The 115343-nt window shown below is 34.8% G+C and carries 88 protein-coding genes and 1 tRNA gene (2 of these 89 cut by a window edge); 34 read left to right on the top strand and 55 right to left on the bottom strand.

Going from position 1 to position 115343, the window contains the following annotated elements; genetic code table 11:
• From ACFE0M_RS12070 to ACFE0M_RS12055, 4 genes are all read left to right on the top strand, one after another.
• Window positions 1-266 carry the final stretch of a pseudouridine synthase gene (locus ACFE0M_RS12070; RefSeq protein ID WP_434546018.1) on the top strand. Its footprint begins 436 nt before the window's first position, so only the last 266 of its 702 coding nucleotides appear in the window; its start codon lies off the left edge, out of view; its stop codon occupies window positions 264-266.
• Window positions 267-329: 63 nt separating this feature from the next.
• Entirely contained in the window at window positions 330-680 is a 351-nt protein-coding gene (locus tag ACFE0M_RS12065; RefSeq protein ID WP_434546024.1) for a translation initiation factor, read from the top strand.
• Complete coding sequence (locus tag ACFE0M_RS12060) at window positions 646-1164, top strand: DUF2062 domain-containing protein (RefSeq protein ID WP_434546017.1); 519 nt, start codon at window positions 646-648, stop codon at window positions 1162-1164. The genes ACFE0M_RS12065 and ACFE0M_RS12060 overlap by 35 nt, the downstream gene beginning before the upstream one ends.
• 277 nt (window positions 1165-1441) lie before the next feature.
• Entirely contained in the window at window positions 1442-2299 is an 858-nt protein-coding gene (locus tag ACFE0M_RS12055; RefSeq protein ID WP_434546016.1) for a universal stress protein, read from the top strand.
• A gap of 52 nt (window positions 2300-2351) precedes the next feature.
• On the opposite strand, the gene ACFE0M_RS12050 is transcribed toward ACFE0M_RS12055, so the two are convergent.
• The 3 genes from ACFE0M_RS12050 to ACFE0M_RS12040 form a co-directional block, all read right to left on the bottom strand.
• Window positions 2352-2705: a hypothetical protein gene (locus ACFE0M_RS12050; RefSeq protein WP_434546015.1), complete on the bottom strand. Its 354-nt coding sequence runs from the start codon at window positions 2703-2705 to the stop codon at window positions 2352-2354.
• 206 nt (window positions 2706-2911) lie between these two features.
• Window positions 2912-4507, bottom strand: coding sequence for an ABC transporter permease/substrate-binding protein (locus tag ACFE0M_RS12045; RefSeq protein ID WP_434546014.1), 1596 nt, complete (start codon window positions 4505-4507; stop codon window positions 2912-2914).
• A complete protein-coding gene (locus tag ACFE0M_RS12040) occupies window positions 4486-5382 on the bottom strand; it encodes an ATP-binding cassette domain-containing protein (protein ID WP_434546013.1) in 897 nt (298 codons plus the stop codon). Before ACFE0M_RS12040 ends, ACFE0M_RS12045 begins: the two co-directional genes overlap by 22 nt.
• A 112-nt stretch (window positions 5383-5494) precedes the next feature.
• On the opposite strand from ACFE0M_RS12040, the gene ACFE0M_RS12035 reads away from it, so the two are divergent.
• Both ACFE0M_RS12035 and msrB read left to right on the top strand, forming a co-directional pair.
• Window positions 5495-6106 (top strand): flavin reductase family protein, encoded by a 612-nt coding sequence (locus ACFE0M_RS12035; RefSeq protein ID WP_434546012.1) that lies wholly within the window; start codon window positions 5495-5497, stop codon window positions 6104-6106.
• A gap of 68 nt (window positions 6107-6174) precedes the next feature.
• On the top strand, window positions 6175-6687 hold the full coding sequence (gene msrB, locus ACFE0M_RS12030; RefSeq protein ID WP_434546011.1) for a peptide-methionine (R)-S-oxide reductase MsrB: 513 nt from the start codon (window positions 6175-6177) through the stop codon (window positions 6685-6687).
• A gap of 2 nt (window positions 6688-6689) precedes the next feature.
• On the opposite strand, the gene ACFE0M_RS12025 is transcribed toward msrB, so the two are convergent.
• The 9 genes from ACFE0M_RS12025 to ACFE0M_RS11985 form a co-directional block, all read right to left on the bottom strand.
• On the bottom strand, window positions 6690-7247 hold the full coding sequence (locus tag ACFE0M_RS12025; protein ID WP_434546010.1) for a 1-acyl-sn-glycerol-3-phosphate acyltransferase: 558 nt from the start codon (window positions 7245-7247) through the stop codon (window positions 6690-6692).
• 49 nt (window positions 7248-7296) lie between these two features.
• Window positions 7297-7494, bottom strand: coding sequence for a hypothetical protein (locus ACFE0M_RS12020; protein ID WP_434546009.1), 198 nt, complete (start codon window positions 7492-7494; stop codon window positions 7297-7299).
• A gap of 297 nt (window positions 7495-7791) precedes the next feature.
• A complete protein-coding gene (locus tag ACFE0M_RS12015) occupies window positions 7792-9198 on the bottom strand; it encodes a sugar porter family MFS transporter (RefSeq protein ID WP_434546008.1) in 1407 nt (468 codons plus the stop codon).
• 114 nt (window positions 9199-9312) lie between these two features.
• Window positions 9313-10113, bottom strand: a complete 801-nt coding sequence (locus ACFE0M_RS12010) for a glycoside hydrolase family 16 protein (RefSeq protein ID WP_434546007.1) — start codon at window positions 10111-10113, stop codon at window positions 9313-9315.
• Entirely contained in the window at window positions 10110-12401 is a 2292-nt protein-coding gene (bglX, locus tag ACFE0M_RS12005) for a beta-glucosidase BglX (protein WP_434546006.1), read from the bottom strand. The genes ACFE0M_RS12010 and bglX overlap by 4 nt, the downstream gene beginning before the upstream one ends.
• Before the next feature lie 37 nt (window positions 12402-12438).
• Window positions 12439-13626 carry a family 16 glycosylhydrolase gene (locus tag ACFE0M_RS12000; RefSeq protein WP_434546005.1) on the bottom strand — a complete coding sequence of 396 codons (1188 nt, stop codon included), beginning with the start codon at window positions 13624-13626 and terminating at the stop codon, window positions 12439-12441.
• A 103-nt stretch (window positions 13627-13729) separates the two neighbouring features.
• Window positions 13730-15178: a PKD domain-containing protein gene (locus ACFE0M_RS11995; RefSeq protein ID WP_434546004.1), complete on the bottom strand. Its 1449-nt coding sequence runs from the start codon at window positions 15176-15178 to the stop codon at window positions 13730-13732.
• Window positions 15179-15207: 29 nt separating this feature from the next.
• Window positions 15208-16800, bottom strand: coding sequence for a RagB/SusD family nutrient uptake outer membrane protein (locus ACFE0M_RS11990; protein ID WP_434546003.1), 1593 nt, complete (start codon window positions 16798-16800; stop codon window positions 15208-15210).
• A 4-nt stretch (window positions 16801-16804) separates the two neighbouring features.
• Window positions 16805-19876: a SusC/RagA family TonB-linked outer membrane protein gene (locus tag ACFE0M_RS11985; protein WP_434546002.1), complete on the bottom strand. Its 3072-nt coding sequence runs from the start codon at window positions 19874-19876 to the stop codon at window positions 16805-16807.
• A gap of 291 nt (window positions 19877-20167) precedes the next feature.
• On the opposite strand from ACFE0M_RS11985, the gene ACFE0M_RS11980 reads away from it, so the two are divergent.
• Window positions 20168-23065: a triple tyrosine motif-containing protein gene (locus tag ACFE0M_RS11980; protein ID WP_434546001.1), complete on the top strand. Its 2898-nt coding sequence runs from the start codon at window positions 20168-20170 to the stop codon at window positions 23063-23065.
• Window positions 23066-23173: 108 nt separating this feature from the next.
• Here the strand turns inward: ACFE0M_RS11980 and ACFE0M_RS11975 are convergent, their stop codons facing one another.
• The 5 genes from ACFE0M_RS11975 to ACFE0M_RS11955 all read right to left on the bottom strand — a co-directional run bounded on the left by ACFE0M_RS11975 (window position 23174) and on the right by ACFE0M_RS11955 (window position 28289).
• On the bottom strand, window positions 23174-24139 hold the full coding sequence (locus ACFE0M_RS11975; RefSeq protein ID WP_434546000.1) for a deoxyhypusine synthase family protein: 966 nt from the start codon (window positions 24137-24139) through the stop codon (window positions 23174-23176).
• A 66-nt stretch (window positions 24140-24205) separates the two neighbouring features.
• Window positions 24206-24844 carry a TetR/AcrR family transcriptional regulator gene (locus ACFE0M_RS11970; protein WP_434545999.1) on the bottom strand — a complete coding sequence of 213 codons (639 nt, stop codon included), beginning with the start codon at window positions 24842-24844 and terminating at the stop codon, window positions 24206-24208.
• 9 nt (window positions 24845-24853) lie between these two features.
• Window positions 24854-26443 (bottom strand): OmpA family protein, encoded by a 1590-nt coding sequence (locus tag ACFE0M_RS11965; RefSeq protein ID WP_434545998.1) that lies wholly within the window; start codon window positions 26441-26443, stop codon window positions 24854-24856.
• Between the two features lie 361 nt (window positions 26444-26804).
• Entirely contained in the window at window positions 26805-27638 is an 834-nt protein-coding gene (locus tag ACFE0M_RS11960) for a universal stress protein (RefSeq protein WP_434545997.1), read from the bottom strand.
• 42 nt (window positions 27639-27680) lie between these two features.
• The gene (locus tag ACFE0M_RS11955; protein WP_434545996.1) at window positions 27681-28289 is read right to left on the bottom strand and encodes a DNA-3-methyladenine glycosylase; all 609 of its coding nucleotides are present in this window, start codon (window positions 28287-28289) and stop codon (window positions 27681-27683) included.
• 60 nt (window positions 28290-28349) lie between these two features.
• Between ACFE0M_RS11955 and ACFE0M_RS11950 the strand changes: the two genes are divergently transcribed.
• Window positions 28350-29219, top strand: coding sequence for a DUF2911 domain-containing protein (locus ACFE0M_RS11950; RefSeq protein ID WP_434545995.1), 870 nt, complete (start codon window positions 28350-28352; stop codon window positions 29217-29219).
• A 179-nt stretch (window positions 29220-29398) separates the two neighbouring features.
• Here the strand turns inward: ACFE0M_RS11950 and ACFE0M_RS11945 are convergent, their stop codons facing one another.
• The 9 genes from ACFE0M_RS11945 to ACFE0M_RS11905 form a co-directional block, all read right to left on the bottom strand.
• Window positions 29399-31150: an OmpA family protein gene (locus tag ACFE0M_RS11945; RefSeq protein ID WP_434545994.1), complete on the bottom strand. Its 1752-nt coding sequence runs from the start codon at window positions 31148-31150 to the stop codon at window positions 29399-29401.
• A 104-nt stretch (window positions 31151-31254) separates the two neighbouring features.
• A complete protein-coding gene (locus tag ACFE0M_RS11940; RefSeq protein ID WP_434545993.1) occupies window positions 31255-32928 on the bottom strand; it encodes a sodium:solute symporter in 1674 nt (557 codons plus the stop codon).
• Window positions 32925-33059, bottom strand: a complete 135-nt coding sequence (locus ACFE0M_RS11935) for a hypothetical protein (protein WP_434545992.1) — start codon at window positions 33057-33059, stop codon at window positions 32925-32927. The genes ACFE0M_RS11940 and ACFE0M_RS11935 overlap by 4 nt, the downstream gene beginning before the upstream one ends.
• A gap of 89 nt (window positions 33060-33148) precedes the next feature.
• Window positions 33149-34774: an alpha,alpha-trehalase TreF gene (gene treF, locus ACFE0M_RS11930; protein ID WP_434545991.1), complete on the bottom strand. Its 1626-nt coding sequence runs from the start codon at window positions 34772-34774 to the stop codon at window positions 33149-33151.
• 1 nt (window position 34775) lies between these two features.
• On the bottom strand, window positions 34776-36113 hold the full coding sequence (locus tag ACFE0M_RS11925) for a vanadium-dependent haloperoxidase (protein ID WP_434545990.1): 1338 nt from the start codon (window positions 36111-36113) through the stop codon (window positions 34776-34778).
• A gap of 3 nt (window positions 36114-36116) precedes the next feature.
• Window positions 36117-39443, bottom strand: a complete 3327-nt coding sequence (locus ACFE0M_RS11920) for a VCBS repeat-containing protein (RefSeq protein WP_434545989.1) — start codon at window positions 39441-39443, stop codon at window positions 36117-36119.
• A gap of 2 nt (window positions 39444-39445) precedes the next feature.
• Window positions 39446-42787, bottom strand: coding sequence for a VCBS repeat-containing protein (locus tag ACFE0M_RS11915; RefSeq protein ID WP_434545988.1), 3342 nt, complete (start codon window positions 42785-42787; stop codon window positions 39446-39448).
• A gap of 86 nt (window positions 42788-42873) precedes the next feature.
• Entirely contained in the window at window positions 42874-44427 is a 1554-nt protein-coding gene (locus tag ACFE0M_RS11910; protein ID WP_434545987.1) for a RagB/SusD family nutrient uptake outer membrane protein, read from the bottom strand.
• Between the two features lie 14 nt (window positions 44428-44441).
• Window positions 44442-47519: a SusC/RagA family TonB-linked outer membrane protein gene (locus ACFE0M_RS11905; RefSeq protein ID WP_434545986.1), complete on the bottom strand. Its 3078-nt coding sequence runs from the start codon at window positions 47517-47519 to the stop codon at window positions 44442-44444.
• A gap of 276 nt (window positions 47520-47795) precedes the next feature.
• Here ACFE0M_RS11905 and ACFE0M_RS11900 point away from each other — a divergent pair, with 276 nt between their 5' ends.
• Window positions 47796-48830 carry a LacI family DNA-binding transcriptional regulator gene (locus tag ACFE0M_RS11900; protein WP_434545985.1) on the top strand — a complete coding sequence of 345 codons (1035 nt, stop codon included), beginning with the start codon at window positions 47796-47798 and terminating at the stop codon, window positions 48828-48830.
• A 10-nt stretch (window positions 48831-48840) separates the two neighbouring features.
• Here the strand turns inward: ACFE0M_RS11900 and ACFE0M_RS11895 are convergent, their stop codons facing one another.
• The 3 genes from ACFE0M_RS11895 to ACFE0M_RS11885 all read right to left on the bottom strand — a co-directional run bounded on the left by ACFE0M_RS11895 (window position 48841) and on the right by ACFE0M_RS11885 (window position 51026).
• Complete coding sequence (locus ACFE0M_RS11895; protein ID WP_434545984.1) at window positions 48841-49302, bottom strand: hypothetical protein; 462 nt, start codon at window positions 49300-49302, stop codon at window positions 48841-48843.
• Window positions 49303-49420: 118 nt separating this feature from the next.
• A complete protein-coding gene (locus tag ACFE0M_RS11890; RefSeq protein ID WP_434545983.1) occupies window positions 49421-49969 on the bottom strand; it encodes a DinB family protein in 549 nt (182 codons plus the stop codon).
• Window positions 49970-50021: 52 nt separating this feature from the next.
• The gene (locus ACFE0M_RS11885) at window positions 50022-51026 is read right to left on the bottom strand and encodes an endonuclease/exonuclease/phosphatase family protein (protein WP_434545982.1); all 1005 of its coding nucleotides are present in this window, start codon (window positions 51024-51026) and stop codon (window positions 50022-50024) included.
• Between the two features lie 721 nt (window positions 51027-51747).
• On the opposite strand from ACFE0M_RS11885, the gene ACFE0M_RS11880 reads away from it, so the two are divergent.
• From ACFE0M_RS11880 to ACFE0M_RS11870, 3 genes are read left to right on the top strand one after another with little or no spacing between them, the layout of a single operon-like run.
• Window positions 51748-53730, top strand: coding sequence for an IGHMBP2 family helicase (locus tag ACFE0M_RS11880; protein WP_434545981.1), 1983 nt, complete (start codon window positions 51748-51750; stop codon window positions 53728-53730).
• Window positions 53731-53772: 42 nt separating this feature from the next.
• On the top strand, window positions 53773-55641 hold the full coding sequence (locus tag ACFE0M_RS11875; protein ID WP_434545980.1) for a tetratricopeptide repeat-containing sensor histidine kinase: 1869 nt from the start codon (window positions 53773-53775) through the stop codon (window positions 55639-55641).
• Window positions 55638-55955 (top strand): DUF6122 family protein, encoded by a 318-nt coding sequence (locus ACFE0M_RS11870; protein WP_434545979.1) that lies wholly within the window; start codon window positions 55638-55640, stop codon window positions 55953-55955. Before ACFE0M_RS11875 ends, ACFE0M_RS11870 begins: the two co-directional genes overlap by 4 nt.
• Here the strand turns inward: ACFE0M_RS11870 and ACFE0M_RS11865 are convergent.
• Complete coding sequence (locus ACFE0M_RS11865; RefSeq protein ID WP_434545978.1) at window positions 55952-57757, bottom strand: sodium:proton antiporter; 1806 nt, start codon at window positions 57755-57757, stop codon at window positions 55952-55954. The genes ACFE0M_RS11870 and ACFE0M_RS11865 overlap by 4 nt on opposite strands.
• Before the next feature lie 146 nt (window positions 57758-57903).
• Window positions 57904-58977 carry an oxygenase MpaB family protein gene (locus ACFE0M_RS11860; RefSeq protein ID WP_434545977.1) on the bottom strand — a complete coding sequence of 358 codons (1074 nt, stop codon included), beginning with the start codon at window positions 58975-58977 and terminating at the stop codon, window positions 57904-57906.
• A 199-nt stretch (window positions 58978-59176) separates the two neighbouring features.
• Between ACFE0M_RS11860 and ACFE0M_RS11855 the strand changes: the two genes are divergently transcribed.
• On the top strand, window positions 59177-59404 hold the full coding sequence (locus tag ACFE0M_RS11855; protein WP_434545976.1) for a DUF433 domain-containing protein: 228 nt from the start codon (window positions 59177-59179) through the stop codon (window positions 59402-59404).
• Between the two features lie 31 nt (window positions 59405-59435).
• Window positions 59436-59738 carry a DUF5615 family PIN-like protein gene (locus ACFE0M_RS11850; RefSeq protein WP_434545975.1) on the top strand — a complete coding sequence of 101 codons (303 nt, stop codon included), beginning with the start codon at window positions 59436-59438 and terminating at the stop codon, window positions 59736-59738.
• 482 nt (window positions 59739-60220) lie between these two features.
• Here ACFE0M_RS11850 and ACFE0M_RS11845 read toward each other — a convergent pair whose 3' ends face one another.
• Genes ACFE0M_RS11845 through ACFE0M_RS11835 form a run of 3 tightly spaced genes read right to left on the bottom strand, consistent with a single transcriptional unit; the run spans window position 60221 to window position 62892 of the window.
• Window positions 60221-60610, bottom strand: coding sequence for a DUF2721 domain-containing protein (locus ACFE0M_RS11845; RefSeq protein ID WP_434545974.1), 390 nt, complete (start codon window positions 60608-60610; stop codon window positions 60221-60223).
• A gap of 6 nt (window positions 60611-60616) precedes the next feature.
• Window positions 60617-62305, bottom strand: coding sequence for a GMC oxidoreductase (locus tag ACFE0M_RS11840; RefSeq protein ID WP_434545973.1), 1689 nt, complete (start codon window positions 62303-62305; stop codon window positions 60617-60619).
• Between the two features lie 2 nt (window positions 62306-62307).
• Window positions 62308-62892, bottom strand: coding sequence for a gluconate 2-dehydrogenase subunit 3 family protein (locus ACFE0M_RS11835; protein WP_434545972.1), 585 nt, complete (start codon window positions 62890-62892; stop codon window positions 62308-62310).
• A gap of 305 nt (window positions 62893-63197) precedes the next feature.
• Here ACFE0M_RS11835 and ACFE0M_RS11830 point away from each other — a divergent pair, with 305 nt between their 5' ends.
• From ACFE0M_RS11830 to ACFE0M_RS11805, 6 genes are all read left to right on the top strand, one after another.
• Entirely contained in the window at window positions 63198-64322 is a 1125-nt protein-coding gene (locus tag ACFE0M_RS11830; protein WP_434545971.1) for a Gfo/Idh/MocA family protein, read from the top strand.
• A 434-nt stretch (window positions 64323-64756) separates the two neighbouring features.
• Window positions 64757-65206 (top strand): acyl-CoA thioesterase, encoded by a 450-nt coding sequence (locus ACFE0M_RS11825; protein ID WP_434545970.1) that lies wholly within the window; start codon window positions 64757-64759, stop codon window positions 65204-65206.
• A 44-nt stretch (window positions 65207-65250) separates the two neighbouring features.
• Window positions 65251-66471 (top strand): S-adenosylmethionine:tRNA ribosyltransferase-isomerase, encoded by a 1221-nt coding sequence (locus ACFE0M_RS11820; RefSeq protein ID WP_434545969.1) that lies wholly within the window; start codon window positions 65251-65253, stop codon window positions 66469-66471.
• A gap of 17 nt (window positions 66472-66488) precedes the next feature.
• Window positions 66489-67382: a mechanosensitive ion channel family protein gene (locus ACFE0M_RS11815; RefSeq protein ID WP_434545968.1), complete on the top strand. Its 894-nt coding sequence runs from the start codon at window positions 66489-66491 to the stop codon at window positions 67380-67382.
• A gap of 154 nt (window positions 67383-67536) precedes the next feature.
• Entirely contained in the window at window positions 67537-69423 is a 1887-nt protein-coding gene (serA, locus tag ACFE0M_RS11810) for a phosphoglycerate dehydrogenase (RefSeq protein ID WP_434545967.1), read from the top strand.
• A gap of 225 nt (window positions 69424-69648) precedes the next feature.
• Window positions 69649-70434 carry a hypothetical protein gene (locus ACFE0M_RS11805; protein ID WP_434545966.1) on the top strand — a complete coding sequence of 262 codons (786 nt, stop codon included), beginning with the start codon at window positions 69649-69651 and terminating at the stop codon, window positions 70432-70434.
• A 12-nt stretch (window positions 70435-70446) separates the two neighbouring features.
• Here ACFE0M_RS11805 and ACFE0M_RS11800 read toward each other — a convergent pair whose 3' ends face one another.
• The 10 genes from ACFE0M_RS11800 to sucC form a co-directional block, all read right to left on the bottom strand.
• Window positions 70447-71190, bottom strand: a complete 744-nt coding sequence (locus ACFE0M_RS11800; protein WP_434545965.1) for a hypothetical protein — start codon at window positions 71188-71190, stop codon at window positions 70447-70449.
• 7 nt (window positions 71191-71197) lie between these two features.
• Window positions 71198-72388, bottom strand: coding sequence for a caspase family protein (locus ACFE0M_RS11795; RefSeq protein ID WP_434545964.1), 1191 nt, complete (start codon window positions 72386-72388; stop codon window positions 71198-71200).
• A 2-nt stretch (window positions 72389-72390) separates the two neighbouring features.
• Entirely contained in the window at window positions 72391-80502 is an 8112-nt protein-coding gene (locus tag ACFE0M_RS11790; protein WP_434545963.1) for a Kelch repeat-containing protein, read from the bottom strand.
• A 431-nt stretch (window positions 80503-80933) separates the two neighbouring features.
• Window positions 80934-81212 carry a type II toxin-antitoxin system RelE/ParE family toxin gene (locus tag ACFE0M_RS11785; protein ID WP_434545962.1) on the bottom strand — a complete coding sequence of 93 codons (279 nt, stop codon included), beginning with the start codon at window positions 81210-81212 and terminating at the stop codon, window positions 80934-80936.
• The gene (locus ACFE0M_RS11780; protein ID WP_434545961.1) at window positions 81209-81439 is read right to left on the bottom strand and encodes an addiction module protein; all 231 of its coding nucleotides are present in this window, start codon (window positions 81437-81439) and stop codon (window positions 81209-81211) included. The genes ACFE0M_RS11785 and ACFE0M_RS11780 overlap by 4 nt, the downstream gene beginning before the upstream one ends.
• A gap of 748 nt (window positions 81440-82187) precedes the next feature.
• The gene (locus ACFE0M_RS11775) at window positions 82188-82673 is read right to left on the bottom strand and encodes a hypothetical protein (RefSeq protein WP_434545960.1); all 486 of its coding nucleotides are present in this window, start codon (window positions 82671-82673) and stop codon (window positions 82188-82190) included.
• An 8-nt stretch (window positions 82674-82681) separates the two neighbouring features.
• Window positions 82682-83680 (bottom strand): RHS repeat domain-containing protein, encoded by a 999-nt coding sequence (locus tag ACFE0M_RS11770; protein ID WP_434545959.1) that lies wholly within the window; start codon window positions 83678-83680, stop codon window positions 82682-82684.
• Window positions 83681-83869: 189 nt separating this feature from the next.
• Window positions 83870-84361: a CIA30 family protein gene (locus tag ACFE0M_RS11765; protein ID WP_434545958.1), complete on the bottom strand. Its 492-nt coding sequence runs from the start codon at window positions 84359-84361 to the stop codon at window positions 83870-83872.
• A gap of 229 nt (window positions 84362-84590) precedes the next feature.
• A tRNA-Arg gene (locus tag ACFE0M_RS11760) sits at window positions 84591-84664 on the bottom strand.
• A gap of 35 nt (window positions 84665-84699) precedes the next feature.
• Complete coding sequence (gene sucC / locus ACFE0M_RS11755) at window positions 84700-85911, bottom strand: ADP-forming succinate--CoA ligase subunit beta (RefSeq protein WP_434545957.1); 1212 nt, start codon at window positions 85909-85911, stop codon at window positions 84700-84702.
• Between the two features lie 270 nt (window positions 85912-86181).
• On the opposite strand from sucC, the gene ACFE0M_RS11750 reads away from it, so the two are divergent.
• From ACFE0M_RS11750 to ACFE0M_RS11705, 10 genes are all read left to right on the top strand, one after another.
• A complete protein-coding gene (locus ACFE0M_RS11750) occupies window positions 86182-86841 on the top strand; it encodes an ABC transporter ATP-binding protein (RefSeq protein WP_434546023.1) in 660 nt (219 codons plus the stop codon).
• A 183-nt stretch (window positions 86842-87024) separates the two neighbouring features.
• Entirely contained in the window at window positions 87025-88002 is a 978-nt protein-coding gene (locus tag ACFE0M_RS11745) for a PorP/SprF family type IX secretion system membrane protein (protein WP_434545956.1), read from the top strand.
• Window positions 88003-88188: 186 nt separating this feature from the next.
• Window positions 88189-89388, top strand: coding sequence for a thiolase family protein (locus tag ACFE0M_RS11740; RefSeq protein ID WP_434546022.1), 1200 nt, complete (start codon window positions 88189-88191; stop codon window positions 89386-89388).
• Between the two features lie 5 nt (window positions 89389-89393).
• A complete protein-coding gene (locus ACFE0M_RS11735; RefSeq protein ID WP_434545955.1) occupies window positions 89394-89639 on the top strand; it encodes a hypothetical protein in 246 nt (81 codons plus the stop codon).
• Window positions 89640-89700: 61 nt separating this feature from the next.
• Window positions 89701-90495, top strand: coding sequence for a thymidylate synthase (locus ACFE0M_RS11730; RefSeq protein WP_434545954.1), 795 nt, complete (start codon window positions 89701-89703; stop codon window positions 90493-90495).
• A gap of 14 nt (window positions 90496-90509) precedes the next feature.
• Window positions 90510-91595, top strand: coding sequence for an acyloxyacyl hydrolase (locus ACFE0M_RS11725; protein ID WP_434545953.1), 1086 nt, complete (start codon window positions 90510-90512; stop codon window positions 91593-91595).
• Complete coding sequence (locus ACFE0M_RS11720; RefSeq protein ID WP_434545952.1) at window positions 91583-92338, top strand: GIN domain-containing protein; 756 nt, start codon at window positions 91583-91585, stop codon at window positions 92336-92338. Before ACFE0M_RS11725 ends, ACFE0M_RS11720 begins: the two co-directional genes overlap by 13 nt.
• Window positions 92338-93438, top strand: a complete 1101-nt coding sequence (locus ACFE0M_RS11715; protein ID WP_434545951.1) for an alanine racemase — start codon at window positions 92338-92340, stop codon at window positions 93436-93438. Before ACFE0M_RS11720 ends, ACFE0M_RS11715 begins: the two co-directional genes overlap by 1 nt.
• A 189-nt stretch (window positions 93439-93627) precedes the next feature.
• On the top strand, window positions 93628-93873 hold the full coding sequence (locus tag ACFE0M_RS11710) for a hypothetical protein (RefSeq protein ID WP_434545950.1): 246 nt from the start codon (window positions 93628-93630) through the stop codon (window positions 93871-93873).
• Complete coding sequence (locus ACFE0M_RS11705; protein WP_434545949.1) at window positions 93855-94235, top strand: type II toxin-antitoxin system VapC family toxin; 381 nt, start codon at window positions 93855-93857, stop codon at window positions 94233-94235. Before ACFE0M_RS11710 ends, ACFE0M_RS11705 begins: the two co-directional genes overlap by 19 nt.
• Window positions 94236-94259: 24 nt before the next feature.
• Here ACFE0M_RS11705 and ACFE0M_RS11700 read toward each other — a convergent pair whose 3' ends face one another.
• The 4 genes from ACFE0M_RS11700 to ACFE0M_RS11685 form a co-directional block, all read right to left on the bottom strand.
• Window positions 94260-95558, bottom strand: coding sequence for an amidohydrolase (locus ACFE0M_RS11700; RefSeq protein WP_434545948.1), 1299 nt, complete (start codon window positions 95556-95558; stop codon window positions 94260-94262).
• Between the two features lie 197 nt (window positions 95559-95755).
• Window positions 95756-96523 (bottom strand): peroxide stress protein YaaA, encoded by a 768-nt coding sequence (gene yaaA, locus ACFE0M_RS11695; RefSeq protein ID WP_434545947.1) that lies wholly within the window; start codon window positions 96521-96523, stop codon window positions 95756-95758.
• A gap of 335 nt (window positions 96524-96858) precedes the next feature.
• Complete coding sequence (locus ACFE0M_RS11690) at window positions 96859-97254, bottom strand: acyl-CoA thioesterase (RefSeq protein WP_434545946.1); 396 nt, start codon at window positions 97252-97254, stop codon at window positions 96859-96861.
• A complete protein-coding gene (locus ACFE0M_RS11685; protein ID WP_434545945.1) occupies window positions 97251-98837 on the bottom strand; it encodes an alpha-amylase family glycosyl hydrolase in 1587 nt (528 codons plus the stop codon). Before ACFE0M_RS11685 ends, ACFE0M_RS11690 begins: the two co-directional genes overlap by 4 nt.
• Window positions 98838-98962: 125 nt before the next feature.
• On the opposite strand from ACFE0M_RS11685, the gene ACFE0M_RS11680 reads away from it, so the two are divergent.
• Both ACFE0M_RS11680 and ACFE0M_RS11675 read left to right on the top strand, forming a co-directional pair.
• Window positions 98963-99202, top strand: coding sequence for a tRNA pseudouridine synthase A (locus tag ACFE0M_RS11680; RefSeq protein WP_434545944.1), 240 nt, complete (start codon window positions 98963-98965; stop codon window positions 99200-99202).
• The gene (locus tag ACFE0M_RS11675) at window positions 99186-99467 is read left to right on the top strand and encodes a type II toxin-antitoxin system RelE/ParE family toxin (RefSeq protein ID WP_434545943.1); all 282 of its coding nucleotides are present in this window, start codon (window positions 99186-99188) and stop codon (window positions 99465-99467) included. The genes ACFE0M_RS11680 and ACFE0M_RS11675 overlap by 17 nt, the downstream gene beginning before the upstream one ends.
• Window positions 99468-99552: 85 nt before the next feature.
• Here the strand turns inward: ACFE0M_RS11675 and fbaA are convergent, their stop codons facing one another.
• The 5 genes from fbaA to ACFE0M_RS11650 all read right to left on the bottom strand — a co-directional run bounded on the left by fbaA (window position 99553) and on the right by ACFE0M_RS11650 (window position 109689).
• On the bottom strand, window positions 99553-100614 hold the full coding sequence (gene fbaA, locus ACFE0M_RS11670; RefSeq protein ID WP_434545942.1) for a class II fructose-bisphosphate aldolase: 1062 nt from the start codon (window positions 100612-100614) through the stop codon (window positions 99553-99555).
• 232 nt (window positions 100615-100846) lie between these two features.
• Window positions 100847-102403 (bottom strand): RagB/SusD family nutrient uptake outer membrane protein, encoded by a 1557-nt coding sequence (locus tag ACFE0M_RS11665; RefSeq protein WP_434545941.1) that lies wholly within the window; start codon window positions 102401-102403, stop codon window positions 100847-100849.
• A gap of 10 nt (window positions 102404-102413) precedes the next feature.
• The gene (locus ACFE0M_RS11660) at window positions 102414-105410 is read right to left on the bottom strand and encodes a SusC/RagA family TonB-linked outer membrane protein (RefSeq protein WP_434545940.1); all 2997 of its coding nucleotides are present in this window, start codon (window positions 105408-105410) and stop codon (window positions 102414-102416) included.
• 20 nt (window positions 105411-105430) lie between these two features.
• Window positions 105431-108163, bottom strand: a complete 2733-nt coding sequence (locus tag ACFE0M_RS11655; RefSeq protein WP_434545939.1) for an alpha-amylase family glycosyl hydrolase — start codon at window positions 108161-108163, stop codon at window positions 105431-105433.
• A gap of 56 nt (window positions 108164-108219) precedes the next feature.
• Window positions 108220-109689 (bottom strand): SusF/SusE family outer membrane protein, encoded by a 1470-nt coding sequence (locus tag ACFE0M_RS11650; RefSeq protein ID WP_434545938.1) that lies wholly within the window; start codon window positions 109687-109689, stop codon window positions 108220-108222.
• Between the two features lie 427 nt (window positions 109690-110116).
• On the opposite strand from ACFE0M_RS11650, the gene ACFE0M_RS11645 reads away from it, so the two are divergent.
• Entirely contained in the window at window positions 110117-111145 is a 1029-nt protein-coding gene (locus tag ACFE0M_RS11645) for a LacI family DNA-binding transcriptional regulator (RefSeq protein WP_434545937.1), read from the top strand.
• A 42-nt stretch (window positions 111146-111187) separates the two neighbouring features.
• Here ACFE0M_RS11645 and ACFE0M_RS11640 read toward each other — a convergent pair whose 3' ends face one another.
• Window positions 111188-112129, bottom strand: a complete 942-nt coding sequence (locus ACFE0M_RS11640) for a KpsF/GutQ family sugar-phosphate isomerase (protein WP_434545936.1) — start codon at window positions 112127-112129, stop codon at window positions 111188-111190.
• Window positions 112126-112914, bottom strand: a complete 789-nt coding sequence (gene kdsA, locus ACFE0M_RS11635; protein ID WP_434545935.1) for a 3-deoxy-8-phosphooctulonate synthase — start codon at window positions 112912-112914, stop codon at window positions 112126-112128. The genes ACFE0M_RS11640 and kdsA overlap by 4 nt, the downstream gene beginning before the upstream one ends.
• Window positions 112915-113220: 306 nt before the next feature.
• Between kdsA and ACFE0M_RS11630 the strand changes: the two genes are divergently transcribed.
• Window positions 113221-115343, top strand: the 5' portion of a protein-coding gene (locus ACFE0M_RS11630) for a glycoside hydrolase family 31 protein (RefSeq protein WP_434545934.1). 310 nt of this gene lie beyond the right edge of the window; the window shows 2123 of its 2433 coding nt (coding positions 1-2123); its start codon is at window positions 113221-113223; its stop codon lies beyond the right edge, outside the window.

The following is a 115343-nucleotide window of genomic DNA, read 5'->3' as shown; positions in this document are numbered from 1 at the left end:
AAGTTCAACCTGAAACTGGCAGGATGCATCAAATCAGAAAGCATTTGGCACATATTCATCATCCGATTATTGCAGATCGACCTCACGGATGCAATAAACAAAACAAATTATTTAAGGAAAAATGGGGAATGGATAGTATGATGCTCCATGCTAAAGAAATGAAATTTAAACATCCTGTTACGGAAGAAGTTTTACATATAAAAGCAGATATTTCATCTGAATTTGAAAGGACATTAAGCTTTCTTAATTTTGACTTGAAGAACTAATAAATCATTCAAAACGATAGATTTTTGAATGATTTATACGTATATAAATATAAGAAAACCAAGATGAGCAAGAAAAACAAAAAAAATAGAGTAGGTATTGTATATTCCACCTCAAATGATTTTGAATATGAGTATGAAGAACAAGAAGAACAGGAAACCCTTCCTCCTTCCGAACAGAGTTTGAAAGTACAGTTAGATAAAAAAGCTAGGGCAGGTAAGGAAGTGAGTCTGATTACAGGTTTTATTGGAACTGAGGATGACTTAAAAGCCTTAGGAAAACAACTAAAATCGAAATGTGGAGTAGGTGGAAGTGTGAAAGATGGGGAAATTCTTATTCAAGGAGATTTTCGTGATAAAATAGTGGAAGTTTTACAAAAGGATGGCTATAACAAAGTTAAAAAGGTGGGCGGTTAGACGCTTACGCTTTTACAAAGACAAATATATTTTTAAAATCAAGCGATATACCATTGCGGTACTCACTTCAGATAAATCAGATGTATCCATAGCCTTAAGTTATGCATTTGGAACTTTAATTGCCCTCTTACCTACACCAGGTTTTAGTACTGCAATTGGAATCGGTTTTATGACCGTTTTCAAACAATTAAATAAAATGGCCGTCTTGCTTTCCATGATGGTCTGGAATGCTATCACCATTATTCCTATATATTGGTTAAGCTATAAAATTGGGAGCCGAATTTCCAATAGTCTTCCAGATGTGGAGGTTCAAAATGAAATAATCAGACAAATATTATTGTTTTTTAAGCAATTTGCATTGGGCAATTTAGCCTTGACTATCCCCATTTCGATAGGAAGCTATTTCTTGGCGATTTTACTTTTACAATTAGCTAGAAAAATGAGGCTTAGAAAGACTGAGAACAGAAATAAAATATCTACTTAAATAAATCTTTCAGATTTCGGATAACTTTCTTTTAAATTTATGAAGAAAAATTCGGAAATGATGTTTTAGAGATGTTTTACTGGGATTTTAAACCGAACTCTAACTATTAGTAAAACTATCATTTAAATTGTAAATAATGACAAATGTCATGATTTTAGCTGTTTGAAGTCAGTGAATTTCAATTCAGTAATTTCTAATTTTATGCTACAGATTACAACACAGGTTTATAAATGTAATCTGTTAAAATAATTATATTAAACTATAAAAATTAGAAGCCATGATAAAGCAAATATTAGTTCCGACCGATTTTTCAGATTGTGCAATAAACGCATTGGAATATGCACTAAAGTTTGCAAAACAAATCAATCCTCAAGCAGAAATCACTATTCTTAATGCCTATACTGTTCCTCTGGCATATACCGATTTTCATTTTGCTTATGATGTGGGTGAAAGTGAAGAAGATATTAAAAAATTTATTGATTCCGAATTCAATAAATTGGAAGGAAAGCTACCACTTTTAAAGGAATTCGAATATGAAACCATTAAAACCGAAAATTATGTAAAGGATGCAGTGGAAGAATATTCGCTTGAGAACCCAGTTGATTTGATCATTATGGGAACCAAAGGTGCAAGTGGAGTTGATGAGGTAATTTTAGGTACCAATGCGCACCGCGTTATCAAGGCCGAATTAGCGCCTGTATTGGTGATACCGGAAGACGCACAATACGAAGACATAAAAAACATCGCTTTATCCAGTGATTATAAAGGTATTATGTCGGAGTTATTAGATCCAGTTAAAGCAATCAGACAAGCTTATGCATCTAAAATTCATTTGATTCATGTGAGTCAAGAACCGATGTTGGCTCAAGATAAAGCAGAGGAAGCAAAGAATTTAGAAATGCATTTAAAAGGCTTGCCACATCAATATCATTTTATGGTCAATAAAAATGTGGAAGAAGGAATAGATGAATTTGCAGAAACTAATAAAATTGATTTGTTGGTAGTATTACCAAGAAAGAAAGGATTATTTGAAAGCCTATTTGGCAAGAGCGAAAGCAAATCATTGATTTTCCATACTAAAGTTCCGCTTTTAGCACTTTCGCCCAATAAAAGAAAGGTTATTGAGGCTGATTGATAATGACATTCTGCTTCCGGTCGGTGTGCCACCGGCCGGGGCTATCTGCTTTTTACTCCATCTGAAATCCATTTTCTAATAAGATTTCTTGATTTACCCTATCAGATTTAAATCTTATTAACCTACCGCTAGTGCAATGACATGCAAAACAAAATTGTTTTTCTCCATCATGTGTAATCTTCAAATCATAATAACTAATATCCAGATTATTTAAGTATTCTGAAACTTGCTCTTTAAGTTCTTCATCAGAGTCAATATTATTTTGTTCCCAAGGGTCAGCACAATAAGTTTCAGCACGAAAAAAATCCTCAAGCTCTCCTGATAACTCTTCTTCAGATTCACATGATAAAATGGATAAGAATACAATTATTAAAGGTAGGACAAATTTAAAAACTACTATTCTCATGAGTACGATCTATATTAGATGAAGTGAAATGCTCTTTTTATAAAGGACACAAAAGAATAAATATTGGTTGGAGATGACATTGGTATGTATTTGAATTTAATTTAATCTTGCTTCCGGTCGGTTTGCCACCGACCGGGGTGCATTTTTGGAAAGTATAAAGGCTGCTACATGGTCGATGGCATACCGACCATCTGCCAACTTAGCACTTATTCATGTTGTACAAACTGTGCTAAATCCTCAACACTTTCCAAATCAAGCTCTTCCGCTTGCTCTTTCCGCATCAAAATCGCAAATGTATTATTAAAACCCAAAGAGGGTAACCATTCAAAACCGAATTGTTTTTGCGATTCATGATTTACAAAATCATAGACCTTTTCAGGATTTGAGAACAGCTTACTCCTCTCCTGTTTACTGGTTTCCAATAGTAATAATAAGGCAGTCCCAGTATATTCAGGGTAAATGTCAATTTCATCATTTTTCATAGCATCCATCAACAGTTTTGTTCCTCCAAAACCTAATTTGAGTTCTACATTTAAATTGGTGTTTCCTTCAATTATTAACTTAAAAATATGAGCCAATATGTAATTTTCAGTAAATGCCTTACTTCCAATTCTGATAGATTCTGATGTATTACTCATCTTTCTAGTATTCCCAAGCATCTTTTTGGAATCAAGAAAATCCAATGCTACTTCCTCTGGTTGTTTCTTTTCCTCATCCACCTGATAATTCATTGCTGTCATTTCTGCATTGCTGATTTGATTTTCCAGTTGAGCTAGACTTTCTCTTATTTCAGGATATTTATTTAAAATAGCTTGCCTGGCAACAGGTGCCGCCTCATAGGGAGGAAAATAATTACGATTATCTTCCAATGTTTTCAAATTATAAGCTTTAATCCTGCCATCAGTGGAAAAACCGCTGACAACATCTACTTCCTTATTGGCCAAAGCCTGATACATTAATCCTATATCCATTTCTACATAATCAAGCTCGAAATCATAAGCTTTGAATAATCCTTTTAAGCCATCTTCTCTAAAAACAAATTCAGAAGGGAATCCGCCCAATAGCTCTTTTTTGTCAGATGAGAAATTAAGCTTCTGAAATCCGGATATAAGCAGATACACCAACATCCCACCAAAAAGTATAAAAGAAAACCAGCGAATGATTTTCAAACTGCTTTTTTGAACCCTTCCTAATACAGCATCAAAAAATAATGCTAACAATGAAGCCGGAACTGCTCCTGCCAGAATCATATTAGTATTATTCAGTTGAATTCCTTGAAGGATAAATTTACCTAACCCTCCAGCTGCTATAAAAGCACTTAATGTGGCCACTCCAACATTAATCACTGAAGCCGTTCTAATGCCAGCCATAATATAAGGCAATGCCAACGGTAATTCCACTTTGAATAAAACTTGAGAGCGCTTCATCCCCATGGCCACCGCTGATTCTTTTACAGCACTATCCACTTCTGTAATCCCCGTATAGGTATTTCGTACTATAGGAAGCAAGGCATAAAGAAAAAGCGCAATAATAGCCGGAACTACTCCAATACCAAAAAAGGGCAACAAGAAGCCTAAAAGGGCTAGACTGGGAACAGTCTGTATGGTATTGACAAATGAAAGGACTGTTTTAGTTGATTTCTTGAAAACAGAAATTAAAATCCCAATAGTAATTCCAAAAATTACAGCAATACATAATGAGACTAATGTCAATTCAATGTGTTCTAGCAATTGCTTTAAAACTTCTGTTTTATTTTTGTGAAGGAATTCAATAAATGATGTCATAACTTTTCCTCCTTCCATTTATAAAAAGCATCTAAAACATTAGCATGAAGTTGGCTATCGGATTTCTGCAAGAAATCAAGGATAGAAATTTCGACATCCTCAATCTTAATTAAATCCTGATTTAAAAATGGAAGGATTTCATTAAGGGAAATAGCCGCTAAAGAAGCTTGAAATTGATCAAATTTTACAAAATTCTTTATGAGATTATTTTTAGGGTGAAATAGAATTTCTTTTGCAGTTCCTACTTGTTGTATTTCTCCATCTGCCAACAAGCAAATTCGATCTGCTATGCTTACAGCCTCTAAAACATCATGTGTAACCATCACAGCAGTGAATTTTTCTTCTTGCTGGATTTTCCGAAACTCATTTCTGATTTTAACTCTTGAAATTGGATCTAATGCGCTGAAAGGTTCATCCAACAGAATCATTTTAGGTTGAGCCACCAGCGCCCTGGCCAAGCCAATTCTTTGAGCTTCTCCCCCACTTAATTCGGCTGGAAATTTATGAGCATAAACAGATGGATTCATTCCAATTTTATTTAACCATTCATGAACCTTTTGTTTAATTGAATCTTCCTTTTCAGCTTTTAATCTCAAAATAGTGGCTACATTATCATAAACAGAATAATGGGGAAAAAGTCCTACTTTTTGAATCACATAGCCTATATCTTTCCTTAATTCCAATAAAGGATGCTTTATTAAATCTTTATCAAAAATTTTGATAGAGCCTGAATCAGGATTTTCCAATGCATTGATCATTCTCAACAAGGTAGTTTTCCCACTTCCACTTGCCCCCAAAAGCACCATTAATTCACCTTGATAGATTTCAAGATTAATCTTTTTAAGCACTTGCTGCTTATCAAATGACTTTTCAATATTTTGGAAAACTATCATAAATATCAATTTACAGTGGAAAAACATATCTGAAAAGAAATGTTAGTTTATTTTCAATAAGCAAAAACAAAAAGAGTAGAAAATGGTCTATAATTCAGTCAAAAAAATAGATATGCTACATATTAATTCTGAATCGATTGAAAAAATGGAAAGCCGATATCAGGCTAATCTCTTCAATACTATATCAGGTTTTAAAAGTGCCAACCTAATCGGTACTGCTGATAAAAATGGAAAAACCAATTTGGCTATTTTCAATTCTGTTATACATATAGGAGCAAAACCACCTTATTTAGGTTTCATTCTTAGGCCCACAACGGTTGAGAGGCACACCTATGAAAATATTAAGGAAACTAATTATTACACTCTCAATCACGTTCATGAAAGTTTTATAGCACAAGCACATCAAACCTCTGCGAAATATGATCGAGAGGTATCTGAATTTAAAGCTTGTGGATTTGAGGAGGAATATTTAGATAATTTTCATCCTCCCTATGTGAAAGAATCAAAAATAAAACTGGGGTTGCAATTTGAAGAGGAACATTTAATCAAAGCAAATGACACCATTTTGATTATAGGTAAAATTCTTCATGCATATTTGGATGAGAAATTAATTTCGAAAGATGGTTCTGTTGATATTTCAGAAGCAGGAACGGTTACCATATCAGGTTTATATGAGTACCTAAAAACAACCAAATTGAAAAAATTTAAATATGCTAAACCATAATTCAAATTGTACAAAACTTTATATAGTCAAATGAGTATAAGAAGCAACAAGCAAATAATATTACAAAAATGAAAAGGGTTAAAATAGGGAAATCATTAGGTTTAATAGCTATTCTATTAGCAGTTGGCTTTCAGTCATGTGCACAACAAAGCAATAGTTCAGAAAATAAAAAAAGCTTAAAAGCCCACACTTTTGAAGTTCAAAAATCTGAGGCAGAATGGAAAGAAATTCTAAGTCCTTTAGAATATAAAGTATTGAGAGAAGCAGGTACGGAAAGAGCATTTACAGGAAAATACAATGACTTCAAAAAAGAAGGTATATTTATTTGCAATGCTTGCAAAACCGAATTATTTAGTTCTGAAACAAAATATGAAAGCGGTACTGGTTGGCCAAGTTTCTACAAACCTTTAAATGATGAAAATGTACTGGAAGTAGAAGACCGCTCTTTGGGGATGGTGCGTACTGAAGTAGTTTGTGCTACTTGTGGCGGTCATTTAGGACATGTTTTTGAAGATGGGCCAAAGCCTACAGGATTAAGATATTGTTTGAACTCTGCATCCTTAGATTTTAAAGAAAAATAAACTTAACGAATACCCTGTTCAGGGTATTTTCCTTTGATTGGTCTATAAAAATCTTTTATTTTCTCTATAGTTTCAGTCATATCACCTTTGGCTTCAAAACTTGGACCTATACCGGCTATTTTATTTTCGTAATCCAAATATCCACATAATATTGGAACACCTGCTCCTTCGGCTACCCTATAAAAGCCCGTTTTCCAATCTGGTTGATAGCTTCTTGTGCCTTCAGGAGTGACTAGAATTACCAATTCATCCCTATCATCGAAAAGCTGAATCATGGCTTCAGTCATAGATTGTTTTTTTCCGGCTTTGTGAGTTCTATCTATACCAATAGCACCAAATCCATTTAAAATCCATTTTAATGGGCCTTTCAATAGCTCTTTTTTAACAGTGTAACGAACAGGAATTTTAAGAATGTAAAATGCGGATCTTGCCCAGACCAAATCCCAATTAGAAGTGTGAGGAGCAGCAATCATCACTGCTTTTTTAACATTTTGAGGTATTTTTGCGGATACTTTCCAGCCACCTAGCCAGAGAATAAATCGAGCCAAATATAGCGCCATATTTTTTTGAATTAATATGGCTCAAATATAAGCAGATTCAGGTGAGTTATTAGTTAGTTACACTGACAAATACAGTATTTCTTTTAGAATCATAAACATCAGCTTCTGTCAAATCAATTGATTTTTGTATATTATAAGATTTCTGTGCAGAATATTGAGATTTATCTTGTTTATAATAATTATTACTTACTACCAAACTTGATGCTACTAAGGTTAATAATAAAAATGTTGAAAAAAATCTTTTCATATTTATATCTTTTCTATTGTCTTGGTAATAATGACACAGAAAGATTGAGAATGGTTGGTGTAATATTTTAAATAAAATTAAGTTATTTAAATAATACAATTTAACTTATGAGTTAATCTTGATTATTTTTCAACTTTAGTAATCAATAATGGTTATAAATCAATGTAATACAGTCTTTAAAGAAAGTTTCACTTTATTAGAAAAATATAAATTTATTTTTTACAAAAAAAAGAGCTTATCAAAACAATTCCGAGAAATTACCTTGATAAGCCCTATAAAATAATTAAACCGAGATCCTTAAGACTTAATTTCTCCGTATTTATCTGCCCAAATATCTTCTAACTCCTCTAGGCTTCTACCTTTTGTTTCAATAATGTATTTATTGGTAAATATGATAAGTAATAATATACAAACCCCAAAAATCACATATGGTAAAGATTTATTCCAAACTACCTCATTATGTTGACTATCTGCAATAATTGGAAAAGTTTGGGAAACAAGATAGTTACCGGCCCATTGAATGGCTACTGCAATTGACATGGCGATACTTCGGATTTTATTGGGAAACATTTCTGATAATAAAACCCATGTAACTGGTCCCATACTCATGGCAAATGAAGCAATAAATAATAAAACACCTATTAGGGAAATTAACCCAACTTGTTCTAGGTACAGTGAACCACCTAATAAGATAAAGCCGGTAAGCATACCAAATGAGCCAATCATTATCAAAGGCTTTCTACCTAATTTATCGACCGTGAACATGGCTACAAATGTGAATACAAAATTAACTGCTCCCAATAAAATTTGCTGGGCTAAAACATCATCTTGTGTATATCCTAATGCTTTCTCAAAAATATCGCCTCCATAATATAACACGGCATTAATCCCGGTTAATTGCTGGAATAACGAAAGTAAAGAACCAATTAAAATTATAGCTATAGCCCCTCTTTGGAATAAATTTACATTCGTTTTTTCAACTTTTCTTTCTTTAGCCAAGGAAAATTTTATTTCAGCCAATTCAATTTCAGCTTCTTTTTCTTCATGCAAGGAATCTAATACTTTTTTGGCTTCTTCATCCCTGCCTACCAATACCAACCATCTAGGACTTTTAGGAATAAAAAGCGTAAGCACAAAAAAGATAATACATGGAATTAATTCAGACCAAAACATCCATCTCCAACCTGAGTCAATTTTACCTTGCTCAGATGCATAACTCTCTCCAATATAGTAAGTAGCTAGAAATACTACGAAAAAACCAGTCACTACAGCCAATTGATAAAATGTCACCAAAATCCCTCTTTTATCCCGAGGCGAAATTTCGGCAATGTAGGTTGGTGCCGCCATGGAAGCTAATCCAATAGCTAATCCGCCTACAACTCTAAAGAAAACCAATAATCCAACACTTTCCGGTAAAAAGGAAGGCAATCCCGAACCTGCTGCGGAAACTGTAAATAGGGCTGCAGAAAAAATCAGTGTTGCTTTCCGGCCAATCTTAGTGGTCATTGGGCCTGCGACCAGCGCCCCTACCAGACAACCTAATAAAGCACTACTCACTACCCAGCCTTTCATGGCAGCACTTAATTCAAAATATTTACTAAAATAATACTGGGTTCCGTTTATAACACCCGTATCATATCCAAACAGCAAACCACCTAAAGCAGCCACCGATGCGATTAGTATTAAAAGTCCTTTCTTCGACATTTTTCCAAAGTATTTTAAAGTGAAAAGCTATATTACCAAAAATTTTTGGTGTATAAACATCTAATTGCAGTAAATTTTATAGATGGCGCAATATTTAAGTCAGAGGAGATAAATTTATTTTGACAAATCAGGCTTTTGTGAATAGACCCTTACATAATCAATAATAAATTCTTGAGGAAAACTATTCTCATCTATACCATGTTTACCTCCCCAATTTCCACCTACTGCTAGATTCAAAATTAAATGAAATTCATGGTCAAAAGGCCAACCAGCCTTGTTGTCACCATTTTTATAAACCGCATGATAGGGAATATCATCAACCAACCATTCAATTTTTTGATCAGTCCAGTGAATAGCATAAGTATGAAATGCCTCATGTGCATCCTCAATTTTTATTGAATCAGACTTTTCTGTTCCCTTTACATGATTATAACTTTCTGTGTGAATAGTTCCATAGACTGTCCCGGGATTATAGCCTACATATTCCATTATATCGATTTCTCCATCTCTGGGCCACTCCATATCTCCCTCTATGGTCGGTAGCATCCATATAGCTGGCCAGGCGCCTTTTCCTGTGGGTAATTTTGCCCTCACCTCGATATAACCATATTTCCAATCACCAATTTCTCTTGTGGTGATCTTGGCTGATGTAAATCCCTTTTCGCTGTCTTTTAGGGCATTAATCACCAATTTACCTTCTTCTAATCTGAGGTTTTGGGTATTATCAGTGTAGTATTGGGCTTCATTATTTCCAAAACCACATAATTCAGGACATCCATTTCCTTCAGTTATATTCCAATATTTAGAATTGGGCAATCCACTTCCATCGAATTCATCTGACCAGATCAGATAATTCTCCTGCTGCTTACATTGGCTGAACAACAATAAAAGACCGATTATATATAAATATCTCATTTTAACTCTAATTTTTGGTGATGCTCAACAGTAGAATTTCCTCCAATAAAAACATTGAATTTGCCTTTTTCTAAAGATAATTCTCCATTTGACTTGTAGTAAGAAAGCATTTCTTTATTAATGGAAAAATCAACCTTTACAGATTGCCCAGCTTTAACTTCAACCTTTTTGAAAGCCTTTAATGACTTAATCATGGGTGTTTCCTCAGCCACTAAATCTTGAATATAAAGTTGGACAATCTCATACCCATCCACCTCACTAATGTTTTGAATGCTTACTGAGGCGGTAATATTCTCATTTTCATTCATGGAATTTTGAGATAACTCTATTTCACCATATTCAAATTCTGAATAACTTAAACCGAAACCAAAGGTATACAAAGGGGAATTATCCACATCTGTATGGTGAGTATAAAAAACTTGCCCTGGAGCAGTTGAAGGCCTTCCCGTTATTTTATGGTTATAGTAAATTGGTAATTGACCTACAGTTCTAGGAAAACTCATAGTCAATTTTCCTGATGGGTTGTTTTTACCTAATAAAGTTTCAGCAATGGCAGTACCTGCCCTTTGCCCTAAATGCCAAGCTTCCACTATGGCCGGAATATTTTCATCCTCCCAACTTAGTTCTAATGGCCTTCCATTCATCAAAACCAATACAATATTAGGATTAATAGCATGAATTTCTTTCAGTAATTCTTTTTGAAGGCCTGGCAAGCCAATATCGGCTCTACTTCTTCCCTCTCCTGACATATATGCGGTCTCGCCTAAAGCCATAATGACCAAATCTGAATTCTCAGCCAATTTTTTTGCTTCTTCAAATCCAGAATTATCAGTTTCATTAATCACTTGTTCTTCAAAAAAATTGTTTGGGCCAATGGATAGTTTCACACCTTCAGCATATTTTAAATTGATATTTTTAGGAAGTGATTGCTCAAGGCCTTCATACAATGAAACTGCTGAATTAGCAATTGCTTGAGCTCTCCAGTTTCCAAGTGGAGTATCTTTGTCTTTTGCTAAAGGCCCAATAACCGCTATGTTTTTAGCATTCTTAATGGGTAATAAGGATTCTTCATTTTTCAATAGAACGATAGACTCCTTAGCAATTTCCTCTGCTAAATCATGATGAATTTCATTTCCTACAATTTCTTTTTCTCTTTCCGGATCAGAATATTTATAAGGATCATCAAATAACCCCAATTCAAATTTTAATTGGAGCACATGTTTTACTGCTTTATTAATTAATTCCTCATCTATCTCACCGGATTCAACCAGATTAGATAGATTTTCGACATAGGCATTTCCTTCCATATCAATTTCACTTCCCGCACTAATCGCTTTTTTTGCCGCTTCTTTCAGGTCAGCTGATACTCCATGATTGACTAACTCTCCTATTGAATTCCAATCAGAAACCACGACACCATCATAATTCCATTCTTCACGGAGAACATCCTGCAAAAGATATTGATTAGCTGTAGCAGGAACGACATTAATATCATTAAAAGCATTCATAAAGCTTGCAACATTTGCTTTAGAAGCTGCTTTGAATGGTGGTAAAATATGATTGTGTAAAATGTAATTATTGATATTGACTGAATTATAGTCTTTACCACTTTCGGCATAGCCATAACCGGCAAAGTGTTTGGCTGTGGCCGCTATGGTTTTATTATGTGACAAATCCTGACCTTGAAAACCATTGATTCTAGCTTTAGCAATTTCAGACTGCAAGAAAGGATCTTCACCTGCCCCTTCCATTACCCTACCCCATCTTGCATCAACAGTCACATCAATCATAGGGGCAAAAGTCCAATGAAGACCAGAAGCAGCAGATTCTGCAGCAGCTGCTTGGGCCGTTTTCTGCATTAAGTCAAGATTCCATGATGCACTTTCAGCTAATGGAACAGGAAACATGGTTTGATATCCATGAATAACATCATAGGCAAATAACAAAGGAATACCTAATCTGGTATTCTCTATTACAAGTTTCTGCATTTTACGGGTATTCTCCGCTCCCAATAAATTCAAGACAGAACCTACTTGTCCTGAGACTAATTGTTGATACCGGATACTGTCCTGTCCCTTTTTATTTCCGGGGCCTGTGAATTCACTACCTAAACTGTATTGATTGAGTTGCCCAATTTTTTCCTCTAAGGTCATTAAAGCAAGCAAGGAATCAACCTTTTCATCAAATCTACTTTGAGTATTTTTTGATTTTTCGCTTGGATTAGAACATGAAAAAAATATGATTAAAGCGCAAAGAACACCTGCTAATCTCCCTAGAAATTTTGTCATGGTTATAAATAAGTTTTATGGTTGTAGGCTAAATTATTTATTCTGGTTGTTGAAAAACTCTAACATAATCAATCCACATTTCCTGAGGAAATGTAGTGGTCTCATCCGGATACTGCGGCCAGTTACCTCCAACAGCTACATTAAAAATGAAGAAAAATTCATCTCTAAATTCATCCAAATGAGAGGGTCTGATATCAATTGCTCCGTAAGATTGATTATCAATTAACCATTCAATTCTATTTTTATCCCAAATAATGGAAAAAACATGAAATTGATCCGCAAGCGTTCTGTCCTGAAGCGTTCTGCTATGTCCGAAATTAGCATAACCTTCATTGCTTTGCCAATGTACCGTTCCATGAACAGTAGCTTCCCTGCCTTGGCCGCCAATCATTTCCATGATGTCAATTTCACCACAATGTGGCCATCCTACTTGTCTGAAATTAGCTCCTAACATCCAAATAGCTGGCCAAATTCCTTGACCGAATGGCATTCTGGCACGAATATCAAATCTGCCATATTTAAATTCTTTTTTACCCTCCGTAATAATTCTGGAGGAAGTATAATCTTGTCCTTGAAAATCTTCTTCTTTGGCTTGTATCACCAAGTAACCATCTTCTAGGCGGGTATTTTCTTCTCTATAATATTGGGACTCGTTATTACCCCAACCATTGCTTCCGGTGCCAATTTCAAAAGTATAATCATCGGAAAGTTGATCAGCTTCAAATTCGTCTTGCCACACTAATTCGTAACCATCGTATTCAAGCGGGCTTTCATAACCTTCAAATGATGGATTTGCACCAATTTCTTCTTGGGTATCAGTATCTGTAATGGTAATTTCAATTTCTTCGGTAGCAATTGAGGCATTAATTGCAGAGTTAAGGACTACATAAAAATGTTCTTGTTCTTCTTTTATTTCATCCCCTAATATGATTAAGGTGATTGAAGAATTTACATCCCCGGCTGGGATAACCACACTTTCACCTTGCTGGCTGCGGTAATCAGAACCCGCAAGTGCAGTGCCGTTTTTAGTACTGTAATTAACTATAATTTCTTGTGTGGAGGGTTTATCTAAAATTAAATCAAGCTTAACTTCAGTGTTTTGATTTTCTTCTGCAACAGTAATTGGACTTGCCGAAATATTCGGAAGGGTGTCATTTTGTATATCATTTTCATTGCAAGCACTAATGAAAAGAATAAGAAAAGAGTAAAGGACAATTTTTAACATGTTAATAAATTTACTTAAGAATAAATCATAAATGAAGTTTAATATAAAAAAGCTGCCTAAAATTACATGTTAACATGCAAAATCAGACAGCTTAAACGGCTAATTATTCTAAAATAATATCATCAAAATAGTGAGTTCTTTCTGTAGATTTCACCGTAGATCCATCACCAGCCGGATCAAAATCAAAGAAAACAACTAAAACATCGAATTTCTCAGAATCTTCAGCAGAAAACTCGTAGGTTAATTCCACCCATTCATTAGCAGTTTCGATAGTTTGATCTACTTCTGCCGCAGTATTTGGATTTGCACTATCTTCTAATTTAAGTTTAACTACTGCCCCCTCAATTGGTGACCATACTTTCATTTTGAAAGTATTTTTAGATGCAAAACTCACATATCCATCTAATTGCGTAGAAGCACCACTGTAAAATTTAGATGCTTCTGGCTCGAATAATGAAGCTACTGTGGCACTAGTATTAATACCGCTAGCATCAGGATTGTCAATAACTTCATATACCATTCCTCCACCTTGATCATCAGTACCACCGAATGGATTAAATGTTGGTGCATCTGCCTCAAAATCAAAAGCTACATTTTCAATTATAGTTTTATCACCACCACCATCATCTGGACAATCTTCAACAGTCACTGGATTAGTGTCACCATAGCTTACTAATGTAAACTGCCAGAAACCACCTGCTTCTTCCAATTGAGTCTTTAACACTAATGTATCAACATCAGCTTCTACAAGCTTTACTACCTCGTAGGTAACTGATTCTTGAGGTTCTGTAACTTCTGCAGAAGTAGCCGCTTTGGTTAAGCCTATAAATCCACCTTCAATTGTAAGACTATTATTTTGGGCATTATAAGTAAACGGGTGAGTACCTGAATCCCATCCAGATAAATCTTGACCATCTGCACCTACAAACGCATCAGGAGCTGAAGTATCGAAACATCCTGGTTCAGACCAAACACCACCTTCAGCCCAAAAATCTCCATTATTTTCAAATGTATAAGTACCATCAACGTTGAAAGTCCAAGTATCATCAAAAATACACTCGCGCTCGCATATTGGTTGCTGGTTTCCTAAAGCAAACCAAACCACAACTGATCCATCATCAGTGTTCGGCCCCACCCAAATTGGATAATCGATTCCTGAAGGTTCGGCTAATAACTGCCAAGTTTTACCATCATCACCAATTAAAGCTCTTTGAGCTGCTAATGGATCATCTACTTCTACCACCTCTTCTCTTGTAGCTGATTCACCAGCAGCATTGGTAACTGTTAAGGTAACAGTGTATTCACCTGCCGCCTCGTAAGTATGCACAGGGTTTTCTTCTGTTGAACCTTCACTTCCATCACCGAAATCCCATTCTGATGATTCATAATTCTGGGAGAAATTAGTAAATGTAACCGTTAAAAAATCGGTTTCTCCCACTTCAAATTGAAAACTTGCTGTTGGCGGATCTGTTTCCACAGGATCCTCGTCACACGCAAAAACTAAGGCCAATATCATTGACCATAATCCTAATTGATAAATTGCTTTTTTCATAATTGTTGTATTTATATTGGTTTTACTCTTTAATTAAATAAATCGGCTGACGGGTATTCCGTAAGGGAACCGCCAGTATTGTCAATGTCTCTTTGAGGTATTGGAAGGAAAATTTGTCCTGGATCTAAATTACCTGCTTTTTGGGCAGTGAAAAGACTATTTTGTACTCTGTCAGAGCGCACTATATCAAACCATCTATCTCCTTCACAAGCAAACTCTGCTCTTCTTTCATACCAGATTGCTTCCAATAAATTCATTCCTTCATCAGCCATTAACTGCTGGGTAGATCTGAAATCACCTGAATTATCTCCTGGGCCAGCCGCTCTTTCTCTTACCATATCTACATATTCCATGGCTTCACCTGCAGATCCATTTCCTCTTTCTAATGCTTCAGCATACATCAATAATACATCTGCGTATCTGATAACGGGTTGATTTGGATCCTTCTGTAAGTTGATGTCACCTCCATTAGGTGCGGTATAGTCTTTATAGTTTGCATATTTAATTTGCCAGTAGCCATCAAAATCAGAAGTATTTTGTTCTCCCATATCGATATTACATCCTTGAGCCTCTAGTTCTTCAACTGAAACAATACTAGCCGTTCTTCTATATTCATCATCATTTAGAAAATGACTATATAGACTCTCTGTAGGTAATAAAAATCCCCAGCCTGCATTATATTCAGGATGGTCGCTACATAATCCTCTAATACCGCATAATTGCGTAATCATATTGCCATCAATGAATTCTTGACCGCCCCAATCTGCAGGCACGGCATTAGTATGCTGTATTTCAAAAACAGATTCTTCTGTATTCTTTACACCAAATGCGAATAATTGATGATAGTCATCCAATAATTGATATTGACCTGAAGTAATTACGCTGTTTAAGTGTGTAGCTGCCTGATCAAATAAAGCAGGGTCATCATTTGACATGTCTGCCCAGTATAAATATACCTTTCCTAAAAGTGCTTGAGCAGTGGTTTTACTCACTCTTCCAGCAAGAGATCCAGTATATTTTTGATCTGGAAGCAAAGGAATAGCTTCTTCCAAATCAGTAGTAATAAATTCAAATACCTCATTAAGACTTGCTCTTTTTAGCTCCCTGTATTCATTTTCCAGAACTACATGATCAAGAACTGGAACTGGGCCAAAGATTCTAAACATATCAAAATGATAAAAAGCCCGTAAAAATTTAGCTTCCGCTTTGTATTCTTCTACTGCATCGGAAGAAAAATCGTCATTATTGATAATTAAGTTCGCTCTATAAACTCCCCACCAACCTTTTTTCCAAAAAGCTTCACTTTCTAAAGTTAAACTTGTATTCAGGAAGTCATCTATTGCTTGCCAACCCGGTTGATCACCATCGGAAGGATCTCCTCCTGCATTGGCATTGTCAGAACGTATCTCTCCTAACATTACACTACTTGACCATGCCCCTTGCGAAAAAGTCCATTGTAAAGGATCATAAGCTGCAATCAATCCTCTAAACATCTGTTCTTCGGATTGATAATAATTGTCTTCAAGTATGGTGCCTTGAGGTTCTGTCTCAATAAATTCATCCTTACAAGATGAAATGACTACCATTAAAATTGCGATTAAAATTGATTTAATAAATTTCATAATATTAAAAGCTTAATTGTATTCCACCACCAAAATTTCTTGTTTGAGGGTAATAACCTCTATCTATGCCTGCTGCAGACACATTATAACCTGTCACCCCGATTTCAGGATCAAATCCGGAATAACCGGTCAGGGTCAATAAATTATCAACTGATATGTAAACTCTTGCTTTTGTTAATCCAGCCTTCTCTAATAAACTAGTAGGCAATGAATAACCCAATTGCATGTTTTTAATCCTTACAAAGTCGCCATCTTCTACATAAAAACTAGAAGGGCTATTATTATTTGCCACAGGATCAACAGCACCAGATACTACTCTAGGATAGCTTCCATTAGGATTTGACTCACTCCATCTATCTAACCACTCTGATGTATAATTATTATTAGGTACATCTTGTCTCTCAAATGTCCTGTATATTTGATTACCAGTTTGACCCGCGATCAACATATTCATATCAAATGCCTTGTAATTAGCAGTAAGATTTAGACCAAATGTAAAATCAGCCCAAGGTTTACCTATATTGGTCCAATCATCAAGATTAATTTCACCATCGTTATTAACATCCACATATCTCAAATCTCCAGGCTCAGCATTTGGTTGTAACAAATCACCTTCACTATTGATGTGTCCAAAAACTTCAGCCTCATCTCTAAATATTCCATCAGCTTGATAGCCTCTAAAATAAAATAAAGGTTGCCCTACTTCCATTCGACTAATAAATGCATTTCGAACAGGCCAGTTGTATCCGTTAAGGAATCCTTCATTACCATCCACTTCCGTAACTTCATTATTAAGTGTTGATCCGTTTAAAGTAACGCCAAGCTCTAATTCTCCTAATTGCTTGAAGTAATCAATTTTGAACTCAAATCCGGAATTTTCTATTCTACCTACATTGGTAAATGCCGGATTATTTCCTGCGATTATTGGTGTTGCGCCATTAACAATTAAAAGGCCATCTGTTACTTTTCTATAATAATCTAATTCAAAAGAGACCTGGTTTCCGAATAATTTTGTTTCCAAACCAATATCCAACTGTTTGGACTCTTCCCATCTAACAAAAGGGTTAGACAAATTACTTGGCACAGCTCCATAGTATATGTTTTGATTAGAAGCATCACCAAATTGATACGTACTATTAAATGTTACTAAACTGGTATAATTAAATGCCCCAATATTATCATTTCCATTTGAACCCCAGCTGGCTCTTAATTTTGCAAAATCAACATAAGGCACATTAAAGAAATTTTCTTCTGAGGCTACCCATCCAGCAGAAAAAGAAGGGAAAATTACAAATCTATACTCGCTACCGAAATTCGAGGAGCCATCACGTCTAAATGAAACTGTGGCTAAATATTTTTGATCGTAATTATATAAAGTTCTAAAAAAGATACTGGAATTTATTCTTGGCGCGCTTGCTCCTCCATATGATCTTCTTGAAGAATCAGGTGTTAAATCAACATAACGAAGGCTTTCATTAGTCAAAGCTTCCACAGGAAGGTTTTGTCCCGATGCACCAAAAAACTTTTCTGTAAAACGAATAGCTGTTGAACCTAATACCGCCTCAATATTGTGCAATCCAAAGTCTTGGGTCACCGTTGCATAGTTTTCCCATTGCCATCTAAAGTTGCTGTAACTTTGTGTACCCACTACGCTATTTTGATTCACAAATGCTGGAGTCAATTGGTAGGCGGGAGAATAATTGTCTGTTGTTTGATTAAATCTATTTACACCTAAATCAGTTCTTAACTTTAACCAGCTTACAGGTTTCAATTGTAAATAGGCATTTCCAAAAATCTGTTCTGAATTTGATTCACTATTATTAATGAAAATTCTACTAAAAGGATTCACATATTCCTTTTGAACATAAGGTGATTGAGCGAATCCAAATTGGGCATTATTATCAAAAACAGGAGTAATAGGGTCATAAACAATAGCATCCGCTATAGGTGTTCCAAATTCATTGTTTTCAGGAATTGAACTATTACTTGTAGCAGTAATAGAAAGATTTTGACCAAAAGTTAGGTAGTCTGTTATATTAGATTCAGAGTTTAATCTAACAGTAAAACGATCAAAATAAGATTTTTCCGGTGCTATAATACCGTCTTGACCGGTATAAGTCATTGATGCGAATAAATGACCATTTTCCGAACCTTTGCTTACAGAAAGATTATGGTTTTGAATGCTTCCGTCAGTAAAGATGCGATCCATCCAGTCAGTATCGAAAGCAGGAGTAGTTCCTCTTTCAGGAAATCCAGCTGGTAAAGGTGTACCTCCATTCTCATATTTTTCATTTATAATGTCAATGTATTGTTCAGCATTTAACATCTGAGGGGTTTCCCAAGCAGATTGAATAAAATAAGAACCATTGTAGTTTAATTCTATTTTTCCCGGCTTTCCAGACTTCGTTTTCACAACAATAACACCATTAGCTCCCCTTGTTCCGTAAATTGCTGTTGAAGCCGCATCTTTTAAAACTTGTATAGACTCAATATCGCTAGGAGAAAGCGCATTTAAATTTTCCACTTGAGTTTGTAAACCATCAATTACTACCAATGGTCTATTATTTGAATTACTACCAACCCCTCTGATCAAAATGGTAGGATTTGAGCCTGGTTGACCAGAAACTCCACTCACACTAACACCGTTTACTAGACCTTGTAAAGACCTTCCAACATTAGGGACACTAATTTTTTCCATTGCCTCTACATCAGCAGAAGAAATCGCAGCTGAAGCAACCGATTTCTTTTGACTACCATAACCCACAACGACAACCTCACTTAAAGACTCAAAATCGGATTCCATTTTGATATTGATGGTTGATCTTCCATTAACATTTTCTGTTATAGTAGAGTATCCAATAAAACTGAATCTTAATTTTGCGTTTTCATCTACGGATAATTTGTAATTACCTTCAAAATCCGTAGTAGTTCCTGATGATGAATTCACGATCATAATGTTCACCCCCGGTAGAGGCTCACCATTTTCATCAGTAACAGTTCCGGAAACTACTATATCCTGAGCTGATAAATTGAAGCTGTAGAATATAATAAAGACAAGAGTAAAAATGTGTTTCATAGTTATTTGATTTGTTCAATTATTAAATTTTTACTTTTTGTTAATTAAGCATGAACCAAATGACCATTAATTAATACACTAAGCAAATTTTAACAATACATCATAACTACATCAAAGCATATTTTAACATTGCTCAAAAACTCATCAAAAAAGTAAATAAATGTAGCTATTTGTTAAATAAAAGGATATTTAATACTTAATATATATCAGGTTTTTTTCTACACTATTTTCACCAACATTACTACAATCTTATCATATTTTATTAAATTGTGATTAATTAATGATTTGGAAATGAAACATCATAAAGAAAGGTTAATACTCATTATTGTAATAATATTTTCAGCATATATCGGTAAAAGCCAATCAATAGGTTATCCGTTTTACAAATACTTTTCAAGTCAAGATTACCATGGCGGAATCCAAAATTGGAAAATCACCCAAAGTCAAGCCGGCTTACTATACGTAGCCAACAATTTTGGTTTACTGGAATTTGATGGTACTAATTGGAATAAGTATTCTTTGGAAAGCGGCACAAAATGCAGGGACGTATTTGTGGATTCAAACGGAAAAATCTACATAGCCGCACAGGGTGATTTCGGCTATTATGTTCCCAATCAAAAAGGAAAATTGGCTTTTGTTAGCTTGGCTGATAGTGTGCCAGAAATCAATAGAAACTTTGATGAAGCATGGAGAGTTTTCAAACAAAATGACCATATACTATTCTGTACCTTTGATGATATATTCATATTTAATTTATCAGGTCAATTAGTTAAGATAGTGAAACCTGAAACTGATCCAGACAATTTTTTCTTGGTAAACAACAAATTGTACCTAAATCAAGCTGGAAAAGGCTTATCCGCTATGGAGAATGGTGAGGTAAAATCTACCCCTTATGGCAATTACTTCAGTAAAATGACAATTAGTGGGATTATCGAACTCAATAATGATCAATTACTTATTAGCACTTTAAAAAATGGGGTTTATTTGAAAACTGGAGGAAATATTAATGTTTGGAACACAAAAAGTCAATCAATTTTTAAAAATGCGAACATTAATAAAATGAAAAGATTGAGGTCAGGTAATATTGCCATAGGGACACAAAATGAAGGGCTTTATGTTTTAAATATTAAAGGAGAAATTCAATTTCACCTAAACAAAGGAAAAGGAATAGAAAACAGAACGGTTCTTTCATTACATGAAGATATTCAGGGAAATTTATGGTTAGGTCATAATAATGGAATTTCTTCAGTTGCCCTGAACTCTCCTTTTGAACATGTAAATGAACAAACAGGCTTACCCGGTACCGGTTATGATGCATTATTACTAAATGACACCTTATTTTTAGGGACAAACAATGGGCTTTATTATAAAAACATCAATCATAAAAATAGTTTATTCGAGAAAGTTAAAAATACAACTGGACAAGTCTATAAAATTCAAAATATAAATAATGCTGTCATTCTGGGCCATCATGCCGGTACTTTTAAGATTAAAAAGGGTGAGGCTCAGCTGATTTCAGAAAGCCCGGGGACTTGGACTTTTTTAGATCTAAGGAACCATCCAGAACATGTTATTCAAGGTAATTATAAAGGTTTATCATTATTTAGGAAAACAAGTAAAGGAATTGAATTTCTCCATGAATTAAAAGGGTTTGAGGAATCATCACGAGTAATGGAAGAAGATGAGGACGGTAATATATGGATGACTCACGGATATAAAGGGGTTTACAAAATAAAATTATCGGAAGATTTAAAAACTGTAAGTTCTGAATATTATGGAATTGAAAAAGGCCTTCCTTCAAAGGTTTTAATCAATGTATGGAGACTCAATAACAACTTGATTTTCTCAACAGAAGACGGTCTCTACGAGTATGATAAAGCGAAAGATCGTTTTGTTAAATCCTCCTTTTTATCAGAGTATTTCTCCCCTGAAACCCAATTTGTAAGTTTTGCAGAAGATGCGTTGGGAAATATTTATTTTGTGAGCATGAAAGAAACAGGAGTTTTGGAAAAAAGTACTAATGGTAAATACCACAAGCATACCGCAGTATTCAATCAATTAAAAAACGCATTAAATGATGATTTACATAATATTATCCCATTAGATGCGAATAAGGTACTTTTTGCCGCAAAAGAAGGTTTTGTTCAATTTGACAATACAATCCAAAAATTACCTGACATCAATTATGATGTTATATTCACTAAAATAGGCATTTCAAATTCCAAGGATTCAATTATTACCTATGGACGTCAAATGAAGGGTAATACAGTTAGTTTTAAGCAATTAAATAAAGAAATTGAGATTCCGTTTAAAGAAAATTCAATTAGAATGGAATATAGTGCCCCATATATGAACGGACAATTCCAAAATGAATATCAGTATTGGCTTGAAAATAATGAAGCTGGTTTTAGTGAATGGTCAGTAAGAACGGCTAAAGAATATACCAATCTAAAGGAAGGAAATTACATATTCCATGTAAGGGCGAAGAATATTTACGGTCAATTAAGCAATGTGGCCACTTTTGAATTTACTATACTTCCACCATGGTACAGGACAAATTGGGCGTATGGCTTATACATATTTTTAGGGTTGGTTTCTTCTGTCCTAATATTTTTATTTTTTGAATTACGTTATAAAAAGAAAACAGAAATAATTACGGAAGAAAAAGAAAAAGAGATAACGAGAATAGACAGCGAACTCAAAACATCTGAACAAAAGCTTGAACACCTCAAAAACGAAAAACTAAAATCAGAAATAAAGCTGAAAAATAAAGAATTGGCCACCTCCACCATGCATTTAATCAATAAAAATAGTTTTATTAATAGCATTAAATCAAACCTCAATACCATTTCAAAAAGGAGCAAAAATCAGGAAGTAAAACATGAAATCAGCAGGGTAATTCATAATATTGATAAAAACATTTCGGCCGATGATGATTGGGAACACTTTTCTATTCATTTCGATCAAGTTCATGGAGATTTTATCAAGAGATGGAAAAATGATTATCCTGACTTAAGTCCGCAGGAAATGAAATTAAGCGCCTACCTAAGGATGAACTTAAGCACAAAAGAAATTGCTCACTTATTAAACATCTCAATCAGGGGCGTTGAAATTGCAAGATATAGATTGAGAAAAAAGCTCAACCTAGAAAGATCAGATAACTTACAAGAGTTTATATTGAAGTATTAAAATTATATAAACCTGTCAGGTTTTGAAAATACAAAGCATGAAACAATCAATTATGCAAAATACAATCAATTAAACCTGACAAGTTTAAGATATTTATCATAAGGAATTTTACTGCCCTAAAACAATAGCAAAAATCAAGGGTGCTACAATAGTAGCGTCTGACTCTACGATGAATTTTGGCGTATCAATGTCTAACTTACCCCATGTGATTTTCTCATTAGGGACAGCCCCTGAATAAGAGCCATAACTTGTTGTTGAATCTGAAATTTGACAAAAATAACTCCAAAAAGGAACATCCGAATATTCCAAATCCTGATAAAGCATCGGAACCACACAAATTGGAAAATCACCTGCTATTCCCCCTCCTATTTGAAAGAAACCCACTCCATCTGTTCCTGCATTCTGCCTATACCAGTCTGCTAAAAATGTCATATATTCAATCCCAGATTTCATGGTGGAAGGTTTGAGTTCACCTTTTACACAATAGCTGGCAAAAATATTCCCCATGGTGCTATCTTCCCATCCTGGTACAATTATAGGCAAGTTCTTTTCAGCAGCAGCCAACATCCAACTATTCTTAGGATCAATTTCATAATATTGTTCCAATACTCCTGAACGAATTAATTTATACATAAACTCATGTGGGAAATATCGTTCACCTTTATCCTCAGCATCCTTCCAGATTTCAAATATGTGTTGTTGCAACCTTCTAAAAGCCTCCTCTTCGGGAATACAAGTATCTGTCACTCTATTAAGACCTTTTTCCAACAAATCCCATTCTTGTTGAGGGGTTAAATCCCTATAATTGGGTACTCTTTCATAGTGACTATGAGCCACTAAGTTCATCAAATCTTCCTCTAGGTTTGCACCTGTACAACTTATGATTTGTACTTTATCTTGTCGGATCATTTCGGCAAAGGAAATTCCAAGCTCAGCTGTGGACATGGCTCCTGCTAATGAAACCAACATTTTCTTACCTGACTCTATGTGATGCTTATATCCGTCAGCCGCATCAATTAAGGCCGCAGCATTAAAATGTCGATAGTTATGTCTTAAAAACTCTGTGATTTTCATAATTAATTATTTGTTGTAAAAATAATCAAAAATGTGGAAGAGCTAGGTATTATATTGATTGATAATTCAGAAAGTATCCAAGACAGCATTGATATTTTTCTTGAGAACAGCCTTAACGGGTAATTGCCTCATTTTTGCAACCAATATTGAGCCATAAGTAGTGGTTAAAAGCATACTGACCATATCGGAAACATCGGAGCTTTTGGTAATTTCAGTTTGAAATATGGCTTCTAGCATATATTTTTCCAACAATTTATCAAATGCTAGAACTTCCATATATTGGATATCATCTTCGTGGGGAAAGAGTAAAAGCTTTTCTGCTTTTTTAATGCTGATTGGTTTTAATACCAAAGGTGAAATAGCATGGTATTTAATTAGATGAAGGATAACTGAATGATAATTTTCACATAAATTACCATATCGGTCAAATATTAATTTAACGGCTTTAATTCCTTTAATATCATTTTTTTGTAACTCTAAGCTCAACTCAAAAGCCCATACTCTCATAAAGTACAATAATAAATCTTCCTTTTGAGGGAAATATCTGAAAAAAGTAACTTTTGAGATACCTGCTTTTTTACAAAGTTCGGTAACGTGTATATCTTGGAAATTTTGTTGCCTTAGCATTGTTTTGGCAATAGATAATATCAGTAATTTTAATTTTGCTGATTTTCTTTCCCTTAAACTTATGCCCTCATTAGCCATTTAACTTATTTAAATTTTAATGATGGTAAATTCAACTCTGCGGTTCAGTTTTCGAGTGGCCTCTGATTTATTACTTGCGATAGGTCGCGCCCCACCGTAACCTTTACTTTCCAATCTTTTGGCATCTATCCCTTTTTCTACTAAATATTGTTTTATCCTATCGGATCTTTTTTGTGATAATTCAATATTCAATTTAGCACTACCGGTATTATCCGTATGACCTGAGAGTTCAATTTCAATTTTTGGGTTCTTTTTAAGCATACTGTAAACACGATCTAATTCTTCAAATGAGCCTTCCAATATATCAGCGGTTCCTCTTTGAAACAATACACTTTTTAATTGAATGGTAGTCCCCTCTTCTAAACTTATTAGCTCTAAGCGGATTGTTTGGTCTGCCTTGATAGTATCTGTTTTAATTGTCTGTAGATCATCTAAATAACCTTCGGCAGAAATATCTACTGTATAAATGGAATCTTTAAACAATTTGGTCTTATATGATGAAGATTTACCCATTACTATTTCAGAATATGAGCTTTTACTCATTTCATTCACTCCTTTGATGAGCAATTGAGGTTTTAATGGATTTCCAGTAAAGCCATCTACCACCTCAAATTGAACTGATATTTTCTCTCTTACTGGCGCATCCTTTTTATTGGAATTATTATTTAAAGCCAAAACTGATTGAGAAGAGGCTGTCATACTTTTTTCGGCTTCAGGCTCTATGACAACTTCAGCTGGGGTTTTTGTTTTCAAAATATTACCCAGACCGATACTGTTGACAGTATTAACCAATAATGCATTTTCACCATCATCGATCAATTTAAAATACCAGTCGGCTCCTTCTGAGTTTACACTTTCCAGATTGACCACTTCTGACCAAGTGGTCCATGTTGCATCCTTTCTTTTGGTATAAAAAACGTCCCTACTTCCTTTTCCTCCTCTTCCATTAGAGCTGAAAAATAATGTTTTATTGTCAGAAGCTAAGTAAGGGGTTAATTCCTGAGCTTCAGTATTAATATCAATTCCTAAATTTCTTAATTCAGTCCATTCATCAATTGATTTTCTGAAAGTATAATAAATATCTTCGTTCCCTCTAGTGCTAAAACTTTCAAGGCTTAACACCATTATTTTTCCATCCTTACTAAGGCTTCCCGATAAGTGTTCAGACTTGTTTTTGTAATAAGGTATATCTACTGGTTGAGGTTCACTCCAATTATCTCCAATTCTTCTTGAATAGGAAATCCCTCCCTTTCTAGGACTTTTATAATTACCCACTACATACATGATATTGTCATCGGGCGTAATTCCAATTACTGCGTTAAAATGTGTATTATTGACAGGTCCTCTCAATCGCTGAGCACTAGTCCATTTATCATTTATTTTTTTACTATACCAAATATCACCCATATCCCGCTCTCCTCCTGCATTCTCCGGATGATTCTTTTTGGTGAAATATAATGTGCTTTCATCTGCTGATAATACTGGTGATATATCATCATAAATGCTTTCTAATGAATCAATTATAATAGGCTTCTCTTGACCTTTACAAAGGAAACCAATGGATTGAAACATTATGAAAAACACTAAGATTAATCGCATTCTTTTAGATTTTTTAATAACACAATATAACTGATAGCAACAAACGTTACAATTATCAAATAGTACAAACCTTACCTCTTATTCTTTGTATAATTAATGATATAAAATAATGGTACTGCAATACTACGATGCTAATCTAATACAATTTTTACTAAATTCAACTTAAAGTTATAAAATAATTAAAGGTATCTTTAAAGTTAATAATCAGATACTTATGATAAATAATTATAAGAAATAATCAAAACCTATAAACCGTTGATTGAAAATTAAATCTGGGGCATGAATAAAAAATATAAATGAAAACACAGTAAACCTGTACATCTAAGCTGGAATAAAAAAATGAATCTTATTAGAAGTAGGGCTAATGATTATCCTTTTCTTGATAGATTAATAGAGGATGGGTACTCAAATAAGTAATTTCCGTGGACACACTGTTTCCCAGTAATTTCTCAAAGAAATTTCTCTTTCTCTTCAATAATACCAACACATCGCCTTGTTGTTCATTTACAAACTCTTCAATGCCACTACTTATATCCTTTTTGTACTCTTTTAAATAATAACTGATTTTTTCATAACCTAAAAAGCTAGAAAGTTCTGACTTAAATTCTTCATAGCTTTTTTCGCTCATTACGTTTTTGGAGTGGCTTACATGTACAAAGCGTATCCTGCTTCTAAAGGGATAAATAAAACTGACTAATTTTTGCATAGTGATTTTATCGTGATCAGAATAATCTGAGGCATACACCACAGAATTCCAATTTTTAAAATCAGCATCAAGGGGGACAGTTAAAACAGGGACAGCGGAATTTTCAACAGTTCTCAAAGTTCTACTCCCAATAATGGTTTTACGACTATATCCATTCCCTTGAGTTCCCATAATTATTAAATCAAAATCATTGTTAACAGCATATTGACTTATTGAATTATTTACCTCCCCTATTGATAAAACAAAATCGCATTCAAACTCATATTCTTTTTCAATTTCATCTGCCAAACCGCTCAATTTATCTTTAGCATGTTGCTTTAAATCATCGAAATCAGATTTTTCACCTTCTAAGGAATGGAGAAATTCTTTTTCAGAAAAAATATGGATGAGTGTCATGCTTCCTTTTCTTATCTGTAAAAGCTTAGAGGCATATTCTAAAGCATTTAGGGAATAAGCCGAAAAATCTACTGGGCACAAGAATTTATCCATTGTATTTATAATTTAATTCTAATTTATAAAAAAAACATTTTATTACGGCTGACTTATAAATTTATTTCCTGATATATAAAACCTCCAAGGTAGAAAAGCGTCTTCTCCAGCATAATCAATTCCTATACGGGTAGTTTTTACAATATCATTTATCTTTTTATTGCCATCGACTATAAATATTTCTTCGCTATTTACGAGATCAGTTGCATTGAAGGATTTATTAATACCCAAAGCCTTTGTCAACTTACCTGGGCCGGAGAATAAAGAAGGTTTTAAAATCTTTGCATTCCTTCTTTTCAACATGGAATCAGTCCCTTCAATGGGTTCTATTGCCCTAATTAAAACTGCATCAGCATTTCCATGGCGGTTCGTGACAATATTAAATAAATGATGAATACCATAACATAAATAAATATAGGCTGTTCCTCCTTCTTCGTACATAGTTGCGGTTCTTTTTGTATATCTTCCCATATGAGCATGACATGCCTTATCATTAGTACCGGCATAAGCTTCTGTCTCTGTAATCATTGCCTCACAATACTGACCATCTATTTTTGTACAAATTATTTTACCCAATAATGCTTCTGCTATTTCAACGACATCCGGATTTGAAAAAAATGCCCTATCTAATCTTTTTTTTGTAACTTTCATTCAGAAAAGTAGTTTTCGATTGCGAATTACCTTTTAATTTTACTAAAAAATATAATCATTATGAAAAAATCAATTTTACTATTTAGTTTATCTATTTTTATAATAGGTACGCTCGAATTAAATGCACAGATTGAAATCCCACAACCTTCACCCAAAGCGAAGGTAGAAACTACAGTAGGTTTAACGGATGTATCTATCAGCTACTTTAGACCAAGCGTAAAAGGACGTCAAATTTTTGGAGAAGGTGGTGATTTTCTTCAACCTTATGGAGTTTTATGGAGAGCAGGTGCCAACAATGGAACAATATTGGACTTAAGCACAGATGCCATGATTGCTGGGAATAAAGTGGAAGCTGGGAAATATTTGGTTTTAATGACTCCAGGGGAAAATGAATGGGAGTTTATACTTTACAGTGATATTTCTTTAGGTGGAAATGTGGGCAATTTTGATGAATCAAAAGAAGTTGTTTCCGTGATTCAAAAAGCCACAAAATTAGATGAGCCGGTAGAAACTTTAACTTATCAAATATCTGACATCTCAGCCAATAATCGATCTGCCAATATCCATTTTGAATGGGAGAATGTAAGCTTGAAAATTCCTTTTGAAGTTACTTACGATGATAAAGTAATGGCTCAAATAGCGCAATACACTAGAGTGAGCCCTAGAAACCTAATCACTGCAGCGAATTATTATTATACAAATGATAAAGATTTAAACCAAGCTCTAGAATGGGTAAATGCTTATTTGGCAGAAGGTAAAAATAGTGAGCAGTTTTGGAACTTACATTTAAAAGCTCAGATTTTGGCTAAAATGGGTAATAAAAAGGAAGCAAAGCAAGTAGCTGAAAAATCAATTGAATTGGCTAAAAAGAACAGCTCAGGTGATTTTGGATATGTAAAAAGAAATCAAGATTTAATTGATGCTTTATAATTATTGATTAATCCTACTTTGTCATATTCCTCAATCATCGCTATGAGATGTGTCTTCACAGCTCTAAACAGTTACAAGTTCGATTTATGAAGACCTGTCTGCAGGCAGGCACAAATCGATAGCAACAGTTCCAATATGACAAAGTAGGATTATTGAATGGGTTGATAATTTGATCCCATTCATTCATCAAATTTTGAGAGATCTAGTATCTTAACTTCTGCTTTTCGTGATTTATCCTCACTTCCGCCAGTAAGCACACCAAATCCCCTAGCGGCTAATCTATCCTCCTCTATTCCTTGATTTTTAAAAAATTTCAGTACTGATTGTGCTCGTTTGTTTGATAATTCATAATTGTATTTTGGATTTCCATCTGAAGATGCAAAAGCAGAAATTTGGATGCCTAAATTTTGATGGGATTTTAGAAATGTTGCCATGTCTATCAATTTGGATTCATGTCTTTCTAAAATATCTGTTGAATTAACTTCAAAATAGACCTGATAAGCCGAAATATTCAGAACTGAATCAATTAATTTTTTAATTTTCAATTCCTCATCAGTCACAAATTCATTTTCGGTTTTCTTCAACTTGGAAATTCGTTCTTTGGCAGTAATACCTAAATCCCCTACATGTTTCACCATATAAATATCCGTAAATCCTAAGCCTTCCTCTCTTACGGAAGCTAAATAGCCTCTTTCCCCATCAGATGTGGGATGAAAATAGACTTCATCGTCAACTGTATTGACAGGATATCCTAAGTTCTCAGGCTTTCCCCATTTTTCAGTTTTAGTATCATACTTAGAAGTGAACACATCAAAACCACCAAACCCTTTATGCCCTTTACTACTAAAATATATAGTTAGACCGTCTTTTGCCATATAAGGGCCATCTTCATCTTGTTTGGTATTGATTTCCGGCCCCATGTTAAATGGTCTTTTCCATTGCCCATCTTCTTTATAGCAACCATAAATATCGAAACCGCCATAACCTCCAGGCCTGTTAGAAGCAAACATCATAAATTCTCCGTCCTCTGAAACCCAAATTGACTGCTCAGCAAATCCTTGAGAATTGATCCTGCCTTCAAGTGGTTTAGGTTTACTCCATTCTTCATTTGCATTCTCAGTAGCATAATAAATATCACCATTTCCTTCATCAGAATAGATATAAAGGGTTTTACCATCGCTACTTAAGAACAAATTTGAATCATGATAGGGTGTATTAATATTTTGACCAATATTTTTTGCCTTGCTCCAAGTAACACCCTTTCTTTTTGAAATATAAATATCTTCAAAATAAAAGTTGTCTTTATCTACGTTTTCATTGGTGTTATCTTCCTGTCTTCTTGAAGTAAAGATCATAACGGTTTCATCCTCATTCAAAACCGGGGCATAATCCGGCCAAGTTGAATTAACATCTTCCCCTACATTTTCAATTGTATAGGAAGAAGGCATTCCTATGATTTCCTTGGCATTCCTACATTCTTCAATCCTGTCGTTTACCTCATAGATAGAGGTTTTATCTCCCCCACGATAACTTTTATTAGCTTGTAATCTTTTTTTGTACAGATCAAAATGAAATAAAGCCTTTTCAAATTCCAAGCCGTATTGGTAACCCCGACCCAACAAATAGTCGATATTAAATCTATATTTTGAGTCTATCTTTTTAACCCTTTCAAAATATTTAGTGGAATAATCTCTGTTCACAGTTTCCAAAAACAGTTTTCCAGCCATATAATTAGCTCTAATATTCATCGTATCTGCTTCAGTGGCCTGTACATATATATCTTTTGCAATTTCTATTGCATCTTTTGCCTCAGCATAAACTTGATCGGCCTGATCCATATAAATTTTTGCTAATTCAGGATCTTGAGCAACTGCATTGAAGCCCATTAGAAGTGAAAAAAATACAAAAACTATTTTAATTTTTATTTTCATATAGATTAGAAAAATACAACTAGAGAATGAAATCTCCAAATCTTACAGTATAATACATCTTGAATAAATACTATATGATTAAAATAAAGATACTGTGATATTAATTACTTATTCTTTAAAAATTGAAAAACAAGACCAACTATAATAACGATTCCACATCCCAATAGATTGAACCACAAATAGGCCATATCACTAAAAAAATAAAAATATAACACCACCATTTGAGCCACTAAGGCACCTATGAAAACAGCATTTCCTTTAATATATTTTATAAAGAAGCCGGACAGAAATACACCTAAAATAGTACCATAAAAAATTGAACCTAAAATATTTACAGCTTGGATCAAATTATCCAACAGCCCGGCAAATGTGGCAAATAAAACAGCTATTATTCCCCAAAACAAAGTGAAAAGCTTAGAGGCAATCAAATAATGTTTCTCACTTCCGCTTTGGTAAATATTTCTTTTATAAATATCGATAATACTGGTAGAAGCCAATGCGTTCAATTCCGAGGCTGTTGATGACATGGCTGCAGAAAAAATCACAGCCAATAAAAGCCCAATAATACCCCTCGGTAAGTTTTCCATTACAAAAGTAATGAAAACATAGTCCGTATCAGTGGTTTCCAGATCTGCATTGGTATCTTTAATTATAGCCTTGGCTTCCTCCCGAAGTTGATTTTCCTGCGCATGAATTTGCGCGATACTTTGTTTTAGTACTTCGATTTCATTACCCTCTGCTTCAGATAGTAAGTGTACTTGCCTTCTTTTTTCTTCAAATAAATTAGAGTATTCTTTTTCAACTGCTTGATATTTTTCCTTTTGCTCAGGATTAACATAAACCTCTTTTTTAGCCGCTTCATTAAAGAAAACAGGTGCTTGATTAAACTGATAAAAAACAAAAACCAAAGCTCCTATAAATAAAATTATAAACTGCATTGGGATTTTAAGCAATCCATTGAACATCAATCCTAATCTGCTCTCGGTTAAAGATTTGCCTGAGAGGTAACGAGCCACCTGTGACTGATCTGTCCCAAAATAAGATAAAGCCACAAATAACCCGCCTAATAGGCCTGTCCACAATGTGTATCTATTTTCCAAATCCAGTTCAGTATTGATCAATTCCAATTTACCTAAATGACCTGCTAATTTGGTTGCTTCTGTTAAGCCAATATCTTCAGGAAGTAATTTCACCACAAATAAACCGGCAACTATCATCCCTCCCATCATCACAATCATCTGATGCTTTTGCGTTTGGCTTACTGCTTTAGTGCCTCCGCTTACAGTATAAATAATTACTAATGAACCTATAATAACTGTCGTATAAACTAAAGGCCAACCTAAAATGGTAGAAAGTATAATTGCAGGAGCATATATTGTAATTCCAGCCGCTAATCCTCTTTGAATAAGAAAAAGAAAAGCGCCCAATATCCTGGTTTTTAAATCGAAGCGTGATTCAAGGTATTCATAGGCAGTATAAACTTTCAATTTATAGAAAATAGGTAATACCCAAATACTCAAAATAATCATAGCCAGTGGCAAGCCGAAATAGAATTGTATAAAGCCCATGCCACTGTTATAAGCTTGACCGGGTGTTGACAAAAAGGTAATAGCACTGGCTTGAGTTGCCATAATGGACAAACCAATAGTCCACCATTTCATGCTATTGTCTCCTTTTAAATAGGATTCAATATTTTTGCTGCCTTTGGTCTTATAAACGCCATAGCTTACAATTAGTAAAAGGGTTCCAAAAAGTATGATCCAATCTAATGAGCTCATTTAAAATAAAGGGTTATGGCATAAAAAATACTTATCAAAATGACCAATACGATGATCAATAACCAATAAAAATTCTTCCATTTCCCAAGAACAGGTGGTTTATTGTCTTCTAAATCTTTATCGTTTTCCATTAGCGGAAATTAGATGGATTTTTCGTAAATAAAAAATGGGATTTGGTAAGCGGTATATAGAATAGCGTGAAATGAACAAATAAATAGTACTAATCGAGTGTTATAGCCTCCTTTTCATCCAAAATTTTCTTCATGGCCACAGCCACTCCATTAGTCCAGCCAAAACCATCTTGCAATGGGTATTCCCCTCCTCCTGCCTGTAAGCTGGTATCTGCTACATTATATTTCTCCATCATCTTGCCTGTCTGTTGATAGACTTTTTCATTTAAACTCAACCATCTATCCATCACATTAAGTCCTACATCATGTGCTCCATAATTGAACAATGCTTGAATGCCAATCCACTGTAAAGGTGCCCAAGCATTTGGATAATCCCATTGCTGTCCGCTTTCTATAGTAGTGCTGACAAACCCTCCTGCAAGCAACAGACTATCTTGCATTTGTTTTATGACCATCCGGGCTTTGTCTTTAGGAGCAATATTGGCAAACAATGGGTATGCAACGGCCATACTTAGAATATTTGTATGTTTGTTTGTAAAGAAGTTATAGTCCGCATATCTTTTTTGCTTTTCATCCCATAGCAAACTGTTAATAGCATCTTTTCTTTTGTTCGCTTTCTCTAAATAAATATTGGCACTATCGAGTTGTTCATTCCAATTGTAGGCTTGTGCAATTTTTATTTCAAGGAAATATAGAAGTACATTTAAATCTATTGGGATAATGTCAGTTGTTTGAATAGAATGCATTTTTTGAGGTTCAGAAAACCATCTGCTGCTGTAATCCCAACCAGATTCAGCGCCTGCTCTTAAATCACGGTAAGTTTTATCAGGATTTAAGTTATATTTAACCACCAATTCATAATCTTCCTTAAAAGATTCCGGTCTAGGCTTTGAAAATTCATCGTAATAGCGATTTAAAACGATATTATCTTCTAATAAAACCACTCTTTTATTGGCTGGTTTTTTTTCGGATAAGTTTCCACCTCCATTCATCCAGAATTGATATTCCTTTTTCAATTGAGGAAGATAAGATATAAATTTTGTACGATTATTAGATGTCAATTCATCAACCATAAGCGCAAAAAATGGAGGTTGGCTTCTTCCGGTATAGTATGCCCTATTTCCATTTGGGATGAAATCCAAGCTATCAATTAGAAAAGCAAAATTATCCAACATATTAATAGCCAATTCTTCTTTACCTGAAGCCTTTAAACCCAACATCGTAAAATAGGAATCCCAATAATATATTTCTCTAAAACGCCCACCGGGCACAACATAAGGATTAGGTAATGGGATTAAAGAAGAGTTTTGAACTGTATCTTTTGAACGAGTTAAAATTGGCCATAAGCTTTCGATATGCTCGTACATATCTATTTCCTGATCTGATTCAAAATCAGTTTTAGGGTTTTCAGGTAACTCAAAATTTACTAAAACAAATGCCTTTAAATCGAAATCCTTTTGATCTCTCTCAGCCAAGAAACTGATTTGTACCTTTTTTAAATCAGTTTTGGGGATACAATCTACAAAGGACTTAGAGTCCTCAAAAATTTCCCCTAATTGAACCGCTTTAAATAATTCAGAATCATAAAATTCTAGATATTCATTTAAATCATTACTATTCGTATCTATCTGCTCATTCGTTTGTGAACAAGAAAATGAAATCCAGAACAATATTAACAAAGAATAGATCCTAGAATTATTTAAACGATTTCCCATTTTATTTAGTAGCAATAGCTTGATTGTCCTTAAACTTTATTTCTTTTCTAATCATTTCCCCTATTTTATTTCCTTGCCAAACCCCTTCTTCTATGGCTCTTCTGTAATGAATCCCACCATACAATCTACTGATGGCTGCTTCTTGAGAGGCTTCCATAAAAGAATTGAACTCCCTGCTTGGCAAGCCAAACTTAACTTCCGTACTATCTACAAAGCTAAAATTATCACCAAAAACATCAGTTAATGCGTTGGCTGCTGCTGTAGAAATAACACTGTGCCCACTGGTATATTCCGGAAAAGGAGGAGTTTGTAGTGTAGGTGTCCAATCTCCATCAATATTTCTATTAATGATGGTTTCTGGACGGATTAAATTTGATCTATATTTTTCATCCCAACATGAAATAAATCCATCAGCCAAAGCAATAGAAGTCTTTGTGTAGGCTTGACTACTTTTCATTAAATCCGCTGAATCTAAAATAGAAGCAATTTTAGTAATTCCCATCCAATGACCACCAGGTGTGATTTTTTTAGTCGCAAACATCACATGACCAGTAATATTCATCACATAAGGATTACAATCCCAAAAAGAAGCAATGGCTTTTTTCTCTTCATCCACATCCTTAACTACCCGATATACTTCCATCATTTCTTTATAGAAAGGACTATTTTCTTCCATGCTGAATTCATAAGGAGGCTTTGGAATAAATTGATCTGCACTATCCAAAACAAAAGTCCTGATTTTATTCCAATGAGGTTCTATAGCCGCCATATAAGCAGGCGGGGTTGGTTCCCAATGATGTGGTTGATCACTTAAAGGGTGTTTAGACATCGTCCTGGTTTCCTTATAATTATCTTCATTAGCCCATTCCACAATATGCTGATGAACTTTTTTGGCATAATCCACGGAAGCTTCCCATTCGTTATCATTTAAGCCTCTTTCTTCTAAATCAGCTTTCCAGTCTGCTAGCCACTCTTCCATTTTTTCTTCTGAAAATATCAACATTTTAGAAGTTAAATAATTAGCATAAAGTGCTGCTATTGATAAGTTTACCTCACTTTTTTGTGGTTTAGGAATTGGTTTAAATCCATTCAGCTGACCAGCTAATGACACATAAGATGAATCCTGCGAAGCTAAAACCTCATAACTAGCTATGGAAGGATAAACATAGACCCTACTTGCTACAGGTGGGGAAAAAATATCGTGGACTGTAATATCTGTCACTTCCTGCATTAAAGAATGCAAATCATTGGCATATACCTCAGTCTTCTGATTTTCATTTTGGGAACAGGAAAAAAAAATCCCAAAAATCATTAAAAAATATAATGTTCTAATTCTCATTACTTAATTATTTACTTTTTCAAATGCTATTAATTTTAAGCTATTATCATTTCTTGCCACCAAAATATAAGGCTTTCCATTCACTTTTATTGATTGCATTTTTCTCACTTGACCGTCAATTCTTAAGTTTTTCACCTTTTTGGTCTCAATCAATGAATCATTGATTTGAAAAACAGTACCATATTGCGCATCATATTTTCCCATTTCAATGTTATTTTCATAAAAATTACCAGCACCTAATAGTTCCCTATTTCCTTCTTTATCGATAAATTCAATCGCATTTAAGGTTGAAATCTGTAACTCCATGGGCAATTCATGGGCTGTGAAGCTTCCATCTCCGTTATTCTGATAATAGTAACTAGAAAAATCATTGGCTGATAATTTCTTGGCGGTATTCAAATTATCCCTTCCAAAAATCTCATCCAAATTTGCTCTTGAAAAATCCTGCGCATATTTCCAATCCTTCTTAAGGTAAGGTAACTGCTTCAATATTTCAGCATGGTTGGCAAATGGAATTTCACGTCCTTCCAGATAATAAGTCATAATTGGGTCTGTTTGACCATTATCATCAAAATCTTTGATATATAAGTTGACTGGTTCTTTATCAGTGGGTTTAAATCTTGAATTTTCACCCGTATTTCCTGCAATAATATCTAGATCACCATCCCCATCAAAATCCCCTGTTTTTACAAGTTTCCACCAACCCTTTTGGTTTCCAACATCTTGAAGATTGAATTTATCACCCTCATTTATCATGATTTGAATAGTTTCCCATTCAATTGACAAAACAATATCCACTTTTCCATCCTCATTAACATCTGAGGCTGTAGCATCAGTCACCATCCCTAATTCATCCAAAAACGGGGCGTTTTCCGTATTAGCTAATTTGAATGTACCATCTTGATTATTGATATAAAGTTTTGAGCCTGGAGCTAATCCATATCCGTAAGGTTCCGCCCTACCTCCAAAAAACACATCCACATACCCATCGTCATTAAAGTCAGCAACTGCTAGAGAAGAGGCCGTCATATAACTATCCTCAAAAATATATTTTTGATCAAAATTACCTTTACCATCATTAATGTAAACCCGTTGCGTTATGTATTCGGAATCTCCTCTATATTCATTTCCCCCCGAGGCAATGATTAAATCCTGATCGCCATCATTATCAATATCAGCAAAAAATGCGTCCAAGTCTTCAAAGGTATCATCGCTATTAATTAATGGCTGATCAGAATGCTGGAACTTACCTTCTTCGGTTTGAATCCATACTTGGCTTAATTCGCGTTTGGAAGAACCCAAAAAGAAATCCTCTCTTCCATCTCCATTAATATCTGCAACCGCTAAAGCAGGCCCCTCGGATGAAACCATGTGAGGCATTAAGGGCTCTCTGATAAATTCCACAAAAGGATTTTCTTCATGGACAATTTTCAAATCCATTGAATCTTGCAATTCAGTAACTTTGTAGTCAAATTTATGGGAATGAAGTTTAGCAAAATCAAATTGATTTAAGCCTTCTTTGTACTCCAATTTGTGTAGCTTATTAAATTCTAAATTATTTAGAACTTGAGTGCTTCCATCAGGCCAAATGAAATGAATAGTTTCGACTTGGCTACTGTCTCCTATGGCAATATGAAATTTATCTTGGGCTGAGCTTTGAAATCCTTTTACTGGGAAATATTCATAATTTAATGATTGACCATTTTTCAATTTTACGATTACACGACTGCCAATAGCATTTCGATTATTTTGAGAACCTTTTAGGTCAAATTGGAGATATTTACCACTTCTCCCCTTTTCAATTGCTGTATTTTTATAGATGAATGGTTTGTCCTCCAAATTATTGACGACTATGTCCAAATCTCCATCATTATCCAAATCAACATAAATAGCTCCATTTGAATAAGAATTTTTATTGTTAGAGATATTAGAACTTATATCATCAAAGGTTAGATTAGCATTATTGGAAAAGAAACGATTAGGTAATTTAATCTTAGGCATGCGTTCCACTATTTCCAAATCTTCCTTATCCACTATACCCATTTCTGTTTTTTTTCGCTGGTCTTCATTAGAACTCATATAATTGATATAATCAATATCATTCATTCTCCTAGGAATTCCATTGGAAACAAATAGGTCCTTTTGGCCATTATTGTCAAAATCCATGAAAAGTGGTGCCCATGACCAATCTGTAGCATAAACATCCGAATAGAGTGCTATTTCACTGAATGTCCCATTTTGGTTGTTCAATTGTAAATTATTCCTTGCAAATTGGTCGTTATAACCAAAATCTTTTTTAAATCGATAGACATCAAATGCTTCTTCCCCCAAACTGCTTTTCAAAATTTGGGGATCATAAGCAAGCATATCCAAAGAAATGATATCATTAAAGCCATCATTGTTGATATCGGCCATATCTACTCCCATAGAAAACCGGCTTGTATGTTGCATTTGTTCGGTCAGCAATTCTTTAAAAGTACCATCTTGTTGATTGATATAGAGATAATCATTTTCATGGAAATCATTGCCTACATATATATCAGGGAAACCGTCATTATTCACATCACCTACTACAACCCCTAAACCATATCCAATCACAGAACTATTAATTCCAACTTCTTTGGTGACGTTATTAAATGTACCGTTATCATTTCTGAAATACCTGTCACCTGAAACATTGCTGACCTCTCCTTGAAAGTCCTTTCGCTTTCCAAAAGTACCATTTTGATGGATACTATGGTTTAGTTGAAACATATCCAAGTCACCATCCTTATCAAAATCAGCGAACACAGCCTGAGTTCCGAAGCCTGCTAAATCTAAATCATATGCTATGGCCTCATCTTCAAAAACGGGAATTCCATTCTCTATTTTTTGACAAACAAATAGTTGATTAGAGCCTTTAAGGATTTCATGATCTCCAACTACATTCACATAAATGTCCAACATCCCGTCCTGATTAATATCTACTACTGAAGCTCCTGTTGACCAATAGCCTTCACCTTCAATACCCGACTCCTTACTTACATCTTTAAATTTAAAATCACCTTGATTTATAAAGAGTTTATTTTCACCCATATTGGATGTGAAAAACAAATCCACTAAGCCATCATTATTGAAATCACCTGCTGCTACTCCTCCTCCGTTATAAAAATACATATAATCGAAAAAGGAAAATTCCGTAGTTTGCTCCAAGTCATTTTCAAAATTCAAACCTGTTTCCTTTGCCTCCAATAATTCAAAATAAGAATCTTTGGAATCATTACAGGCTGTAATTAAGCCTAAAAGCAAAAAAACTATAACAATATTTACTCTAAATTCCTTTAATTTCATTTTTATTTACTGATTTGTAATAAGACTGGTTTATCATTATTGATACCAATGAGTAAATGCTTTTTATTATTGATCTCTATCGAGCTTATTGAACGGACATTCCCCTTTAGCCCTAGGCTTTTATGTTCTTCAATCAAATTAAAGTTGCCCTTTCCATCACCAAGAAGTACCAAACCATCATTAGCGTCCAATTTACCATATTGAGGCTTGAAATCACCCTCATTGCCGGCTAATATTAAATCTAATTTACCATCTTGATTAATATCCAAAACTTTGATAGCATGAATAGCTGAAAATTGTGCTTCAAAGGGTAAATCAGCTTTTTCAAATCCACTATTTCCTTTATTGAGCATTACAGTAGCTTGAAAAGTATTGGCTGATTTATAAGTTGCATTTTCGATTTTTTCAACTCCAAATAAGTCTTGAATAGATTTTTTTCCATAATCCTCATATTTCAAACTTTGCTTTTTCAAAGCAGGCAGTTGACCAATCATTTCACCCTTTTGTTGCAGTGGCATATCTTTTCCATCAATGGTCCTAGTCAATATTTTATCTTTATCGCCATTAGAATCAAAATCCTCTAACCATATTTTCACAGGCATTTCGTCTGTTGCGGTGAAATAGAAATTATCACCTCTATTTCCCAAAACCAAATCAGGCAAGCCATCATCATTCAAATCAGCTACTTCAACTGTGTTCCACCAGCCTTTTAAGTCTTGCAATGGATTAGTTTCTATTCTTTTCAATTGCTTTCCGGCTATTTCAAAGATTTCTATGCCCATCCATTCTCCTACGAGGATTAAGTTTTGGTTACCATTTTGATTAATATCTGCTAATTTAGCATCTGTAATCATACCCAAACCATCTAAATCTTTGGCTCTTCTGATGGTCATATCTTTAAAATTCCCTTTCCCATCATTCTCAAAAAGAAAACTTTTAGGGCTTTGTCCATACTCTTGCGGAACAGAACGGCTCCCCACAAACAAATCTAAATCTCCATCTTCATCATAATCAAAACTTAAAACAATTGAAGTATTATAGCCAGTTTCAGGAATGGCTTCATTTGATTTTTCGAAAATTCCCGACTTAGTTTGTATAAATAATTGATCATTAAAAATTGGAGCTTTTACAGCTTGATGATTTCCACCATATCCAAAATAAACATCCAGTAATTCATCCCCATTGGAGTCAAAAGTATGAATTGCAGTTACTTCATTTTCTTTATCCTCAAGTATAATAGCTTTAAAACTCCCACTAGCTTGCTGAAAATAAATACTTGTATTTTGACCATTTGCACCGCCCATAATCACATCATCTAATCCATCATTATTTAAATCGACTACTTTAAATGCTGGACCTTCCTTAGAAAGCATTCTCATAATCAATCCTTCATAATAAAAATCCACATGATTATCTTCTTTATGAGATTTAAAATCATGTTCAACTTGCTGAAAGAATTGATTAGCAGTTTCTTTTAAAAATGGGGTTTCCGCTTTTCCATCTATCTTGTTTTCGGCCTTATAACTGATTGTTAGTAAAGTGTCAACCGATGGTTTTGGAATGATACTACTTGTTTTATTAGGCCAAATGACTTTGACAGAATCGATATTTTGAATATTGCCCAAGCCAAAATGCAAATTATAATCTACAGAAGACTGAAAGCCTCTTGTAGGCATCATTTGTCTATGAAATTGTGTGTCACCAGAATAAACTTGAACCTTTGCCCCTATTGCATCCCTATTGGGTTTTTCATATTCCAAAGCTACTTTTAAGAAATGGGTACTATCTGTCTTAGCATTACTTTTATAAATAGTTGAGAGATGATTAAGATTACTGACCACTATATCCAGACTACCATCATTATTTAAATCCGCATAAGCAGATCCATTTGAGAATGTTTCCTGCCCCATTCCCATCTCATGTTCTTTGCTATCGAATTGTAAATTTCCAGAATTAATAAATAGCTTGTTGGCTTGCGGATTACTCGGCATTTTAGCCAACACATCCTCCATTTTATCTTTTTTGCCAGTTAGCACCATTCTTTGCACCACATCATTTGCAAAGAAATCCATAAAATCGGCATCTGTTACGTCTTGATATACACCATTACAAACAAAAATATCATTATAGCCATCCATATTGGCATCAAACATTAATGCCCCCCAGCTCCAATCTGATTGAGCCACACCAGCATACCAAGCTATTTCTTGGAAGCTACCATTACCAGTATTTAATTGTAGCGAATTATGCATGTATTGATGATAGAAATCCCTTCGGAGTTTGAGTTGATAGGTGTTGTAATCTTCAAACTGTAATTTCTGTTTGATCAATTGATCCGTTTCAGGAATCATTTCAGTTGTAAAAATCTCTGGATATCCGTCATTATTGATATCAGCCAAATCCGCCCCCATAGAAGCCAAACTCATGTGCCCCATCCATTTTTTACTGTCTTCTGAGAATGTGCCATCTCCCTGATTGATATAGAGATAATCTCGTTCGAAAAAATCATTGGAAACATAGATATCAGGTAAATGATCCCCATTTACATCCCCTACGGTTACTCCAAGGCCAAAACCAATCAAAGAACCATAGATTCCAGCTTCCTTGCTTACATCTACGAATTTACCATTATCATTTCGTAATAGTTTGTCGCCACCACCTTTCACAAAATCTTTTACATCCCAATCTTCAGCATATAAGTCTCTTTTATTGCTGTTATTAAGTGTATTTACCGGAATAAATGAGTTATTGAGAATATAGACATCTAAATCACCATCCCCATCATAATCGAAGAAAGCAGCGTGAGTAGTATAACCTGGTTCATCTAATCCATATTCAGCTGCTTTTTCTGTAAAAGTATTATCACCATTATTAATGAATAATTCATTGAATGGATAACTACCCTCTTCATAACCAGCATTACTTATATAAATGTCTTTAATACCATCCTGGTTGATGTCAATAATGCTTACACCAGTACTCCATCCGCCATACCCCTTCAATCCAGCATTTTCAGTAATATCTTCAAATTTAAAATCTCCTTTATTGAGATAAAGCTTGTTATTGACCTGATTTCCTGTGAATATTATATCTTGTAGTCCATCATTATTGATATCTATAATACCGACACCACCACCATTATAGAAGTTGCGGTAGGAAAAAATATTGAATTTATCTTTATTTTCAACTTGATTAAGGAATGTAATACCCGTTCGGGAAGAATCAAGCAGTTCATAAGTAGTGATATCATTCGAAGTAGTCTTTTCATTTTTTGGATTGTTATCACAAGCCAAAAAGGGAATAAAAATAAGACTTAAGAAAAAAATATTTTTTTTAGTAGGCATGACTATTTAAGCTTTTAGAAGCATAAATGTATAAAAAAAGGATAATGAAACTAAATTCATTATCCTTTTAAAGTTGTTAATAAAAATTAATAACCCGGATTTTGCTCTAAATTAGGGTTGGTACTTACTGCTGTTATTGGAATTGGGAATAAAAGCCTGTTTTCATCATTCACTGCAGATTGGTCTTTGTATAACCAAGGCTCAAGATAATCTCCAAATCTAATTAAATCTTGTCTTCTCCAAAACTCAATATACAATTCACGACCTCGCTCGTCAATAATATCTTCATCAGTAAGCCCTGTCAAAGGAGAAGCATCTCTCACACTTCTTAATTCATTAATCATAGTTAATGCTTGACCAGTATTACCTGATCTATATAGTGCCTCTGCCTTCATTAACCAAGCATCTGAATACCTAAAGAAAATCTGAAATGGAGGTCCAACACCTGGGTCTCCGGCTTCAGTTAACTGCGGTGGATACTTAATCAATCTAATACCAGTTGCTTCACCATGTCCTGTAATCTCTTCAGGCATATCTCTTGTGAAGAATAATGGAGAACCACCACGAGTTTCCAATGCTTCACCTTCGAAATTATACTGCTGTCCAAACAACATTCCTCTACCCAAATTATCATCAGGCACATATCCCCTTCTTTCTTCTTGACCGCTTTCAGGAGCATTCGTATCGTCTGGTCCTTCAAATAAAGCATAAAATTCTGAAGTAGTAGCGAATCCATTCCAACCACCACCATTTAAGATGAAGTTATGATTATAATGAAGTGTATTTGCAATTCTAGGAGTAGAACCATCTCCACCGGTTATGATATAAATTGCTTCAGAGCTCATTGCAGGGTCTTCAAATATACCAAAATAGTCATCTTGAATTGAGAATCCCTCAGCCGTAATAGCATCTACATCACTAATTACCTGTTGCATATCAGCATTTTCAGCGGTTGCGCCACTACTTCCACCATTTAATAAAATGTGCTTATTTAAGTGGAATTTTGCTCTTAAGAATAATGCTGACGCTTTAGAAGCAACTCTTAGGCCATCAGGATTTCCTGGTCCAGCTGATGGAAGACTGTTAATGTGTGAATCAGATAAATCTTCTGTTATTCTAGCTACAGCTTCTTCTCTTGAAAGAATGATTGGATCTTCAATCACAGGAGCACTTGGATCTCTATCTGGAACCTTACCCCATAAATCCAAAATAAGGAAAGTGGCCAATGCTCTCATATATCTTGCTTCAGCCTCCTCTTGAGCATCAGGACCTGACAACAAAATCTGATTTGCAGAAAAAGTCATTCCATTAAGTCCATTCCAAGAATTTAAAATCTGTGGGTGACTAGAATTCCATGAATGTTGGTGAATTTGTCTCCAAACACCACCATCACCCCAGTCAGTTCCTCTTGTTGGTACTAAATGTTCATCACCACTTAAAGACATCAAAGCATAGGTATTGTCTTGGTAAATCATGAATCCACCAAATGTGTTATATAAACCAGTTAGGTTTTCTCCCACATTCACCGTACTGAAATCTTGCTCAATTACTTCTGAGTCGATTTCCTCAACTTCTAAGTCGGTACAACTAAAAGCTGTTACCGCTAAACTCGTTAATAATATATTTTTAAAATTTTTCATTTTAATATGTTTATTTAAAATGTAACATTAAGACCTACTGTTAAAGTTCGTGGTCTTGGAAATGGAGTATAATCTATACCAAATGATGGTATTCCATTTCTACTTGCAGTATTGGATACCTCAGGATCAATTCCACTATAATTAGTAAATACAAACAAATTTTGAGCATTAGCTGAAACTCTCATAGCTTTGATAAAGCTACTTTCACCTAAATCAAAATTATAACCAACTGAAAGGTTCTGCAATCTTAAAAAATCTGCTTTTTCTAGGAAATTAGTAGAAACAATAGGAGTATTTCCTTGAGCTTCACCACTTTCCAAAACATCCTCGGTCACGTTTCTACCACTACCTAAACTACCAGCCGTGAAAAATGCATTCGCAGTATTATTATAAATATGGTGACCACCTTGACCATTCATATATAAAGCAAAATCTAAGTTTTTGTAAGTAACTGTTGTATTAATACCATAGTTCCAAACTGGGATTGGAAATTGCCCAGTTAATTTTGGATTTTCGTCAACTACATCATTAAATCCATTTTCATCAAAACCATCTGCTTCAATCATATAGTATGCAAAAAGTGGTTGGTTATTGGCAATTCTTTGAGCAAATGCACCAGATAGACCTTGTCCAAAAATGTTCCCTGTATCGAAAAAGAATGCGCCTAAATTCCGAACTTCATTTTCATTCCTAGAAACATTAAACCCAACATTCCATGTTAAATCACCATTATCAACTGCCACATAATCCATCATTAATTCAAAACCTTGATTAATAACATTAGCGTCTAGGTTTCTCCATGTAAAATCTGTTGCTGCTGGTTGTGGAGAGAAAATTTGAATTAACAAATCAGTAGTGTTTTTATAATAATAATCAATACTACCTGTTAATCTGTTATTTAGGATACCAAAATCAAAACCACCATTATACATAGCTGTCTGCTCCCATCTTAAATCAGGGTTTTCAAATGCTACATTAGTTCTTCCTGGTTGCTGTATAGTTCCATCATTGTTGATATCAATACCTCCAAAAGATTGTCTTCTTTGATGAAGATTGTGTGGAATTTCTTGATTACCAGTAACACCATAACCTAATCTCAATTTCAAGTTATCAAATGTATCTGCTGCCCAATCTTCGTCAGAAATCCTCCAAGCAAATGCTCCTGATGGGAATATCCCGTATTTGTTATTTCCACCAAATCGAGTTGAACCATCTGTTCTAATTGTGGCAGTAAAAAGAAATTTGTCCAATAAATTGTAGTTTATTCTACCAAAGAAAGATTGTAACTCGTTATAATTCCCATAGTTATTTTCAACTATAGCATTTACTGGAATATTTCCAGGGTTACCTAATGTTGGTGCAGTTCCAAATTGATTAGTAAAGAAAGTATTATTGGCAGGATTATAACCAAACTGTTGGTAATCGCCATTAATAGCACCTCTTACTGTATTACCTGCTTGGATTGTTTGATCAACCATAGCATCCAAATCGGAAGTGTTATATCCAAAGCCTGAAACGCTACGCCCAGTAAATCTAAAATCCTGATAAGAGTAACCCGCTAAAATATCTAAATTACCCTCTCCTACTTTTTTGTTATAGTTAAGCAAAGCCTCGAATAAAGTACTTCTATTAACGTTTTCTACATTGCTCCCTCTACCATTATTTGTAATACCTCTAGTGTCAATCACCAAATCTCGAGAAGTTACTGAATTACGAACTGAATTCGCATAATCCAAACCACCATTAATTCTAAAATTTAGGCTTTCAGTAATATCATAATCAGCAGAAATATTGATTAATGCTCTGTTTGTTTCAGCTAAATCTTGATTATACTCTAAAAGATTATTTGGATTTAAAAAACCTAAAGTCTGAAAATCCGGATTTAAGGTTGGTGGAGCAATTAAAGCAGCACCTAATAAATCCCCTTGGAAACCTGCATTATTTGTGATTGGTGCAAAACTATCGTTAACCCTAGACACATTAGCTGAGGTATTCAATGTCAATTTATCGTTCAATAATTTTTGGTTCCAATTCAATCTTGCGTTGAATCTTTCTAAAGAAGCAGTTTGAACGATACCATTTTGATTTTCATACCCAACTGAAGCTCTATAACTCCCTGTCTCATAAGAATCACCATAAGAAATATCGTGTTTGGTAGAAACAGCTGTCCTAAAAATTTGGTCTTGCCAATCTGTATCAGCATTGTCAAATCTCACATCATCAGGATTGGAACCTAGATCTTCAACACCTTGAAGATATTGATCTCTATTTAACAAATTGTAACGATTAGCAGGAGCCGAAATACTTACATTTGCATCGTAAGTAACTTGTTTTCCCAAACCTTTACCGCTTTTGGTAGTGATCAAGATAACACCATTTGCACCTCTTGCTCCATAAATAGCAGTAGCGGAAGCATCTTTTAAGATGTCCATGCTTTCGATATCATTAGGGTTTAAGAAGTTTAATGGATTTCTAGGACTGGAAGTTCCTAATCCGCCATCGGGCCCTCCGGCAGTAACATCATTACCAGATAATGGAATACCATCTACCACAAAAAGCGGATTATTGCCATTTCTCACTGAAGAACTACCTCTAACACGGATATTTACCCCTGCACCTGGCTCACCAGAGGCAGATGTAATTTGTACACCAGCAGATTTACCCTGGATCAATTGTTCCGGAGAAGCAATCACACCACCGTTAAATTCCTTAGAAGTAACTCTTTCTACAGCACCAGTAGCATCTCTCGATTCTACTTGGCCGTAACCAACCACCACTACTTCTGATAGTTGTTCAACGTCCTCCTGTAATTTAACATCAACTACGCTTCTACTTCCCACTTTTACAGTTTGAGATTTGTAGCCAATATAAGAAAATTTTAAGCTGACATCTCCAGATACAGTTAGCTTGAATTTCCCATCAAAATCAGTAGTAGCACCATTAGAGGTTCCCACTACCAATACGTTTACACCCGGAAGACCTTCTCCGGTTTTTGAATCTGTGACAGTTCCTGAAACTGTCCTGTCTTGTGCATATAGGCTCCCTAAGGATAACCAAAACACACTTGTCATAATTAGTAAAAAGTGTCTCATGAATTTTTGAATTTAGCCGTTTAAAAGTTCCATAATTAAATTTTAGTTTTTGTAATTTTTCATTCTTTTTATTAAATCTAATTCATAACTGTTTATATTATATTTTGTTTTTAACCTAAACTTAACAACAATGTAAATATTACATAATTTCCTTGCAAGGCTTTGAGTGTATTTTGTACACTTACTTATTTACGTAAACGATTACGTAAATAAATACAGGCTTTATTTATAATTATTCTAAATAAAAAGGGTGATTTTTATCAATATAATATCAACATGAGCAAACATAATATCAGACTTAAAGATATTGCCGAAGAATTGGGCATCAGTATTCCATCTGTTTCAAGGGCATTGAACAACAAACCAGACATAGGCAAAGAGACAAAAAGGAAAGTCTTTGAATTAGCCAAAAAGCTTAATTATCAACCCAATCAGTTTGCCATCAATTTTAAAAACCAGCAATCTTTTATAATCGGAGTAATAATTCCTCAAATAGTACATCATTTCTTTTCTAATGTTATTAGTGGTATTATAAATGAAGCTGAGAAAAGAGGATATAACATTATGCTATTTCAAAGTAATGAATCATTTGAATCTGAACTAAAAGGCGTGGAAACCTTCCAAAAAAGTATGATCGATGGATTAATTATTTCCCTTTCTGATAATACTCAAAAGGTTGATCATTTAAAATATTTGCAAGAGCACAATGTACCTGTCATATTAATTGATAGAATTACGAATGAAATAGATGCAGCTAAAATAATATGCGATGATTATCAAGGAGCTTATATTGCAACTGAGCATCTGATTAATTTAGGCAAAAACAAAATTGCTCACATCACGGGATCTTTAACACCACATACGACAAAAGAGAGGCTTAGAGGATATGAAGCAGCTTTGAAAAATCACCATTTAAAGATTCATGAAAGATATATTAAGCAATGTAATCTAGAATCAAGAGAGGAAGGCTATAAGGCTACCCTAGCTTTACTTGCAGAAAAGGAAATTCCAGATGGCATATTTTGTGCTACAGACATAAATGCAGTAGGAGCCATTGAGGCCATAAAAGAAAAAGGAATAAAAATACCTGAAGATATTGCGGTGATTGGTTTTAGTGATTGGGAGATGGCCTCAGTTGTGGACCCACCACTATCTTCAGTTTCTCAACCTGATTATGAGATGGGTAAAAAAGCAATAGAACTCATTATAGAAGAAATCCAATTGACGAGAGAGAACAAGCCCATAAAATATGAAACGCTAGTGATGGAAACTTCACTTATCATGCGGGAATCCACCATTGGTAAAAAATAAAACCACCAAATTAATTTGGCACTTTTATCATGTTAAGATCAATTAATTTTGATTCTTCATATCCTATGGATAAATACCCAAACACCCCTCCTGCTGCCTCGGCAACTTTCTTGGCAATATCCTTCATGGAACTCACAAATTGTGTAGCCCAGTCTTTATCTACTTTTTTCAGTATTTCATTCAATCTTTCCAATTCTTCAATCACTTGCTTACTTCTTACTTCAGCATCTTGGGGATAAGAATTAAGAAGTTCATTTAAGCTTTGTTCAAAATCAGGGGCAATTTCTTGATAATAACCTAACAACTCTTTTCGAGCTTTGCTTTGTTTAATTTTTGTCAGATTAACTGCTTCCTTTAATTCACTCTTGCTGATTTGGTCATCTGCACCGGCAATTAAAATAGTAACCATAGCAGGGATTTTTTTCAAAAGATCGATTTCTGATTCAGATAAATTTTTTAATTCGGATATCATGGTTGTGAGATAGTTAAATTTTAAGCAATATATGTAAACAAAGAAATTTTAATAACTGATAATAAAATAATTATTTAATTTTCGATAAATCTATAGCTACCATCTATAAAACAAAGAACTATTTTGGAAATTTCTTATGATGATTGATGGATTCAATTTGATACTGATGATGCTTCATGTGAGCAACAAAAAATTGCATTGTTTGTAATATGTTCAGTTTCCCAACTACAGGATGTGAAAATATAAAATGCCCGATTTTATCATTCGGAAAATCATTTAAAAAAGAAAACATTTCCTTTCTTATATCATCCCATTGATGAGAAAATTCATGTGGATTTTTACTGATATTTAAACTGTCTTTCTTTTCTTCTAATATTTTAGGAGCTTGATATTTTTTCCTGGAATTAAGTCTATTAACCAACATTACTGTCTTGACTTCTGCCTTCAATCCTACCTTTTCATTTTTTCTGTTAAAATCAAAATTTTGCATATACTTCAAGCTTATTTTCTCGGAAGTAAATAAATGTTGCATTACATCCAACATTGACCAAGATCCATTTTCAGGATGAAAGTTTAACTGTTCGTCATTGAAAACCTGAAGCAAAGCATCATAATACGCTTTCCCCTCTTCCATACGTTGCCAGTGCTTTTGAATTTTTGGGTTCATAAAAATCAGATAAAATTTGTTGAAGCTGAAATTAGGAAAAATATTGAAATAATTAATTAAGAAGAGTAAAACTCATCCAAACTGACAAGTGATCTGAAATAGTATTGGCCTTTCTTAATACATCAGAATTGATTTTTTGAATCTTGTTTTTATTATAAAATATATAGTCCAATCTTTCATAAGGTTTGGCTGTATTAAACGTATAAAATTGTGATTCGTCTTTAAGGTACCTTTCTTTAGAAATTGCTTCTTCAATCAAGGGGTTATCAAAAAAAATCTGAATGGTTATTTCTTCTGTTCTCATTTCGCTTGCAAAAGGTGGGCGACTATTAAAATCGCCCATTAATATAACGGGGAAATTATTAGCATAAGAATTAAATACTTTCAGCACTTTCTCAGCTTGAAGCTCACGGGTCTCTTTATCAAAGGCTTCGAGGTGTAAGTTCATAATTACCAATGTATCTTTTCCAATTAGCACTTTATTAATCTGAAGAATTCTGTCCAAATAAAAAGCATTATAATAAAAAGGAGCATTTATTGGCTTATCCAAAACAAATAATTCATTAGATATTAATTGTATTTTACTAAGCAAACCTTGTCCAGAATAAATACTACCAAAATGGTATTTTATAGGGAAATATGGAAATGGGACATATAACTTATCCCAGTTAACAGCATAAGCTCCTTGGTGAAAGTTTAAGTGTTTACCTAAGCTATCAAATTGATTATACTGGAAGCTCCTTGCAGAATTAAAATCAACTTCTTGCAGACCTATAAAATCAAAATCATATGGCCTTAATAGACTGATAGATTTTTGAAGATTATCCTTAAACAATGTTTCCTTTCTATCGACTGGAAGGTTATTAGTCATGCCTGAAAAATAACCAATATTATAAGTCAGAACTGACAATGTATCATCGTCAAATTTAACCTTCTTATTATAGGTTATAACTTGGTCGTATTGATCTGGATTATTAAAGCCAGAACTAGCCCAAAAATAAAAACCGATTATGGTGAAAATTATCAATGTTAAAACAGCTATTAAAATCTTTTTCATAATACCAAAATACTCAAAATCAATAAAAGAAATTACTTTTCAAGATTAAATTTAGAATTACTTTCAAAGAAGGTTTTAAGATTATTCTCATATCCAAAAATTAACACTATTAAACACATAATTCATCGATACAACCATAAAATTAGAACAGGGGATTGTAGAAAAATATATTAAAAAATATATCTGATATTAATACAAATTATAGAATACAATAGGACGATAGAAAAATGAATAAAAGCTTACATTTCATAGGGAATAGAGCCATTTTACTATGTACCTAAGAAACCAAATATTCTACTGACTTAACAAAACTCACCGATAATTAACCTTAGTAAATAATTAAAGTATTACTCTATATAATCAATATTAATAATTCATTTTTAATGTATTAAGCATTCCAAATGAAGTAATACATTAAGTTTATAAAAATAGCCAAATATTATTCTGCCTGCTTAAAATATTATTATTTACATTATGTGTTCAATAAATACTTGAAATACTTTTTAAATTGAAGAATTAGTAAAATAATACAATTAAAAATAAATCTATCTAGTAGTAATTTTGTTATAAGTGATTTATTGAATAAAGTTCAAAAGTTAAATGTAAATTATTTATTATTATTAAAATTGCATTTTACCAACCTACCCCACCCTATTTGTTAAGTTCTTGAAACTATCAGCTTTTACTTAAGTTTGTGATGATAAGTACAGTAAAAACAGATATGAAGAGATTTCAAGATATTGAACAATACAGTAAATTTTTCTCAAGCCTAATTCTAAAAGAGAGAAGAGCTGAAATGGATTTTCACTTACAAGAAATTCAGCTTTATTCTAGCCGACAAAGAGAGGCAAAAGGTAGGGCTATATTAGGCCTTTCGGGTAAAGATTCAGGCACCGGAATTGGGGGAGTTTATTTAGTAAAATTTGTTCGAGGATCAGGGCTTCCAGAGAACGAAATTTCAAATGGTGATGTAGTCATTATTTCTAAGGAAAAACCAACAGGAAAAGAGGAACAAGCCACGGTAGTAAGCAAGACCAAACGTAGTATTACAATAGCCTATAATAAACTTCCTCCCTATTTGGTTTATGGAAGAAATTTAAGATTAGATTTATTTTCAAATGATATCACTTTTCAAAGAATGTTGGATGCAATCAATCAATTGGAAAGGCTACCAAAATTACAAGATTACATCAAATCAAATATTGTATTAAACAAAGAATTAGAAAATAATTTTTTAACTCTTATAACAGATGATATCCTAAATAAAAAGCAAGGTGAAATTATTCAAAAAGCTCAAGTGTCAGATGATATTTTTCTAATACACGGCCCACCCGGAACAGGTAAAACCACTACTCTATCTCATTTGATAAAAGTATTCTATCAGGAAGGAAAAAAAATATTGGTGACCGCTCCTTCGAATACCGCAGTTGATAATATTCTAGAAAAACTAAATAACTTGGAAGTACCAGCAACCCGCATTGGTAATCCCATTCGCATGGATGAAAACCTACTCAATTTGAGTTTGGATGTTCAATTGCAAGACCATCCAGATTATCAACAAGCCAACAGCATTTGGAATAAAATTCAGATTCTAAAGAAAGAACAGGAGGAATATGTGCCGGCTACCGGTCAAAACAGAAGAGGTTTAAGCGATCACAAAATAATACAATTGGCAAGCGCTAAAAAACCTTATAGGGGAATACATTCTGCCAAGCTAAGAAAAATGGCGAAATGGATAAAAATCCAACAGGATATTAACAAAAATTATGAAGAAGCACAGACTTTACAACAGGGAGCGATTGAAAGCATTTTGGAGAAAAGTCCTGTAATTTGCACCACTAATTCCTCAGCAGGTAGCGACCTATTAAAGGATATAATATTTAATATAGTATGTATAGATGAAGCCACTCAATCCACAGAACCAGAATCATTAATTCCATTAGTAAAAGGTAAGAAATGGATATTAGCAGGCGATCATCAACAGCTACCCCCTACTGTAAAATCAAAAGATGCAAAGGATTTAAGCATCAGTTTGTTTGAAAGATTTCAAGCAGAGCTTCCTCATGACCGGAGCGATATTTTAACTATTCAATATAGGATGCACCAAGAGATCATGAAATTCTCAAATGAAAATTTTTATCAAAATCAATTGAAAGCTCATCCGTCTGTCGCAAAACATTCTCTAAAGGATTTGCCTGGTTTTGAGCCATATCCCTATATTAATCCAAGAGTTGAAGCCACAGTGAATATTTCCAAACCAGTTGTCTTTATTTCCTGCCCAGAAGGAGCGGAAGAACAGTTGGCAGACAGCTATTCCTATTTTAACCAACCTGAGATTGAATTAACCAAAGAAGTAACTGACGTTTTATTATCTTCTCGACTATTTCCTGAGGATATTGGGATAATATCACCCTATGAGCAACAAGTTAGCCGCTTAAAATCCTTATTAAGAGATTATCATGTAGAGATAAAGTCAATTGATGGCTTTCAGGGACGAGAGAAAGAGGTGATTATTTTAAGTTTAGTAAGGTCAAACACAGAAGGAAATATAGGCTTTTTAAAGGATTACAGACGTTTGAATGTAGCACTTACAAGGGCTAAAAGAAAATTGATAATAATTGGTAATTCTAATACATTGGTTTCTGACCCTATATATAAATCATTAATCAAAAACAACCACTTTCAAGATGAAATAAAGGATTAAAACTTATATTAGTGCTTTTACGATTAAAATTAGTTCCCCCACATGAGATTTATATTATATATATTCATTACGGTTTTCATCAGTTTATCATTCAAACTTTATCCTCGTCAATTATCTAATTCTCAAGATAGTATCGTAAATATCCTCAATGAATTGAGATACAATTATCCTGATTCTGCTCTTAAGTTGTTAAATGACGAAATTAATAATATAAAAATTCCTAAAAGTGAATATCATGCGGAATTACTTTTCACGAAATCAGCAATACAATATATTCAAAGCAATTATCTTGAATCAAGAAACTCATATGAGCAACTTTATAATCTATCCAAAGAAATTGATAATGATATAGGAATAGCTAGAGCACTAAATGGAAGAGGATTAATTTATTTAGGTAGGGAATTCTACCAGGAGGCTTTAGATGAATTTAATAAAGCACTAGAAGTCAATAGGAGGATTGGACATCAAAGAAATATTACCACAAATTTACTCAATATCGGCATTTGTCAACAAGAACTAGGAGAGTTGGAAAAGGCGCTAATTTCTTATCAAAAGTCTTTTCATATTGCCTCAAAAAATAAACTGCATACTTATTCATTAATGAATATGAATAGGATTGGAACTATATTTTTGGAACAAGGTCATCTAGATTCTGCCAATTATTATCTAGCCAAAGTATATAATGACACACCAAATCAATGGGAAAAAAGCTATAATTTAAGTGGTTTGGCTGAATTAGAATTAAAAAAAGGTCATTATAACAAAGCGATAGCGTATGGAAAAAAATCATTGAAAATTGCTCAAGAAATTGGCGCAAAATGGGATGCTTCTGAAGTGGCGCTAAAATTAAGCAGGGCGTATGAAAAATCTGGTAATGCTAGAAAAGCGCTAGAATTCCATAAACTGCATAAAAGCTATAGCGATAGCCTTCTAAATGAGGAAATGAATCGTGAAATCAATTGGGCTGAACTACAGCAAGCTAAAGCTGAAAATGATCAGCTTAATATTGAAAAGGAATTGCTCTCAGCCAAATCTGCTAGGAATCAAATGATTATTTATTTGATGAGCGCTATCATATTATTCTTGATTATATTGGCTTTTTTATACAGGAGACATCTAAAACAAAAAGAAAAGTACAATCAAAATTTAAGCAGTATCAATAAGCAATTAGCGGATAAAAAGCTTTTAATAGAAAAACAAAACCAAGATTTAAAAGAGATCAACAATACAAAAAACCGTCTCTTTTCCATACTTTCTCATGATTTACGCTCCCCTATAAGTTCTGTAAAACAATTATTGGAGATTGGAGATAAAATTCCTAAAGAGGATTACAAAAAATATAGTGATAAACTTACCCTAGAAGTTGGAAAGGTAGATAAACAAATCAATGCACTTTTAAAATGGGCCAATACACAAATGGACGGTTTTGAAACCAATCCTAAAACAGTCAAATTGAGTGATTCCATCGATAATTATATTGAAGATATTCGCTACATAGCAGATGAAAAAGATGTTAAAATAATCCATTATAAATCTGAACATAATGTATGGATAGACCCATTTCAGTTGAAAATTATTATTAATAATTTACTCAATAATTCCTTAAAATATACCTCTAAAGGCGACCAAATAATGATTAATTATTTGGTTAATGGTAACCATATAAAGATGATTATTGAAGACACAGGAACAGGCATGGATGCGGAAACGATAAGCATTCTAAAATCTGAAAATAAAAACCGAACCTACTCTAAGGAAGGTACTGCAAAAGAAACAGGAACGGGACTGGGAATGCTCTTAGTAAGACAATTTCTTTCTTTTAACCATGCTTCAATGGATATTGAAAGCCAGGAAGGTAAAGGTACTCGCTTTATTTTGAAATTCCCTATGCCAAAAGAAAACAGAATATGATTCCCACTATTATTCATTATAGCCTTCATTTTATTGCCCCATTAGCCATAGCATTTCTATACAGTCCGAAAAATTGGAAAAATGCTTATTGGATATTATTAGGCACTATGTTAGTAGATCTAGATCATCTGTTGGCAAGCCCTATTTTCGAGCCCGATAGATGCAGTATTGGCTTCCATCCACTTCATTCATATTATGCAATTCTAATATATTTTTTCTTACTATTCCCTAAAAGAAGCCGATTGGTAGCCATTGGTTTACTTTTCCATATGTTCACAGATGGTTTGGATTGCTGGTTGCAGGGCACTCTTTAAAGCGACTGAAAAGGAAAAATCATAGGCAAAAAGAGGGTAGCTAAAATCCAAAATAATAAATTCAACATCACGCCCACCTTAGTGAAATCAGTAAATTTATAACTGCCTGCTGTATAAACCATAGTATTGGTTTGGTAGCCAATGGGTGTCATAAAACTTGCTGAGGCTGCAAAAGTAACCGCCATGAGGAAAGGTGTTGGAACCAAGCCTAACTGGGTACTTATGGCAATAGCAATTGGCGCCATTAAGGCTGCCGTGGCATTATTGGACATTAATTCTGTCAAAAAGGAAGTCACTAAATATAAACCACTTAAAACGATGATAGGGCCAAAAGAACCTAATTGATTTAACAAACCTCCAGCAATTTTTTGATCTAATCCTGTATTAGTTAATGCTACCCCAAAGCTTAAAACTCCCGCCAATAAAAAGACAATTTTCCAATTAATAGCTTTATAAACTTCCCGCATATTCAGGATATTCAATAATACCAATGCCACCACCCCAGCCATCACGGAAATCACAATATCCAACAGCCCGAAAGTAGCTAAAGCAATTACGGTCGCAAGAATACCTGTTACAACCAAAAATTGCTTTTTATTAAAATCGATTACATGATCAGATGAAAGTAGAGCAAAAGGTGCATTCTGGCTCATTTCCTTTTTTCGTAACTCCTTTACATAGTGAGATTTAACTTCTGCCAATAGCACATCCCCTGCCTTGAGTTTAATGTCATATAAATCTTCATGTAATACCTCTTCTCTATGTTTAATAGCTAAAGGGGAAGCCCTGAACCTACGTCTAAAGTCCACTTCCTGAAGGTTTTTACCATCGAATTCAGAATTGGCGCTGATGACCATTTCGACCAAGGAAGTACCGGTCCCCTGCAAATTATCACCTGCCATTTTCAAGGATGAACCTTCCAATACTTTAGCCCTGCTTTTCAATTCCTTAATATTGGATAGGTTACAGCGCACTTTAAGTATATCCCCGGCATGTAAAATAAAATCCCCTTGTGGTAAATTATAGCGTGTGCCATTTCTATTGATTTCCAGTATATCAATTTTCAAGTCATTTACCAGTGGACTTTGCATGATCGTTTTGCCAATGGAATCAGTATTATCTTGCAATTCAATTTCGGTGAGATATTCCCTCATACCAAATTTCTCTTCAAGATTTTCATCATTTTTCCGGTTTTTAGGCAGAATCCTTGATCCAATCAACATCATATAAAGTGTGCCCACCACAACTAATACTAATCCAAAAGGCAATAATTGAAACATGCTAAAACCATCATAGCCGTAATCTTGTGCTATACCACTTACTAACACATTGGTAGAAGTCCCTATATAAGTACAAGTTCCACCGAAAATAGAAGCAAAGGACAACGGGATTAATAATTGAGATGGGCTTTTGCCTGTACTTTTGGCAATTTGAATCACAACGGGTATGAAAACTGCCACTACAGGCGTATTATTGATAAAAGCAGAAATAACCGCAATAAGCAACATCATTAATACCAACCCCCAACGGAAATTACGCTTAAAAATATCGGATAATTTATAAGCAACATATTGCAGTGCCCCGGTTTTTAAAAGTGCCGCACTCATCACAAACATAAAAGCAACTGTAATAGTAGCGGTATTGCTAAATCCTTGAATTCCTTCAACTGGACTAATCACACCCGTTATCACCAGAGCACAAATGATCACCAACCCAATAAGGTCAACCGAGAGCTTTTCAGTGACAAATAGAATAATTGCCAATAAGATGACTGCTAAAGTCGCAATAGTTTGAAAATCCATACAAAAGGTTTAGTCACACAAATATAGGATGCCAAAACCTAAATAAATTATAAAATTCTAAAAATCTACTAAATCTATAGAGAAAAGGAAAATTAGGGAGTTTAAAGTTAGGTGATGAATGTTTAGGTGTTTATTAAAGAATCATTTTAACTGCTTAAGCTAGTCAAAAATCTAAAGGGGGCACCTTGGGAATTCCTTTCACCAAATTGCTTCTTCAGCTTTCTAAACTCTTTTTGGTGGTTCACCGGAAATACATTTCTGATGTTATTTAGATTTTTGATATTGCTGATTAAATCCACTTCAAGTTTATCAAAAGGCAAAGCAATCATTTTGCAAATATCTTCGCCCAAAAGATAAGCCATCATTGCTTCCGTGGGGAAAGTAAAAGGCAAAGGTTGATTTTTGATATAACGCTGCAAATTGATAGCCAACATCTCGCCTTCTCTCGAATTGCGGAAATTACGGTTTTTGATTTTTTGCTCTAGTATAAAAGCATCTTGATTACTTTCAGGCAACCACTCTTTATGTACACCCAGCATCTCTCCTATCAGATTCCAATAGCGGATATAAGTTTGAGATTGCTCTGCTGAAATGGTATAGCCCAATTTTCTCAAACCTCGGATGGCTATTAATGAAAATGACAGATTAGTTCCTGCCATGTCTTCCTGATTAACAGGAGCACCTAATTCATTACTCCATTTATCATTATTGAGTAAATGAAAGCGAATTGCTGCATGCATTAACCTAACTTTAGCGATGCTGATAAAGCCTTTTCCTTGTGGAGTAAATGCTTCAGGACTGCAAACATCAAATACAAATTCAGCAGTTTCAGTCAAACGTTTTTCGGGTTGCTCGTAAATCCTTTTGGAAAAGCTTAGTACTTTTGCTCCTTCTGCCGCAGCATAGCAATAAGGAAGAGATAACATCCCTAAACAAAGCATAATAGCAGAGGCATGTTCTACATAAAATTCAGAGCCTTTTTCTACTAGCTTTTTATCTATTTGAAAGCTTTTTATCTCTGCAAAATATTGTTTTAAGTGTTTAGGAAAGTCTTCGGGAATAGACTGATGATTAAAGACCAATTCATTGTAAGCCTCATTAGACAATGGATTAAATCCGCTTTCAAATAAAGTCTTTACAGTTTTATCAGCTAAAGCATCTCCTGTTTTACGGGCTAAATCGAGTGTTTTATTGGGATATTTAATTTCTTGAGTTTGCACATTATAGTTAACTCAGAAGTGGGTAAATTGATTTGATAATTTTACAGAAACTTATAATGTTTTTTTTTAATAAAATCTTAGCGAGACGCTAAGACTAGTGCATGACCATCTCAAAGATATATTATGAAAAATCAATAAAATTTTTATAAATTCAACTTAGGTATTGTTATCAATGTTAAAAAATATTGAAAATACCATTATGGAAAACATACAAGAATTTATCAGTATTGATCCAAATATTCGATTTGGGAAAGCATGTCTAAAAGGTACAAGAATTACGGTAAGTGATGTACTTAATTGGTTTGCTTCTGGAATGAGCGAAAAAGAAATTCTGGAAGATTACCCATATCTAAGCTTAGAACAAATCCGAGCTGCCCTATATTTTGCTGCGCACAGAAACGAAATTACTAAAATTGTTGCTGCCTAAAAATGGACTTACTTTTGGATGCTAATATTTCGTGGAGAATTTGCAAGAATTTATCCAAGACCTTTCCAAACACAGACCATATTTAAATCACTTTAAACATGATGAATCTGATTTAGCCATTTGGAATTATGCAAAAATCAATAACAAATGTATCGTGACAAATGATACGGATTTTGAAGATTTACTGTCGTTTAAAGGTTTCCCTCCCAAGGTCATAATTTTAAAATGTGGAAATCAATCAAATGATAATTTGGAAAAACTTTTAATCAAGAATGAATCTAATATCAATGAGTTTATAGAAAATCCTGAGATGGGTATACTTGAATTATATTAAACTTGTATTTTACTGAATCGGTAGAATTTTTGCTTGATTTGACCAAAATATTTCAAATTCGTTCATTACCAATTTTCAGACTCTTTTTCTAAATCAGCTTGAGAAATAAACTCACCAGAATTAATTTGAGCCTCTGCAATTTCATATCTTTTATTGTATTCAGAAATTGTTAATGGTTAACCGTCAGTCGTATATCCTACTGTAAGTTCTTCCTCCAGTAATTTTTCCACCTTTTTCAAAAGTTTTGAATCATTTACTGTCATCAACTTCTGCATTAAATCTAATTTTGTATCTTTTATTCCCATCTTAAATAGAGCCTATTAGGCAATTACACGAGAGAAACTTGAATCTATTTGATATTCAGTACCAAATAATAAATATTTGTAAAATTGATTATTAGTTTCCGTTTATAACCTTTTACTAAATATAATGAATTTAATAATTCCAAAAAATTGAAAATACTACCTTAGTTAAATAAATTCCTACTTCTCAATATCCCCCATCTGAATATTTAGAGCTTTTACACTGATTTGGATTTCTATTATGGAAAGCAATAAAGAAATCATTAAGAGCACTAAGGAGAAACCGAAAATAATGCTTCCTGCCATTTGGTATTCTTGGTAAATGGTGAACATACTTACCACACAAAAGAATAATGAGGAAATCCCCAATAGCTGCATATTCCGAATCAATATCACCCGCTTTTTCAAATTAGCAATTTGAGCTTTGATTTTCAAGTCATTTTCACTCATATAGCGGGCATGTAAATTGCGGATCAAGCTGGCTAATGCTAAAAACCGATTGGTATATGCCAATAGTAATAATGATATTGCTGGAAAAAGTAAAGCCGGTGTGGTTAATGAAATTTCCATTTCAATTTACAAATTCATCTTTTTCAATTCAGAAACTGCAAAATCTACTGCCCTTGCGGTTAATGCCATATAAGTTAAACTAGGATTTTGGCATGCAGAAGAAGTCATAGCAGAACCATCCGTTACAAAAACATTGGGCACTTCATGCAATTGATTATGCTTATTCAACATAGAAGTCTTCGGATCTCTTCCCATTCTGGCAGTTCCCATTTCATGGATGCCAAAACCTGGAACAGCTGGTAAATTTACAGCTTCAATATTTTTTCCACCGGCTACTTCTAACATTTCTTTACCAGTTTTCATCATATCCTTACGCATTTGCTTTTCATTATCCTTGAATTCGCAATCAATATGCAGAGTCGGTAATCCCCACTTATCTCTAACATTTTCATTAAGGGTGACTTGATTATCTTCATAAGGCAGCGTCTCGCCAAAAGGCATAAAAGACATTTCCCAAGGACCTGGTTTCATTAAAGCATCTTTAAATTCAGCTCCAAATCCAGCTAATCTATTGCCATAGCCCCAGCCCACTCTATTTCCTCCTCCTTGAAAACCGTAACCTCTAATAAAATCAGGATGTTGGGATTTGATATTTTGGAAACGTGGTACATAAATACCATTTGGTCTGTAACCGGTATGATATTTATCTTTAAAATCATCAAATTCTGCTTTTACATATACTTCAAAATGATGATCCATTAAATATTTCCCTAATGTTCCGCTTGTATTTCCTAAACCATCAGGAAAACGGTCGCTTTTAGAATTCAGCATGATCCAGGTGGACCCTAAAGTTGAGGCACAAAGGAAAATGACTTTAGCATAATACTCATGGTATTCATTAGTTTCGGCATCAATTATTCTAACACCTTTAGCCTTATTGGTATTTTCATCTAAAATTACCGATTCCACTATGGAATGAGGTCTTAATGTCATATTCCCAGTTGCAGATGCTGCAGGCAAAGTAGAAGCTTGACTGCTAAAATAACCACCAAAGGGGCAGCCTCGGCTACATAAATTTCTGTATTGGCATTTTGTACGGTTATGTTTGTTTTGAGTCAAATTCGCAGTTCTACCAATTGTCATAAATCGGTCATCCCAATTTTTCTCGATAGATCCTTTCACCTTTTCCTCCACACAATACATATCCATAGGTGGTTGGAATTTACCATCAGGCAATTGGGCATAGCCTTCATTTCTTCCTGAAATTCCAACAAATTCCTCTACTTTATCATACCAAGGCGCCAAATCTTCATATCTGATTGGCCAGTCCACAGCTATACCATCTTTGGCATTGGCTTCAAAATCCATTGGAGCTAATCTGTAACTTTGACGACCCCAGGTTAAAGACCTTCCCCCTACATGATTCCCCCTAATCCAGCGAAATTCCTTATTATCAGGATGCGTATAGGGATTTTCTTTATCATTCACCCAGAAATGTTTGGATCCTTCATCAAAAGCATAAGTTTTACTTTGTACGTAATATTCTTCCTGCACTTCTCTTGATTCCTTTCCTCTATGATCAAACTCCCAGGGGGCTTTATTCATAGTAGGATAATCCTTGATATGCTCCACATTTCTACCTCTTTCAAGCACTAAAGTTTTTAAACCCTTTTCACACAATTCTTTTGCTGCCCATCCGCCTGAGATTCCCGATCCCACTACTATGGCATCAAATTGATTTTTCTCTTTACTCATTCTTAAAAATAATTTCCTACCCTTAATTTTTGATTTGATTTCATTGGTTCGCAGCCTATTAATTGAGCCGGAACAGGTTGATAGTCCAAGTGCTTGGTCATAATTTCCTCAGAAGTAAAATAGCCTAAAAGCACCAACTCTTTAAGCATAAGGAAGAATGGTTTTTTTTGAGGCGTTGTATCAAAGGATAAGTGTTGGATTTCACTTTCCAACCCATATAAGAAGTCGTATTGTTCTTGATTATCTAAATCGGTAAAAAGTTTCCCGTTCTTTAACTGACTATTCTTTTCAACTTTTTCTAAACCAGCTAGAAACTGTTCTTGCTCATTCTTACTGTAAACCTCAGCCACCATTTTATCAACAAATGCATCTACCCCAACATCCAAGGCGCCTGGAGTATCGGTTTTTGGCAAGATTTGGTTTGCCATGGCTGCAATTAACAATGCTTGTTTCTCATTGAAAAATTGAGGCTTCCAACCTAAGGGTTGTTTACTTTCACAAGATTGAATTAAATGCATCAATAAAGGTGAAGTAGCCGCAAAACCCAAAGCCATGCCTGTTTTCTTAATCGCTTCTCTTCTATTCATTCCCGAAATTTATATATTCAAATTTAATATTAAGTAAGATATTGTTTAGTTTCAAGAAATAAGAACTGAATTCAATTAAAGTTTATATAAATGGGGAATGAAGGTTTTGATTTATGTTAAAACTTTGATTTTTTTATTTTGTTTTGGTGAAAATTATCCAAGAAATGAGAATTGAAAGATGAAAGTCAGAATGATTGGTGTATCATTAATAATGGAATTGTACTAACTACAGTCGGTAGCAAAAGAAAACTTTTCATCCATTGAATTCAAAATATTAATGAGAAAGAAACATTAAAAATAAAAAGATGAGCAGAACATTGAAAATGGGAATGATTGGGGGCGGCCCAGGTTCTATGATTGGAGACATACACAGAATAACCGCCACGGCAAGCGGAAATGCTAAATTGGTTTGCGGTGCATTCAGTTCCACTTTAGAAAAATCATTGATAAAGGGCAAAGAACTGGGATTAAAAAAGGATAGGATTTATGAATCTTATCAAGAAATGATTGAAAAAGAATCCAAATTGGATGAAAATGAGCGAATGGATTTTGTGGCCATCGTAACTCCCAATCATCTACATTTTGAAATGGCCAAACTTGCATTAGAAGCTGGATTTCATGTGATCTGTGACAAACCCTTAGCTTTTGATTATGCAGAGGCACTAGAATTTCAAAAAGTTGTAAATAAAGCCAAAGGTGAATTTGCCATGACCTATACCTACAGAGGATATCCTCTGTTAGAAAAGGCAAGGGAATTGGTGGAGTCAGGACATTTAGGTGAAATCCGAAAGGTAAAAGTTGATTATTCGCAAGGCTGGCTATCTCAATTAATTGAAGCCGAAGGACATAAACAAGCAAGTTGGCGCACAGACCCTGAAAAATCGGGAAAAGGTGGCACCATTGCGGATATTGGAACTCACGCTTTTAACCTACTTGAATCTGTTAGCGGGTTAAAAGTAAAATCTTTGATGGCAGACGTTTCTATTTTGGTCGAAGGAAGAAAAAATGATGATGACACCAATGTATTGCTGGAAATGGAAAATGGTGCCAAAGGATATTTATCAGCCAGCCAGATTTGTACAGGTGAAGATCAGGATTTGAGTCTGCATATTTATGGAAGTAAAGCCGGATTAATTTGGAATCATAATCAACCTAATTTACTGACAATAAAATATCCCGACTTTAAAGAAGAATCTATAAAAGGATTGAAAAAGGAATCCAAAGAAAATAGTGAATTTAATATACCAGGTCATTCCCCTTATTTCACAGAGGCATTCCAAAGAATATATGAAGGATTTTTTGATAATATTTTGAAGGAAGAAAGTAAAAGCGATTTTGTTAAAGCCAGTATAGATGATGGTGTTAGAGGAATGGTGTTTATTGAGAAGGCTCTAAAGTCTTCTGATGAAAGGAAATGGGTAAGCTTATGAGATTCTACTAACTTTAACAACCAACTATAATTCTGATTTTTAACCTATTCTATTGCTAGAGCTAACTTAAGATAAAGAAAGGAACTAGTGGTTGACACTTGAAATTAGAGTAGAACGTCATTCCTGCGCAGGCAGGAATCTTACCCTATTGAAACTATGTTTCTGCAATCCCACCAAGGGATATAAATGTTTTTCTTCATAATTAAATTATGAATTTAATATTTTAATCTACAATTAAAATGAATAGACCCCTGCCTTCGCAGGGGTGACGCACAGAATAAAGCAATAAATGAATAAACGGTCTTTTCGCTTAATGAAATAAAGTTAGTATAATCTACATAAATCAAATAATTGAATCTATTCCAATTTCTCATTGAATTTCACCCTCCTCTAAATTTAAAATAGTAATTTCGCATTTCAATTAAACATATGTGATGAAACCCAATACCGATCCCAATAATTTTAAATTTTCAGAAGATATTCAAGTACGATGGACAGATTTAGACCCATTGGCGCATGTCAATAATTCAATCTATATTCAATATTTTGAAATAGCTCGGGGTAGATATATGCTCGAAGCCTCCCCTTCTTGGGATTGGCATAAGCATATGTTCTTGCTTGCTAATATTAATTGTAATTATTTGATAGAATTAAAAATAGGCATGCCCAAAACCAAATGTTGGGTAAGAACAAAAGAAATGGGTAAAAAAAGTTTTGTATTGGAATATATGATTACAACAGAAGACAAGGTAGTACATACCATAGGAACTTCCATTCAGGTTATGTTTGATACTAAGACTAAGACTACTATCGAAATCCCAAATTGGCTAAGAGAAGAACTAATTACCTATGAAAAAGAAGGCAGCATAGAAATCAAAGCCTAACTACATCTAGTTTATCACTAAAATAATTTGATCGTCAGGAGAAAATGAACCTTCTAGAAAAAGCATCAAAAATTAATTTAAAAAAATACCATTACAATTTATCAGAAGATAGGATTGCTAAGTTTCCATTGGAAAAAAGAGACCATTCTCAATTATTGATCTATGAAAAGGGCAATATTAAACACCAACATTTCTATGACATTAATTCTTTCTTGCCTGAAAACAGTAGCCTGATTTTCAATAACACAAAAGTAATACCAGCCCGTATCCATTTTCAAAAACAAAGCGGAGCAAAAATTGAGATATTTTTATTATCTCCTATTAAACCCACACCAGAGGTTGCACAAGCCATGTTAGTGAAAAAGAAATGTGTGTGGCATTGCATGATAGGAAACAGAAAAAGGTGGAAAACAACGGACACTTTAGAAAGATTTTTTGAATCGGATTATGGTAAAATCAAAGTTACTGCAAGTTATGCCGATTACGAGCAAAATCAAATTCAATTTGAATGGGACAATGATGCTGTTCCTTTTGTAGAAATAGTGGAAATGATGGGAAGCACTCCCCTTCCACCTTATATGAATCGTTCGGCAACAGATGAAGACAAACCCAGATATCAGACGGTTTATTCTAAAAATGAAGGGGCAGTGGCTGCACCCACTGCCGGCTTGCATTTTACGGAAGACCTTCTAAATGATATCCAAGAAAAGCATAGCATACATGAATTGACCCTACATGTTGGTGCCGGGACTTTCCAACCTATTAAAACAGAAAATGTATTGGAGCATGATATGCATTGCGAACAAATTCAAATTGAAAAATCAACTATTGAATTTTTAGCTAAAGCCGATAATCCAATCATAGCGGTTGGTACTACTTCAATCAGAAGCTTGGAAAGTGCTTATTGGTTTGGTGTTCAACTAATTAATAATGAAACTGACTCATTCCATATCAAAAAGCTTTATCCTTATGAATTAGGATATGAGAATTTGCCGAATAAAAAAGACAGCTTTCAAGCCATATTGAAATTCTTGAACGAAAATAATTTGGACACTTTACATGGAGATACTGAAATCTTCATCTTTCCCGGCTACAAATTTCAAGTAGTAGATGGATTGATCACTAATTTTCATCAACCAGAATCCACATTAATGCTTTTGATTGCCTCATTTATAGGAGATGATTGGCAAAAAGTATATGAACAAGCTTTAAAAAATGACTATAGGTTTCTATCTTATGGAGATTCTTCCTTATTATTACCATAAATCATTATATTCGATTTATGGAATCATTTGAAAATGGTATAAAAGAATTTTGGGAAAAATTTAATGAGCTACTCAATGTAGTGATCTTCGATATTAAAGGTAGTGATTTTACATTACTGACGCTTATTTTCATCATTATATCCAGTATTCTATTGGTCTTTTTTTCTAAAAGGCTTAGTAAAATACTGGTCAAAAAAGTTTTAAATAAATACATTAGAGATTCAGGGGTTGCGGATTCAATCGGAACCATTTTCCGATATTCTGTAATAGTTATAGGCTTTATTACAATTTTTCAATCAGCTGGATTTGATTTAAGCACATTAGGCTTATTGGCAGGAGCATTAGGGGTTGGTATTGGTTTTGGACTACAGAATGTAACCAATAATTTTATCTCTGGAATTATTATCCTATTTGAAAGACCCATTAAAGTTGGTGACAGAATTGAAGTAGGCGATATCAACGGGGATGTTTATTCCATTTCAATGCGCTCCACAACGGTCATTACCAATGACAACATTTCAGTGATAGTGCCCAATTCAGAATTTATTAATAGCCAAGTCATCAATTGGAGCCATAATGATAGAAGAGTCCGATTTAAGTTCCCATTAGGTGTTTCTTATAATGAAGATCCCGAAAGAGTGCGAAAAATTGTTTTAAATGTATTGCATGAACATCCAGGTGTCCTTGATGACCCTAAACCCGACCTTTGGTTTGAAGGCTATGGAGACAGTTCATTGGATTTCAATTTAGCAGTTTGGACTTCAGAATACATCCAGAGACCGGGGGTATTTAAAAGTGAATTGTATTACGCCATATTTAAAAAATTTGGAGAGCACAAAATCGAAATTCCATTCCCACAAAGAGATATTCATTTAAAATCGGGATGGGAGAAGACAATAGATAATAGATAATAGACAAATTAAAATGCTGGCTTATATTGTCGATAATAAGTTAAAATAATGTCAATATGGGTTAATTTAGACATATTAATAACATAAGAAAGTCCTCAATATTGACTCTTGTAAGCATAACATATATTTAAAAATTTAATACCAGTATTACAGTATGGATAAATATTTCATCATAGATTTTGACAGCACCTTAACCCGAGTAGAAGCAATGGATCTATTGGCTTCTATTTCTCTTCAAGGTTTACCCCAAAAGGAAGCAGCAGAAGCCCGAATTAAGGAACTAACCGATTTAGGAATGAATGGTGAAATCTCCTTTCGTGATTCTTTAAAAGAAAGGTTATTATTATTAGAGGCGAGCAAATCCCATCTACCCCAATTGATTGAATTATTGAAAAAACAAGTCTCTACTTCTTTTCAGCGCAATAAAGAATTCTTTCAGAAATATGCTGACACTGTTTTTGTGATCTCTAATGGCTTTAAGGAGTACATCACTCCCATTGTGACCGAATTAGGGATTAAAGAAGATCATATTTATGCTAATGAGTTACTTTTTGATGATAATGGCAAAGTAACAGGATTTAGCGAAGAGAATCCATTATCAAGAGATGGTGGGAAAGCTGAAGTCATTCGTAAACTGGATTTAGATGGTGACATATATGTAATCGGTGATGGCCATAATGACTACGAAATCAAAGCTGCAGGTTTGGCCAATAAATTCTATGCTTTTACAGAAAATATAAGCCGGGAAAAAGTAATGAAAAAAGCAGACCATATTGCCCCATCATTAGAGGAAGTACTTTTTGAAAATAAAATCACTTCTGCTTTTTCATATCCTAAAAATAGAATTAAAGTCCTTTTACTGGAAAATGTGCACCCAATTGGAGTGGGTTTATTAGAAAAAGAGGGTTTTACAGTGGAAGAATATCCAGCTGGATTGGATGAGGAAGAATTAGCGGAGAAAATTAAGGGCGTTTCAATATTAGGAATCCGTTCCAAAACGCAGGTCACAGCAAAAGTATTAGAAAACGCCAATAGGTTGATGGCCATTGGGGCTTTTTGCATAGGCACCAACCAAATTGACTTGGAAGCAGCACAAGAAAAAGGAATAGCAGTTTTTAATGCCCCTTTCAGCAATACTCGTTCTGTAGTGGAATTAGCTATTGGTGAAATCATTATGCTTACGCGAAATATATTTGATAAGGCTGTGCTCATGCATGAAGGCAAATGGGACAAATCCGCTAAGGGAAGCAAGGAAATCAGAGGCAAGAAGCTGGGTATTATCGGCTATGGAAATATAGGAGCTCAGCTTTCTGTTGTGGCCGAAAGCATTGGCTTGGATGTTTACTATTATGATTTGGAAGAAAAACTAGCCTTAGGAAACGCCACTAAATTGGACAGTCTCAAAGAACTGCTCCAAACTGCCGACATTATTAGTTTGCATGTTGACGGCAGACCAGATAATAAAAATATTATAGGTGAAGATGAATTTAGTTTAATGAAAGAAAATGTAATTTTCATTAATTTAAGCCGAGGACATGTGGTCGATATTCCTGCATTAAAAGCCAATATAGAATCAGGAAAAATTGTGGGCTGTGCTGTAGATGTATTCCCTGAGGAGCCGAAGAGCAATAAAGATCCATTTGATTCAGAATTAAAAGGATTGCCTAATACAATCTTAACCCCTCATATCGGAGGAAGCACTGAAGAGGCTCAAGAAAATATAGGGAATTTCGTTCCCAACAGAATAATGGAATATATCAACACAGGAACCACTACCAACAGTGTCAATTTTCCGAATTTACAGTTACCTAGATTGCAAAATGCTCATAGGTTAATCCATATTCATAAAAACGTGCCCGGTATCATTGCTAAAATCAATCAGCTATTTGCCAAGCATGAAATCAATATTGCAGGGCAATATCTAAAAACCAACGAGAAAATTGGGTATGTGATTACGGATATAGATAAGGCCTATTCAAAGGATTTAATTAAAGAATTAAGGGCTATTGAACATACAATTAAGTTTAGAGTGCTTTACTAAAAGCCCCTTACTAAGCCTACTGGCAGTAAATTAGGTCAGTACCGAAGGTCAGACCGTGATTAGATTTAAAATCGAAATATGGTTGAAAAATATAGATGGGATCGGTTAGGTAGTGGAATCCTTAGGTCAGACGATAGTCAGACCGGCTTAAATTAGATAAGCTAGTTTCTAGACTCTATCCAAACTTTTATCCCTAGTACAAGTATAATTCCTAAAACCTTTACTATGAAAAAGCTTATCGGAATCGTCAATCTCATCTCAGTTATCGCTATTGTTTATTGGAATTATTACGTGAGTACGGGTGCTATAAACGGCAATAAAATGGGGCAGTTAAGTGATGAAATCAATAGCCTATTCACTCCTGCTGGATATGCTTTTTCGATTTGGGGACTCATTTATTTAGGACTTTTCATTAATGCCGTTTGGTATTTAATTCAAGCATTCAAGAATAAACATCAAGAGACTTTAGCTCAACAAGGTATATGGTTGACAGTTGCCAACGTTGCATCTGGTTTTTGGCTTTGGTTTTGGCTAAATGAACAATTTGTAATTTCAGTTGATTTTATGCTGATAATTTTAGCTGCTTTAATGATTGCAGTGGTCCGCTTAAAAATGGAAAAATGGGATGCACCTAAAGAGATTATAGGTTTTGTATGGTGGCCAATATGCCTCTATAGCGGATGGATAACCGTAGCAACGGTCACTAATATTGCCGCTTTTCTAAAAACAGAAAACTTTAGCTTATTCTTTTCAGAGGAAGTTTGGACTATCATCATGATCTTAATTACCACTTTTCTATTTCTGTATTTCCTTTACACTCGCTACATGCGTGAATTTAATGCGGTAGCAGTTTGGGCATTGATTGCCATTTCAGTTCGACATTGGGGAGAGGTTCCATCTATTGCATACACTGCACTTACTTGTGCAGCTCTTATTCTTATTTTATCTCTTATTCAAGGGTTTAAATACAGGAAGAGTAATCCTTTTGTCCCGAACTTTCTTAAAAATTAACAGAATAATTTATTATCTATTTGGCAAAGGGGGATCTCCAATAGGGGGTTCGGGAATTAAAAACTGAATTAGGAAGCCTGCTCCTGCTCCTACAACAGCAGTACCCACAAGTTGAAGGCTCAAAGGTATTTTTCTTTTTATTACAAAGTAATCCGTATAGACTACATCATCTCGATTTCTTTTATCACTTATTCGAAATCTGTAATTTTCACCTGGTTTCACTTTTACCGGTATTTGAATACTCGTATTTCCATTGTTAGGCCTTTCTTCAAAGGAAACAATCAAATCATCTCCCCTATACAATTCAAAATTTAAAATATTGTCTCCCCTGCCTCCTGACCAAATGATGTCATGTTCTTTACCTCTTTCAAACTCACGTCCTTCGGTGATTCCATCAATTGTAATAAAAGGAACATAATAATTTCCTTTTAACTCCAATGATAAATCTCCTTCAAAATCTTGTCCCAATTCTTTTTTCGCATGCCAAATCAGTTTTTTATTGTTTCCTACCGGTATATCCACACCTACATCTCCACTAACATTTTCCATTGGCTGAATAAAATTATCCTTGGAGGTGTAAAGATTGACTGTATAGCTACGATCAATTCTTTCATCCAATAGGTTGTACATCACTTCTATATTTTCACCTTTCATTTGCACATTCATAATCTGTATTTCCTGAGCATAAGCGTTATAGGCATGAAAAATGACTATTAAACAGAAGGGCAATATTTTATTAATCTTAAAGTTTCTCATGAATTCATCAATTCGCTACAAATACAAAATCACTGCCCTTTTCATCATTCCCAAATTCACCAAATCTAGGGGTAGTACTCAATCTTTCCATAAATAATTTTATTTCATCCAAAATAAGGATTCGATCCTCTCCACCATAGGTTTTTAAGGCTTCCAAAAAACTTTTGGCAAAAGGAGAATGAGATCCTCTAATTCCATCGGAAACATATTCTTTCCCTCCAGAGGTTAAATATTTTCTAGTACGCTTAGAAAGCTTCTTGACCAAATATGCCTTATCATCAATATCTTCATAAAGGGCGGATCTTGAGGATGCCAATACAGGATCAAATGTACCTCCAAAACAGGCATCCATTGCCAAAAAGATATGTTCGCAAGGTATATTGTTGATATTACTTCTAATTCTATTGTGAGATATGTATGTGTTTTTGCTTACATCATTAATTATGGAATTCTTGGCCACTAAAAAGCCTTCTCCAAAAACTTCATCATATATTCCATGCCCTGCAAAAAATATAAATAACTGATCTTGTGGTTTATATTTTCTTTGAGCATATTCCCTTAATTTGGTCATCACTTGATCTTGCGTTGGATCCTTTACGATCTCAATTTGAAAACCATAACGCTCTTCCAACTCCTTTCCAATAGCCTCAGCATCAAAAATAGGATTAACCAAATCATTCCAGTTATCGTATCTGTTGGTTCCAAATAAAAGTGCGTAATCTTTTCTATCAATGGTAACAGCATCCCCAATTGCATCCAAACCTACCATAATACTTCTATGCTCTTTTACGGTTCCTCCCTCCTCATTAATGGCGGTCAATTCAATCCAATTTTGCCCTTTTATAACATTCATAGTCAAATCAATCTGAACGTTAAAAGGGTCATCGATTTCACCGGCTCTGGAACCGATTTTCTTTCCATTTTCACCCAAACTAACATCCAGCATAACACTCTTTAAAGGAATGCTTGATGTGATAATAGCTTTTAATTGAACATGATTTTCCTGTGTATTGGTATATTCCACCTTTGGATAAACCCATTCAATATTGGGAAGGGAAGTATTCAAATCGGCACCTTTATAATTGATGACAATTTTATTGGTTTTATCTGTAACAATTTGAGCAGATGCTATAAATACCACTATGGAAAACATCATTGTCAATCCATATTTTAAACTATTTTTAATTATAGAATCCATTGTTATTTATTTAAAATTACTTTTCTAAATATCGTTTGCCCATTAGGGCCACTCACTGCCAATTTATATATCAACATACCCGAACTTACATTTTCAAATTCTCTGAAATCCAACTGAAAATTGTAAATACCCGCTTCAAAAACTCCCTCTGCCAATGTTGCTACCTTCCTGCCATCAGCACTATATAATGCAAGCAAAATTTCATAATTCCCCATTGCTTCAGGTAGCAAAATGTTAACCGTATTAATATTTTTGGTCGGATTAGGATAAGGGTTCCCCATCGACATTTTAAAAGGGAGTGGCAGACTATTTTTATCCTTGGTAAGATGAATGGATATCTGGTGATTATCTTTTAAATCAAGGGATATATTATCATTCTCGTTCATATTGACCAAAAGCCCATTACTTTCATCGATTATCCATAATTGTTTTATCGCATTTTTAAAAGACTCATTATTCCAACTTAACTTAACATTTCCTTTTAATTGATTTGAAGCAAGATTAAATAACCATCTCTCTTTTTCTTCAGATGGCCGAATATCCTGTTGAAAAAACGGATAAAAATAATCATCATGGAGAGTGAACATTTCCGTATATTCCAAAAATCTTGGCACTTGCATTTTATCTAAGTGATCCTTACCGTTTAGCGCTTCTTCTGACATTCCTACTGTGGCAATATTTTTTGATCCATTTTCGGTTTCGATATTGATGGGGCATATCCATCGGCTTTGATCAATATTAGATGAAAAATAGTCGGCTCCTTCCAGTGAAAATCTTGAAGATGAGTTATTTAAAAATATGGCTAATTCGGTATCAGCATCAGACCAAACAAATGCGCCCTCAAAAGCATCCAATAAAATATCTTCCTCAAAACCACCTTCTTGTGGATCATATGTCAAGGTTCTGTCAACACTGTTAAAAACCTGATTATTGGATCGAATGACATCCCAGTTCAAGGTAACATTGTAAGGATTACCAATCTGATTCCATCCTTCCCTCAACGCCATACTAAATGGTGAGGCAATGTTGACTTTACCACTTCCTATCTTAATTTGGGTTTCGCCTTCCGATTTAAAATTTAGCCAATAGCCTTTGCCTAATTCAATCCTATTAATACCGGAACCTGCATCCACAAAATTTCTTCCATCATAATGTACCAAACGCCATTCTGTATTATATTCCAGTTGTGCAAGACTGCTGAAAACGGTTTCTATCAAATTATCATCCAGCACATAAGGAATTGAAAACATTTGCCATTGCGAACTAATATTTAAGAGTGGAATAGCACTGCTTTGGTCATTATTGAAGCTTCGTGAGATTACATTTTTTGACCTCAAAATATTAGTAATCCCATCTGTAGCAAACAGCTCAAACTCGAAGCCTAATTCATCGAGCATAAATTCCTGAACAATAAATCTATATTGCTGATTACCAATAGACTCCAAAGTCAGACTATCCTGCCAGTTATTATCCAATATGCCTTTGTATCGAATAAGACAACTGATTTGGCCTTGTCCTCCACCCAATTGGATATCTATGGGCAATGATTCAGTTCCCGACTGGAAGTTTTCTTGAAAATCAAGATTAGCTAAAGAAAGCGTTTGAGAATTGGTGGAAACTATCACTTCAACTGCATTAGAGGGAGGCGAAATACCGGAGGAATTACCTGCTCTTACCCTGTATTGATAAGAATTCCCTTCTATTAAATTAGTTATCCGGGTCGGAATAGCCGAATTAACAGTTTGCTCAGTATAATTCAAAAAGTCATCATCGGAAACTTCCAAAATATAAAACTCAGCTCCAACGGATGGGTCCCAATTAGCCGTAAAAGAAGTAGCCGCTACTGTAGAAGCATCCCTCGCAATAGGCTGAGCAGGAATTGTCCTGAAAAGAAATACATTGGAATAAGCCGAATTTCCGGATTGATTTCCAGATTTAAGTCGCACCTGATATTGCTGACCTGGATTAAGCTCTTCGATCAGAAATTCATTTTCATCTATTTCCACACTTTGATAATTATTGAAATAAGTTTGAAAACCATTATTGGATAGATCTAGAAAATACCGATTCGCTCCCTTTATACTTTCCCAACCGATTAGCGCAGTATTTTGTCCGATTTCAATGGCATTTTCCAAAAAGGGATTAGCGGGAATCGTTGTAAAGGAAGTATCATTATAATCAAATGGCGCTATTAATCCACTGCTTCCGTTTTCATTGGTAGATTGCAATCTGACGTAATAGGTAGTTCCAGCCTGCAAATTTTCCAGTATTTGAAAAGCAACGGCAACTGGAAAATTTTCAAATACTAGGCTATCGGGTAAATATTCAGGGCTAGTATTCACATCAATCAAATAAGAATCAGCTCCAGAGGGGCTAGTCCAGCTGATCGAAGCTGAGTTTTGTGTAATGTTATTGATATTATTAAATGAGGGTGCAAGAGGAATGGTTTCAATGCTTACAATATTAGAATAATTTGAACCTCCTGAATTATTAAAAGCCCTAACCCTTGCAAAATAGGTGTTTCCAGCCTGAAGATTTCTTACCGTATCCGTATTTTGAATTTTATCGACAACTTTTGGGCTTTCATTTTTGCCGTAGCCTTCTAAAAATAAGTTTTCATTTGAAAAATTAAAGTCCAAGGAAATTTCGAGTTCATATCCATCAAAAATTTCAGAAATTGTATCCCATTCCAATACTGCTCCATTTTGAGTGACCTCCGACAAATAACTAGTCGTGTTAAAGACTGGAGCTTCAGGTTGGGTTAATATCATCAATGTATCTGAACTTTCGGACAAACCGGATTGATTTTCGGATAATAAATATACATAATACTCAGTTCCAGCTTCTAAATCACCAACAATAAAGGCCGTCTCATTTTTTGATGGCTTTGATCCATCATAAGCAGATACAGGCATATCGAAATCCTTATCCTCTGCAACATGCAGTATGTAGTTATCATAAATCCCATTTACTGAACCCCAATTAAGCTGAAAACTGTTTTGTGTTATGGAATATTGTGTTGCAGATTCATTCAATATTGGAGTAGCAGGTTTAGTTAGAAATGAAATCACATCACTAAAAATAGAGCTTCCAGTATTATTATTGGCTTTAATTCTACCGTAGTATTTTGATCCTGGTGAAAGTCCTTCAACCAAATCATTATTTATATCACTAATAATCGATTTTGAAGTATATCCATTAATAAATTTTGCATTATTAGTGAAGGTTGAATCTGATGAAATTTGTAAAACATACTCATTGATTTCACCCGGCAAAAAATCCCATTCCAAATTCACTTCATTTTGATTGATTTGGTCATTATTAATTGCTTGAAAAGTTGGTTTTGATGGTAGCGTTAATACATTATGCCCGTCCGAATATTCAGACTGACCAATTGAATTCACAGATTTAATTCTATAGTAATAGTTTGTCGCAGGTTCTAAATCCCCTATTGAAATATTTCTATTTGAGGTGTTGAATTCAGAAATACCGCTGCTAAAATCTTCTTCAAGTGATAATTGAATAATGTAAGAAGTTGCCCATGCTTCATCGAAACTAAAACTAAAAGAAGTGGATTGAACGGTATCAATTGGATATAAGAACGGCTTGCCTGGAACAAAAGAAATATGCCAAAGGTCATTATATCCAAGAGAGGTTGCTGTTCTTCCTCCAAATAGCCATAAAGCATTACCATCATTTTCAAATCCCATGGCTCGCTCTCTGTTACCAATAGAATTGGTTGAATCACCAATTCCTTTGGTGCCATAATTACTTAGATTATAATAAGGTGCTGTAGCTACCAATTCATCAAATATTGCCTTTCCACCCCCAAACCAGGTCCATTCATTGGTTCTTACATCATACCTCCACAGATCATTATACCATTCACTTACAGCAACTCCTCCAAATAGCCAAAAATTGCCAACATTATCTTTCCAATGCGTATAGCCATATCTTGGCGGTGGATTATTATTAGGATCAGGAACACCCAAAGTACCATAACGGCCAGTTGCATTGACGCTATCGGAACCCTTCATCCAGGTCCAATTTTCCGTTACTGGATTGTATTTCCATAAATCGTTCAAAAGGCCTAATTGAGAGGATTTATCTCTACCTTGACCACCAAAAATCCAGAAATTACCTTCATCATCCACCCAAGAGCCCGTATATCTTCTTGAACCAATTTCATTTTGGCTATTTTCCTCTCCTTTCACTCCATAGGAACCCGGGATATTTTGACTGTTCCGGCCTGAAATCCATGTCCATGATTTGGTGGAGGGGTTAAATCTCCATAAATCATTATAGTATTCAAAGCTTTCATATCCACCAAACAACCAAAAATTGCCATCATCGTCCACCCAGGAAGTAGCACTACTTCTTGCCCCGGGTGTATTATTAATATTTGAAACACCTTTAGAACCATAGGTACCTTGTGCATCTGCTTGACTGCTTCCACTTTCCCAAGTATAAATTTCTCCAATAGGATCATAGCTCCAAAGGTCATTGAGCCAGACGATATCTCCGCCATTCCCCGCTGCCGAAATCCCACCAAAAAACCAGAGTTTTCCATCATTGGCATACCAAGAATCCCCGTGCCATCTTGATCTAGGTTTATTGGTGATAGCTCCAAGCCCTTTTGTTCCATATTCTCCTTTTGTACTATCTGATTCTGTAGAGCCACCATAATATGTCCAAAAATCATTATCAGCATCATATTTCCACATATCATTCAGCATTCCAAGTGCCGAATTGCTATTAGGGCTACCAGCATAAAGCCAGAAATTTCCATCATTGTCTGTCCAAGTATGGGCTCCGTTCCTTGCCTTGGGAAATAGTTTTGTTCCCGACCCAATCGTACCAATGGTACTTGTGACTGTTAAGCCAGCAGTTTGATTGATTCCATCCAACCAAGTCCATTCCTTGGTTTCAATATTATAACTCCATACATCATTATAAGTCCCTGCCCTGCCTTGTGTGAATTTATAGCCACCAAACATGATTAATTTTCCTTCCTGATCTAAAAATGCATTACCATTTTCCCTTGCACCCGGGATGTTTTCAGTTGAAGGAATACCTAATTCACCATAATTACCGGTATTTCCAGAAAAGTTTGGACCAGCTTCCCAAGTCCATAAATCATTATCAAAATCATAGGACCAAAAATCATTTAATCGATCTAAAATTTGGCCATTTACATCAACCCCCAAGCCACCAAATACCCATAATTTCTCATTTTGATACCAAACTTGGGCTCCAGACCTGGCTCCGGGCTGATTGGAGGGATCAGCGGTCCCTAATGCATTATAAACACCGGCTTCGTCACCTTCAGCTCTGCCAGAAACCCAAGTCCATTCTCCGCTCTGAGGATTATATTTCCATAAATCATTTCGATTATTATTTTCAGCAGATGTTTGACCACCAAAAAGCCAGAAATTACCCTCATTGTCCTTAAAAGATGAAAACCTTTTCCTTGATTCAGGAATGAAGCTTGGGTTGGCAACACCTTTACCACCTTGGTTGCCTAGTGAATTAATAGTGTCAGCACCTGCAAGCCACGTCCATGTATCATCCCCTATATCATAGAGCCATAAATCTCCCAAGAATCCCATCTCACCATTTTTGTCATAACCCTCACCCCCAAAAATAAAGATGGAGTCATTGGCTATCCAACCGTTTGAAGCCAGTCTGGCCCCCGGGGAATTATTGGCATTTGGCTCATTAAGATTTCCATATACACCAGTAGCATTTACAGTTTCTGTTCCGGAAATTAAATCCCATGATTGTGTTTCGAAATTATACCTTCTTAAATCTGCCGTTAATACCTCACTGGCGAACTCATCCAATCCTTTACCACCAAACATCCATAAATTATCTTCCTCATCTGAAATATAGAAGGTCTGTGATTTTGATAATTGGGCATTGCCGTTTTTACCTGCCACCCAGTTAGAATTACTACTGGGAGTTAATCCGCCACTGGAGATATCAACAAAAGGAAAGTTTCGATTGGTAAACCCTATTTTAGAAATAAAATTACCCGATCCATCGTTAATGATATCCGAAAAGTTAAAGAAGGTTTCACTCTCCAAAACACCATCAATATAAATTCTTATTCTTTCATTTATGTCGCTATTATCCTTTTCAATAGTGAAAGCCACATGATGCCATTGATTGTCTGTAATATTGGCGCCACCTTTTCTCACGCCCCAAGGGCCTCCCACATTATAAACATCAACTGCTATTCCTCCACTTTGAATAAAGAAAGTAATACCCCCCTCAGCCCAATCACTGGCATCTCCTGGTGGAGACCAGGAAAACAAAGTACCATCTTCTTCGGTTTTGAACCAAGTTTCAATTGTGTAATTGTCCTTGTAAGCGGTCAAAGATGGAATTTCAATATTATCGCCAAAACCATCGAATTTCAATATTCCGGTAGGACTGCCAGCTGAAGGTAAGGTAGCTTCCCCAAAATTTGAAATTGTATCCTGCAAATCGAAACCCAAAATATTTCCACTAAAATTATTGCTTGTGTTATCTGATATCTGAGTTACCTGAGTGTTATCCCCTTCTGGAATACCATCATTAAAATCGTAATATGCCAACAATCCAGTTGTTTCCGGATTGACCTCCAATAAATTATTAGCTATTTCTGTTGCTGTTCGAGCCACGTCCCAAATGCGAACTTGAGCGATTTCTCCTTTAAAATAGGGTTCAGATCTATTAGTAAAATTGATTAATCTCCCATCGTAAGCGTTCGGTGAGCTATCCAACAAAGTATCAAAAGGAATTGGCTCGGTAACTTCTTTATAGGAAACGGCAAAGCCACCACCTCCCGACCCGCCCGTTGTTGATGGGTCTTCTGTATATTGAGTAAATTCGACATCAAAATATCTATTCTCTTCCGTAAGATGCAATGAAATGGGATTGTTCAAAAAGCCTTCTGGGCTATTGAACATGCTTAAATAATTTTGATAAAAAGTGTCATAAGCACTGGGTTCAACATCTTCCGTTTTACCGATGGCCCATGCTGTATTAAAGGGTTGGTCAAATGAATTAAAGGTTGGCGAAGTAGAATAATTAAATAAGGGATAATCGTTTTGTCTGGTTAATTTAACACCTGGCGAGATCCTCCATTGGTTTTCTACTAGCCTATGATCTACGGAATCACCTCTAGAAAAGAATTTTGTTTCATATTCGGGAATTTGAGTGAATGTATTATCACCATTCCTGATCCCTTGATTAAAGCCATAATAAGCAGTGAGGCGATCATCCGTTACCAACACTTTCGATGCCCATTCATCACCTATTTCATTTTCTGATTTGGCATAATTCCAAACCACTACCTCATTTATCAAACCTTTAAAATTTCCAAAATTGGAACGTCCAATCATTGTAGCCATTAAGGTGGTATCAGTAACATCAATTAAATCATCAAAATCATCTTGAATAGAATTTAGAAACTGTCCGTTTAAATAAAACTTTATCGATTCTTGTTCACCATCGGCATCAACTTCAACTGACATGGATATTTTTTGCCAAGTATTAGGTTCAATTTTATTTGTAATAAAATGAGTACCAAAACCATCTCGTTGATAATATATATTAGTGTTAAATATATATAGACCAAAATTGGTGGTAGTACCCTCATCATAACAGCATGATGAATTTAATAAAGATATAAGACCCTTTGAATTATTTGATTGCTCAGCATTAAAAGAAACCTCCCAAGTAAAATCATTTTTGTAAGGGATTAAACCATCAATTTGTACGTAGTCATCTCTTCCATCAAAACTCAGGGCATTCTCATTTCCGGGAATGGTATTAATTTCGATATCACCACTGAGATATTCCCAAATACCGTCATTTTGGTCATATTTCCAGAAATCGTTCAGTATTCCTGTTTTGCCATCAGCAGCATTTCCCTCGCCACCGAAAATGTAATAATTCCCTTCCTTATCCTGCCATGATGCCGCATTTTGTCTGGGCCCAACATAAGTTTTCTTTAAAGAACCCGATGCATTTACAATAGAATCACCACCCATCCATTTGTAAATGGGTATTTGGCTAAGCGCATTGATACTCAGAAGCATCAAAAATATAAGAAGAAGTTTTTTCACTCTATTAAATAATTATTGCCTAAACCAGAAAGATAAAACGAACTTATAATATATACTATTCTGAATATCAGCAGTTTACAATAACAATTTAATAAAAATACTCAAATCATACTATTTTTAGGATATTATTTTTACTCAATATTAATATTTTGATAGTCCACTCGTAATGTCACTGATTATCAATGGGATGTAATGATAAAACAAACTACTGAACACTATAAATCATATATTATGTTTTCTGTTCGAGTTTTTTGTACGGTAGAACTATAATTGAAATAATTTTAGTGCGAAATAGAGATTGCTTTGCCGATAAAAGAATTTGGTCTAAAGGGAACTTTAGGATCAGTGGTTAGTTTAATTTTTCAGTTTTCCTTTTTTGAGCTGGGTTAGATGGACATAAGCGGAAACGCGTGCGCCAACGGGGGTACTGTTCAAACCCCTTGTTCGGGATTTACTCTCGTTGCCAATACTATTACACTGTTTTGATCCACAAGAAAATGTATGGCGTACGGGAAATGGTTTAATAATGCTAAACGAATATTCTTATATCTAACTTGATAATGAAGTGGATTTTGAGTTATTAAACGAATTTTGTCTTCAACTTCATCTAAGAAACGTAAACCTAGGTTTTCTTGCTTTTCTTCATACCATTGAGATGACTCTAATATATCAAGCTCAGCTTCTGGCCTGACAATTAAGGCATAATTCATAGTTGCTTTCGGATTCGATTTTTAACTTCCTCCCAATTTGAGCCTTCTGACGGACTGGATTGATATGCTGTTAATCTTTCATCTAATAGCTTTTTTTGTGCTTCGCTTAAAGCATCATGATCTTCTTTCATATCTGACTGAATCGTTTCATAAATTAAATTGATAAGGCGTTCGTCAGCATTGTTAATGTACTCATGAAGTAATTCCCTAATTTCAGATGTGCTCATAATTGTAGTGCTTCATTTATGTAAATATAACATTTTGATTTTCTATTTTAGTTTCATTTGTTGATTTTAGCCAAAGGCTCGATTGGTTGTATTGCTGCTGTTAAGCCTTCCATTTCGTTTAATCAATTACTTTCCATGCTTCAGATTTTTTAGCAAACCTATTAGGCATTGGAATAGTAATTTTCCATTATTTAAGCTTTAAGTCTTAATTATTTGGGTTGTCCTGTAGCAATTCTGGGACAAATGGACACACGCAAAAACGCGTGCCACCTGAGTTAATAAAATTGTGTTTTCTTAAAAAACCCCAAGCCTTTCTGAAAACTTGGGGTTTGGTTATTTCTAAATTTATTAATTACCACCATGTAAAACATAGAGGGAACTGAGGAAATAAAGTCAAGAACCAAAATTTTAAAGTTTCCACAAATCATTAAAATACACAAATAAAGCCGAACTTAACAGAATATACAAAGTAGAAAATACGATTTGTTGCTTTTCTGGTCTGGGGACAAACGAAAGGATTTTTAAATATCTATTTTTAAAAATAAAGAGCAAATAATTGATTAAATAGAAACTAAGATATGTAGCTACAATAATCAAAAAATTATCTAAAGGATATAATGTAAAAACATTCATAGTTTCTAGTACGCACAATATTAATATTGTCGAATATGCTCTAGTTTTAGTTGTTTCAATCCTCCAAGTTTCTTCTGATTTTTTAATCAGAAAATACAAGAATGAGAAAAAGGTATCATATATTCTTAACATCACCAGTTTCAATTTTTAATACTAATTGCTTTGCTAACTTTGAAGTTGAATCTTCCAATAATGCCTTATCTAAATAATCCAAAGCAATAGAATCTTCTTCGAACACTTCGTGATATATAACTGCTATAGAATAATAAGCATCATGTTCACGATACCCGCAATCAATAGATTTCTTAAAATCTGCTATTGCCAGGTCAAATTTGAAAAATTGACCATAACTATACCCCCTACGATAAAAATAAACACCTTTAGTTGAATCATTTTTAATCAAGGTAGTGTACTCATCTATTACTCTTGCAAAATCTTTTTCTATATATAAAGAATCTGCTATTGCTTCTTTTTGCACCTTTTTCATTGTAAGATTTTGAAGTTGTTCGACAATAACTTGATCACTTTTAATTTCCTCATTTCTCTTTGACGAACATGAGTAAATGATAAAAACCGTAAAAAACAAAATATATCTATACATAAAATAGTTTAATAAAGTATGTTTTCCGCACCCCTTTTAGCCTTATTTTGAATTGAAATTGCTCTTTCATTGTATTCTTTGGCTAAACCAAAAAAAACATCTTCTTCTGCTTTGGCTGCTCTATATGCCCAGAAAAGTGCTTCCTTATTTTGATCCCTATAAATTTGGTTCGCTTGATGCTTCCCAATATTGTAAAATAATTCTGCTCCAGAATTAATAAACCCACCACCTCCATATCGTCCCAAAATACCTGCAACGACAGACTTACCAACTTCTATCCAGCCACCTTTATTATCCCCTTGATAGAATTTAGAGCCAATTTGGATAATTGTAAAACCTAAACCTAACTTTTTTGGAATAACATATTTAGCACCAAATTTTTGACCAAGCTCTGCAACGTCAATAGCAAGATTACCATAAGCTGCTACTTTTTCAGCAGTTTTCGCTGCTTTCTGCTCTAAGTTATGGAAGTATTGCTGTTTCCCACTCTTCGGTTCTTTTGTTGACTCTTGAGGACATGGATTTTCGGGACCACCACATCCACTGCTTTCATCATCACTCTCATCTGAATCAGGATTAGTCCAAGTTGCCTTGCCGTTTTCACCAGCTTGCTCCCATAAATCACCCAATAAATCTTGAAAACTCTCGGGAGCCATTCCTGTTGGATCGGTGAAATTTAGTGGATTATTATAAGTATAGTGATACGGATTATGGCTTGTCATCATATCAGCCAATGGATCTATAGATAACATTCTACCCAATGCTGGGTCATATTGTCGTGCATGGTAATCCAGCCACCCTGTTTCCTCCTGTTCTTCTTTCCCATTATACTTATAATCACTCACATTCCCAGAAGAATTAAAAGTCAGGCCAAAAGGATAGTAATCCTCCCTTTGCAATACTGTACCTGCTTCATTTACCACTGCCCTTACATTTCCAAGGTGGTCGGTCAGGTTAAAGTGGTACTGGTCAGATCCAAAATCATATTGTCCTTCCGGGTGCATCATAAAATCCAAATTGCCGTTGTCCAGGTGCAGGGCGCCAATATAATCGGTTTTGTTTGGTTTTGCAGGGATTTGGGTTGGTTTTGTAATGGACACACGCGAAAACGCGTGTGCGAAATTGAGATTGCTTTGCCAAAAAATTGGAATTTTGTTATGGGGACTGTAAGACCAAGATATTTAATTCTATTGCTTTTACTTCAATTCAATCTTATCAATGATTAAGCGGAAACTCTCCTTTTTCTTATTTCCAATTAAAAAGGCGACTTCTTCAATTGAGTCCCCAGAAAAATTAGGCATACTGAGTTTCCTGCCTCTATAAGAAGGATAAAAATCACCTAGAGGGATTGTTATTTCTTCCCATTCACCTGTGGTAGAGAATTCCCTAATGTAAGAATAGTAATCGCTTCTACTAGCTTTTAGTCTGAATTGATAGTCTTTTCCATCACCTTTCAATTTTATCACCACATTTTCATAGCCTTCCACACTCATCGACTCAAACTCATAACGAACAGAGGAAAAACCTCCATTATTTTCCGTTGTTACATATCCAGTGAAAACACCATGACCATCAATAGATAACTGAAAAGTTCCATTTGACATCCCTCCCATTACGGTATCATCCACTACACTCCAGGTATTTATGTCTTTATTGGAATCAAAATCATAGATTATGTTTGGCTGCATTGGAAATAGGATTAAACTGATAAATATAAATTTGAACATTGTGAGCATTGTTTATATTTTCTTGCTAAAAATATAAAAACAACTGGCGAAATGGATTTGTTTACATTACTTGTATAGCATCGGAGATTAGATGAGTAAGCACTAAATGATGCTTAATTTATTTTGAAAAAATACACAAAAATAAAAAAGTCTCTCAAAAATTAATTTGAGAGACTTTAGTTGCGAATAGTACACCCGAAGGGAGTCGAACCCCCAACCCTCGGAGCCGAAATCCGATACTCTATCCAGTTGAGCTACGGGTGCTTATCAATTACTAATTAGTAATTAATAATTATTAATTAAGAAAGTGCTTCTTTTACTCTTAATGCTGCATCTTTTAATACAATAGCAGAAGTTACTTTTAAGCCTGACTCTTCTATTATTTTCGCACCTTCTTCAGCATTGGTTCCTTGTAAACGAACAATGATCGGTACATTAATATCTCCTATGTTTTTGTAAGCTTCAACCACACCTTTAGCCACTCTATCGCAACGAACGATACCACCAAAAATGTTGATTAAGATAGCCTCAACTTTAGGGTCTTTTAAGATAATTCTGAAACCAGCTTCAACTGTTTCTGCATTGGCGCTACCTCCAACATCCAAGAAATTGGCAGGGTCACCGCCTGATAATTTGATGATATCCATAGTAGCCATTGCTAGTCCGGCACCGTTTACCATACAGCCAACATTACCATCCAACTTCACATAGTTTAAGCCTGATTCAGCTGCTTCTACCTCAGCAGGATCTTCCTCTGATTTATCACGCATTTCTGCTAAATCTTTATGACGGAATAATGCAGAATCATCTAAATTAACTTTAGCATCAACAGCTAAAATCTTATTATCAGAAGTTTTCAATACTGGATTGATTTCAAACATAGATGAATCCGTTGCATCATAAGCGGTGTACAATGAATGGATAAATTTCACCATATTTTTAAAAGCATCTCCTTCCAAACCTAATTTGAAAGCTACTTTTCTAGCTTGAAATCCTTGTAAACCAACACGAGGATCGATCCACTCTTTAATAATTTTATCTGGTGTGTTTTCTGCAACATCCTCAATATCAACCCCACCTTCGGTAGAAGCCATGATTACATTACATCCTTTGGCTCTATCCAATAAGATTCCAACATAATATTCCTTTGGCTCATGTTCACCCGGATAATAAACATCCTGAGCTATTAATAATTTGTTCACTACTTTACCGTCTTCACCAGTTTGGTGCGTCACTAAAGTACCTCCTAAAATAGCTTTTGATTTTGGCGCTACATCTTCTAAACTCTTTGCCAATACTACTCCATTTGAGTCTGTTTCCTTCACTTTTCCTTTTCCTCTTCCTCCTGCATGGATTTGCGCTTTAAGCACATACCACTCAGTTCCAGTCTCGGTATTAAGTTTTTTGGCAGCTTCAGTAGCTTCTTCAGGTGTATCGGCAACAATTCCTTTTTGAATGGTTACTCCGTACTTTTCAAGTATTCCTTTGGCTTGATATTCGTGTATGTTCATTCTTGGCTAATTTTTGTGCGAATGTACGGCAATAAATATTATTATTCAACCAGAAATGGCAATATTCAAGTGAAAAAGTGTTGATGTATTTGAAGTAGCTAAGTGTTAATGTCTGAATGCAGATATGTTTTCATGTTAGCAGAATATCTGGTTGAAAAGCTTACAAGCTTTTAAAAATATGGATAGATTTGGGATTTTTAATTTCGAATTTCAGATAATTCAACTTTCATATTTCATATTTCACCTTTTCATTATCTTTGAGCCATGAGCATATTGAGAGCTAAAAATATACAAAAACATTACGGTGACTTAAAAGTATTAAATGGTATTGACTTTCAGCTTGATGCAGCAAAAATCAATGCAATCGTAGGGCCTAGTGGTGCCGGAAAAAGTACTTTATTGCATATTTTGGGTACTTTGGATCAGGCCGATAGCGGTGAGCTTTTTTTTAATGATAAGGATATCAGCAATCTTTCCGGAAGTCGATTATCCAATTTTCGTAACAACACCATTGGTTTTATATTTCAATTTCATAATCTTTTACCCGAATTTACTGCCGAAGAGAATATTCTAATTCCTGCTTATATCTCCAAAAAAGAAGAAAAGTCATCTATCGAAAGAGTTAAGGAATTGATGAAAATATTGGGAATTGAAAAAAGAGCTCATCATAAACCCGGTCAGCTCAGTGGTGGAGAACAACAAAGAGTAGCTGTTGCCAGAGCCCTCATGAATAATCCTTCCATTGTTTTTGCCGATGAACCAAGCGGTAATTTAGATTCCAAAAATGCAGAAGAGCTTCATTCATTGTTTCTAAAATTACGAGATGAATTTGGTCAGGCATTTGTAATCGTGACGCACAACAAGGAATTATCTGAAATGGCTGATGAACGCCATGAGATGATTGATGGAAAACTAGGTAGATTGAATTAAGTTGGAAGCTGGAAGTCAGAAGTCAGAAGCTCGAAGTTTGTCTATTGTCTATTGTCTGCTGTCTATTGTCAATTGTCTACTGTTTACTAAGTATTTCCCCTAATTGAAATTTCCGTTTTCTGCCGATTTATAGGATGATGAGGTTGCCCATCTTTGTAATATCATTCATCAAAATAAATCAAAATGAAAAAGGTATTCATCATTCCGACCATTTTAGCATTGCTACTAGGATTCAATATGAATTCAAAAGCCCAAGATGTTTATTTCTCACAGTTTTATGCCAATCCCATTTATTTGAATAGTGCTCTGGCAGGTTCTGAAGGAAATCCTAGATTAACTTTGGCTCACAGACAGCAATGGAGCAATTTGCAGGCTTATAACGCCTCATATTTTTCATTTGATACGCCATTGGGCAAGCAATCGGGTCTAGCCATACATGCACTTAACGACCAGCAAATGGACGGGGTCATCAAAAATAATGCAATAGGTACTACCTTATCCCACAGAATAGAATTAAATAATAGAGCTGTAATCGGTGGCGGTATTTCCTTAAACTATTTTCAAAAATCATTTGATTGGAGCGGTTTAACTTTTGAAGATCAAATGAGGGCTGGAAGCAGCAATCGTTACCCTACTGCCGAGCGATTCGGTCAATCCAGAACCAATATGGTAGATATTGGCGTAGGCTTTGTTTATGCAAGTGAAAACTTGGTAACAGGATTAAATATTTCTCATATCAATACACCCAAAGAAAGATTTAATCCAGATTCAGATGCCATTTTACCAAGAAGATATACTGCTCATATAGCTTACAGATTTCAAAAATATTCTTACAGCAAAGAGGCTTATTCCATCACACCGTCTATCGTTTATGAAAATCAAGCAGGTATGGATTATTTAAATGTAGGCGGATATTGGAACAACAATTTTCTCACTTTAGGCGCATGGTACAGAGTGCAACAAGCAATGGTTTTCACAATTGGATTTTCTTATCAGCAATTTAATTTAGGTTATAGTTATGACCACAGCTTACAAAATGCACAAATCAACTATGGTGCAACCAATGAATTCACTTTGTCATACAGATTTCAATGGAAAGGAAAAGACCCAAGCAAAAATTATAAAGGAAAGTGCCCTGATTTATATAAAAATTTAAGGTGATATTAAGAATATTTGGGGAGTGATGACCCCAAATGATGGATGATGATGAATTGGGCGGATTGTGTATGCAATCTGCCCTTTCTTCTTAATTACAATTAAAATCATAAACAAGGTTAACAAAATCACTTCTCATTTTCAGCTTGAAATTAAAAAGCTTAATTTCGCTTTTATAAACTTATGGAAATGATCAATACAGCATACATAGTAGATATAGCCAGAACACCCGTTGGCAAATTCGGGGGTACTTTAAGTAGCGTAAGACCAGATGATTTGGCCGCGCATATCATTAAAAGTCTATTGGAAAGACAACCAAATTTCGATAAATCATTATTGGAAGATGTCATTTTTGGTGCTGCCAACCAGGCTGGTGAGGATAATAGAAATGTAGCAAGAATGGCCGGTTTAATGGCCGGGTTGCCTATTGAAGTCGGTGGGGTAACGGTAAATAGATTATGTGCTTCCGGTTTGCAATCCATTATGGATGCTAGCCGTGCCACTATGTTGGGCGATGGAGAGGCTTTTATAGCTGGGGGCGTGGAAAGCATGACCCGTGCACCTTTCGTGATGGCTAAAGCAGAAACTGCTTATTCAAGAAAACCAGAGGTTTATGACACTACTATTGGATGGAGATTTATCAATCCTAAATTAGCTGATATGCATTATCCCTTTGCCATGGGAGAAACTGCTGAAAATGTTGCCGAAAAATGGAAAATCAGTAGAGAAGCACAAGATGAATTTGCCCATAATTCGCAATTAAAATATGATGAGGCACACAAAGCCATGAAATTTAAAGATGAATTGGTGCCTGTGACTATCCCGCAGAGAAAGTCAGATGATATTTTATTCGATAAAGATGAACACCCAAGACTTTCATCTATTGATAAATTGGCTTCCTTAAAACCTGCCTTTAAAAAAGATGGCTCTGTTACTGCAGGAAATGCAAGTGGGGTGAATGATGGTTCGGCCGCAAGTTTAATTGTGAATGAGGAAACATTAAAGAAATTTAATTTAAAACCGATGGCCAGGGTGGTCAGCATGGCCATTGCTGGCGTCAGCCCTGACACCATGGGGATTGGACCTGTTCCTGCAACCCAGAAGGCATTAAAAAGAGCAGGTTTAAAAGTGGCTGATATTGATTTAATAGAACTGAATGAGGCCTTTGCTTCACAATCTATTGCTTGTATTCAAGATTTGGATTTAAATCCTGAAATCATTAATGTAAATGGGGGTTCTATTGCTATAGGACATCCATTGGGAGCCAGTGGAACTAGAATATCTGCTACCTTATTGCATGAAATGCAGAAAAGAGAAAATGTGAAATACGGATTGGCGACCATGTGCGTGGGCGTAGGTCAAGGTGCTGCCATTATTTACGAAAAGCTATAATAAAAATGGATTTAGAAAGAGTAAAACGATTTTCATCATTTATATATTGGATACCTGCTGTTATTATCATTATGGGTAAAATTCCTATTCCGGAAATGGCTTTTATAGCGTTACCTCTTCCGTATTATGCGGTATTCTATTTTTTATATACCAAAACTGAAAAATCACAAAGAAATAGAATTGAATTTGCCCGTTTAATATTGGTCACTATTTCACATTTTGTACTATATTATATGATGTTTCATAGATAATTTTCAGCCATTTATTAACTTTAAGAATTATATAAATACACAGCAATAAAATCAAAGCAAGATGAAGCAGTATCACGAATTAATGCAGCATATTTTAGATAATGGTGTCCAAAAAGGAGATAGAACCGGAACGGGTACTATTAGTGTTTTTGGTTATCAAATGCGTTTTGATTTATCGGAAGGATTTCCTGTAGTTACTACCAAAAAACTGCATTTAAGATCCATTATACATGAATTGCTTTGGTTTTTGAAAGGTGAAACCAACATTAAATATCTAAAGGAAAATGGTGTTTCCATTTGGGATGAATGGGCGGATGAAAATGGAGAACTTGGCCCTGTTTATGGCTCTCAATGGAGAAACTGGCCAACTCCAGATGGAAAACATATCGATCAAATTAGTCAGATTATTGATCAAATAAAAAACAATCCTAATTCCAGAAGAATAATGGTAAGCGCATGGAATGTGGCGGATGTCCCGAATATGGCATTGCCTCCATGCCATGCCCTATTTCAATTTTATGTGGCGGATGGAAAGTTAAGTTGTCAGTTGTATCAACGTTCAGCCGATGTGTTTTTAGGGGTTCCTTTTAACATAGCCTCTTATGCTTTATTAACGATGATGGTTGCACAAGTTTGTGACTTAGAACCAGGGGAATTTATTCATACTTTAGGTGATGCACACTTATATTCCAATCATTTGGAACAAACGGAATTACAACTTTCCAGAGAACCATATCCACTTCCTAAAATGAAAATCAATCCGGATGTGAAAAGCATATTTGATTTCAAATTCGAGGATTTTGAATTAATGGATTATCAATGTCATCCCCATATAAAAGCGGCTGTTGCAGTTTAAAACTTAAGAAGATTTTGAAAAAGACATGCTTTGCTGTTATATTTTTGCTGTATTGCTTTGCCTCAACAGCTCAACATTATGATTGGTACCTGAATGGACAAATCATTAAGGGTTTTATCCTAAAACATAATGAATATGTGAGTCATTTAGCCAATTCTCATCCTTCAGGAATAGAATTAAGTTTGCAACAAAAGCTTAACGGGAAAAGAGAATGGGAAAGTTTATACAATAAACCCTTGGTTAGCTATGGTTTATCCTATTACAATTTACAAAATCCTAAATTAGGGCATTTGGTAGTAGGCAGTGCGGCTATTGATCTACCCCTCAAAAGAACTGAAAACACTGCTTTATATTTCCGAATTGGGACAGGCTTGGTTTTTAGTACAAATCCTTATGATCGGGAAACCAATAATCAAAACAATATGGTCACTAGCACCATTACTTATCTTTTACAAACCAGGTTGACCTATGAAATTAAGCTAAATGAAAAAATAAGCCTTACCCCTAATCTCAATATTACGCATAGTAGCAATGGTGCTCAAAGAGCTCCTAACCGAGGAGTAAATATAGTTACTGCTAATATGGGGATGTCTTATAAAATCCAAAGCCAGGAAAATCAGGATATCCAGGATGTAATCGCTTTAGATAAAACCCCATATCAAGTTTATCTATTATTGAGTGGTGGTAGGAATACCCGAACCTTACAAGTTCGAGAACCGCTTCCATTTTTCAATTTATTAGTCTATGGACAAAAATACGTGAATCCTAAAAGTGACTGGGGAGTAGGTTTAGAATATTTTCACAGTTATTCCTTAAAGGAACAAATTAGAACCAGTTGGTTTAGAATAAATGGAGTAGAAGAAATTCAAGATTTTAAGCGAATGGGTTTACTCATTGGACATGAATTAAAATTCGGAAAACTTGGATTTATTACACAATTGGGTTTATATATTTATGATCCTAGCAAATTGAATATGCCAGTATATCAACGTTATGGATTGAGATATCAATTTCATGAAAATATTATGGCGCAAGTAGCATTAAAAACACATGCCGCAACAGCGGAACAAGCAGAAATCGGAATCGGATGGAGGTTTTAGAAAAAAATATTGTGATCATATTGTCGATTTTTTTAATCTCAATTCTTTCTGCTTGTGATTCAGAAGAAGCCTTTGATTGCTTTAAAAAGTCTGGTGAAAAAATTACAGTAAGAATTGATGATTTTCCAGATTTTAAGGAATTAATTATCCATAATGATATCGAATTGGAAATTGTGGAAACCGATCAAGAATATTTTGAATTGAATTATGGAGAAAATCTAATTCCTAAAATTGTTATGGACCACGAAAATGATTCTTTAAGCTTTTTTAACCAAAATTTCTGTGGTTGGACCAGAGATTTTGAAAAACCAAAATTAAAATGGTTTACTAATAAAAGTACTATCAATATTCTCTGCCTAAGCGATGGAATAATAACTACTACAGACACTATTAGAAATAATTTTATAATTAGAATTGAGAATGCAACAAATCAAGTTGATTTAAAAATCAATAATAACAGTACTACATTATTAAGTAATTCTGCTACCCTTTTTAATGTGGCCGGAAAATGTAAAAGCTTACGGATTGCAGGCTATTTTAATGATGGTAAATATAATTGCGGTGAATTTGTAGCCAACAGGGCAAATGTACTTCAAAGAGGCTATAATGACATTATAGTTAATGTAAAAGACAGCTTGAAAGGCAGCATTGAAAATGCCGGAAGAATTCTATACAAAGGAAATCCTGAAGTGGATGTTTCCGTTAGTAATGGCGGAGAGTTAATTCATTTAATTAAAGAGTAATGATGAATATTACAAAACCAAGTCTTTTATTGGATGAAAATATCGTTCGCAAAAATATAGAGAGAATGCTCGAAAGAGCTCAAAATTTTAACTGTGAACTGCGTCCCCATTTTAAGACCCATCAATCTCAAAAAATAGGAGAATGGTTCAGAGAATACGGCATAAATAAATGTGCCGTATCCTCATTAGAAATGGCAAAATACTTCTTCAATGCTGATTGGGCTGATATTACAGTGGCTTTTCCTTTAAATATATTAGAACATACTACTGTTAACGATCTTGCAGGAAAGATAAAATTAAATTTATGCGTTGAATCCATTGAGACTGTCAAAGCATTGAATGATTTTCTGGAACACCCCGTTGGTATTTTTCTGAAAATTGATGCCGGTTATCATAGAACTGGCCTTGATGCTGAAAATTTTGCTGAAATTGAAACAATTCTTAAAGCATTAGAAAGTAATCATCTCATTACCATCAAAGGTTTTTTACAGCATGCAGGGCATACTTATCAGGCCAATGGCAAAAAAGAAATCAATGAAATTCATGCTTATACATCCGAAAAGATGATTAATTTGAAAAAGCATTTCCAAGATCATTATCCTGATATTATTATTTCTAATGGGGACACTCCTACTTGTAGCGTATCCGAAAATTTTGAACATATCAATGAAATGCGTCCTGGTAATTTTGTGTTCTATGATGTAATGCAAGCTGAAATTGGTTCTTGCGGATATGATGATATAGCCGTAGCTATGGCTTGTCCGGTAGTGGCCAAACATCCCGATAGAAATGAAGTGATTGTGTATGGAGGTGCTATACACTTTTCTAAAGACAGAATAGAAAAAGACGGCAAAACCATTTATGGATTAATAGCTGAGGAAAAAGAAAAGGGATGGGGTAAACCTATTCCAGACTGGTATGTGAAAAAACTATCTCAGGAACACGGCACTATCCAAGTTCCTGGTAAAGCTTTTGATCAAATTAAAATTGGAGATTTATTATATATTCTTCCAATTCACTCCTGCCTCACTGCCAATTTAATTAGCAAATATTATACATTAGATGGCGATGAGATTGAGATGTTTCGATATGGATGTTAAATTATCTTCTAAGGTTAATTAAATGTACCTTAATATCTATTAAATTTAAAAAACAAAGATATGTCAAACTAGAAATTTGATTTTTGATAATGACCTATTTTATTGATATTTTTGTTAAAGATAGTATCTTTAGCGATTTAATAGACTTTAGTTCTTTTAATAAAAGAATTACCTAAATTTTCATTAGCTATGAAACAGATAACTTTAAACATACCAGATAATAAATATACATTTTTTATGGAATTGGTGAAAAACTTGGGTATTGAAAAGGTGAAAAATCCTTCTATGAAGGAAAATGATGGCACAAAAAAGAAAAAAGCATCAATGAATAAAATCTCCTCATTACGAGGAAAACTTCAATTAAATGAAAAGCAACTTAATGATTTCCATCAACATGTTAAAAATAGCCGTGAAGAATGGAACAGGGATGCTTAATAGACACCAATGTAATCATAGATTATTTAGCTAATAAACTACCTGAGGCAGGAAATCTATTAATTTATGAGAATGTTCCGAAGATTTCTGTGGTAACTCGACTAGAACTCTTAAGCTGGCCAAATGCAAGTGAAATTCAAATGCAAATTTTAGATGATTTCATCGATTCTTCAATTATTTATAATCTGGATGAAGATGTTATTCTAAAAACCATTGAAATTAGAAAAAACCATAAAATCAAGCTTCCTGATTCAATAATAGCAGCAAATGCTTTAGTGAATGATTTAACATTACTTTCCAGAAATGTAAACGATTTTAAGAAAATCGAAAATTTGGAGATAATTAATCCATATAATCTTTAGCTTAAATTTTAATAAAGCAATTACTTATTCCCTCTCCATATAATCCAAAGTCAAATTAATAAATGCTTTCACTCCAGTGAGCATCCCACATTCATCTATATAGAAATCTGGTGTGTGATGTCCGCCTAATGCTTGTCCTTCTGGTTCTGTTTCAGGTTTACCACCTATGAAGAAATATAAACCAGGGATTTCATTTTGGAAATAAGAAAAATCCTCAGCTCCAGTCACCGCTTTCATCACATGCAATTTATCTTCTCCTACTGTTTTTTGTAATGAAGAAACCATTTTATTAGTCAAATCGATGTCATTATAGGTAAGAGGAGCATTTTCTACAATTTCTACTTCAGCAGTAGCTCCAGCTATTTCTGCAATATTAGTAGCCGTTAGTTTAATTTTCTCATGGATCATTTCTCTCATTCCTTCATCCAAAGTTCTAATAGTTCCTTCCAACATGGCTGATTCCGGAATGATATTAAAACGATTGCCTCCTTGCATAATCCCTACCGTCACTACTGCTGCTTCTTTGGTCAATTCTGAATTTCTGGACACTATGTATTGCAAACTATTGATTATTTGAGCTGAAACCGCTATAGGATCCACACTAGCCCAAGGAGTAGAACCATGTGCTTGTTTACCTTTGATGTTGATAGTAAACCTGTCAGAAGCCGCCATAATACCTTCTGTTTTGTATTTGATATGTCCGACAGTAGTACCAGCATTTATATGTAAACCAAAAATAGCTTCCACATCAGGGTTTTTCAATACACCTTCTTCTACCATCATTTTGGCTCCTCCCCTCTCACCGGCTGGAACTCCTTCTTCAGCAGGCTGGAAAATAAATTTAATAGTGCCTGGAATGTCTTCTTTCATTTCACTGAACACTTCTGCAACCCCCATCATAATCGCAATATGCGTATCATGACCACATGCATGCATAACACCTGTCTCCTGTCCGTTATATTCTGTTACTACTTCAGATTTAAAAGGTAAATTATTTCTTTCGGTAACTGGTAAAGCATCAATATCAGCTCTTAAACCTACAACTGGACCTGGCTTTCCACCTTTTAAAATAGCAACAACTCCTGTGTGAGCAACTTCAGTTTGAACATCTAAACCTAGACCTTTTAAGTGCTCAGCTATCTTCTCTCCTGTTTTATATTCTCTATTAGATAATTCTGGATTTTGATGAAAATGCCTTCTCCATTCAATTACTTTTTCTTCAATATCTTCTGCTTTTTCTAATGCAATTTTGTGTAAATCCTGTGAAAAGGAAAGTGAAGGAATAATAAATATGGCAATCACAAATGAGTATAACTTTTTCATACGGGTTAAATTTTAATCAAGCTTAAATATATTGAAATTATTTAAAGAATTAGAGGAAATTGTTGTCAACTACAAATACCTACCATTAAGAACTGAAACCATTGTAATGAAGCTTCTTTGTGTTGGTGCGAGCTTCCCAGCTTGTACCCTGCATTTACTTATAGCACGAGCTAAGAAGCTCGCGCTAGCATTTTACTTCAACCTCTTTTAAAAGCCAATTTTGACTCGCTTGAATCTTTTTCGTCAAAAGCATAACCTTCCAAATCAAAGGCTTTTAAATCATCTATTTTATCGATCTGGTTTTTAACAATATATCTCGCCATCAATCCTCTGGCTTTTTTGGCGAAGAAAGAAACAATCTTGTACTTTCCATTATTAAAATCCTTAAACTCAACATCAATGACCTGAAAATTCTTTTTCAGTTCCTTTTTATTGACAGATTTAAAATATTCATTTGAGGCCAAATTAACCAATATTTTATCGCCCTGAGATTTAATATCTTTTTTCAATTGCTCGGTAATTTTATCTCCCCAAAACTCATACAGATTATTGCCTTTATCTGTTTCTAGCTTAGTACCCATTTCCAATCTATAAGGCTGGATTAAATCCAATGGTCTCAATAATCCATATAAACCTGATAAAATTCGAATATGTTGTTGGGCATAATCATGTTCTTCCTGTGTGAAATCCTCTGCTTCCATGCCTTGGTAAACATCACCTTGGAAGGCTAAAACTGCTTGTTTTGCATGCTTTGGAGTTCGCTTTTTGAAATTATCATAGCGCTCCACATTTAATTGTGCTAATTTATCACTAATGCTCATCAGCTCTTGAACCTCTTCTTCCGATTTGGTTTTAAGAACTTCAATTAGCTGATTGGTTTCTTCATTAAAACGGGTTTTTGTACTTCTTAAATCAAATTGTTTCTCAAAATCCAAGCTCTTGGCCGGTGACAATATTGCAATCATAGTTTTTACTTATTTTGAAATATAAACTTAGCACTTATTAAAATGTTACAATTATTAGAAAGTAGAACCTAGGCTAACTTTAAGCGCTCTTTTTTTGGCTCAATGCTATTAAATTAAGCTTTTACACCACCTCTTTAACTGCAATCCTAAAAAATAACCAAGGTTATTTTCTTTATGTTCTTTTGTTACTTTTGTGGTAAAGAGTAATGTTTGCTTTTGCTATTAACAGTTGCACATTACTACCACAAAAGTAACAAAAGAAAACAAAAGGTTTTTCGCTGTAGCGAAAATCTCGTTAAGGAAATTCCCTTAAATTAATGACATTTCTTTGGAGGTTAGTAGGCTTTGTATCTGAATTTCATATCCTCAGAAATCCTCTTTGGTCTTTTACTTTTGGCATCCAACAAACACCAAAAGGTGCGAGCTTCCGCTTTGGTTTGATGAGTTTCAGGATTGAAAATTCTGGTCATTCTTTCCGATTTCACCCCTTCCATGGAATTCACCCAAGTTTCTGCAATTATGGGTTCATTAGGCCTAATTTCCTTTTTGTAATCAATTTCATGCCTCAGCGCCACCCAAAGATTAATTTTATCGTCATCTTGACCTGAAATATGCTTCCAATGTGCTTCGGCTACATCTTGCACCCACTGCAAATAAACAACATTATTAATGTGTCCCATTGCGTCAAAATCTCCCGCTACTGGTTTTATCTTAAGTTGGAATTTATTCATTTGAAAATAATTAAAGAATTCCCTTTTAGATTTCCATTCTCCAGATTCTCCTCACCAAAAACAAACTCTTTGGGAGTAACTTTTAAAGCTTGTGCTTTGGATGATAGATTATGGATAACATGCAGTTTTTCCTCTTCTAAAACCCGAGTAAATGCCAATAGATTTTTATTTTGATTATCAAATTGCTCAATTCCTCCTTTAGTCAGGATTTCATTGTGATTTCGCAACTGAATCCATTTTTTATAATGATTAAATAAAGAACTAGAATTCCCCATTTGCCGGCTTAAAGAATTTACTGTCTTATCTAAAGTAAATTTAGGATCCATCCAAGTCGTTCTCAAACTATCACTTTCAGCATCTGACCATAAAAAAGGCTCTCTGATATTGGGGTCAGGCTTTTTGCCCAACATTCCAATTTCTTCTCCATAATAAATATAAGGTGTTCCGGGAAGTGTTAATAAAATCGAAGCCGCCATTTTAGCTTTTTTCATATCCCCTTTGAAATTACTCATTACACGGTTTTGATCATGATTACTTAAGAAAATAGCATCTTGATAATCATCCGTAGCGGATTGAAATACTTCTCTTTGCTTAATCAATCTGCTAATCAAATCTTCATTTGCAAGGTTCACCCATTTTGGTCCTTCAATGGTAGATGCTACATTTTGTCCTTGTATAACCGATTGTTGAATGCTCCCGGCCAAATCAAAATTGAAAAGTGCAGGTAAGCCTTTTGCAAATTCCTTCACAATTTCAGATGATGCCCAAACCTCTCCTACCAAATAAACATCTGGCTTAATTTTTCGCATTTCATCTCTGTATTCCTGCCAGAATTCATAGGAATCTTTTAATCTATCATCCGGAAAAATATGTTTGGCTGCATCCAAACGAAATCCATCCACACCTATATCTTCCAACCAAAATTTACCGATATCATATATTTCTTGTCTCACCTTTGGATTATCGAAATTCAAATCAGGCATTCCACCCCAAAAGAATCCGTAATAGTGCTCTTCCTCCTTTTTATTATCTACAGAATGCCATTGGGTAATATTATCTGAATCTTGCGTGACTTCCTTTTTGGCAATTTGATCGGCTATGCTATCACGATCAGCCCACACATAATAATCTCTAAAAGGATTATCCTTTCCTTTTTTTGCTTCCTGAAACCAAGGATGATCCGAAGCAGTATGATTGATGATCATATCAATCACTACTTTGATATTTCTTTTATGTGCCTCTGCAAGAAAGGTTTTAAAATCTTCCATTGTTCCATAATCGGGATGAATGGCTTTATAATCGGTTACATCATATTTATGATAGCTTGGAGAAGGCATAATGGGCATCAACCAAACTGCTGAAATCCCTAACTCTTCCAGATAATCCAATTTTTGAGTAGCTCCCTTAAAATCTCCTATTCCATCACCATTTCCATCTGCCCAAGATTGAATAAAAATTTCATAAGCCACCCCATTAGGAAAGTCAGCAATTGATTTACTCTCATTTTCTTTCATTTCTTGAGGATTACAGGCATTAATGATAAATATAAAAGTTATATATAAAATCGTATTAGTGAGCTTCATGAAATGATAATTTAAAAAATGAATTTTGAAAATTTCTATTTATGTAAAAATAGCTTTTATTCGATTCTGGTAATAAAAAAATCTAGTAAAAATTGTATCTTTGATAAAGTCAAAAATAATTAATTATGCAAACTATTAGACTTAGAGTAAATGATAAAGTTTATGAAAAACTGGTATGGCTTTTAAAAAAATTCAATAAAACTGATATTGAAATTATTTCTGAGGATGAAAATTTTCTAAAGGATAAAGCCTATTTACAGCGTGAGCTTAATGAAATTGATAATGGAAAAGCCGTATTCTATTCACTTGAAGAACTTGAAGATGAATTAGATAAAGTTATCTCCAAGCATGAAAATAGTATTTAAAGACACTTTTCTGAATCGGCTCGCTAATCAAGTTGATTTTATCGCTGAAGATTCTCCCAACCGCGCCAAGAACTTTAAAAACCAATTATTAAAGGAAATAAAGAAAATAAAAGCGTTTCCTTATAAACACAGACAATCTATATATTTTGAAGATGAAAATATTAGAGATTTAATATATAAAGGTTATACTGTAGTTTACCGTATTAAGGATGATGAAATTGGGGTCTTCGGTTTTATAAAACACCAAAAAAATCCTACTGATTAATATTGAGAGATTGACTTCAACAAAAAAAGCACAGGCTATTCACCTGTGCTCTTCAATCTTGATTCTTGTTTCTAGATTCTGTCAATTACGCCAATTTATTCAAGCAATTCAATTCTTTGAAAGCTTGCTTCAATCTTACGATCATGCTTTCCTCTCCTTTTCTTAACCAAGCTCTTGGATCATAGAATTTTTTGTTTGGTGCATCTGGATCATCAGAAGTTCCGATTTGCTGTTGCAATCTATCTTGATTGTCGTTATAATAATTTCTAACGCCATTCCAGAATGACCACTGCATATCGGTATCAATGTTCATTTTTATTGCGCCATAACCAATTGCTTCTTCGATTTTTTCTGGCTCAGAACCAGAACCACCGTGGAATACAAATAATACAGGCTTATCCCCAGTATTATGTTTCTTTTGGATATGATCTTGAGAATTTTTCAAGATATCAGGACGCAATTCTACGTTTCCTGGCTTATAAACACCGTGGACATTACCAAATGAAGCTGCAATAGTGAAGTTATCACTTACTTCTTTCAATTGCTCGTATGCATAAGCAACTTCCTCTGGCTGTGTGTACAATCTGCTGCTATCCACGCCTGTATTATCCACACCATCTTCTTCACCACCTGTAATACCTAATTCGATTTCAAGGTGCATACCCATTTCAGCCATCGGCTTCAAGTATTTTTTACAAATTTCGATGTTCTCTTCCAAAGGTTCTTCAGAAAGATCGATCATGTGAGAGCTGAACAATGGCTTTCCATGCGTTTTGTAAAACTCTTTACCTGCTTCCAATAATCCATCGATCCACGGCAATAATTTCTTAGCACAGTGGTCAGTATGTAAAATCACTGGTACACCATATTCTTTTGACATGAAATGTACATGATGAGCTCCCGCTACAGCGCCCGCAATGGCTGCTTTTTGATTTTCATTTGAAAGTCCTTTTCCTGCATTAAATGCCGCTCCTCCATTCGAAAATTGAATGAAAACAGGAGAATTTACATCTCTTGCCGTTTCAAGCACTGCATTGATGGAATTGTTTCCAATTACATTTACAGCAGGCATTGCATATTTATTGTCTTTTGCGTGATGAAGTAAATTCATCATCTCTTCTCCGGATAATACTCCTGGTTTAGCCATGTTTTTATGTTTTAGTGAGTTAATTTTCTTTGAGAACCCAAAAATGCCAATAATGGAAGAAATATAAAAGGGAAAGCCACTTTAATGTTATTGATTTGATGGTCTGTAAATCCAAGATGATAATTTACTGCATATAGAAGGTAATATTTAATAAGTCAGCAGAAAAAAAACAGGGAGCAAAGCCCCCTGTGTTTTCGTTTTATGGTTGTATTATGAAGAAGAAAATTTTTAATTAATACCCATCATTCTGATCCAATTCAGGGTTAGCAGCCAAATCAGTAGCTGGAATAGGGAATATTTCTAAATGATCGCTTATTGAAGTACCATCAATATTATTTCCTTTCCAAGGCCAAGTATATTCTCCACCTGTGTAAAGCCCAAATCGAATTAAATCGGCTCTTCTATGTCCTTCCCAGTAAAGCTCTCTTGCTCTTTCATCCAAGATGAAATCCAAAGTCAACTCTCCAGCGGTAATATTGCCTGAATTATCACCATAGGCTCTTGCTCTTAATTCATTGATGTAGCTTAATGCAGTGGCTTCGCTTCCGCCTCCACCTCTCAAAACTGCCTCAGCATACATTAAATAAGCATCTGCCAATCTAAACATCGGATAGTCAGTATCTGCAAATTCATTATTGCTTCCTTGCTCGCCATCAGTTGTTAAATTGGTATATTTAGGAACTGCATAACCTTCATTAAAAACAGTTAAATCAGCTATTTCCAATGACTGACCATCAGTAAAAAATATAGCCCTATTATCAATATCACCCGTTTCATCAGGAAATAATTGAACCAAATTTTTGGTGGTTCTTAATCCTGCCCAGGCTCCACTAGTTCCGTAATCAGAAGATACCATGTTACCGCCCATTGAACCGTTGATTAGGAATGTTGTGCTTCCATAACCTTGTGTCTGAATACCATCAGAAGGGAGCGTGAAAATCAATTCATTGCTGGTATGGTTATCAGCTCGGAAGTTCAATTGATAATCACTCTCAATTGAATAAGGTCCATTTAATACTTTTTCCAATGCTGCAACTGCTTCGGCATAATAATCATTACCTGTATAAACCTCTCCATTCAGATATAATTTTGCTTGCAACATCCAAAGAGCGGCTTTATCTGCTCTGCCATATTCATTTTGTTGAGGATCAGGTAATTCATTTTCAATGGCATTTAATTCCTCTGCAATAAAATTAAAGACCTCCTCAGGACTATCTTGAATGGGAAAATCAGTTGTAATTTGCGTTACAATAGGTATATTTCTAAACAAATCCAATGCATGCCAATAAGCTAAGGCCCTCAAAAACCGAACTTCGCTTCTATATTCTTGAGCAAGCGCTCTTTTTTGTTCATCATAACCATAATCCGTTAACAAATCATTGGTGCTCTGCTCCAAGAAATCATTGCTGTAAGAGATAATAAGGAACAATCGGTAATACAACACTCTTACAAATTGATTGTCAGATGACCAGGAATGTGTATTCAAATCTTGAATACCAGCATCTTGCCAGGCAATCACCGCCTCATCAGTAGTTAATTCCTGTGCTTTCCAATAGGCTCTGATATAGGATGTGAATCCTTCATCATTCACTAAAGCTAAGTCTGCGTCACCCGCAGGCCCTTGTTGACCTGTCAAACTATAAGCCGCATAGATCTTAGCCATATACCTTTCCAGGTTTTTAACATCTTGAAAGGCTATATTGGCAGTTTCACCAAACTCTGGCCTTAAATCCAAATCAGTACATGAAAGGATAAAACCTGCTAGAATTATATATATAAATTTCTTCATTTTCTTTGATTTAAAATTTTGCGTTTATACCGAAAATAAATGCAGTTGAAGGAGGATAAATATTATTATCAATTTGAACTTCTGGATCCAAACCACTATATCCTGAAATAGGTAACATATTTTGAACTGTACCATATAGTCTCAACCTAAAATCTTGTATTTGATTGAAATTATATCCTATTGAAAGGTTATCCAATTTTAAGAAATTACTGTTTTCTATATAGTAGTTTGAAAGTAATTGCCTATTCTGAAAACCAGTTTCAATTACCGATTCATGCACATTATTTAATATCTGTGCTTCTGTAAGCCTTCCGTACCAACCATTGGCCGATGCGGTGTTATTGTATGTCTGACCTCCTAATTTAGCTCTGAGGGTAAGGGCAAGATCAAAATTTCCATATCTGAAATTAGAGCTCAGGTTAGTTAAGATCGGATGTATGGCCACACCCTGAGTCTGTAAATCATTTTCATTAATAATTCCGTCTCCATTAATGTCTTCATAAATAATATTGGTTCCTCCTACTAATGGTTTACCAGCATCATCATATAAATGATTATAAGAATAGAAAGTAGAAATAGGCTGACCAACCTGTAAAACTTGTATAGTTCTTCCAATATCACCTGAAATACCGCCTACTTGAATTCCCGGGCTATCTTCATCAATTTCATTATTAAGCTTTACTATTTTATTTTGATTGTATGTAAAATTATATCCCAGATCCCAACCAAATTTTTCATTGTCGATTGCAATAAAATTCAATCCCAATTCTACGCCTTTATTATTCATTTCTCCAATGTTGGTGGTAACTCTATCCCCCACATTGGTAGCAGCGGCTACTGGTACATTAAATAATAATTGATCGGTTGTCTTGTCATATACATCCAAAGTACCCGAAAGCCTTCCATTCATTACTGAAAAGTCAATACCAATATTAGTAGATATCAATCTTTCCCATTGAATATTAGGATCTACGGCAGTAGGTCTCAATAATTGTATGTATTCATCACCAAATTGGTAAGTAGCGCTGGCATCGCTCAAAAAATAAAATTTATCATACAGATAATCGCCAATATTCTGGTTTCCAGTTTGCCCCCAGCCTACTCTTAATTTTAAATCATTAAAAGCACCAGTTAAACCTTGGAAAAAATCTTCCTCAATAATTCTCCAACCTAAGGCTGCGGATGGAAAGAACCCATATTTATTTCCAAAACCAAAGCGAGTAGAACCATCCATTCGGCCAGTTACCGTTAATAAATATTTATCTTCATAAGAATAGTTCAGTCGCCCAAAATAAGATTGCAATTGATTCGTAATTGGAATTGCTCTATACAAATCAATAAATTCCCTTGGAATTACTGTCGGATCGTTAAAACCTTTACTATCATCAGTTAAATTAATCCCTTCATAACCTGTAGTTTCTCTAAATACCTCTTGAAACTCATAACCTCCCAATACATCGATACTGTGCTCGCCAAAAGACTTATTATAATTCAATGTTGTAAATAAAGTGGTGGTGTATGCATTATTGGTTGATCTTTGCATATAACCATCTCTATTGTCATTTCTTAAGGTAAAGGGTTCAAAAACTTTATTCTGTCCGTTTCTTAAATCATAAGAACCCGTAGCGCTCCAAGTTAAACCTTCAACACCCGGAATTTTAAGGTCAAAATTAATGGAGTTAAATGATCTTCTATTTTCACCAATACTTTGTGTTTGCTCAATTATAGAAACAGGGTTGATCGGATCAATGGAAGAAACATTCCATTCATAATAACCACCAAATTCTTCCGCTTCTGGATCATAAACGGGTTTAGTTGGATCAAATGAGACTGCACCGCCCACTACATTAGGTTTATATTGATCGTTGGTCAAAGCATTTTTGGTATTAAAAGTAATATCCAAATGATCATTCAGAACAGTGGTTTTCAATCTCATACTTAAACGAGTCACTTGATTTCTATCCCCTCTTATAACTTCTTTATTATCCATGTGATTAACAGAAACCAAGTAATTTATTTTTTCTGTGGCGCCAGAAAAAGACAAATTATGGTTTTGACTTAAAGTACTTCTAGTCACCTCATTAAACCAATCTGTATCCTGATCGCCTAACCTACCTTCATTTTGAGGACTAAATTGACGAATTGCATTTCTGAAATTCTGCGTACTTAAAAAATCTGGTTCTCTTAGTACTTCTGAAAAAATGAAAGATCCGTCATAAGTAACCGTGTTTTGACCTTTTTTACCTGATTTGGTTGTATATAAAATAACACCTGCCGCACCTCTTGAACCGTAGATCGCAGTAGCAGAAGCATCTTTTAAAACTGTTACACTCTCGATATCAGCGGGATTGATAAAGTTGTTGGCGTTTCTTGTTCCTGAGCTACCATCATTGTTAATTGGAACACCATCCACCACTATTAATGGCTGAGCTTGCGCATTTATTGAGCCAACGCCCCTAATGGTGATTCCTCCACCACCGGCTCGCGTATTGCCAGGCGTAACATCAACCCCAGCAATTTTACCGGTTATTAGGCGCTCGGGACTGGCTATTTGCCCCCGATTAAAAGATTCCTCCTTTACCGTACTGACCACACCCGTTACATCTTTTTCTTCCTGTTGGCCATAACCTACAACCACTACCTCTCCCAATTGGGAAATATCTTCCTGCATTTGAACATCAATTACAGATCGAGCACCTACTTCAAACTCCTGCTTTTTATATCCAATAAAAGAAAAAACCAAGATATCTGTGGACTCTACTTCAAGTTTATATTCACCCTCCAAAGAAGTAGTTGTTCCTTTTGAGGTACCTTTAATTTTAACACTCGTTCCGGGTAGAGATTCTCCCGTTTTGGCATCGGTAACCGTTCCCGAAACTGTCCTTTCCTGAGCATGCAATTGCAATGAAATAAAAAACACAAGGAAAGCTGTTAGCATCCCTTTAAAGATAGGTAACCTATCCCTTCTTGGAGCTCCACTTTGTGAGTATGTATAATTTTGATCCATATTATGATTTATTTAAAAAATTAAAACTTTATGATTTTTTGTTGTCTTTGAATATTCTGCTCTTGGTAATTGACCAAATAGATTCCTGATTCCAAATGGGACAAATCAATTAAAAATCGATTACCAATTTCTTCCATTTGTATTGGAATGGCTTTTCCACTTAAATCTGTAATAAAAATATTATCAATTTGATTCTCTGACTTCAGGTAAATTTGATTTTGAACAGGGTTTGGAAATACTTTTACATTTGAATTCCATTGTGATTTTTTATCGGCAAGAATGATGTCCTCTTGAACTTCTTCAGCAATATAATTTTCGATAGGCTCGCTGGTTAAAATTCTAAATTCACCAGAGATTAAATTAATAGAAACTTCATTCGCAATTTCAATTTCTCTACCAGAAAAATAGTCGTACCAAGTACCTGCTTGAATGATTTGTTGGTCAAAAGTCTGGGTACTTTTACTGAAATTACCCATCATCACAATCTTTACATCATTGTTGTTGTATCTTGCCCATTTTAAGTCTCCACTAGCTGACCATTGGAAATTATCCTTATTAAGATAATCAGTTCTTGTTTTCAATTTGATTAGGCTTTGGTAAACTTGAAACAGCTTATTTCGCTCAGGATCTTCCAAATATTCCCAACGTGTTGGTTTCACTCCCAGCCTGTCATTGTTCAATTCCTCATCATAGCCAAACTCGCCAAATTGCCAGATCATTTTTGGTCCTGGCACCATAAAGAACAATGCCGCATTCAGCTTTAATCTCTGCATTTGATATGCTAAGTTTTGGCTTGAACTATTTTTTAAATCCAATGCGACTCTTTCTTCATCATGGCTTTCCATATAACCCACTATATGAGGTTCATTCCAACCTTTAGACTGATAACTTAGGCCACTGACATTGGCACTATTTCCTTTTGCCAAGTTTCTGAAATTGTGGTTTTCATTACCCCAAAGCATCATGCCATAATCCGCTAATTCTCTTTCTTCTGAATTTTCGGCAAAGTGTTCCAAAATCACGTATGAATCAGGATCAACGAACCATTGGAAATCTGCCAATCTCTTTAACAATGTAATTCTAGAAGCATCATATTGACTCCAAGCCCCTACATTTCCTAAAGTATTTTTTTGCGTGAAGCCTTTAGACAAATCATATCTATAACCATCCACATGATATTCTTCCAACCAATAGGCCACTACCCTATCTACATAATCTTGGGTGTATTGGCTTTCGTGGTTCATATCATATCCCACATTAAAATCATGTTTCGGACTTGTATTGAACCAAGGATTTTGAGAAGTTGGATTTCCGTAATCACCTTGATTATATAATCTAGCTAATGAATTTCTTCCGAATTGGTGGTTTAGTGCTATGTCCAAAATAATGGCCATACCTCGATTATGAGCTTCATTCACCAATGTTTTAAAATCATATTCAGTGCCGTAAAACTTATCTAAAGCCAACATCGCATAAGGATTATAGCCCCAACTCAAATTACCCTCAAATTCCATTACAGGCATAAATTGGATTGCATTGATGCCCAATTCTTCTAAATAATCCAATCTTTCGGTTACCGCCTCGTAAGTTCTTAATTCCGTGAAATCACGAACCAATAATTCATATATCACTAAATCCTCATTGACAGGCCTTTCAAAGGTTTCATCCGTCCAAGGAAATTGCGCTTTATTAGTTTGAATATAGCTCACGGCATGAGCTGTTTTTCCTGATGGATATGGCATTAGATCAGGGTATCTGTTATCCCTAATAATTTCAGGATCATCATATTCGGAGCCTACTTTTTCAGTATATGGGTCAGCAATGGTGATTTCACCATCCACTAAGTATTGAAATTGATATTCTTGACTTGGTGTTAAATTGGCAATTTCAATCCAAAATTGATCCCCGTCTTTTTTCATAAGGAACTCATCCGAAAGGCTCCAATCATTGAAAGTGCCGATCACAAATACATTTTCTTTAGTCGGAGCAGTCAATACAAGGTGGACAGAAGTATCATCTTCTCTATAATTAATACCATTTTGTAAACCAGCAGGAAGCGGTTCATTGGCAACCACTGGATTCACTATATAGGAATAGTTAAATGACTCTTCATCCGTACCATTTCCTGCTTTGATGATTAAGTCGTGAGCCTGACCATCATCAATTACAGTATGCTCGTAAGAGAATTCGGAAATGTCTGATTCTTCATATTCCACATTTCCATCCACAAAAAATTGAAAATCTGCAGATTCAGAGGCCGATAATTCAATATTAATAATGTCATTGGCTTCATAAAAGCCATAATTGCCCGTTGGGGAAGCAATATTGACCGAAAAGCCTTGGCTAATTTCGGTTATAAAGTCGTCAGTTTGACCATCAGACCAATCGTTGCCCTTTAAAAGCATCCCTATTTGGGTAATATCTTGAGCGCTTTGGTCAAAAAATGTCGTTGGGGTTAAAGAAATACGGAAAAGGGTTTGACCGTTTTCATTTAGCTTTTCAAATTTAGCTTGATTCGTAGCTTCTGGATCAGAATCAGCAGGGTTTATATTGGAAGGAGCGTCTATACCTTTATCAGGAAGCCACATCCAAATATAGGCATCGTCCAATGAGGACAGGCCGGTTCCTGTTACATTATAGGTAATGGTAATCTCCTCATCCGCAGCAAAGAATTCGGGTTGGATGGTGGGAGTTTGTGCATTTACTAGGTGTAATGTTGTTATAAATAAAAGAAGAAGTGATAATTTTTTCATGTAGGTATTATTTAAAATAAGGGTTGCCAGAGACAACCCTTATTTTTATAAAATAATTAGTTTTTGGTTGCTGTAGCAGAATAATTATTACCATCAAAAGAAAGAGTGACAGTATAGTTACCTGCTTCAGACAAGCTTAAATTGCCACCATCAACAGTAAGCTCTTCTAAGCTCCCACCAATATTAAGTGCCCAATCATCACCTGCTCTGAATTTCCACTCACCAGTTGTAAAATCACCTGTAATTGAGTAGGTAGCAACACCATCAGCAAATCCGTCAGCTGTCAAATCCTGATCAGCATCCCAATTACCTACGGGAGAACCTTCTCCAATAATTCCCCAACCTGCATCAGTCATAGATGCATTCCAAGTTTCACCTTCATCAGAAGTAGTAATTACCACATAGTAGGCACCGGCTCCTGGACTAGGAATATTTGCACCTGCTGGGGTCAAAGATACTTCAGAGCCGTCTGCAGGTAAAGAACCGCCTAAATCAACATCCCAAGCATCATTTGCTCTGAATTTAAATTCTCCTTCAGCCACAAAAGTTACGGCACCAACCCATGTATGAGTACCGCCTTCATCACCTTTATAGACTAAATTTCTGTCATTAAATTCACCCCAATTATCAGCAGTAGCATTTCCAACGAAAGCCCACTTGTACTCTTCTGGGTCAAAAGTAATTTCTGGTGCATCACCTGTTCTTTCCTGCGAAAAAGAAAAACCACCATCAACTGCATAAGCAACTTCGATGTCATAAACACCTTCATTATCTGAACTCATTTCAAAGTTTCCGCCCACATTTCCTGGTGCTAAATTATCAATTGAACCACCAAAATTAGTAAACATCATATAACCATTATCTGCGGCAAAACCTGCAGCCGGATCTACTCTTCTATCAACATTCCAGGTTGTATTAAATCTAAATTTATACCAACCTGCTCTTAATATAATATCAGAAGCTGTCCATGTACCTCCGTTTTCATCAACAGAGCCAGATAATGGAGTATCAGCACTGCCACCATTAGGAGTAGCCGCACCAATTAATCCAACAGAATTGATTTTAAATATTAAAATCTCACTAGTTAATTCATCATGAGCGATTTTATATAATCCCTCCTCTATTGTAAAAGCTTCGCCACCATCTGTAGCATCTGCTATCAAATCGTAAGTCAATGGCTCTTCTTCAGAACCATAATTAATAGTTTCTAATGAACCCCCGAAAGTTGCTGATACTTCACGATCCACCGTCTGAACGATATTATAATCACCAGAAGATAAATAAAAGTATCCTGTAACAAAGCCTTCTCTTTCCTGAGCACCAAAGCCTTCTGCTTCCACTTGTTCTGGTGTTAATTGCATAGTTGCGACAGGGTCTTCTCCTTCTGTTGCGATATAAATGCCATCTGCAACGGATAAGCCATCCTCATCTACATCAATGACAGGTTCGTCATCATCACATGAGACCATAAACATAGCTGCGGTCAGCAACAATGCCAGGCTCCATAATTTTGTTAAGTTTTTCATAATTTAATTGTTTTAAAGTTTACTTAAGTTTCTGGTCATAAAGTCGCATTGATTTTGTTGCGCAACTCCATTTTCCACTTTTCAAGTTTAGCGTAAGAAATAGCCTCAAAACAGCTAAAAGCAATATTTTTTACCGCAATCGGTTGCGCAATCGTTTGCGGTAACGAATAAATTTTATGAAGTTTGTGAGATTTAAAATCTTTTGGAGATTAAGTGTGGATTATCAATTTATTATTTGATTTTTACGGTATGTAATAAGCTAAGAATGGCCAAATTAAGGTTGATATTAAACCTGTCAGTTTTGTCGATAATAAAAAAGATGAAAGGAGTATTATTTTCACTACTAAAATTTATAGAAACCTGACAGGTTTGGGCAAAACGTGTATTTAAATTAGTGGGCTTAATCAAAAAATTAAATAATGACTCAATGAAAAAAGCAAACATCACCATAAAAGACATAGCAAAGGAACTGGGTGTTTCCCCTTCTACGGTTTCTCGTGCCTTAAAAGATCATCCTGATATCAGTCATGATACTAAAAAGGAAATAAATGAACTAGCGAAAAAGCTTAATTATCAGCCCAATACTGTTGCTTTAAGCTTAAGACAAAGCAAAACCAATACTTTGGGAGTTATTATACCCGAAATTGCGCATTTCTTCTTTTCTGCCGTCATTAGTGGCATTGAAGATATTGCCCATGATGCTGGATATCATGTCATCATCACGCAATCCAATGAGTCCTTTGAAAGGGAAGTGATGAATACCAAAGCCTTATTTAACTCTCGCGTTGATGGTATTCTCATGTCGGTTTCCAGAGAAACAGAAAATTACGATCATCTGCAAAGCTTATTGGATTATGATATTCCTCTTGTGTTTTTCGACAGAATAATCGATTCGCTTAATGCCTGCAAAGTGATAGTAAATGATGAACAAGGAGCTTATGAAGCCACTACTCACCTCATTGAACAAGGATGTTACAGGATAGCGCACTTGGCTGGCCCGCAAAATTTAGCCATCAGTAAAAATAGATTAAATGGGTATAAGGCCGCATTGGCAGATAACCGGTATATGATAGATGATAATCTCATCAAAGTATGTGGACTTGGTACTTTTGAAGAAGCAGAATCCATCACCAATGAAATTTTGGATTATCGATTTCCACCGGATGCCATTTTTGCCAATAATGATGTAGCAGCCTATGGAGCAATGATGGCTATTCGAAAGAAACAGCTTAAAATACCGGAAGATATTGCCATTGTAGGATTTAGCAATTGGCGGTTTTCTAGTCTAATTCAACCAGCTTTATCATCCGTAACACAGCCCGGTTTTAAAATGGGACAAGAGGCTACGCGTTTACTAATGAAACAAATAAACAAAGCTGAAGACGAGGAAAGCGTGACCGAAACCATCTCATTGAAGACCAATTTGGTGGTAAGGGAATCATCAAAAAAAATATAAACTCTATCTTAATGCCTTTTAAAGCTATATTATTTAAAGGTTTTACAAATCGTATAACTGTAAGACCCCTATACATTTTTGATTCTCAACTACCAAAAGCGTATTGATTTTATTTTCCATCATCAATTCCTCAGCCTTTTTGAGTTTCATTTCTTGGTTAATAAATTTTGGGGAGCTGGTCATAATATCTTTTGCTTTCATATCCATAAAGGACTGTCTTTGGTTTTTCATCCCCCTTCTTAAATCACCATCTGTAATAACTCCTACCAAATTCCCTTTTTCCTCAATAATGGCAAGACCCAGTCTTCCATTCGAAATTGTATGAATAACAACCTCCATTTCACTTTGAGGGTCAATCACAGGCAAATCTGTGGAACGCATTACATCCTTAACTGTCATCAACAACCTTCTTCCTAAAGAACCTCCCGGATGGAATAATGCAAAATGTTCCGGTTTGAAATTCCGTTCTCTCATTAAGGCAACAGCCAAGGCATCTCCCATTACCAAAGTAGCAGTAGTGGATGATGTAGGTGCTAAATCAAGTGGGCAAGCTTCTTGCTCCACACTTACATTTAAATGAAAATGCGTATTCTTAGCCAAAGTTGAATCGGGATTGCCACTTACTCCTATTACCTTATTGCCATTTCTTAAGAAAAAAGGAATGATTTTCAATAATTCATCTGTTTCACCTGAGTTGGAAATGGCCATTACTATGTCATTATCCTGTATCAAGCCCAGATCACCATGATAGGCTTCTCCCGGATGAAGGAAATAACTTGGTGTTCCTGTGCTAGAAAAAGTAGCGGCAATCTTTTTTCCAATAATACCAGATTTACCCATCCCTGTAACGATAAGCTTGCCTTTACTTTCCATGATGGCACCAACAGCTTTCTCAAAATCTTCCGTAAGTAAACCGGCTAGATCTTGCACTGATTTGGCCTCTATGGCAATCGTTTCTTTAGCTGAATCTAATATTCGACTCATGAAGTTAATTTTTTAATTAAATCTTTTAAATCTTTTAAAAACAGTTGGTTAGGACCATCACTCCATGCTTCTTCAGGATTTGGATGTGTTTCTATAAAATATCCGTTGGCACCAAATGCCTTAGCCGCCAAAGCCATATTAGGTACAAATTCTCGATTTCCTCCGGTTTTCCCACCTGCTCCTCCTGGCCTTTGTACTGAGTGCGTGCAATCCATTACAACCGGAAAGCCATGTTGCAACATATCCGGAATATTTCTGAAATCTACTACTAAATTATTATATCCATACATATTGCCACGCTCAGTCAATAAAATTTGATTATTTCCTGCTTGTGATACTTTCTGACATGGATATAACATATCTTCTCCTGACAAAAACTGTGCTTTCTTGATATTGACAATTTTCCCAGTTTCGGCAGCTGCCAATAATAAATCAGTCTGGCGGCACAAAAATGCAGGAATTTGCATGATATCCACCACATCCTGCAATAATGCAGGCTGATAGGATTCATGCACATCTGTAGTCACCGGAAGATGGTAAGTGGATTTGATTTCTTGCAACCATTCCTTTCCTTCTTCCAGCCCAGGACCTCTTTTAGCAGATGCAGAGGTTCTATTGGCCTTATCAAAGGAAGATTTAAAGATGAGTTCAACCCCTAATTCATTTTTAATATCGACCAATTCCTTTGCTACTGTATGAAGTAACTCAATACTTTCCATAACGCATGGTCCTACAATGAAAAATGGTTTATCTGAAGTTAATTTTTGATATAAGCTTTTTGACATGTAATTAATGATAAAAACAATATAACTGTTAAAAGTATTTCTAATTGCAAAGTTGCCATTTTAAAATTCAAAATAGAAATAAATGATTTCCTATCCTTAAAAAATAAACCTAGGAAAATCCTTTTCAATTAATAATCACTGGATTTGACATGACACAATCCTAAAATAGCCATAAATAATAAATTATAAATACAAAAAGTTAAATTGCAAACGTAACCGCAAACGATTGCGCTGATTTAATAGTTAATTGAATATCAGGAAATTTGAATATTCAATACTTTAGCAATTCTTATAAAAGAAATATTGATGATTAGTTCACAAACCATAAATAAACCAAACCTCAACCTCCATTGCGGAAAGATTGAAAGCTATAAGCGAAATGCCTATGGTATTTCAGGCAAAACCGAAAACGCCTTTTTTAGAATATCTGTCGTACAAAAAGGGATTTTTAAAATTCATTTAAGCAGGACAGAGCAATTTGATGAACATTCTTATGCTGTTATTTCCAAATCTGTGGGGATTGATTTCTCAATCATTGATGCTAACGGACATTTAGAGCTTAAAACCGAAGCTTTAACTTTAGAAATTAAAAAAGATCCTTTCACCGTTATTTTCAAGGATGTGAAAGGAAATATTATCAATGAGGATGATCACGCCTTAGGCACTTCCTGGTTAGGCGAGCAAGTAACCACCTATAAAAAATTACAAGAAGGCGAAAGATTTATCGGTTTAGGGGAAAAAACCGGGCCCTTAGATAGGAAAGGAACCGGCTACCAAAACTGGAATACTGACCATTTTGGTTATCCTCCTGATAGTGATCCTTTATATTGCACCACTCCTTTTTATATTGGTATTCATAACGATTTATCGTATGGAATTTATTTAGACAATTCCCATAAGACCCATTTTAATTTTGGTGCATCTAACAGAAGGTTCTCCAGCTTTTCTGCTGACCAAGGAGACATGGCTTATTATTTCATTCACGAGGAGAACATTGAGGAAATCATCAGTTCCTATACCGATCTAACAGGCAGAATGGAACTCCCACCTATCTGGAGTTTGGGTTACCAACAATGCCGATATAGCTATAAGCCAGACAAAGAAGTATTAAGCATAGCGAAATTTTTCAGGGAAAAAGAAATTCCGGCTGATGTCATTGTATTGGACATCCACCACATGGAGCAATATAAAATCTTTACTTGGAACGGTAAAGATTTCCCTAATCCAAAGCAAATGATTGATAAGCTAGAGGAAATGGGCTTTAAGGTAGTAGTCATTTGCGATCCTGGTATTAAGATCGAAGAAGGCTATGAAGCCTATGATTCCGGAAAAAAAGAAGATGTTTTTATCAAATATCCTGACGGGGAATATTACGAAGGAGAAGTTTGGCCGGGATGGTGCCATTTTCCTGATTTCACCAAACCAACTGTAAGAAATTGGTGGCAAGATAAATTAAAAGCCTATACCGACTTAGGAATTCTGGGGCTTTGGAATGATATGAATGAAATTGCCACCTGGGGGCAATATTTACCTGATTTAATGGAATTCGATTATGAGGGAGAAAAAGCCTCTACCCGTAAAGCACGAAACGTGTATGGCATGCAAATGGCCAGAAGTACTTACGAAGGTGCTAAGCAAAATTCTCCCAATAAAAGAGTATTTAATCTAACAAGAGCCGGTTTTTCAGGTATTCAGAGATACGCAGCCGTTTGGACTGGCGATAATGTTGCGGATGATGAGCATATGTTGTTAGGAGTTCGTTTGGTGAACAGCCTTGGCTTGGCTGGTGTAGCATTTTCAGGTTATGATATCGGAGGCTTTGCTGGTGATGCCGACAGCCAATTATTTGCCCGCTGGATATCCATTGGAGCTTTTGCTCCATTTTTCAGAGGTCACAGCATGATCAATAGTAGAGATTCAGAACCTTGGGCTTATGGGGAAGAAGTTGAGGAAATTTCTAGAAATTATATCAATCTAAGATATAAAATGATGCCTTATATTTATTCTGCTTTTTATAAAGCACATGAAAAAGGCATTCCGGTAGCCAGGAGTTTAGCTATTTACCACCCTCATGATGCCAAAATCTATAATTCGCTCTATGAAAACCAGTATTTCTTTGGACCGGACATAATGGTCGCACCCGTAGCCAGTAAAGTCAATTTAGCAAAAGTCTATTTTCCGGAAGGTGAATGGTATGATTTATTTGATGACACTTTTTATAGAGGCAATCAAGAAGTAATTGTGGAATGCCCAATTGAAAGATTGCCAGTATTTGTGAGAGCCTCCGCAATAATTCCCATGCAGGATAAACTGGAAAACTTAAGCAATAATCATAATGATTGTCTTCATTTACATATTTACGGAGGCAAGGAAGAAAATAAATATGAATATTATGAAGATGATGGCGAATCATTCAATCATGTGAGTGG

The sequence above is a fragment of the Marivirga sp. genome, from assembly GCF_051117495.1.
Taxonomy (GTDB): domain Bacteria; phylum Bacteroidota; class Bacteroidia; order Cytophagales; family Cyclobacteriaceae; genus Marivirga.
The sequence above is the reverse complement of the archived record's forward strand: the minus strand, read 5'-3'. Positions and strand labels throughout refer to the sequence as shown.

Excerpts from the sequence above, each read along its gene's own strand:
- ACFE0M_RS11840 (WP_434545973.1), bottom strand. The coding sequence starts at position 62,305 with ATGAGTAAAGAGAAAAATCAATTTGATGCCATAGTAGTGGGATCGGGA.
- ACFE0M_RS11935 (WP_434545992.1), bottom strand. The coding sequence starts at position 33,059 with ATGGAAAACGATAAAGATTTAGAAGACAATAAACCACCTGTTCTTGGG.
- bglX (WP_434546006.1), bottom strand. The coding sequence starts at position 12,401 with ATGACAAAATTTCTAGGGAGATTAGCAGGTGTTCTTTGCGCTTTAATC.
- ACFE0M_RS11940 (WP_434545993.1), bottom strand. The coding sequence starts at position 32,928 with ATGAGCTCATTAGATTGGATCATACTTTTTGGAACCCTTTTACTAATT.
- ACFE0M_RS11845 (WP_434545974.1), bottom strand. The coding sequence starts at position 60,610 with ATGGAAATTTCATTAACCACACCGGCTTTACTTTTTCCAGCAATATCA.
- ACFE0M_RS11710 (WP_434545950.1), top strand. The coding sequence starts at position 93,628 with ATGAAACAGATAACTTTAAACATACCAGATAATAAATATACATTTTTT.
- fbaA (WP_434545942.1), bottom strand. The coding sequence starts at position 100,614 with ATGGCTAAACCAGGAGTATTATCCGGAGAAGAGATGATGAATTTACTT.
- ACFE0M_RS12045 (WP_434546014.1), bottom strand. The coding sequence starts at position 4,507 with ATGGAAGGAGGAAAAGTTATGACATCATTTATTGAATTCCTTCACAAA.
- ACFE0M_RS12025 (WP_434546010.1), bottom strand. The coding sequence starts at position 7,247 with ATGGCGCTATATTTGGCTCGATTTATTCTCTGGCTAGGTGGCTGGAAA.
- ACFE0M_RS11785 (WP_434545962.1), bottom strand. The coding sequence starts at position 81,212 with ATGAATTATGCCTTAATTGTCAGGCCAGAAGCTGAGCTTGATATATTA.
- ACFE0M_RS11890 (WP_434545983.1), bottom strand. The coding sequence starts at position 49,969 with ATGAACCCAAAAATTCAAAAGCACTGGCAACGTATGGAAGAGGGGAAA.
- ACFE0M_RS11705 (WP_434545949.1), top strand. The coding sequence starts at position 93,855 with ATGGAACAGGGATGCTTAATAGACACCAATGTAATCATAGATTATTTA.
- ACFE0M_RS12035 (WP_434546012.1), top strand. The coding sequence starts at position 5,495 with ATGCTACATATTAATTCTGAATCGATTGAAAAAATGGAAAGCCGATAT.
- ACFE0M_RS11855 (WP_434545976.1), top strand. The coding sequence starts at position 59,177 with ATGGAAAACATACAAGAATTTATCAGTATTGATCCAAATATTCGATTT.
- ACFE0M_RS11985 (WP_434546002.1), bottom strand. The coding sequence starts at position 19,876 with ATGAAACACATTTTTACTCTTGTCTTTATTATATTCTACAGCTTCAAT.
- ACFE0M_RS12050 (WP_434546015.1), bottom strand. The coding sequence starts at position 2,705 with ATGAGAATAGTAGTTTTTAAATTTGTCCTACCTTTAATAATTGTATTC.
- ACFE0M_RS11830 (WP_434545971.1), top strand. The coding sequence starts at position 63,198 with ATGAGCAGAACATTGAAAATGGGAATGATTGGGGGCGGCCCAGGTTCT.
- ACFE0M_RS11835 (WP_434545972.1), bottom strand. The coding sequence starts at position 62,892 with ATGAATAGAAGAGAAGCGATTAAGAAAACAGGCATGGCTTTGGGTTTT.
- ACFE0M_RS11875 (WP_434545980.1), top strand. The coding sequence starts at position 53,773 with ATGAGATTTATATTATATATATTCATTACGGTTTTCATCAGTTTATCA.
- ACFE0M_RS11685 (WP_434545945.1), bottom strand. The coding sequence starts at position 98,837 with ATGAAGCTCACTAATACGATTTTATATATAACTTTTATATTTATCATT.
- ACFE0M_RS11885 (WP_434545982.1), bottom strand. The coding sequence starts at position 51,026 with ATGAAAAAGATTTTAATAGCTGTTTTAACATTGATAATTTTCACCATA.
- ACFE0M_RS11805 (WP_434545966.1), top strand. The coding sequence starts at position 69,649 with ATGAAAAAGCTTATCGGAATCGTCAATCTCATCTCAGTTATCGCTATT.
- ACFE0M_RS11915 (WP_434545988.1), bottom strand. The coding sequence starts at position 42,787 with ATGCCTACTAAAAAAAATATTTTTTTCTTAAGTCTTATTTTTATTCCC.
- ACFE0M_RS11895 (WP_434545984.1), bottom strand. The coding sequence starts at position 49,302 with ATGATATCCGAATTAAAAAATTTATCTGAATCAGAAATCGATCTTTTG.
- ACFE0M_RS11780 (WP_434545961.1), bottom strand. The coding sequence starts at position 81,439 with ATGAGCACATCTGAAATTAGGGAATTACTTCATGAGTACATTAACAAT.
- ACFE0M_RS11920 (WP_434545989.1), bottom strand. The coding sequence starts at position 39,443 with ATGAAATTAAAGGAATTTAGAGTAAATATTGTTATAGTTTTTTTGCTT.
- ACFE0M_RS11795 (WP_434545964.1), bottom strand. The coding sequence starts at position 72,388 with ATGGATTCTATAATTAAAAATAGTTTAAAATATGGATTGACAATGATG.
- ACFE0M_RS11905 (WP_434545986.1), bottom strand. The coding sequence starts at position 47,519 with ATGAGACACTTTTTACTAATTATGACAAGTGTGTTTTGGTTATCCTTA.
- ACFE0M_RS11900 (WP_434545985.1), top strand. The coding sequence starts at position 47,796 with ATGAGCAAACATAATATCAGACTTAAAGATATTGCCGAAGAATTGGGC.
- ACFE0M_RS11770 (WP_434545959.1), bottom strand. The coding sequence starts at position 83,680 with ATGATGCACCCGGAAGGACAATATGATTTTGGATCTGACCAGTACCAC.
- ACFE0M_RS11665 (WP_434545941.1), bottom strand. The coding sequence starts at position 102,403 with ATGAAGAAATTTATATATATAATTCTAGCAGGTTTTATCCTTTCATGT.
- ACFE0M_RS11870 (WP_434545979.1), top strand. The coding sequence starts at position 55,638 with ATGATTCCCACTATTATTCATTATAGCCTTCATTTTATTGCCCCATTA.
- ACFE0M_RS11990 (WP_434546003.1), bottom strand. The coding sequence starts at position 16,800 with ATGAAATTTATTAAATCAATTTTAATCGCAATTTTAATGGTAGTCATT.
- ACFE0M_RS11690 (WP_434545946.1), bottom strand. The coding sequence starts at position 97,254 with ATGAATAAATTCCAACTTAAGATAAAACCAGTAGCGGGAGATTTTGAC.
- ACFE0M_RS11645 (WP_434545937.1), top strand. The coding sequence starts at position 110,117 with ATGAAAAAAGCAAACATCACCATAAAAGACATAGCAAAGGAACTGGGT.
- kdsA (WP_434545935.1), bottom strand. The coding sequence starts at position 112,914 with ATGTCAAAAAGCTTATATCAAAAATTAACTTCAGATAAACCATTTTTC.
- ACFE0M_RS12055 (WP_434546016.1), top strand. The coding sequence starts at position 1,442 with ATGATAAAGCAAATATTAGTTCCGACCGATTTTTCAGATTGTGCAATA.
- ACFE0M_RS11955 (WP_434545996.1), bottom strand. The coding sequence starts at position 28,289 with ATGAAAGTTACAAAAAAAAGATTAGATAGGGCATTTTTTTCAAATCCG.
- ACFE0M_RS11965 (WP_434545998.1), bottom strand. The coding sequence starts at position 26,443 with ATGCGATTAATCTTAGTGTTTTTCATAATGTTTCAATCCATTGGTTTC.
- sucC (WP_434545957.1), bottom strand. The coding sequence starts at position 85,911 with ATGAACATACACGAATATCAAGCCAAAGGAATACTTGAAAAGTACGGA.
- ACFE0M_RS11745 (WP_434545956.1), top strand. The coding sequence starts at position 87,025 with ATGAAAAAGGTATTCATCATTCCGACCATTTTAGCATTGCTACTAGGA.
- ACFE0M_RS11735 (WP_434545955.1), top strand. The coding sequence starts at position 89,394 with ATGGATTTAGAAAGAGTAAAACGATTTTCATCATTTATATATTGGATA.
- ACFE0M_RS11800 (WP_434545965.1), bottom strand. The coding sequence starts at position 71,190 with ATGAGAAACTTTAAGATTAATAAAATATTGCCCTTCTGTTTAATAGTC.
- ACFE0M_RS11815 (WP_434545968.1), top strand. The coding sequence starts at position 66,489 with ATGGAATCATTTGAAAATGGTATAAAAGAATTTTGGGAAAAATTTAAT.
- ACFE0M_RS11865 (WP_434545978.1), bottom strand. The coding sequence starts at position 57,757 with ATGGATTTTCAAACTATTGCGACTTTAGCAGTCATCTTATTGGCAATT.
- ACFE0M_RS11675 (WP_434545943.1), top strand. The coding sequence starts at position 99,186 with ATGAAAATAGTATTTAAAGACACTTTTCTGAATCGGCTCGCTAATCAA.
- ACFE0M_RS11970 (WP_434545999.1), bottom strand. The coding sequence starts at position 24,844 with ATGGCTAATGAGGGCATAAGTTTAAGGGAAAGAAAATCAGCAAAATTA.
- ACFE0M_RS11730 (WP_434545954.1), top strand. The coding sequence starts at position 89,701 with ATGAAGCAGTATCACGAATTAATGCAGCATATTTTAGATAATGGTGTC.
- ACFE0M_RS11775 (WP_434545960.1), bottom strand. The coding sequence starts at position 82,673 with ATGTATAGATATATTTTGTTTTTTACGGTTTTTATCATTTACTCATGT.
- ACFE0M_RS11720 (WP_434545952.1), top strand. The coding sequence starts at position 91,583 with ATGGAGGTTTTAGAAAAAAATATTGTGATCATATTGTCGATTTTTTTA.
- ACFE0M_RS12065 (WP_434546024.1), top strand. The coding sequence starts at position 330 with ATGAGCAAGAAAAACAAAAAAAATAGAGTAGGTATTGTATATTCCACC.
- ACFE0M_RS11640 (WP_434545936.1), bottom strand. The coding sequence starts at position 112,129 with ATGAGTCGAATATTAGATTCAGCTAAAGAAACGATTGCCATAGAGGCC.
- ACFE0M_RS11960 (WP_434545997.1), bottom strand. The coding sequence starts at position 27,638 with ATGGATAAATTCTTGTGCCCAGTAGATTTTTCGGCTTATTCCCTAAAT.
- ACFE0M_RS12010 (WP_434546007.1), bottom strand. The coding sequence starts at position 10,113 with ATGAGATATTTATATATAATCGGTCTTTTATTGTTGTTCAGCCAATGT.
- ACFE0M_RS11715 (WP_434545951.1), top strand. The coding sequence starts at position 92,338 with ATGATGAATATTACAAAACCAAGTCTTTTATTGGATGAAAATATCGTT.
- ACFE0M_RS11910 (WP_434545987.1), bottom strand. The coding sequence starts at position 44,427 with ATGAAAAATTTTAAAAATATATTATTAACGAGTTTAGCGGTAACAGCT.
- ACFE0M_RS11880 (WP_434545981.1), top strand. The coding sequence starts at position 51,748 with ATGAAGAGATTTCAAGATATTGAACAATACAGTAAATTTTTCTCAAGC.
- ACFE0M_RS11825 (WP_434545970.1), top strand. The coding sequence starts at position 64,757 with ATGAAACCCAATACCGATCCCAATAATTTTAAATTTTCAGAAGATATT.
- ACFE0M_RS11655 (WP_434545939.1), bottom strand. The coding sequence starts at position 108,163 with ATGAAAAAATTATCACTTCTTCTTTTATTTATAACAACATTACACCTA.
- ACFE0M_RS11700 (WP_434545948.1), bottom strand. The coding sequence starts at position 95,558 with ATGAAAAAGTTATACTCATTTGTGATTGCCATATTTATTATTCCTTCA.
- ACFE0M_RS11995 (WP_434546004.1), bottom strand. The coding sequence starts at position 15,178 with ATGAAAAAAGCAATTTATCAATTAGGATTATGGTCAATGATATTGGCC.
- ACFE0M_RS11765 (WP_434545958.1), bottom strand. The coding sequence starts at position 84,361 with ATGCAGCCAAACATAATCTATGATTTTGATTCCAATAAAGACATAAAT.
- ACFE0M_RS11650 (WP_434545938.1), bottom strand. The coding sequence starts at position 109,689 with ATGAAAAACTTAACAAAATTATGGAGCCTGGCATTGTTGCTGACCGCA.
- treF (WP_434545991.1), bottom strand. The coding sequence starts at position 34,774 with ATGGGAAATCGTTTAAATAATTCTAGGATCTATTCTTTGTTAATATTG.
- ACFE0M_RS12020 (WP_434546009.1), bottom strand. The coding sequence starts at position 7,494 with ATGAAAAGATTTTTTTCAACATTTTTATTATTAACCTTAGTAGCATCA.
- ACFE0M_RS11925 (WP_434545990.1), bottom strand. The coding sequence starts at position 36,113 with ATGAGAATTAGAACATTATATTTTTTAATGATTTTTGGGATTTTTTTT.
- ACFE0M_RS11980 (WP_434546001.1), top strand. The coding sequence starts at position 20,168 with ATGAAACATCATAAAGAAAGGTTAATACTCATTATTGTAATAATATTT.
- ACFE0M_RS11945 (WP_434545994.1), bottom strand. The coding sequence starts at position 31,150 with ATGAAAATAAAAATTAAAATAGTTTTTGTATTTTTTTCACTTCTAATG.
- ACFE0M_RS12060 (WP_434546017.1), top strand. The coding sequence starts at position 646 with ATGGCTATAACAAAGTTAAAAAGGTGGGCGGTTAGACGCTTACGCTTT.
- msrB (WP_434546011.1), top strand. The coding sequence starts at position 6,175 with ATGAAAAGGGTTAAAATAGGGAAATCATTAGGTTTAATAGCTATTCTA.
- ACFE0M_RS11680 (WP_434545944.1), top strand. The coding sequence starts at position 98,963 with ATGCAAACTATTAGACTTAGAGTAAATGATAAAGTTTATGAAAAACTG.
- yaaA (WP_434545947.1), bottom strand. The coding sequence starts at position 96,523 with ATGATTGCAATATTGTCACCGGCCAAGAGCTTGGATTTTGAGAAACAA.
- ACFE0M_RS12015 (WP_434546008.1), bottom strand. The coding sequence starts at position 9,198 with ATGTCGAAGAAAGGACTTTTAATACTAATCGCATCGGTGGCTGCTTTA.
- ACFE0M_RS11820 (WP_434545969.1), top strand. The coding sequence starts at position 65,251 with ATGAACCTTCTAGAAAAAGCATCAAAAATTAATTTAAAAAAATACCAT.
- ACFE0M_RS12040 (WP_434546013.1), bottom strand. The coding sequence starts at position 5,382 with ATGATAGTTTTCCAAAATATTGAAAAGTCATTTGATAAGCAGCAAGTG.
- serA (WP_434545967.1), top strand. The coding sequence starts at position 67,537 with ATGGATAAATATTTCATCATAGATTTTGACAGCACCTTAACCCGAGTA.
- ACFE0M_RS11950 (WP_434545995.1), top strand. The coding sequence starts at position 28,350 with ATGAAAAAATCAATTTTACTATTTAGTTTATCTATTTTTATAATAGGT.
- ACFE0M_RS12000 (WP_434546005.1), bottom strand. The coding sequence starts at position 13,626 with ATGTTAAAAATTGTCCTTTACTCTTTTCTTATTCTTTTCATTAGTGCT.
- ACFE0M_RS11975 (WP_434546000.1), bottom strand. The coding sequence starts at position 24,139 with ATGAAAATCACAGAGTTTTTAAGACATAACTATCGACATTTTAATGCT.
- ACFE0M_RS11660 (WP_434545940.1), bottom strand. The coding sequence starts at position 105,410 with ATGGATCAAAATTATACATACTCACAAAGTGGAGCTCCAAGAAGGGAT.